This window comes from Pseudomonas brassicacearum subsp. neoaurantiaca, from assembly GCF_013608025.1.
Classification (GTDB): domain Bacteria; phylum Pseudomonadota; class Gammaproteobacteria; order Pseudomonadales; family Pseudomonadaceae; genus Aquipseudomonas.
In genome coordinates, this window is record NZ_VDLV01000002.1 from 1 (window position 1) to 115,343 (window position 115,343).

General features: G+C 61.1%; 93 protein-coding genes (1 of these 93 running past the window's edge). 43 read left to right on the forward strand and 50 right to left on the reverse strand.

Translation table 11 applies throughout. From position 1 onward, the window contains the following. Positions 1-40: 40 nt before the first annotated feature. From FHK92_RS01445 to FHK92_RS01465, 5 genes are all read right to left on the reverse strand, one after another. A complete protein-coding gene (locus FHK92_RS01445) occupies positions 41-1,525 on the reverse strand; it encodes a sensor domain-containing diguanylate cyclase (protein ID WP_181286570.1) in 1,485 nt (494 codons plus the stop codon). 145 nt (positions 1,526-1,670) lie between these two features. Then, a complete protein-coding gene (locus FHK92_RS01450; protein WP_181286571.1) occupies positions 1,671-3,038 on the reverse strand; it encodes a heavy metal sensor histidine kinase in 1,368 nt (455 codons plus the stop codon). After that, positions 3,025-3,699 carry a heavy metal response regulator transcription factor gene (locus FHK92_RS01455; RefSeq protein ID WP_181286486.1) on the reverse strand — a complete coding sequence of 225 codons (675 nt, stop codon included), beginning with the start codon at positions 3,697-3,699 and terminating at the stop codon, positions 3,025-3,027. Before FHK92_RS01455 ends, FHK92_RS01450 begins: the two co-directional genes overlap by 14 nt. A 9-nt stretch (positions 3,700-3,708) precedes the next feature. Further along, complete coding sequence (locus FHK92_RS01460) at positions 3,709-6,822, reverse strand: multidrug efflux RND transporter permease subunit (RefSeq protein WP_181286487.1); 3,114 nt, start codon at positions 6,820-6,822, stop codon at positions 3,709-3,711. Next, positions 6,819-7,976: an efflux RND transporter periplasmic adaptor subunit gene (locus FHK92_RS01465; protein ID WP_181286488.1), complete on the reverse strand. Its 1,158-nt coding sequence runs from the start codon at positions 7,974-7,976 to the stop codon at positions 6,819-6,821. Before FHK92_RS01465 ends, FHK92_RS01460 begins: the two co-directional genes overlap by 4 nt. Before the next feature lie 342 nt (positions 7,977-8,318). Here FHK92_RS01465 and FHK92_RS01470 point away from each other — a divergent pair, with 342 nt between their 5' ends. Continuing rightward, entirely contained in the window at positions 8,319-8,576 is a 258-nt protein-coding gene (locus FHK92_RS01470; protein WP_181286489.1) for a hypothetical protein, read from the forward strand. 27 nt (positions 8,577-8,603) lie between these two features. Here the strand turns inward: FHK92_RS01470 and FHK92_RS01475 are convergent, their stop codons facing one another. Next, complete coding sequence (locus FHK92_RS01475; protein WP_181286490.1) at positions 8,604-9,572, reverse strand: LysR family transcriptional regulator; 969 nt, start codon at positions 9,570-9,572, stop codon at positions 8,604-8,606. A 322-nt stretch (positions 9,573-9,894) separates the two neighbouring features. Here FHK92_RS01475 and FHK92_RS01480 point away from each other — a divergent pair, with 322 nt between their 5' ends. From FHK92_RS01480 to FHK92_RS01495, 4 genes are read left to right on the forward strand one after another with little or no spacing between them, the layout of a single operon-like run. After that, positions 9,895-11,460 carry an efflux transporter outer membrane subunit gene (locus tag FHK92_RS01480; RefSeq protein ID WP_309109593.1) on the forward strand — a complete coding sequence of 522 codons (1,566 nt, stop codon included), beginning with the start codon at positions 9,895-9,897 and terminating at the stop codon, positions 11,458-11,460. Positions 11,461-11,471: 11 nt separating this feature from the next. Continuing rightward, entirely contained in the window at positions 11,472-13,664 is a 2,193-nt protein-coding gene (locus FHK92_RS01485; protein ID WP_375154594.1) for an FUSC family protein, read from the forward strand. Then, positions 13,654-13,854 carry a DUF1656 domain-containing protein gene (locus FHK92_RS01490; RefSeq protein ID WP_003205331.1) on the forward strand — a complete coding sequence of 67 codons (201 nt, stop codon included), beginning with the start codon at positions 13,654-13,656 and terminating at the stop codon, positions 13,852-13,854. The genes FHK92_RS01485 and FHK92_RS01490 overlap by 11 nt, the downstream gene beginning before the upstream one ends. Before the next feature lie 10 nt (positions 13,855-13,864). Continuing rightward, complete coding sequence (locus FHK92_RS01495; protein WP_181286491.1) at positions 13,865-14,728, forward strand: efflux RND transporter periplasmic adaptor subunit; 864 nt, start codon at positions 13,865-13,867, stop codon at positions 14,726-14,728. Positions 14,729-14,886: 158 nt separating this feature from the next. Here FHK92_RS01495 and FHK92_RS01500 read toward each other — a convergent pair whose 3' ends face one another. Both FHK92_RS01500 and FHK92_RS01505 read right to left on the reverse strand, forming a co-directional pair. Next, positions 14,887-15,711, reverse strand: coding sequence for an SDR family oxidoreductase (locus FHK92_RS01500; RefSeq protein WP_181286492.1), 825 nt, complete (start codon positions 15,709-15,711; stop codon positions 14,887-14,889). Positions 15,712-15,742: 31 nt separating this feature from the next. Then, a complete protein-coding gene (locus FHK92_RS01505) occupies positions 15,743-16,207 on the reverse strand; it encodes a multidrug transporter (protein WP_181286493.1) in 465 nt (154 codons plus the stop codon). Positions 16,208-16,375: 168 nt separating this feature from the next. Here FHK92_RS01505 and FHK92_RS01510 point away from each other — a divergent pair, with 168 nt between their 5' ends. Next, positions 16,376-19,093: an RHS repeat domain-containing protein gene (locus FHK92_RS01510; RefSeq protein ID WP_181286494.1), complete on the forward strand. Its 2,718-nt coding sequence runs from the start codon at positions 16,376-16,378 to the stop codon at positions 19,091-19,093. A 94-nt stretch (positions 19,094-19,187) separates the two neighbouring features. Here FHK92_RS01510 and FHK92_RS01515 read toward each other — a convergent pair whose 3' ends face one another. From FHK92_RS01515 to yaaA, 13 genes are all read right to left on the reverse strand, one after another. Then, a complete protein-coding gene (locus FHK92_RS01515) occupies positions 19,188-20,639 on the reverse strand; it encodes a mannose-1-phosphate guanylyltransferase/mannose-6-phosphate isomerase (protein ID WP_181286495.1) in 1,452 nt (483 codons plus the stop codon). A 215-nt stretch (positions 20,640-20,854) separates the two neighbouring features. Beyond that, positions 20,855-21,520, reverse strand: coding sequence for an alginate O-acetyltransferase AlgF (locus FHK92_RS01520; protein WP_181286496.1), 666 nt, complete (start codon positions 21,518-21,520; stop codon positions 20,855-20,857). Between the two features lie 14 nt (positions 21,521-21,534). Next, positions 21,535-22,710: an alginate O-acetyltransferase gene (locus FHK92_RS01525; protein ID WP_181286497.1), complete on the reverse strand. Its 1,176-nt coding sequence runs from the start codon at positions 22,708-22,710 to the stop codon at positions 21,535-21,537. A gap of 11 nt (positions 22,711-22,721) precedes the next feature. After that, entirely contained in the window at positions 22,722-24,287 is a 1,566-nt protein-coding gene (locus FHK92_RS01530) for an MBOAT family O-acyltransferase (RefSeq protein WP_181286498.1), read from the reverse strand. Between the two features lie 222 nt (positions 24,288-24,509). Next, a complete protein-coding gene (locus FHK92_RS01535; protein WP_181286499.1) occupies positions 24,510-25,646 on the reverse strand; it encodes a mannuronate-specific alginate lyase in 1,137 nt (378 codons plus the stop codon). A gap of 11 nt (positions 25,647-25,657) precedes the next feature. Further along, a complete protein-coding gene (locus FHK92_RS01540) occupies positions 25,658-27,109 on the reverse strand; it encodes an alginate O-acetyltransferase (RefSeq protein WP_181286500.1) in 1,452 nt (483 codons plus the stop codon). 12 nt (positions 27,110-27,121) lie between these two features. Continuing rightward, positions 27,122-28,711 (reverse strand): mannuronan 5-epimerase AlgG, encoded by a 1,590-nt coding sequence (algG, locus tag FHK92_RS01545; protein WP_181286501.1) that lies wholly within the window; start codon positions 28,709-28,711, stop codon positions 27,122-27,124. A gap of 26 nt (positions 28,712-28,737) precedes the next feature. After that, a complete protein-coding gene (locus FHK92_RS01550) occupies positions 28,738-30,222 on the reverse strand; it encodes an alginate export family protein (protein WP_181286573.1) in 1,485 nt (494 codons plus the stop codon). Between the two features lie 5 nt (positions 30,223-30,227). Further along, entirely contained in the window at positions 30,228-31,739 is a 1,512-nt protein-coding gene (gene algK / locus FHK92_RS01555) for an alginate biosynthesis TPR repeat lipoprotein AlgK (RefSeq protein WP_181286502.1), read from the reverse strand. 9 nt (positions 31,740-31,748) lie between these two features. Further along, a complete protein-coding gene (locus tag FHK92_RS01560) occupies positions 31,749-32,918 on the reverse strand; it encodes an alginate biosynthesis protein Alg44 (protein WP_181286503.1) in 1,170 nt (389 codons plus the stop codon). Positions 32,919-32,953: 35 nt separating this feature from the next. Beyond that, on the reverse strand, positions 32,954-34,435 hold the full coding sequence (gene alg8, locus FHK92_RS01565; RefSeq protein WP_375154595.1) for a mannuronan synthase: 1,482 nt from the start codon (positions 34,433-34,435) through the stop codon (positions 32,954-32,956). Between the two features lie 100 nt (positions 34,436-34,535). Next, positions 34,536-35,852 (reverse strand): nucleotide sugar dehydrogenase, encoded by a 1,317-nt coding sequence (locus FHK92_RS01570; protein ID WP_030139647.1) that lies wholly within the window; start codon positions 35,850-35,852, stop codon positions 34,536-34,538. A gap of 810 nt (positions 35,853-36,662) precedes the next feature. After that, the gene (yaaA, locus tag FHK92_RS01575; RefSeq protein ID WP_181286504.1) at positions 36,663-37,442 is read right to left on the reverse strand and encodes a peroxide stress protein YaaA; all 780 of its coding nucleotides are present in this window, start codon (positions 37,440-37,442) and stop codon (positions 36,663-36,665) included. A gap of 294 nt (positions 37,443-37,736) precedes the next feature. On the opposite strand from yaaA, the gene FHK92_RS01580 reads away from it, so the two are divergent. From FHK92_RS01580 to FHK92_RS01605, 6 genes are all read left to right on the forward strand, one after another. Further along, on the forward strand, positions 37,737-38,861 hold the full coding sequence (locus tag FHK92_RS01580) for a polysaccharide deacetylase family protein (RefSeq protein ID WP_181286575.1): 1,125 nt from the start codon (positions 37,737-37,739) through the stop codon (positions 38,859-38,861). Between the two features lie 334 nt (positions 38,862-39,195). Further along, the gene (locus FHK92_RS01585) at positions 39,196-40,590 is read left to right on the forward strand and encodes a PhoH family protein (RefSeq protein ID WP_030139644.1); all 1,395 of its coding nucleotides are present in this window, start codon (positions 39,196-39,198) and stop codon (positions 40,588-40,590) included. 250 nt (positions 40,591-40,840) lie between these two features. Further along, entirely contained in the window at positions 40,841-41,314 is a 474-nt protein-coding gene (gene moaC / locus FHK92_RS01590) for a cyclic pyranopterin monophosphate synthase MoaC (protein WP_181286505.1), read from the forward strand. Next, positions 41,311-41,553 (forward strand): molybdopterin converting factor subunit 1, encoded by a 243-nt coding sequence (gene moaD, locus FHK92_RS01595; protein ID WP_181286506.1) that lies wholly within the window; start codon positions 41,311-41,313, stop codon positions 41,551-41,553. The genes moaC and moaD overlap by 4 nt, the downstream gene beginning before the upstream one ends. Positions 41,554-41,556: 3 nt before the next feature. Next, positions 41,557-42,009 carry a molybdopterin synthase catalytic subunit MoaE gene (gene moaE / locus FHK92_RS01600; protein ID WP_181286507.1) on the forward strand — a complete coding sequence of 151 codons (453 nt, stop codon included), beginning with the start codon at positions 41,557-41,559 and terminating at the stop codon, positions 42,007-42,009. A gap of 271 nt (positions 42,010-42,280) precedes the next feature. Further along, on the forward strand, positions 42,281-43,057 hold the full coding sequence (locus tag FHK92_RS01605; RefSeq protein ID WP_181286508.1) for an ABC transporter substrate-binding protein: 777 nt from the start codon (positions 42,281-42,283) through the stop codon (positions 43,055-43,057). Positions 43,058-43,157: 100 nt separating this feature from the next. Here FHK92_RS01605 and FHK92_RS01610 read toward each other — a convergent pair whose 3' ends face one another. From FHK92_RS01610 to FHK92_RS01630, 5 genes are all read right to left on the reverse strand, one after another. Continuing rightward, positions 43,158-43,784: a helix-turn-helix transcriptional regulator gene (locus tag FHK92_RS01610; RefSeq protein WP_181286509.1), complete on the reverse strand. Its 627-nt coding sequence runs from the start codon at positions 43,782-43,784 to the stop codon at positions 43,158-43,160. 87 nt (positions 43,785-43,871) lie between these two features. Further along, a complete protein-coding gene (locus FHK92_RS01615) occupies positions 43,872-44,999 on the reverse strand; it encodes an NAD(P)/FAD-dependent oxidoreductase (RefSeq protein ID WP_181286510.1) in 1,128 nt (375 codons plus the stop codon). 86 nt (positions 45,000-45,085) lie between these two features. Further along, on the reverse strand, positions 45,086-46,033 hold the full coding sequence (locus FHK92_RS01620; RefSeq protein ID WP_181286511.1) for an ornithine cyclodeaminase family protein: 948 nt from the start codon (positions 46,031-46,033) through the stop codon (positions 45,086-45,088). A gap of 126 nt (positions 46,034-46,159) precedes the next feature. Then, positions 46,160-47,638, reverse strand: a complete 1,479-nt coding sequence (gene rhlB, locus FHK92_RS01625) for an ATP-dependent RNA helicase RhlB (RefSeq protein WP_181286512.1) — start codon at positions 47,636-47,638, stop codon at positions 46,160-46,162. Between the two features lie 98 nt (positions 47,639-47,736). Continuing rightward, a complete protein-coding gene (locus FHK92_RS01630) occupies positions 47,737-48,393 on the reverse strand; it encodes an alpha/beta hydrolase (RefSeq protein WP_181286513.1) in 657 nt (218 codons plus the stop codon). Positions 48,394-48,865: 472 nt separating this feature from the next. Here FHK92_RS01630 and FHK92_RS01635 point away from each other — a divergent pair, with 472 nt between their 5' ends. From FHK92_RS01635 to FHK92_RS01650, 4 genes are all read left to right on the forward strand, one after another. Then, the gene (locus tag FHK92_RS01635) at positions 48,866-49,897 is read left to right on the forward strand and encodes an amino acid ABC transporter substrate-binding protein (protein ID WP_181286514.1); all 1,032 of its coding nucleotides are present in this window, start codon (positions 48,866-48,868) and stop codon (positions 49,895-49,897) included. Between the two features lie 65 nt (positions 49,898-49,962). Beyond that, entirely contained in the window at positions 49,963-51,144 is a 1,182-nt protein-coding gene (locus tag FHK92_RS01640) for an amino acid ABC transporter permease (RefSeq protein WP_181286515.1), read from the forward strand. Between the two features lie 10 nt (positions 51,145-51,154). Then, on the forward strand, positions 51,155-52,252 hold the full coding sequence (locus FHK92_RS01645) for an amino acid ABC transporter permease (RefSeq protein WP_181286516.1): 1,098 nt from the start codon (positions 51,155-51,157) through the stop codon (positions 52,250-52,252). Between the two features lie 10 nt (positions 52,253-52,262). Further along, the gene (locus tag FHK92_RS01650) at positions 52,263-53,027 is read left to right on the forward strand and encodes an amino acid ABC transporter ATP-binding protein (RefSeq protein ID WP_003178331.1); all 765 of its coding nucleotides are present in this window, start codon (positions 52,263-52,265) and stop codon (positions 53,025-53,027) included. 39 nt (positions 53,028-53,066) lie between these two features. On the opposite strand, the gene FHK92_RS01655 is transcribed toward FHK92_RS01650, so the two are convergent. Together FHK92_RS01655 and FHK92_RS01660 are read right to left on the reverse strand one after the other, a co-directional pair. Continuing rightward, positions 53,067-53,567 carry a type II toxin-antitoxin system MqsA family antitoxin gene (locus FHK92_RS01655; protein WP_181286517.1) on the reverse strand — a complete coding sequence of 167 codons (501 nt, stop codon included), beginning with the start codon at positions 53,565-53,567 and terminating at the stop codon, positions 53,067-53,069. Then, positions 53,564-53,875, reverse strand: a complete 312-nt coding sequence (locus tag FHK92_RS01660) for a type II toxin-antitoxin system MqsR family toxin (RefSeq protein WP_181286518.1) — start codon at positions 53,873-53,875, stop codon at positions 53,564-53,566. Before FHK92_RS01660 ends, FHK92_RS01655 begins: the two co-directional genes overlap by 4 nt. Positions 53,876-54,042: 167 nt before the next feature. On the opposite strand from FHK92_RS01660, the gene FHK92_RS01665 reads away from it, so the two are divergent. The 5 genes from FHK92_RS01665 (at position 54,043) to FHK92_RS01685 (ending at position 57,955) form a co-directional block, all read left to right on the forward strand. Beyond that, a complete protein-coding gene (locus FHK92_RS01665) occupies positions 54,043-54,702 on the forward strand; it encodes a FadR/GntR family transcriptional regulator (protein WP_181286519.1) in 660 nt (219 codons plus the stop codon). Between the two features lie 12 nt (positions 54,703-54,714). Continuing rightward, on the forward strand, positions 54,715-56,019 hold the full coding sequence (locus FHK92_RS01670; RefSeq protein ID WP_181286520.1) for a CynX/NimT family MFS transporter: 1,305 nt from the start codon (positions 54,715-54,717) through the stop codon (positions 56,017-56,019). 85 nt (positions 56,020-56,104) lie between these two features. Next, positions 56,105-56,575 (forward strand): nuclear transport factor 2 family protein, encoded by a 471-nt coding sequence (locus FHK92_RS01675; RefSeq protein ID WP_181286521.1) that lies wholly within the window; start codon positions 56,105-56,107, stop codon positions 56,573-56,575. Positions 56,576-56,615: 40 nt separating this feature from the next. Continuing rightward, positions 56,616-56,939, forward strand: coding sequence for a GIY-YIG nuclease family protein (locus tag FHK92_RS01680; protein WP_181286522.1), 324 nt, complete (start codon positions 56,616-56,618; stop codon positions 56,937-56,939). Positions 56,940-57,019: 80 nt separating this feature from the next. Continuing rightward, positions 57,020-57,955 carry a glutathione S-transferase family protein gene (locus FHK92_RS01685; RefSeq protein ID WP_181286523.1) on the forward strand — a complete coding sequence of 312 codons (936 nt, stop codon included), beginning with the start codon at positions 57,020-57,022 and terminating at the stop codon, positions 57,953-57,955. A 198-nt stretch (positions 57,956-58,153) separates the two neighbouring features. On the opposite strand, the gene FHK92_RS01690 is transcribed toward FHK92_RS01685, so the two are convergent. Both FHK92_RS01690 and yejK read right to left on the reverse strand, forming a co-directional pair. Then, positions 58,154-58,510, reverse strand: coding sequence for a glutaredoxin family protein (locus FHK92_RS01690; protein WP_181286524.1), 357 nt, complete (start codon positions 58,508-58,510; stop codon positions 58,154-58,156). After that, positions 58,510-59,514, reverse strand: a complete 1,005-nt coding sequence (yejK, locus tag FHK92_RS01695; protein WP_014340016.1) for a nucleoid-associated protein YejK — start codon at positions 59,512-59,514, stop codon at positions 58,510-58,512. Before yejK ends, FHK92_RS01690 begins: the two co-directional genes overlap by 1 nt. A gap of 395 nt (positions 59,515-59,909) precedes the next feature. Here yejK and FHK92_RS01700 point away from each other — a divergent pair, with 395 nt between their 5' ends. After that, entirely contained in the window at positions 59,910-60,191 is a 282-nt protein-coding gene (locus tag FHK92_RS01700) for an HU family DNA-binding protein (protein WP_030139622.1), read from the forward strand. Positions 60,192-60,315: 124 nt separating this feature from the next. On the opposite strand, the gene rlmF is transcribed toward FHK92_RS01700, so the two are convergent. The 5 genes from rlmF to FHK92_RS01725 form a co-directional block, all read right to left on the reverse strand. Continuing rightward, the gene (rlmF, locus tag FHK92_RS01705) at positions 60,316-61,335 is read right to left on the reverse strand and encodes a 23S rRNA (adenine(1618)-N(6))-methyltransferase RlmF (protein WP_181286525.1); all 1,020 of its coding nucleotides are present in this window, start codon (positions 61,333-61,335) and stop codon (positions 60,316-60,318) included. A 245-nt stretch (positions 61,336-61,580) separates the two neighbouring features. Further along, positions 61,581-64,427, reverse strand: a complete 2,847-nt coding sequence (locus FHK92_RS01710) for a valine--tRNA ligase (protein WP_181286526.1) — start codon at positions 64,425-64,427, stop codon at positions 61,581-61,583. 240 nt (positions 64,428-64,667) lie between these two features. Continuing rightward, positions 64,668-65,033 carry a DNA polymerase III subunit chi gene (locus FHK92_RS01715; protein WP_181286527.1) on the reverse strand — a complete coding sequence of 122 codons (366 nt, stop codon included), beginning with the start codon at positions 65,031-65,033 and terminating at the stop codon, positions 64,668-64,670. Positions 65,034-65,040: 7 nt separating this feature from the next. Next, positions 65,041-65,469 (reverse strand): DNA polymerase III subunit chi, encoded by a 429-nt coding sequence (locus FHK92_RS01720; RefSeq protein WP_181286528.1) that lies wholly within the window; start codon positions 65,467-65,469, stop codon positions 65,041-65,043. A gap of 58 nt (positions 65,470-65,527) precedes the next feature. Then, positions 65,528-67,018: a leucyl aminopeptidase gene (locus FHK92_RS01725; RefSeq protein ID WP_181286529.1), complete on the reverse strand. Its 1,491-nt coding sequence runs from the start codon at positions 67,016-67,018 to the stop codon at positions 65,528-65,530. A gap of 309 nt (positions 67,019-67,327) precedes the next feature. On the opposite strand from FHK92_RS01725, the gene lptF reads away from it, so the two are divergent. From lptF to pdxJ, 8 genes are all read left to right on the forward strand, one after another. After that, positions 67,328-68,449: an LPS export ABC transporter permease LptF gene (gene lptF / locus FHK92_RS01730; protein ID WP_181286530.1), complete on the forward strand. Its 1,122-nt coding sequence runs from the start codon at positions 67,328-67,330 to the stop codon at positions 68,447-68,449. Beyond that, positions 68,442-69,503, forward strand: coding sequence for an LPS export ABC transporter permease LptG (gene lptG / locus FHK92_RS01735; protein ID WP_181286531.1), 1,062 nt, complete (start codon positions 68,442-68,444; stop codon positions 69,501-69,503). Before lptF ends, lptG begins: the two co-directional genes overlap by 8 nt. A 275-nt stretch (positions 69,504-69,778) precedes the next feature. Continuing rightward, positions 69,779-71,578, forward strand: a complete 1,800-nt coding sequence (gene lepA / locus FHK92_RS01740; protein WP_030139614.1) for a translation elongation factor 4 — start codon at positions 69,779-69,781, stop codon at positions 71,576-71,578. Positions 71,579-71,583: 5 nt separating this feature from the next. Then, a complete protein-coding gene (lepB, locus tag FHK92_RS01745; RefSeq protein WP_030139613.1) occupies positions 71,584-72,438 on the forward strand; it encodes a signal peptidase I in 855 nt (284 codons plus the stop codon). Positions 72,439-72,623: 185 nt separating this feature from the next. Beyond that, the gene (gene rnc / locus FHK92_RS01750) at positions 72,624-73,313 is read left to right on the forward strand and encodes a ribonuclease III (protein ID WP_030139612.1); all 690 of its coding nucleotides are present in this window, start codon (positions 72,624-72,626) and stop codon (positions 73,311-73,313) included. Beyond that, positions 73,306-74,208 carry a GTPase Era gene (era, locus tag FHK92_RS01755; RefSeq protein ID WP_030139611.1) on the forward strand — a complete coding sequence of 301 codons (903 nt, stop codon included), beginning with the start codon at positions 73,306-73,308 and terminating at the stop codon, positions 74,206-74,208. The genes rnc and era overlap by 8 nt, the downstream gene beginning before the upstream one ends. A gap of 231 nt (positions 74,209-74,439) precedes the next feature. Then, positions 74,440-75,129 carry a DNA repair protein RecO gene (recO, locus tag FHK92_RS01760; RefSeq protein WP_181286532.1) on the forward strand — a complete coding sequence of 230 codons (690 nt, stop codon included), beginning with the start codon at positions 74,440-74,442 and terminating at the stop codon, positions 75,127-75,129. A gap of 50 nt (positions 75,130-75,179) precedes the next feature. Then, on the forward strand, positions 75,180-75,923 hold the full coding sequence (gene pdxJ, locus FHK92_RS01765) for a pyridoxine 5'-phosphate synthase (RefSeq protein ID WP_181286533.1): 744 nt from the start codon (positions 75,180-75,182) through the stop codon (positions 75,921-75,923). A gap of 165 nt (positions 75,924-76,088) precedes the next feature. Here pdxJ and mltF read toward each other — a convergent pair whose 3' ends face one another. Next, a complete protein-coding gene (mltF, locus tag FHK92_RS01770) occupies positions 76,089-77,549 on the reverse strand; it encodes a membrane-bound lytic murein transglycosylase MltF (RefSeq protein WP_181286534.1) in 1,461 nt (486 codons plus the stop codon). Between the two features lie 287 nt (positions 77,550-77,836). Between mltF and purL the strand changes: the two genes are divergently transcribed. Both purL and FHK92_RS01780 read left to right on the forward strand, forming a co-directional pair. Next, complete coding sequence (gene purL, locus FHK92_RS01775; protein WP_181286535.1) at positions 77,837-81,733, forward strand: phosphoribosylformylglycinamidine synthase; 3,897 nt, start codon at positions 77,837-77,839, stop codon at positions 81,731-81,733. A 4-nt stretch (positions 81,734-81,737) separates the two neighbouring features. Then, entirely contained in the window at positions 81,738-82,049 is a 312-nt protein-coding gene (locus FHK92_RS01780) for a Nif3-like dinuclear metal center hexameric protein (protein ID WP_181286536.1), read from the forward strand. Positions 82,050-82,401: 352 nt separating this feature from the next. Here FHK92_RS01780 and nagE read toward each other — a convergent pair whose 3' ends face one another. Genes nagE through FHK92_RS01805 form a run of 5 tightly spaced genes read right to left on the reverse strand, consistent with a single transcriptional unit; the run spans position 82,402 to position 89,574 of the window. Beyond that, complete coding sequence (gene nagE / locus FHK92_RS01785; protein WP_181286537.1) at positions 82,402-84,117, reverse strand: N-acetylglucosamine-specific PTS transporter subunit IIBC; 1,716 nt, start codon at positions 84,115-84,117, stop codon at positions 82,402-82,404. A gap of 33 nt (positions 84,118-84,150) precedes the next feature. Then, positions 84,151-86,664: a phosphoenolpyruvate--protein phosphotransferase gene (gene ptsP, locus FHK92_RS01790; protein ID WP_181286538.1), complete on the reverse strand. Its 2,514-nt coding sequence runs from the start codon at positions 86,662-86,664 to the stop codon at positions 84,151-84,153. A gap of 52 nt (positions 86,665-86,716) precedes the next feature. Beyond that, positions 86,717-87,739 carry an SIS domain-containing protein gene (locus FHK92_RS01795; RefSeq protein ID WP_181286539.1) on the reverse strand — a complete coding sequence of 341 codons (1,023 nt, stop codon included), beginning with the start codon at positions 87,737-87,739 and terminating at the stop codon, positions 86,717-86,719. Then, a complete protein-coding gene (nagA, locus tag FHK92_RS01800; RefSeq protein ID WP_181286540.1) occupies positions 87,720-88,826 on the reverse strand; it encodes an N-acetylglucosamine-6-phosphate deacetylase in 1,107 nt (368 codons plus the stop codon). Before nagA ends, FHK92_RS01795 begins: the two co-directional genes overlap by 20 nt. 16 nt (positions 88,827-88,842) lie before the next feature. After that, positions 88,843-89,574 carry a GntR family transcriptional regulator gene (locus tag FHK92_RS01805; protein ID WP_181286541.1) on the reverse strand — a complete coding sequence of 244 codons (732 nt, stop codon included), beginning with the start codon at positions 89,572-89,574 and terminating at the stop codon, positions 88,843-88,845. 1,558 nt (positions 89,575-91,132) lie between these two features. Between FHK92_RS01805 and FHK92_RS01810 the strand changes: the two genes are divergently transcribed. After that, positions 91,133-91,492 carry a DUF6124 family protein gene (locus FHK92_RS01810; protein WP_181286542.1) on the forward strand — a complete coding sequence of 120 codons (360 nt, stop codon included), beginning with the start codon at positions 91,133-91,135 and terminating at the stop codon, positions 91,490-91,492. Positions 91,493-91,783: 291 nt separating this feature from the next. On the opposite strand, the gene FHK92_RS01815 is transcribed toward FHK92_RS01810, so the two are convergent. Further along, positions 91,784-92,290 carry a L,D-transpeptidase family protein gene (locus FHK92_RS01815; RefSeq protein WP_181286543.1) on the reverse strand — a complete coding sequence of 169 codons (507 nt, stop codon included), beginning with the start codon at positions 92,288-92,290 and terminating at the stop codon, positions 91,784-91,786. Positions 92,291-92,333: 43 nt separating this feature from the next. Continuing rightward, entirely contained in the window at positions 92,334-92,885 is a 552-nt protein-coding gene (locus FHK92_RS01820) for an NUDIX hydrolase (RefSeq protein ID WP_181286544.1), read from the reverse strand. Between the two features lie 146 nt (positions 92,886-93,031). Here FHK92_RS01820 and FHK92_RS01825 point away from each other — a divergent pair, with 146 nt between their 5' ends. The 3 genes from FHK92_RS01825 to FHK92_RS01835 are packed head-to-tail and all read left to right on the forward strand — an operon-like array spanning position 93,032 to position 94,378. Then, positions 93,032-93,631 carry a CoA pyrophosphatase gene (locus FHK92_RS01825; protein ID WP_181286545.1) on the forward strand — a complete coding sequence of 200 codons (600 nt, stop codon included), beginning with the start codon at positions 93,032-93,034 and terminating at the stop codon, positions 93,629-93,631. 16 nt (positions 93,632-93,647) lie between these two features. Beyond that, on the forward strand, positions 93,648-94,172 hold the full coding sequence (locus FHK92_RS01830; protein WP_181286546.1) for a gamma carbonic anhydrase family protein: 525 nt from the start codon (positions 93,648-93,650) through the stop codon (positions 94,170-94,172). Then, a complete protein-coding gene (locus tag FHK92_RS01835; RefSeq protein WP_181286547.1) occupies positions 94,169-94,378 on the forward strand; it encodes a DUF1289 domain-containing protein in 210 nt (69 codons plus the stop codon). Before FHK92_RS01830 ends, FHK92_RS01835 begins: the two co-directional genes overlap by 4 nt. A 120-nt stretch (positions 94,379-94,498) precedes the next feature. On the opposite strand, the gene FHK92_RS01840 is transcribed toward FHK92_RS01835, so the two are convergent. Both FHK92_RS01840 and FHK92_RS01845 read right to left on the reverse strand, forming a co-directional pair. Further along, complete coding sequence (locus FHK92_RS01840; RefSeq protein WP_181286576.1) at positions 94,499-95,110, reverse strand: Pr6Pr family membrane protein; 612 nt, start codon at positions 95,108-95,110, stop codon at positions 94,499-94,501. 30 nt (positions 95,111-95,140) lie between these two features. Next, positions 95,141-95,371: a VF530 family protein gene (locus FHK92_RS01845; RefSeq protein ID WP_181286548.1), complete on the reverse strand. Its 231-nt coding sequence runs from the start codon at positions 95,369-95,371 to the stop codon at positions 95,141-95,143. A 499-nt stretch (positions 95,372-95,870) separates the two neighbouring features. Here FHK92_RS01845 and FHK92_RS01850 point away from each other — a divergent pair, with 499 nt between their 5' ends. Continuing rightward, a complete protein-coding gene (locus FHK92_RS01850) occupies positions 95,871-98,285 on the forward strand; it encodes a glucose/quinate/shikimate family membrane-bound PQQ-dependent dehydrogenase (RefSeq protein WP_181286549.1) in 2,415 nt (804 codons plus the stop codon). A gap of 437 nt (positions 98,286-98,722) precedes the next feature. On the opposite strand, the gene purT is transcribed toward FHK92_RS01850, so the two are convergent. From purT to FHK92_RS01865, 3 genes are all read right to left on the reverse strand, one after another. Next, complete coding sequence (gene purT / locus FHK92_RS01855) at positions 98,723-99,904, reverse strand: formate-dependent phosphoribosylglycinamide formyltransferase (RefSeq protein ID WP_030138548.1); 1,182 nt, start codon at positions 99,902-99,904, stop codon at positions 98,723-98,725. Positions 99,905-99,994: 90 nt separating this feature from the next. Continuing rightward, the gene (locus FHK92_RS01860) at positions 99,995-100,462 is read right to left on the reverse strand and encodes a VUT family protein (RefSeq protein WP_181286550.1); all 468 of its coding nucleotides are present in this window, start codon (positions 100,460-100,462) and stop codon (positions 99,995-99,997) included. 282 nt (positions 100,463-100,744) lie between these two features. Continuing rightward, on the reverse strand, positions 100,745-101,530 hold the full coding sequence (locus FHK92_RS01865; protein WP_181286551.1) for a siderophore-interacting protein: 786 nt from the start codon (positions 101,528-101,530) through the stop codon (positions 100,745-100,747). Between the two features lie 460 nt (positions 101,531-101,990). Between FHK92_RS01865 and FHK92_RS01870 the strand changes: the two genes are divergently transcribed. The 6 genes from FHK92_RS01870 (at position 101,991) to FHK92_RS01895 (ending at position 109,172) form a co-directional block, all read left to right on the forward strand. Then, positions 101,991-102,482 (forward strand): CS1 type fimbrial major subunit, encoded by a 492-nt coding sequence (locus tag FHK92_RS01870; protein ID WP_181286552.1) that lies wholly within the window; start codon positions 101,991-101,993, stop codon positions 102,480-102,482. Positions 102,483-102,606: 124 nt separating this feature from the next. Further along, positions 102,607-105,141 carry a CS1-pili formation C-terminal domain-containing protein gene (locus tag FHK92_RS01875; protein WP_181286553.1) on the forward strand — a complete coding sequence of 845 codons (2,535 nt, stop codon included), beginning with the start codon at positions 102,607-102,609 and terminating at the stop codon, positions 105,139-105,141. 158 nt (positions 105,142-105,299) lie between these two features. Continuing rightward, positions 105,300-106,556, forward strand: a complete 1,257-nt coding sequence (locus FHK92_RS01880) for a hypothetical protein (RefSeq protein WP_181286554.1) — start codon at positions 105,300-105,302, stop codon at positions 106,554-106,556. A gap of 41 nt (positions 106,557-106,597) precedes the next feature. Further along, the gene (locus FHK92_RS01885; protein ID WP_181286577.1) at positions 106,598-107,842 is read left to right on the forward strand and encodes a hypothetical protein; all 1,245 of its coding nucleotides are present in this window, start codon (positions 106,598-106,600) and stop codon (positions 107,840-107,842) included. A 59-nt stretch (positions 107,843-107,901) separates the two neighbouring features. Further along, positions 107,902-108,645, forward strand: a complete 744-nt coding sequence (locus FHK92_RS01890; RefSeq protein ID WP_181286555.1) for a molecular chaperone — start codon at positions 107,902-107,904, stop codon at positions 108,643-108,645. 44 nt (positions 108,646-108,689) lie between these two features. Next, positions 108,690-109,172: a CS1 type fimbrial major subunit gene (locus tag FHK92_RS01895; RefSeq protein WP_181286556.1), complete on the forward strand. Its 483-nt coding sequence runs from the start codon at positions 108,690-108,692 to the stop codon at positions 109,170-109,172. A 74-nt stretch (positions 109,173-109,246) separates the two neighbouring features. Here the strand turns inward: FHK92_RS01895 and FHK92_RS01900 are convergent, their stop codons facing one another. Together FHK92_RS01900 and FHK92_RS01905 are read right to left on the reverse strand one after the other, a co-directional pair. Continuing rightward, on the reverse strand, positions 109,247-114,634 hold the full coding sequence (locus FHK92_RS01900; RefSeq protein WP_258232544.1) for an OTU domain-containing protein: 5,388 nt from the start codon (positions 114,632-114,634) through the stop codon (positions 109,247-109,249). Between the two features lie 113 nt (positions 114,635-114,747). After that, a protein-coding gene (locus FHK92_RS01905) for a transglycosylase domain-containing protein (protein ID WP_181286557.1) crosses the window boundary here: on the reverse strand, positions 114,748-115,343 show its final stretch. The gene runs 2,512 nt beyond the window's last position; 596 of the gene's 3,108 nt are visible here — the last part of the coding sequence; the start codon falls outside the window, past its right edge; its stop codon occupies positions 114,748-114,750.

Sequence of the window (115,343 nt, forward strand, 5' to 3'; positions counted from 1 at the left end):
GCGGGAGCAAGCTCCCTCGCCACAAAAGCAGGCGCAAGGCTTACATCGCGCAAACAACTCGATTACGCCCGCTGGCCTTGGCCTGGTAGAGCGCCTTGTCGGCGGCGAGCAGCAACGCCTCAAGTTCGTTGTAAGGCCCGTTTGCCCACGTAGCGATGCCGATGCTGACGGTCATGGGCGCATCGCCGGGCAGTTTCTCCACGGCTTCGCGAATGTTCTGCGCCATGGTGAACGCCCCGGCGGTCGTGGTTTCCGGCAGGACCACCGAGAATTCTTCACCGCCGTAGCGGGCTGCCAGGTCGGCCGGCCGACGAACGTGCCCGCCGATCAGTTGGGCCAGGGTTCGCAACGCCTCATCACCACGTTGGTGACCCAGTTGATCGTTGAACGCCTTGAAGTGATCCGCGTCGATCATCAGGACAGACAACGGTTGGCCCGAACGTTGGGCGCGCTGCCATTCCTGATGCAATGTTTCGTCCAGGGTTCGACGATTGGCCAGGCCGGTGAGGGAATCGACGGATGCCAATTGGGCCAGTTCCCGTTCGGCGATGTGGCGGCGTCGCAATTCACGGCGCAGCAACCACGTGAGCCAGAGCAGGCTGAAGCACAGCGCGCCCGTGGCGCCACTGATCAGGATTGCCGTGCGTTGCCAGGATGCGAAGACTTCCTGGGATGAGAGCGCGACCACGACGATCAGCGGTAAGTTACCGACCCGGGAAAAGGTATACAGGCGCCGTGTCTGATCGACGCTGGATACGCCGGAGAAGCTGCCGTTGCCTTCGCCCAGGATGCGCACGAAGTTCGGTCGATTGCTGAAATTCTTGCCGATCATGTCGTCAGCCAAGGGCGGCTCCTGGGCCAGCAGCGTTCCGTCGCTGCTGACCAGATTGACCGTCCCGCCGCGACCGATATTCAGGCTTTTGAACAGTTGGCTGAAATAACTCAGGCGCATCGCGGCCTCGGCCACGCCTATGAACTCGCCCCGGTCGTCATCCATGCGATAGCTGAAGCTGATGCGCCAGTCGTGCGGCTCGCTTCGAGCTCGGAACGGAGGACTGATCATCATGCTCGGGCTTGGGTCCTGGAGGTGTGTCTGGAAATATTCCCGTTCGGCGTAGTTGCCTTTGCGGGGCTCGACCGAGGCCGAGTCAGCAATCACATCGCCGCGCTTGTCGAGTAGAAGGATGTCGCCTTTATAAGGCGCTGCGGTGGCGCGATCGAACAGCGCAAGGTGGCGGATCGTCGGCGAAACGTCCTTGAGGTCCTGGCGTTTTGCCGCGGCAATCAGGCCCTGCAATGAAACATCGTAGAGTTCTACGTTGCGCAGCACGTCGGCATCGATCAGTTGCACGATGTTGCTCGCCGCACGTGTCGCCGCCTGCTGTGCGCTGGCGTGTTCTCGGATCAGCAGGAACGTCACGATACTCAGGATGGCAATGACAACCAGCGAGCTGGCCAGAACGAGAACCCGTTCCGAACGTATCGAAAACGGGATGTTGCCGGGTGTTGCACTGCTCGCGCTCATGATTCCGATCTGCATTGTCATGTGGCTGGGATCCTTCCCATAGGCTGCTCGTCTACAACTGCCGATGGCCGGCAAAGACAATACTGGCCTTTTGCAAGATTGTGCTCGGGACACTGGAATTGAGCAATCGACATGTTGGCTTATTTCAAGCCGGCAAACGGATTCCAAAGGTATTGGCGCCGCAGTCGCTGCGCACGAACACATCGCCGCCGTGCATCAACGCGATCGCCTTGACGATGGCCAGGCCCAACCCATGGTTGGCGCCGCTGTTGCTGCGTGAGGCATCCACCCGATAGAAACGCTCGAACAGGCGCGGCAAATGCTCGCCGGCGATTGGTTCGCCGGGGTTGGTGACGCCGAGGGTGATCTGGTCGCCAATGGCTTCGATGCGCACGTCGATCACCTGGCCGGGTGCGGTGTGCCGGACCGCGTTGCTGAGCAGGTTGATCAGGGCACGGCGCAAGTGGGCGATTTCGATGGTGGCCTGGGCGTCGCCGCTGACGCGAACCTCGACCTGGGCGTCCTCCAGAATGAAATCCAGGTAGTCGAGGGTGGTTGCCACTTCATCGGCGAGGGACGTCGTGGTCAGCTTGGTGGCCTTGCTGCCTTGGTCCGCGCTGGCGAGGAACAACATGTCGTTGATGATGGAGCGCAGCCGCTCCAGTTCTTCAAGGTTCGATTGCAGCACTTCGAAGTAATGCTCCGCCGAGCGCCCGCGGGTCAGCGCCACCTGGGTCTGGCCAATCAGGTTGGTCAGTGGGGAGCGCAGTTCATGGGCCACATCCGCGTTGAACGATTCGAGCCGGGAGTACGCCTGTTCGACCCGATCGAGGGTGGCATTGAAGGAATTGACGAATTGGCTGAGTTCCGGCGGCAATGGCGATAAGCGCAAGCGCCCGGAAAGGCGAGGCGGGGCCAGGCGTTGGGCTTCGTCGGAGAGTTTGATGAGCGGCTTGAGGCCGATCCGCGCAACCCAATAACCCAACAGCGATGCCAGCAGCACACCGATACAGGCCAGGCTCACCAGCGCTACCAACAAATGATGCTGGGTCTGATAGAACGTCTCGGTGTCGATGCCGATGATGAAACGCAGGGGCGGGCGTTGATCCTTGGCCGGGAACTGGCTCACCAGGACCTTCATCGGATAATGCCGATCAGGCAACGTCAGGTCGCGCTTGCCCAACGGGCCTTGGGCAACGGTGCGAACCTGCGAGTCGGGGTTGCCGTATTCGAAGCGTGGGTCGCCGCTGACGATCCAGAAGTGGATGCGCTTGTCTTCTTCGCCCAGCAGCCGCAGCTTGTTGTTGATCTTGACCCAGTGCTCGGGCGTGCCATAACGACCCACGGTGGATTCCAGCACGCTGTAGCGGGCGTCGAGTTCCGCTTCCGGCAGCAAGCCCAGGCCTTTTTCGACCTGCTGGTACAGGGCGCCGCCAATCAGCAGGAACACCAGCGCCGCCACCAGCGTGAACATGCCGCTCAGGCGCAGCGCGATGCTGTTACTCACCTCGATTCTCCAGCACGTAACCCATCCCTCGGATGGTGTGCAGGAGCTTGTGCTCGAAGGGCCCGTCCAGCTTGGCCCGCAGGCGCTTGATCGCCACTTCGACGACGTTGGCGTCGCTGTCGAAATTGATGTCCCAGACCATTTCGGCAATGGCGGTCTTCGACAGGATTTCGCCCTGGCGGCGGGCCAGGACGCTGAGCAGCGAGAATTCCTTGGCGGTCAGGTCCAGGCGCTGGCCGGCCCGGGTGGCCTTGCGGCTGATCAAGTCGATCCACAGGTCGGCAATGCTGACCTGCACCGGTTCGTGGCCGCTGCTACGGCGGGTCAGGGCTTGCAGGCGCGCCACCAGTTCGAGGAAGGAAAACGGCTTGCCCAGGTAATCGTCGGCACCGTCGCGCAGGCCCTTGATGCGGTCTTCGACCCGTTCGCGAGCGGTGAGCATGATGACGGGTGTCTGCTTGCGGGCGCGCAGGGCACGCAGCACACCAAAACCGTCCAGGCCCGGCAGCATGACGTCGAGCACGATTACCGCGTAGTCATTTTCCAAGGCCAGGTGCAGTCCCTCGACGCCGTCCGACGCCACGTCCACGATGTAACCCTGTTCGGTCAGGCCGCGGTGCAGGTAGTCCGCGGTTTTTTCTTCGTCTTCAATGATCAGGACACGCATGGCCCGGCCTCAGTCTGCATTCGCCGGCACCGCCGTCGGCGCAGGGCCGGGCCGATGGGCAGGTCGATGGAACAGTCGCTCCAGCCACAAGTATATGACCGGTGTGGTGAACAACGTCAGCGCCTGGCTGACCAGCAGGCCACCGACGACCGCGATGCCCAATGGCTGGCGCAGCTCGGCGCCGGGGCCATAGCCGAGCATCAGCGGCAGTGCGCCGAGCAGGGCGGCGAGGGTGGTCATGATGATCGGGCGGAACCGGGTTAGGCAGGCCTGGAATATCGCCTCCTGGGGCGCCAAGCCGCCGTTGCGCTGGGCGTCGATGGCGAAGTCGATCATCAGGATGCCATTCTTCTTGACGATCCCGATCAGCAGCACCAGGCCGATCAACGCCATGATCGAGAAGTCCTGGCCCAGCAGCCAGAGCATGATCAGCGCGCCAAGGCCGGCCGAGGGCAGAGTGGAAATGATGGTCAGCGGGTGCACGAAACTCTCGTAGAGCACGCCGAGGATGATGTACACCGCCACCAATGCGGCGAGGATCAGCCATGGCTGGCTCTTCAACGAACTCTGGAACGCCTGGGCCGCGCCCTGGAAACTGCCGGTGATGGCGGCAGGCATGCCGATTTCGTTCTTGGCCTGGTCGAGCAGGCGCACCGCATCCCCCAACGCCACGCCTGGCGCCAGGTTGAACGAGAGGTTGGCGGCGGGGAACATGCCGTCGTGGGCAATCGACAGCGGGCCGTTGGTGGGCGCATCGAAGCGGGCCAGGGCCGAAAGCGGCACCATTTCCCCACTCAGCGGCGAGCGCAGGTAGAAATACGCCAGGCTCTCGGCCTTGCCACGCTGTTGGGTGTCCAGTTCGAGAATCACGTTGTACTGGTTGGTCTCGGTCTGGAATTCGTTAATCTGCCGCTGGCCGAACGCGTCGTACAGCGCCTGGTCGACGTCGGTGGCGGTGAGGCCGAAGCGCGCCGCTGCACTGCGGTCGATGTTGATGTGGGTGATGCTGCCGCCCAGTTGCAGGTCGTTGGAAATATCACGGAACGCCGGAATGCTGCGCAGCTTGTCGGTGAGTTTCTGCGTCCAGGCATTGAGGGTAGGGCCGTCATTGCTCTTGAGCACGTACTGATATTGGGCGCGGCTGGGGCCGGAGCTGAGGTTGATGTCCTGCCCGGCCCGCAGGTACAGCACGACACCGGGAATCTTCTGCAATTTGGGGCGGATCCGATCGATGAAACCGCTGGCCGACACATCACGCTCGCCCCGGGGTTTGAGGGCGATCCAGAAGCGGCCGTTGGCGATGGTCTGATTGTTGCCCGAGACGCCGACGGAATGGGAGAAGGTCTGAACCGCCGGGTCGGCGGCGACGATCTCGGCCAGGGCCTTGTGCTTGGCCACCATGTCCGGGAACGACACGTCGGCGGCGGCTTCGCTGGTGCCCAGCACCAGGCCGGTGTCCTGTACCGGGAAGAACCCCTTGGGGATGAACACGTAGCCCACCACCGCAAGCGCCAGGGTCAGGCCGAACGCGCTGATCATCAGCTTCTGGTGAGCCAGGGCCCGGCGCAGGCCGCGCTCATAGCCGCCCAACAGGCGCTCGCCGAAACCTGGACGATCGTGGGCGTGGTGTTTCGGCGCGCGCATGAACAGCGCGGCCAGGGTCGGCGCCAGCGTCAGGGACACCACCACCGAAATCAGGATTGTCGAAGTGGCAGTCAGGGCGAACTCCTTGAACAGCCGTCCGACCACGCCGCCCATGAACAGGAGCGGAATGAACGCCGCCACCAGCGAGAAGCTGATGGACACCACGGTGAAGCCGATTTCCCCGGCGCCCTTGATGGCCGCCTCGCGCATGCCATCGCCAGCCTCCAGGTGCCGATGGATGTTCTCTACCACCACGATGGCGTCGTCCACCACGAACCCCACCGAGATGACGATTGCCACCAGGGTCAGGTTGTTCAGGCTGAATCCCATCACGTACATCAAGGCGAAACTGGCGGTCAACGACACCCCGAGCACCGCCGAGACAATCAGCGTCGCCGAGAGCTGGCGCAGGAACAGCGCCATCACCGCCACCACCAGCAGCACCGCGATCAGCAGGGTGATTTCCACTTCATGCAACGAGGCGCGAATGGTCTGGGTGCGATCGATCATCACCTTGACCTGTATCGCCGCGGGCAGCATGGCCTCCAGGGTGGGCAGGGCAGCCTGGACGCGGTCGACGGTCTCGACGATGTTTGCGCCCGGTTGGCGGAAGATGACCAGGTTGACGCCCGGTTGATCATCGGACCAGGCCTGGACGTAGGCGTTTTCCGAACCGTTGACGACCTTGGCGATGTCCTTGAGGTGAACCGGCGCGCCGTCCCGGTAGGACACGATCAGCTCACCGTACTCCTCGGGCTTGAACAATTGATCGTTGGTGGACAGCGTGGAAATGCTCGATTCACCGTACAGCGCGCCCTTGGCGAGGTTGAGGCTGGCCTGCTGTAGCGACAGGCGAATATCGGCCAGGGTCAGGCCGATCGCCGCGAGTCGGTCGGCGGACGCCTGGACTCGGATCGCCGGGCGCTGCTGGCCGGTGATGTAGATTTGCCCGACGCCATCGATCTGGCTGATCTGACGGGCGAGCAAGGTCTCGACGTAATCGCTCAATTCAGTGCCTGGCATCAGGTCGGAGCTGATGCTGAGGATCAGTACCGGGCTGTCGGCCGGGTTGACCTTGCGCCAGGTCGGCAGGTTCGGCATGTCATTGGGCAGCTTGCCGGCGGCGGTGTTGATGGCCGCCTGCACTTCCTGGGCGGCGGTGTCGATGCTCTTGTCGAGGCTGAATTGCAGGATCAGGTTGGTCGAGCCCAATGCGCTGCTGGAGGTCATCTGGGTGATGCCGGGGATGGCGCTGAATTGCACTTCCAGCGGGGTCGCTACCGACGACGCCATGGTTTCGGGGCTGGCCCCGGGTAACTGCGCATTGACCTGGATGGTCGGGAACTCCGCCTCGGGCAGCGGCGCGACAGGCAGCCGCGGAAAGGCGATCAACCCCAGCAGTACCAGGGCGAATGTCAGCAGCACCGTGGCGATGGGGTGATCGATGCACCACGCCGATATCGAACCGCGGCCCTTCATGGCTGTGCCTGCCCGGTCTTGGCGAGGGCGGGCGGATCGCTGAGCACCTGGATGCTGGCGCCGGGCTTGAGGCGTGACTGGCCGTCGCTCACCAACTGATCACCGGGGTTAACGCCTTTGATGATGTGCATGCCGCTGTCCTGATACACCATTTCCACCGGCACGCTTTCCACCTTGTCGCCTTTGACCCGGTATACGAAATGTTGCTCCAACCCGCGCTGGACCACGGTCGGCGGTACCACCAGCGCACCTTTATCGATCGCGGTCTGGATCTTCAGCGTCACCAGTTGCCCCGGCCACAACCGTTGGGCGGCGTTGTTGAATTCGGCCTTGGCGCGCAGGGTTCCGGTGTTGGTGTTGATCTGGTTGTCGATGAGGCTGAGGCGCCCCTCGCCAAGCAGTTCTCCGGTGGCGCCGTCGGCACCGATGTAGGCCTTGACCAGGGCCTGGTCAGGGGCCGCGATCAAGCGCTGCAGCGTCGGCAGCATTTGTTGCGGCAAGGAGAATTCCACGGCGATCGGGTCGATCTGGGTCACGGTGAAGAGGCCTTCGGCATCGCTGGCGCGCAGGAAGTTGCCTTCGTCCACGTTGCGAATGCCGACGCGACCGGTCACCGGGGAGCGAATCTGCGTGTAGGACAGTTGCACCTGCGCGGAATCGATGGCCGCCTGGTTGCCCTGGGCCGTGGCCTTGAGCTGATTGACCAGCGCCTGTTGCTGGTCGTAGGTCTGCTTGGATACGCCGTCATCGACGCTCAGCAGTTTGTAGCGCTTGAGATTGACCTGGGCCACGGCCAGTTGCGCCTGGCTCTCGCCGAGCTGGGCGCGGGCCTGGTCGAGACTGGCGCGGATGGAACGGTCGTCGATGGTTGCCAACAGGTCGCCCTTCTTGACCAGTTGTCCTTCCTTGACCAGCAGTTTGGTGAGGATGCCGTCGATCTGCGGACGGATCACCACGCTGTGCAACGACAATACCGTGCCGATGCCGCTGGCAAAGCGCGGCACATCCTTTTCGACCACGCTGACGACTCTCACCGGTACGGCGCTGGTAGCACTGGGTTTGGTGGCGACGGGCTTCATCGAGAACCACAGGACCAGCGCCCCCAAGGCGACCAACAGTGCGACGAGCAGGAACGTTTTTTTCTGAATGTGCATGGATGCGAAGAGCCGGTTCGGGACGGTGGGATTTCTATCTGTCTTATATAGCGTTGCGAGGCGGTCAGGAAGGTGACGGCTAGCTGTCAGGGCTGTCAGTTTCGTCGCGGTTTTCCGTCAGACGGAACTTAACCATCGCATCTGCTCCGTGGCACCGCGATTTCGCGCAGGTATACTGCTGCGTTTCGCGGCTCGGCTACCGAGCCCCGCATACTCAATTGTGGCGAGGGAGCTTGCTCCCGCTTGAGTGCGAAGCGCTCACAGAAATGGGGCCGCTTCGCAGCCCAGCGGGAGCAAGCTCCCTCGCCACGGTTTGTTGTCCCACTCAAGTGAATAACTCAAATGACTTCCCCAATACCATCGCCCGCAGACGAACGCTTGCCAGGCGAACTGTCTGGCCAGACGGACAGCGATGTTGCCAGCGCCGACGATAGCAAGGCGGCGATCCCGGCCTTCAAGTTCCCGTTCAAGCCCGGTGAACTGTCGGCGGCCAAAGGTGCCGGGCAACAGCCCTGGTACAAGAACGGCGCGAAGAACGGCCACACCAAGACTCCGGGTGCCGCGCCGCCCGGTACCCGTCGTTCGATGGGCAAGCGCTGAGATCTTGCTCCGTACGCGGTCGCGGATTCAGCTCGCGACCCGTGCCCCGGTCAGGCTTCCACTCAATTCATAGGCCGTCAGTTCGGCCTGGTGCGCCGCGAGGATTTCCGGCAACGAGCCTCGCAGGTACTCGACCCACGTCTTGATCTTCGCATCCAGGTATTGGCGCGATGGGTAGATGGCGTAGAGGTTCAGCTCCTGGGAACGGTAGTTGGGCATGACCCGCACCAGCGTGCCGTTGCGCAAACCTTCGATGGCGGCATACACCGGCAACACCCCCACGCCCATGCCGCTGGTGATCGCGGTTTTCATCGCATCGGCGGAATTCACCAGGAACGGTGAACTGTTGATGGTCACCATTTCCTGGCCTTCCGGGCCGTCGAACACCCATTTCTCCAACGGAATGACCGGGCTGACCAGTCGCAGGCAGGCGTGGTTGAGCAGGTCGCTGGGTTTCTGCGGGCAGCCGCTGGCTTTCACATAGCCAGGCGATGCACAGACGATGCTGTAGGTAATTCCCAGGCGCTGGGACACGAAGCCCGAATCCGGCAATTCGCTGGCGAGCACGATGGAAACGTCGTAGCCCTCGTCGAGGATGTCCGGGACGCGGTTGGCCAGGGTCAGGTCGAAGGTCACGTCCGGATGGCTCTTGCGATACCGGGCGATGGCATCAATGACGAAGTGCTGGCCGATACCGGTCATGGTGTGAACCTTCAACTGCCCGGCCGGGCGCGCGTGGGCGTCGCTGGCCTCGGCTTCCGCTTCTTCGACATACGCCAGGATCTGCTCGCAACGCAGCAGGTAGCGCTTGCCGGCCTCGGTCAGGGCGATGCGCCGGGTCGTGCGGTTGAGCAGGCGGGTTTGCAGATGGGCTTCCAGGTTGGAAACCGCACGCGAGACATTCGCTGTGGTGGTATCAAGCTGCACGGCGGCAGCGGTGAAGCTTCCGGCTTCGGCAACACAGCTGAACGCGCGCATGTTTTGCAAAGTGTCCATGGAGGGCTCTCTTGGAAGGTGCCAAATTGTGACATGAAGTTACAGCGTGACGGGACCCCGACTTTGGGATTATCGCGTTTACGGTAACAAAGATTCGCAGAAAGGTCGGCTTATCGCCGTTGGGGGCGGTCCCTAGAATTGCTGCCAATGCAGAGCGATCTGGTGTCAAGGACCTGTGGGAGCGAGCTTGCTCGCGATGGCGTCTGTGCATTCACTTCAGTGTTGTATGCGAGGGCCCCATCGCGAGCAAGCTCGCTCCCACAGGTCTTTCTGCCATCCGCAGACTTCGTCATGCCCCTTATCTTTCAGGAATTTTGCGCCAGTGCCGCGTTGCATCAGCAGAGAGCTGAAGACTCTCAGTGTTTGGGTTTTGACGTTATCCATCAGTGGTTGCATCGGCACGGGGGGGATTGCGCCGCAAGGCGAGGCCTTGTCGCCCAACCAATTGGCAACCGACGAAGCGATTCGCGAGGCCGCCCGCGACGCCCATTGGCCGACCCGCCAGTGGTGGAAAGCCTATGGCGATCCGCAGCTCGATCGCTGGGTTGAGCAGGCCGTGCAAGACAGTCCGAGCCTGGCCATGGCCGCCGCCCGGGTGCGGCAGGCCAAGGCCATGGCCGGTATCGCCGAAGCGGCCGAGTCGTTGCAGATCAATGGCGAGGCAACCCTCAAGCGCCACAACTGGCCGACCGATCAGTTCTACGGCCCGGGCGAGCTGGCCAATACCACCACCTGGGACAACAACGCCGGCCTGGGCCTGAGCTACGCCCTGGACCTTTGGGGCCGCGAGCGCAACGCCAGCGAGCAGGCCGTCGACCTGGCCCATGTCAGTGCTGCCGAGGCGCGGCAGGCGCAGTTGGAGTTGCAGAACAACATCGTGCGCGCCTACATCCAGTTTTCGCTGCACTACGCCCAACGCGACATCGTTGCCGCGACGCTCCGTCAGCAGGAGCAGATTCTCGAACTGGCGCAGAAGCGCCTGGACGGTGGCATCGGCACCCACTTCGAAGTCAGTCAGGCCCAGGCGCCGCTGCCCGAAACCCATCGTCAACTCGACGCCCTCGACGAAGCCATCGCCTTGAGCCGCAACCAATTGGCCGCGCTGGCGGGCAAGGGGCCGGGTGACGGCGCGGGTCTGCAACGCCCCACCCTGGCGTTGGGGGCGGCGTTGAAATTGCCGTCCGCGTTGCCCGCCGAACTGCTCGGCCAGCGCCCGGATGTGGTTGCCGGACGTTGGCAGGTGGCGGCCCAGGCCCGGGGCATCGATGTCGCCCGAGCCGGGTTTTATCCCAATGTCGACCTGGTGGGCAGCCTGGGCTACATGGCCACTGGCGGCGGGGCGCTGGAGTTCCTGACCGGCAAGAAACTCACCTACAACGTTGGCCCGGCGATCTCGCTGCCGATCTTCGATGGCGGGCGCCTGCGTTCGCAGTTGGGCGAGGCGGCCGCGGGCTACGACATCGCCGTGGCCCATTACAACCAGACGTTGGTGACTGCGCTCAAGAGCATTTCCGACCAATTGATCCGCCGCGAGTCGATGGACAAACAACAGGTTTTCGCCGCCGAATCCGTCGCCGCCGCCCAGCGCACCTATGACATTGCGATGGTTGCTTTCCAGCGCGGGCTCACCGACTACCTCAACGTACTCAACGCCCAGAGCCTGTTGTTCAAGCAACAACAAGTGCAACAACAGGTGGAAGCGGCGCGCCTGAGTGCCCATGCCGATCTCGTGACGGCGTTGGGTGGCGGGCTGGAGGCGGGCAACGACATGCCAGTGGCACGCGCTGTCCCGTGGCGAGGGAGCTTGCTCCCGCTGGGTTGCGAAGCAGTCCCTTCAGGTGGGTGCTGCGCACCCAAGCGGGAGCAAGCTCCCTCGCCACGATGCTGAGTATTTCTCCCGTGAAATATTTACTCTGGCTTCATCGCCTCGAATGGCGCCGTGGTTTCTACGATTGGGCCCGCAGCGACGGCGTGACCTGGGTCTATATCTTCAAGGTCTTGCTGGCCGCGTTCCTGACGTTGTGGCTGGCGATGCGCCTGGAATTGCCCCAGCCGCGCACGGCGATGATCACCGTGTTCATCGTCATGCAACCCCAGAGCGGCCAGGTTTTCGCCAAGAGTTTTTATCGCTTGCTCGGCACCTTGGCCGGCTCGGCGGTGATGGTTGCGTTGATCGCCTTGTTCGCCCAGAACACCGAGCTGTTCCTCGGCTGCCTGGCGATCTGGGTCGGCATCTGTTCGGCGGGCGCGGCGCGTTATCGCAACTTCCGGGCCTATGGTTTCGTGCTGGCCGGCTACACCGCAGCGATGATCGGCCTTCCGGCCTTGGCCCATCCGGAAGGGGCCTTCATGGCGGCCGTGTGGCGGGTGCTGGAAATTTCCCTGGGCATTCTCTGTGCCACCGCCGTCAGCGCCGCGATCCTGCCGCAAACCGCCAGTGCCGCCATGCGCAATGCGCTCTACCAGCGCTTTGGTGTGTTCGCCCTGTTCGTCACCGATGGCTTGCGCGGGCGCAGCCAACCGGAGGTATTCGAGGCGCGCAACGTGGGGTTTATCGCCGAGGCGGTGGGCTTGGAAGGCTTGCGCAGCGTGACCGTGTTCGAAGACCCGCACATGCGCCGGCGCAACGGTCGCCTCAGTCGCTTGAACAGCGAGTTCATGAGCCTGACCACGCGTTTCAACGCCTTGCACCAGTTGCTCGAACGGTTGCGCGCCGGCGCGGCGGACTCGGTGGTGAGCGCCATCAAGCCCGGATTGCAGACCCTGGCCGAACTGCTGGATGGCTTCAGCGCAAGGGCCTTGACCGATGCCGATGCGGCACGGCTGGCAGCGGCGTTGGCTGATTACAAGGCCGACTTGCCGGCCCAGGTGCGCCGCTTGCGTGCGCAATTCCAGAAGACGGATCCCAGTGACGCGCAGCAACTGGATTTCCACACCGCTTATGAGCTGCTGTATCGCTTTGTCGAAGACCTGCATGGCTACGCCCAGACCCACGCTTCCCTGGCCGAGCATCGCCATGAACGCGAGCGCTGGGATGAGCCGTTCGTGTCGCAGACCAACGGCCTGGCGGCCGCCGCTTCCGGTTTTCGCGCTGCCTTCATCCTGCTGGTGCTGGGCAGCTATTGGGTCGCCACGGCCTGGCCGAGCGGCGCGACCATGACGATGATCGCCGCCGCCACCGTCGGGCTGTCCGCGGCTACGCCGAACCCCAAGCGCATGGCCTTCCAGATGGCCTGCGGCACGTTGTTCGGGGCGCTGGTTGGCTTCGTCGAGATGTTTTTCGTCTTTCCCCTGATCGACGGTTTCCCCTTGCTCTGCGTGATGTTGGCGCCGGTGATCATGCTGGGTTCGTTCCTCAGTTCTCGACCGCAGCATGCCGGGGTCGGGCTGGGGCTGCTGATTTTTTTCAGCACCGGTTCCGTGCCGGACAACCTGGCGGTCTACAACCCCTACACCTTCATCAACGATTACATCGCAATGATCCTCGGCATGCTGGTGTGCGCCGCCGCTGGCGCAATCATCCTGCCGCCCAACAGCCGCTGGATGTGGCGCCGGCTCGAACAGGACCTGCGCGAACAAGTGGTGTTTGCTATCAGCGGCAAGCTCAAGGGCCTGGCCTCGGGTTTCGAGAGCCGCAGCCGGGACTTGCTGCACCAGGCCTACGGACTGGCGGCGGGGCAGCCTCGGGTGCAGCGGGATCTGTTGCGCTGGATGTTCGTGGTGCTGGAGGTCGGCCACGCGATCATCGAGTTGCGCAAGGAGCAGGCGACGCTGCCGGTGCATCCGGCCTATGCCGAAAGCCAGCCATGGCGCCAGGCGATCCGCGTGATGGGGCGCGCGCTGGTGCGGCTGTTCCGCCAACCGAGCCAGAGCAATCTGGAGCGTGCCTTGGTGGCGGTGGACCACGCAATCAGCCGCGTGCAAGCCACCGACGAACCTTTCGCCCCGCACTTTGACACCTCGGCCCTGCGTCGGGTGAAAAGCTACCTGCACTTCATTCGCACCTCGTTGCTGGACCCGCAATCGCCATTGGCCGGTTATGCCGTGCGGCATGCGGCGCCGCTTTCCCAGGAACTTGAACATGCCTCGTGAGATCGCCTTCCACGGCGTTTACATGCCCACCATGACCCTGATGTTCTTCATCGCCGCCGGCCTGGCCTGGGCGTTGGACCGTTTCCTCTCGGGGTTGGATCTGTACCGTTTTTTCTGGCACCCGGCGTTGCTGCGCCTGAGCCTGTTCACTTGTCTGTTCGGCGCGTTGGCGCTGACGGTCTACCGTTGAGATCGATGCGATGAAAAAGTTTTTCAGCCTGCTGGCGACCTTGCTGGTGCTGGCCCTGGCGCTGTGGATCGGCCGTACGCTATGGGTGCATTACATGAACACGCCCTGGACCCGCGATGGCCGGATACGGGCCGACATCATCAATGTCGCCGCCGATGTCAGTGGCGAAGTGGTCGAGGTGCCGGTGCGTGACAACCAGTTGGTCAAAAAGGGCGACCTGCTGATGCGCATCGATCCCGAGCATTACCGCATCGCAGTGAAGCAGGCGCGCTCCCTGGTGGCGTCGCGCAAGGCCACCTGGGAAATGCGCAAGGTCAATGCCCACCGGCGCGCCGACCTGGACAGCCTGGTGATTTCCCGGGAGAACCGTGACGACGCCAGCAACATCGCTGATTCTGCCCTGGCCGATTACCAGCAGGCCCAGGCGCAACTGGAGGCGGCCGAGCTGAACCTGGCCCGCACCGAGGTTCGCGCGGCGGTGGACGGTTACGTCACCAACCTCAACGTGCACCGTGGCGACTACGCGCGGATCGGCGAGGCAAAAATGGCGGTGGTGGACATGAATTCGTTCTGGGTCTACGGCTTCTTCGAAGAAACCAAGTTACCCAAGGTGCAGATTGGCGATCCGGCGCAGTTGCAGTTGATGAGCGGCGAGGTGCTCAAGGGCCATGTCGAAAGTATTTCCCGAGGGATCTACGACCGCGACAACCCCGAGAGCCGTGAATTGATCGCCGATGTGAATCCCACTTTCAACTGGGTTCGCCTGGCCCAGCGGGTGCCGGTGCGCATTCACCTGGACGAAGTGCCGGAGGGGATGCTGCTGGCGGCGGGGATGACTTGTACGGTAGTGGTAGAACCCCGCAATCACCGCTAATCCCGTGTGGCGAGGGAGCTTGCTCCCGCTGGGTGGCGAAGCCGCCCCAAACCCGCCACCGCGGTGCGGCAGGTAAACCGGATCAGCCGGATTTCGGCAGCTGCGCAGCCGAGCGGGAGCAAGCTCCCTCGCCACAACAGCAAATAAAACAGGAATGGTTACAGTAACCGATCCAACCCAAACCGCTTCATCAGGCCTTTCTCCAGCAATCCCTTGGGCAGCAAACCGGCCATTAGCGGCAACGCTCGGCTGCCGTTGCCCAGACGCAATAGACGGGCTGGCTTGGGTTGTTGTACGGCTTTGAGCAGCGCCGCGGCGAATTCGTTGGCCGGGGTCGGGTTGTCCTGGGATGCCTTCGCGCGGGCACGGATACCGTCGCGCAAAGGCCACCAGGGCGATTGTTCGCTGATGAGTTGTTCGGCTTCATGCCCGGCATTCTTGGCGAAGCTGGAAGCGATGGCGCCGGGCTGCACTTCCATCACGCGGATGCCGAACGGCGCCAGTTCCATGCGCAGCGCATCGCTCAAGGCATGCACCGCTGCCTTGGAGGCGCAGTACGCGCCGGCAAATGGCGTGACCAGCACGCCGGAAACGCTGCCAATATTCACCGCCAATCCCCTGGCCCGGCGTAACACGGGAAAAAGCGCGCGGGTTACGCCGACAATGGCAAACACGTTGGTTTCAAACTGACGTTGCATGGCCGGGACGCCGCCGTCCAACAGCGGGCCCATGGCGCCATAGCCGGCGTTGTTGACCAGCACATCGAGGCCGCCATGTTGTTGATTGATCCGTTCGCCCAATTGCTCCAGCGCCTGGCCGTCGTTGACGTCCAGTTGCACGGCGGTGAATCCGGCGGCGCTGAGCTGCGCGACGTCCTCGGGTTTGCGCGCACTGGCCCAGACCTGATAACCGGCCGCCTTGAAGGCATCGGCGAGTGCACGACCGATGCCGCTGGAACATCCGGTAATCAACACAACGGGCATGGCGCATTCCTTATGCAAAGGGGGAAATAGATCAGTTGGAGAAACTACCCTGCAATCGCTCGGCGCGAAACTCCAGGGTCTGCGGACGATAGCCGGGGCGCAATGGCGGGATCGGCAAGCAGTCCTGCCAATCGGCACCGGGCTGCAAGTCACCGGGGCCGCGATAGCGCGGTGAACTGTAGAGGTTGTCGGCGAGGTTTAGGGTGTCGCCAGGCGCGTAGGCTGCGATGCGCCAGCGTAGCTCCATCAACGGCACATCATTGCCATTGTGGATTTTCAACAGCAGCGGCCGGTCAGCGGGGCACTGGTCGGGGGCATGGGCGATGTGCATGTCCAGGCGAGCCAGTTGCCGGGTTTCGCGGCTTTCTTCAAAGAGCACCCACGCCGCCACCAGCCCCAGCCCGACGAAGGCCGCCAGGGAGATCGGCAAGGCCTTGGCCGGGTAGCGCAACAGCAGGATGAGCCAGGTGATGACCAGCAAGACGCCGATGAGCATGGTTGAAGCCTCCGTTCCGTCGCTACATCCTACCGAAGGGCGCGGGCGGTGGATATTCATGGGTCGTTGACCGTTGGTCGCCACTGTCAGTCATGACAGTAGGCGGCGTTGCGGGTCCGTTGGTTAGATGCGCTGCGATACTTTGGCACTGCAGCGGGACCCCTGTTGATGGGAATGGATCATCGAACGCCCTCATTGATCGTCTCCGACCCGCGTGGCTTGGCTGTCCGCTCGGTTGGCTATTGTCGCAGCCGCGTGGACGGCCCTGCTTACCCGCGTATCAACCGCAGCCTTTTTGACTTGAGTGGTCGCGCGGCGAAACATTGGGATCCGCGCTTGTGGCCCTTGCGGAAAAGTGACGACTCGACGCCTGCCAATCTCTCTCAGATTTATTCGCTGTCCGGCGCGGTGCTGCATACGGTCAGTGTCGATGCGGGTACGCAGACCGATCTGCCGGGCCTCGCCGAGGAAGGTCTGCTGGGCTGGGACAGCCGAGGAACTCAGCGCGACATTTTCTATGACGACTCGCTGCGCCCGGTGGCGGTATTCGAGCAAGGCGACGGACAGCTGCGACGGTGTACCGAACGCATGACATACGGCTGTCCGGGCCAGGGCGATCAATACCACAACCAGTACGGGCAATTGATCCGCCAGGACGACACGGCGGGTACGTTGTTGCTGGCGTCGTTTGCCTTGGCCGGACAAAACCTCTCGCAAGATCGCCGTTTCATTCGCGATGCGGCGTTGCCCGATTGGCCGGAGCCAGAGGCCGATCGCGAGCTCTTGCTTGAGCCCGGCGATGGCGCCGTTTCGACGTGGCGCGTTGGGCCGCTGGGTGATGTGCTGGAACGAGTCGACGCCAGGGAAAATCGACAACGGGTGAGCCTGACGGTGGATGGGCGGCTATCTGGCAGCCAACTGCAGTTGAAGGGGCAGGTCGATTGGCAGGCGTTGGCAAGCGGCGTTCGCTACGACGCCCAAGGGCAAATCGAGCAGGAAACAGCCGGCAACGGCGTGCAGACCTCACTCACTTATGACCCGCAAGATGGACGTTTGTCGGAGCGCCAAGCCATGGGCGCCGGCCGGGTGCTTCAACACTTGCGTTATGCCTATGACCCGATGGGGAATGTGTTGGGCATCGAAGACCAGGCCCAACCGATCCGTTATTTCGCCAACCAGCGCATCGATCCGATCAGTCGCTTTGTCTACGACAGTCTTTACCAACTGATCGAAGCCACGGGGTGGGAGGCGGGCGCCGCCAACCAGGGGCCGGACTCGGTGGGGCGCAACGATCCGGCGGCGGTGAGCAATTATCGGCAAACCTACCGCTATGACGAGGGCGGCAATCTGCTGGCGTTGACTCACTTCGGTGCGCAAAGTCATGGTCGGGAGATCAAAGTGGCGCGCTACAGCAATCGCTGCCTACCGTACCGCAACGGTGCGCCACCCACCGAGGAAGAAATCGCCGCCGCGTTCGATGCGCGGGGCAACTGCCTGGAATTGGACACGAGTCGGTTCCTGGCCTGGGACCTGCGCAACCAGTTGGGTTCTGTCACGCCCATCGAACGTGCCTCCGGACTCAACGATAGCGAGGCGTACGTCTATGACGGCGACGGGCAACGCGTGCGCAAGCTTCGCATGCTGTACACCGGCACCCGCACCCTGGCCGCCGAGGTGCGTTATCTGCCGGGGCTGGAACTGCGTGACGACAGCGGAACGGGCGAGGCGCTGCAGGTAATCGTTGCACAGGGCGGGCTTAGCGATGTCCGGGTGTTGCATTGGGAAAGCACGCCGCCAATCGGCGAGAACGACAGTTATCGCTACAGCGTTGCCGATCATCTGGGTTCGGTGAGCCTGGAGCTGGCCGAGGATGGGCGGATCATCAGCCGTGAGCATTTTTATCCCTTTGGTGAAACGGCTTATCTGGCTGGGGATGACGCGATTGAGGTGAGTTACAAGACGGTTCGTTATTCGGGCAAGGAGCGGGATGCGACGGGGCTTTATTACTACGGGCTTCGTTATTACGTCCCGTGGTTGCAGCGCTGGGTGAATCCGGATCCGGCGGGGCAGGTGGATGGGTTCAATCTTTATCGGATGCTGCGCAATAACCCGATGACTTTTTTTGACGAGTACGGTGCTGACCCAGAATCGAACAGCGCGTTGACCACGGCAACCGGTATTTATCACACATACAAACAACGCTACAGCGACACGCACAGGCAGTTGCCTTTCGAGATGATGGCTGACATCACCGATAACCAACTGAAGTTCAAAACTACGAAGGCCTCGGAGACGACGCTTGCCAAGGTCAAGGACAAACGTTTTACGTTGAGGCATTACACGGTCGGCAGCAACAAAGGTGAAGAACCCTCTTTCAATCAAATCGCTTCCAATTTTTCGTTGGTTCACAAAGGCGTGAAAACCCTGGGTGGCAAAGGTGGCAATACCAACGAAAAGGACTGGACTAAAGCAGGCAATAGCCCTTTTACGTTTTTCCTTCTAGCGATCAACGGCGAAGTGAATGAGCGCAGGTTTCTCCAATCGATGACCCATTTCGCGGAGTACGATCTTGAGGATGAGGCGTTGGAGGCTGCGCTGGGAAAGGGCTTTGAATCGGTAGAATTCTTTGCATCGCCTGATGTGTTGGACCCAAAGCACTCCGCAGACTTGGGTGCCGTTCCGATGGTCAAAGGTCGACTGAAAGACCTTAAGGCGTTGTTAATCGGAAACTCAGGCGTTTCGGCCGTGCAGATAGGTCGGATGCCGGCGCGCGATTTGCTTAACAAGATTGACCTTGCATTCGGCGGCACCTTGGAAATCAAGATTCCGGGCTCGGTAAATGTCCGTGCCTGGCATAAAAAGACGCCCGCCAGGATGGCGGCGTGAACCATGAAAAAAGCCCCCACCCAGCCCACTGCGGATAGGGGACGCAGTGGGCTGGATGAGGGCTTCTTGTTCGACTGATCGTTGCTGCTGATCGTTACTGCGCGATGGTCTTCACCGACACGCCGCGTTCGATCGGGGTGGAGCGACCGTAGATATCCTCGAAGCGCTCGATATCGTCTTCGCCCAGGTAGCTGCCGGACTGCACTTCGATGATTTCCAGCGGGATCTTGCCCGGGTTGCGCAGGCGGTGGACCGACGCGATCGGGATGTAGGTCGACTGGTTTTCGGTGAGCAGGAACACGTTCTCGTCGCAGGTCACCTCGGCGGTGCCGCTGACGACGATCCAGTGTTCGGCGCGGTGGTGGTGCATCTGCAGCGACAGGCACGCGCCCGGCTTGACCGAGATGTGCTTGACCTGGAAACGACCGCCCATGTCCACCGAGTCATAGGAACCCCACGGACGATAGACCTCGCAGTGGTTCTGGGTTTCGGTGCGGCCCTGGGCGTTGAGGGTGTTGACCAGCTGCTTGACGCCTTGGACCTTGTCCTTGTGGGCGATCATCATGGCGTCCTTGGTCTCGACCACGACGATGTTGTCCAGGCCAATCACCGATACCAGCTTGCCGTTGCCGTGGATCATGCAGTTGCGGCTGTCCTGGATCACGACGTCGCCCTTGGTGACGTTGCCGTTGGTGTCCTTGGCATTGACTTCCCACAGCGATGCCCAGCAACCGACGTCGCTCCAGCCAGCCGACAGCGGCACTACGCAGGCGCGCTGGGTTTTTTCCATCACGGCGTAGTCGATGGAGTTGTCCGGGCAGCAGGCGAAAGTGGCTTCGTCGAAGGTGATGGTGTCGTTGGTCTGCTCGCTGCGCTCAAGGGTCAGCAGGCAGGTGTCGTAGATGTCCGGATCGTGCTTTTTCAGCTCTTCGAGGAAGCGGCTGGCGCGGAACAGGAACATGCCGCTGTTCCAGAAGTAACCGCCGGCTTCGACGAACTCGGTGGCGCGCTTGACGTCGGGTTTCTCGACGAAGTGCGACACGCGGCTCACGCCTTCAGGCAGCAGGGCGTCGTTGGTCGACTTGATGTAGCCGTAGCCGGTTTCCGGCTTGGTGGCCGGTACGCCGAACAGCACCATTTCGCCACGCTCGGCGGCCACGGTGGCCAGGGCCAATGCGCGTTGCAGGGCTTTCTGATCTTCGATGACGTGGTCGGCTGGCAGTACCAGCATCAGCTCGTCGCGGCCTTCATTGACCAGCATCATCGCGGTCAGGGCCACGGCCGGCGCAGTGTTGCGACCGAACGGTTCCATCAGGATGCGCTGGGCTTCCAGGTTCTGGGCGGACAGCTGCTCGTTGACGATGAAGCGGTGCTCTTTGTTGCAGACGACGATCGGCGTGTCCATGCCTTCGAACACCAGGCGCTCGAGGGTCTGTTGGAACAGGGTGTGTTCGCCGGTCAGGGCCAGGAACTGTTTAGGGAATTGCTTGCGCGAAAGCGGCCAAAGACGTGAGCCACTACCACCTGACAAGATCACCGGAATCATGTTTGTTACTCCTTTGAAGCGAAATGGTTTTAGAGCTACTGCGTTCTGTCGTTTCACTCTCTTGTTTTTGTTCCGTGCCCGAAGGACGCCTGTGTCCAGTGTGGGAGCGAGCCTGCTCGCGATGACTGAGTGTCAGTCGACATCGATATTGGATGTCAGATCGCATTCGCGAGCAGGCTCGCTCCCACAGGTAAGGCGTCAGTCAGGAAAACTCATCAGCGGGTCGACACAGGGCGCTTGACCCACACTGGCGACAGGCTGCTGCCCGAGCCGGTGACATACAGCACGGCCGCTTCGCCGCGTTCCAGAGCCACGGGCTTGAGGTCGCCGACTTTCTTGTCGCCTTCGAACAGGGCCAGGCTGACTTTCACCGGGTTGATTTCACGCTCGCCACGGCTCTTGGCCGCTACGTTCGGAACCACTTCGGTCTTGCCGTCGGCAGTCTTGAGGGTCAGTGCCTTGTCGCTGAGGTTCTGTACGCGTACCAGGGATTTCTGCTTGTTCTTGAACGGTGGTTCTTCGATCAGTTGTGGCTGGCCGCTGGCGTTGTTGACCAGGGTGTAATAGTGATCGGAAGCCAGTTTAACCGGTACGGTCTGGCTGCCTACCTTGGCGCTGTAGTCGCCGCCAGGCATGAAGCTGAAGTCGCTGCTGGCCAACGGGGCCACGTCGCTGATGTTGGTGCTGCCGACGGTGGCGCTGACTTCCGCGTTGCTGGCGTTGTAGACCCGCACGAAGCTCGAACCTTTTGGCGCGACCGGGCCGTACAGGGCCGAGTCACCGGCGAAGGCGGACAGGGAAAGGGCACTCATGCTGGCGACCAGGGCAACGGCCTTGAAGGAGCGAGCAGCGAGACGGCGAGGAGTAGTGTTGAAAGTCATGGTGGACCTCTCTTTCAGTTTTGCGCCCGGTCGGGCGTCTCGGATTGTGTGTTAGCAGCTACGTTCTGTTGGCGGGCGCCGGCCTGCTTGAGCTCGGCGACCCACTGCGGATCGGCGTCGCCGATCTCGTTGTTCACGGGCAGATAACGTTCAGGGAACTCCCAGATCAGCACCTGTGGCGGGCTGTTCTTGAAGGCGTCGCTCTTGAGGTAGCTGAGCATCGGCAGAATCGGGCCGTGGCCGTCTTCGGCATAGTTGACGACGTCGCTGTGCAGGGCTTGCTTGAGTGCACCGACGAAGTTCCAGTTGGGGTTGGCGCTGTAGCTGGTGCCGATCAGGGCCACGGGCACCTGGGCATCGGCGAACAGCGCGTCGTCGCCAGCCGGCTGGTCATCGGCTTCGCGGGTGTTGCGCTTGACCAATGGCTCCTGGGCCGGCATCAGGTTTTCGAACAGGGGATCGAGCGGCAGGAACTGACGCAGGTCGCCCTTGTGGATGATCTTCTCCGCAGGCTCGGTGACGAAACGCTGTGGTTCGCCGTTCAGTGGTGTGCGTTCGGCAATGGCCTTGGCCAGATGTTCCGCAGCAATTTGTGCGCCTTCAGGTGTCCAGTGGGTGTCGGTACGCAGGAACACTTGCTGGCCGCTCTGCTTGGCCTGTTGCAGCGGGCCGAGCAGGTCAGGGGCGATGATCTTGTCCGTCGCCACGCGGGCATGGAAATCCTGGTACAGGTTGGCGTGGATGCTCGACGGCTTCACTTCACCCAGGTGCTCGGGATACAGGCGCGCCTTGGCCGGCACAATCGCCATGACCAGGGTGATGCCTTGTTCCTTGAGCTTCTGGCGCACGCCTTCGATCAGCGCGTAGTTGCCTTGCAGGTTCTGGTCTTCGTTGACGATCGGGTTGAACTCTTCGTCGCTGTACAGCCACTGGTCGCGGCCAAGGACCACGCCTTTGCGGCCTTCGTTGAACAGCTTGTAGTCCAGCGCCGCCCAGATGTTGGTGCCCAGGCGCTTGATCGGGAACTCGTCGTCGTAGTGCGTTTCCACGGCCTTGGTCCAGCGACCGTTGAGCACGGTCGCATCGGGGTTGGTGCTGAAGCCGAAAAAGCTGCGCATCGACCAAATACCCAGTGCTGTCAAAATCAGCATGAACAGCACGACGTAGAAGATGCGTAATGAGCGGGTCATGTCCGGATCCCTCAGAACTGGAAGTAAAGGAACGGCGAGAAACTCTGCGCCGACAGTTTCAGAATCGAGGCGATGAACAACAGCAATACCAGGGCGCGCATCACGTAGCGCGACCAGTCCACGGTCCAGTAGGTCGGTTGCACCTGGGCCTCGACGCCGACGGTGTAGCCAGGTTCGTGGATGGTCGACGGGTTGTCGCCCGGAACGGCCTTGATCATCCCTGGTTGCGCGGTGGCCGGGCCGTTGGCTTCGGTGTTCACCTCAGGCTTGGTCTTGACTGGCGGACGGTTGGTGTAGAAGTCGCGCAGACCAAAGAAGGCGAGGGTGATGTAGGCCACCACCAGCGTTGCGATCTGCAAGCCGGTGAGGTTGGCGCGGGTCAGTTCCGACAGCGACCAGTCGCCGAAGCTGAACATGGCGCCGTACATGCGAGCGGCCACGTGCAGGTTCTCGGCACGGAAGATCACCCAGCCCATCACCACCAGCAGGAAGGTCAGTGCCCAGCGGATCGGATTGATGCTGCGCGGCGTGGTGTTGATGCCCACCGCTTTTTCGATGGCCAGCCAGATACCGTGCCAGGCACCCCAGATGATGTAGGTGAAGTTCGCGCCGTGCCACAGACCACCGAGCAGCATGGTCAGGAACAGGTTGCGATAGGTCATCAGCGTGCCTTTGCGGTTACCGCCCAGGGTGATGTAGAGGTAGTCGCGCAGCCAGGTCGACAGGCTGATGTGCCAGCGGCGCCAGAACTCGGTGATCGACTGGCTGATGTAGGGCTGCTTGAAGTTTTCCATGAAGCGGAAACCCATCATCAGGCCCAGGCCGATGGCCATGTCGCTGTAGCCGGAGAAGTCGAAGTACAGCTGCGCGGTGTACGCCAGGGCGCCGAGCCAGGCATCGCCGGTGGTCGGGTTCTGCAGGGCGAAGCAATGGTCGGCTACCACCGCCAGGGTGTCGGCGATGAAGACTTTCTTGATGAAGCCCTGCATGAAGCGGGTGCAGCCTTCGGAGAACTTGTCCAGCGTGTGGGTGCGGTTGTTGAACTGGTCGGCCAGGTCACGGAAACGCAGTACGGGACCGGCGATCAGGTGCGGGAAGATCGCCACGAACGCTGCGAAGTCGATCAGGTTGCGGGTGGCCGGGGTATCACCGCGATACACGTCGATGATGTAGCTGATGGACTCGAAGATGTAGAACGAGATACCGATCGGCAATAGCACGTGGGTCAGGATGAACGGCTCGAGACCGAAGCTGGTCATGATCGCGTTGAGGCTGTCCACGCCGAAGTTGGCGTACTTGAAGTAGCCCAGGATGCACAAGTCCACGGCCACGCCGAGCAGCAACCAGCGCTGGGCCGGTTTGGTGCGCACACCGGCGGCACCGACTTTCAGGCCGATCCAGTAGTTCCACAGGGTGACTGCGGCGAAGAGGGCGAGGAAGTCCACCCGCCACCAGGCATAGAACACGTAGCTGGCGATGAGCAGCAGCAGGTTGCGATAGCGTTGCCCGCTCAGGTAGTACAAGCCGAGAAAGATCGGCAAGAACAGGAACAGGAACACATTGGATGAAAATACCATCCCGATCTCTCCTTGTTGAATCAACAGTCAAGGGCCAGAGCCCCCCCAAACCCCCCCATGAAAACCGGGGGGTCATTGCATTTGAAACAGACCACTTTCCCTTGTGGGAGGGAGCTTGCTCGCGATAGCAGTGGATCAGCTTGCATCGCAGTTGCATGTGCCGCCGTCATCGCGAGCAAGCTCGCTCCCACAGGGGTTCCCTGTCAGGCAGGGAGAACGGTGTCAGCTTCCTTTCTCGCCTTTCTCCCGCGAAGGGTCATACACCCGGGTCAAGTCGCCGCCGAGGCGGAAGGTCTTGAACGGCTGCATTTCGTGCTTGCGTTCCAGCACATCCTCGGAGCAGGTGTAGAGGCTGCAGAACGGTTCGAGCCAGGCGAATTTCGAATCGATCTTCAGATCCTTCATGTCCTGTTCTTCGCCGTTCTTCTCTTCGAAGATGTCCGGGTCTTTCACCCCGGCCAGCACTCGGTCACCCAGTCGCTTGAGGGCGCCGTTGTTTTCCTGGCGCAGGTCCACGCCATTGACCTGGGCGAAGCTGGCGATCATCGCCAGCGGCGGCAGGGCGTAGTTGTGGTAGGACAGGGCGCGTTGCTTGCGCTTGAGTTCGTTGGGCAGGTAACCCTCGGAATCGACCTGGTTGACGCCGACCTTGTATTCCTTGACGGCCCAGTCGAACAGATCGCGACGGTTGGTCGCCACGGACGTCGCCATCACCGACCAGGCGGCCCAGTACGAGTGGTTGTTGGTCTTGTCCAGCGGCAGGTTGTCCCAGTCGCTGACCACCTGATCGGCCATCTTGCTGAACCAGGCTTCGATCAATTGGGCCTGGTCTTGATGGTTCGCCAGTGGACGCGACTCGGAGAACTTCAGGCGTACATAGGCCGAAGCCATGCTGCCCAAGGCCCATTTGCGCATGGACTTGCCGGTGTGGTTGAAGTCCTTGGACATCAACGCATCGGCCTTGGCCCAGGCGGTCAGCCAGTTCAGCGTGCATTCCAGTTGCTCGGGACGACCGTCGCGCATGAATTGCATGACTTGCTTGCTGACGCCGCGCTCGATCTTGGTGATGTCGGCGGTGCTATCACGGAAGGCTTTTTCCGATTGCACGTTCAGCGTTGCGCGAGCCTTGTCGGAGCCTTCGTACTTGCTGCGAAACTGCAACGAGCCGGTATACGGCGTCGGCACAGCGTCGCAGCCCTGGCCGCCATTGCCTTCCTTGACCTTTTCGATCGGTGCGAAGTAGCCCTGTGGCGGGCGCAGTGGCGCGGCGGCCTGCGTGGCCCCGGCGAACATCGCCAGGGTCAGCAGTGACGGCGCCAGGAGCGTTTTCAACGTTCGGGTGCGCATGGTTCTGGTCATGAGACGAGACCTCATTGTCCGATTTGAGCCGTTTGTTGCCCGGCTTGCGGAGATGCGTTGCGTTTGCAGACTTTCGCTTCCACTTGCAGCGGTGCGGCCCCGGCTTCAGGCCCCTGTACCTCTAGAGCCAGGAGGTTCTGGTCGGCCCAGTCCTCGTCGGTGCGCAACTGGAAGGCGAAACGCCCGTCGGTTTCGGAGGTGTTCGGTTTTTCGATCTTGATGTCCTCGTGGCGCCCATTCATGTACCAGAGGGTGGCTTGCAAGGTTTTCACCGAGGTATCGGCGAACTGGATGTCGACCTGGTGGCTGCCGTTACGCAGATCCATGTTCTTGCTATTGACCATCAATTCGTTCTTGCCCGGCTTGAGCGCGGTCTTGCTGCTCATGAGGGCCGGCTTGCCTTCGCAACCGTTGTTGTCCAGCAGCGCCATCATCTGGCGGTAGATGGTTTCCTGGTCCAGGCGATACAGCGGCGAGAATTCCCAGATGAGAATCTTCGGTGGATTCTTCTGGAATTCTTCGCTGCCGAGGTACTGGATCATCGCGCCTTCGAAACCGCCGCCCGGGAAGGCCACGTTGAGGATGTCGGCGCCGATGGCTTCTTCCAGGAAACCAGCGAAGTTGTAGTTCTTGCCGCTATGGCTGGTGCCCACGAGCGTGATCTGCGGGTTGCCCGAATCGCCGAACAGGTCGCCGTCGCCTGCCTCGCCCTTGGGCTCGGTGGTGAACTGGTCCATGTACTGGATCGCGTAGCTGGTGCCGCACAGTTGCCCGGCCATGTTGTGCAGGGTGCCGGTCTTGCCCATGCGGCCGGACTTCTTGGTCTCGAACTCACGCTTGGGAATGTCGGCGAAGGCCGGGATCTGCTTGACCTTCTCGGCGACGATCTTCGCCGTGCGCTGGGCACCGTATGGGGTCCAGTGCTGGTCGCCGCGGAAGTAAAAATCGTGGGCGGGCAGGGTCTCAGGCTGATTTTCGTTGGTCAGCGGCGACAGGTCCGGCACGACGTAACCCATCTGCGCGAAACGGCCGAGCATGGACTTGTAGTTGGTCAGGGCTTTTTCGTAGTCGAAGGCAGCCTTTTCTTGGGGGTTGAGCTTGTTGCGGTTCACCAGGCCACGGGTCGGCTGGTAGACGATCACCAGCTCGACGCCTTTTTTCTTGAACGCATCGTGCAGTTGCTGCATGCGCTTGTAGCCGGCCGGCGTGATGTTGAACTCGGTACGCAGGTCTTCCTGGGTACGGAACAGCCAATCGCCCTGGGCTTGCACCAGCGTGGTGAAGTTCTGCTGGTAGCGGGTGGTGTAGTTCTTCGCGTCATGGGCCGCCGGGCACAGGTTGCAGCACGGTTCGGCAGTAAACGTCGGTGCCTTGATTTCATCGGCGCGCGCGCCGCTTGCGGCGGCGAGAATGCCGGCAGTCAGGGCGGACAGGCCCAGAAGTTTGATCATCTGTGGGTTCATAAAGGTCATTCCTCAGTCCCGCATTTCGGTCTGGCGTTCAACGGGGTCGATCAGCACGGCTTTCTGCTGGCGCACCAGCAGGTCGAGAATTTCGTCCTGGCGTTCGCCAAGGATTCCCGTGAAGCTGATGCCGCTGGATTTGCTCGGCGCGAGCATGGACACGCGATACAGCTCGACGCTCAACGGCGAGTCGATGGACAGCGGGCCACTGCCATTGCCGGCCAGTTCGCCACCGACCACGATCAGCGACACTTCGGCGTCGAACGGGTCGAGCTTGATGTCCCGGTCGGTGTCCGACAGGTCCTTGATGTGGCCGTACAGGCCGGTCAGACCGTTGCCCAGGGACAGGTTTTCGTACAGGCGGATGTTTACGCTGTTACGAATCCGGATGCCGTGGCGCTGGTTGCCCATCACTTTGTTGCCCCACAACAGGTTGTCGGCACTCTCGTAGAGCGTGATGCCGTCGGTGTGGTTCTTGTAGATCTCGTTGTAGGCGATCAGGTTGTTCACGCTGTTACGGTCGATCACCACGCCCGAGAGCTTGTTGTCATAGCTGCGGTTGTTGATGATGAAGCTGTCGTTGACCTCACGGGAAACGATGATCCCGTGCTTCTTCTTTGTCCCGTAGACGGTGTTGTCGGCGATGATCAGCCGGTGCGAACGGTCGTGGGGGTCGATGCCATAGACGATGTTGTCTTTGTAGGTGTTGCCCTTGATGACGAAGTCGCGGGTCTCGTAGCAGTAGAAGCCGTACCACATGTCCGAGAACTCGGAACCGATGATCCAGCCGGTCGGTTCCGGGCGCTTGAGGACCTTGGCCATGTTCGGCGTGTACTGGGAAATACTCACGCCGTACGACTTACTGTTCGAGTAGCCGAAGCTGGCCATCTTGGTGTTGACGATGTAGGTCTCGGTGCCGCCCCAGGACAGCAGGAACGGACGGAACTCCTTGGGCGAGCGGAACGTGGCGGGGCCATTGTCCTTTTCGCGCCAGCCGGTGACCTTGGTGTCGCGGATGAACATCTGGCCATCGTTGACCAGGAACGACCCGCCCTCCTGGGACAGGCGCAGTTCCTGGGTCTGTTTGTCGATCTCGAGGATGCCCTTGCGACCGACGACAATCGGGATCTTCGCCAGGTAGACGCCTGGCGAAGTCTCGATGACGTACTTGGGCACTTTCTTGACCAGGTCCTTGAGGTTCATGTAGCCGTCGTCAAGAAAGATGGCCTGTGGGATACCGTGCTGGCGCACCACCCACTCGGCCATCTTGTTGTCGCCGCCGATGAAATCCTTCAAGGCGTCTTCTTGCATCATCCGTCGAACGCTGACCTTGCCTGCCTTGGCCCGTACGATCTTGGCTGCGACCGCTTCGGCGGTGTAGCCCTTGAGGTCGGGCAGGGTAGGCTTGGCCAGCTCCAGCGGCGCGGTCGGCGCGCTGCTGACGGTGTAGGTCTTGGCGCGTTGCAGTTCCTTGACCACGTTGCCCGGCTTGGCCACCGGTTCAACGTTGGCGAACGCCGACGAGCCGGCCAGCAGCATCGCTGCGGCCAACAGGCTGATCGAACCTTTCATCGCCTGGCTGTTCCTGAGGTAGCGGTTCATATCGGGCACTCCCATGGTCGTTTGCATCAGAAGCGCCAGATCACGTCGACAAAGGCCCGATGCATGTACGAATCGACCTCTTTGCCGTAGGCGTCGCCTGGCTTGAACACGCCGCCACGAAAGCGCACCAGCGCCGACGGCTCATCGATGGACTGACTCAGCGCGGCCGGCAGCAGGCCTTGCTTGAAGTATTTGGTGACGACCAGGTCGACTTCCTGGCCCAGGTCCTTGTCACCGTCGCGCAGTGGCAGCGACGAGGTGGACAGGATGGCGCCGGTCACGTCGTCGGTGTTGTTTTCCACGGCATTGATGCCGTTGCTGCCCACCGGCTTGTTGCCGTCCACGCGCCAGAACTTGTGGTACACCAGGCTGGCGTCGTATTCGTCGCGCAACTGCCAGGAACCGAACAGGCTGGCGCTCTGGGTGTTAGCCATTTCGCCGCGGAAAGCCTCGCCGAAACGGTGGACCCGCGAGCGGGTGCCGGTGAAGTTCGAGCGGTTGCTTTGCAGGCCGTTCTGTTCGTAGTCCTCGCTGGCGCGGGCATACGCTGCACCGACTTGCCATTGCGGATCGAGGCGCAGGCGCACACCCAGGTCGGTGGCCCAGCCGTCGGCGTCGTCACTGCGCTTGGCTTGCGCCGGGCGCGTGCCGTCGGCGTTCAGCGCGTTGACGGTGTCGCGGTCGCCGGTCATGCCGGTGAGGCTTGCCCAATAGTTGACGGTGTTGGTGTTGCGCCAGTTGTAGGCGTCGCTGGTGGCCTCCAGGCCGAGCCAGGTCAAGTCACCGTTCTGGGTCTTGTCCAGGGTGTCGGTGGGCTCGCCCGGGGTCGGGTAGTCCAGGCTGCCGCTGTCGTGGCTATGGTGGGCACGGATACTGGCCCACTGGCCTGGCATCCACTGGTAGCCGACGTCGCCATAGACGTGCAGGCGGTCCTTGTCTTTTGGAGACAATTCCTTGAGGTCGGTGCGGTATTCGCTGAAACGCTCGGCCACGCCGAGGTTGGCCCGCAGCAACGTAGTGTCGAACGTCCAGTTCAGGGCTTCGATGTTGGTGTCGCGCCATTGGCCGTCGTCGTTGCGCAGGCGCTGGCGACCGAATTTCAAGAGTTCGCCTGGATAAGGGGTCAAGCCGCTGTAGCCAATCCAGAACTCGCGCATGGCCAGGTAGCTTTTCTTGGCTTCGCGATCGCCGCTGTCGGTTTCCTGCGTGGCGCCATCGGACTGCTGCAAAGTATCGGTCTCGATGATGTCGCTGGACGTCACGGCCTGGGCCATGGCGTACCCGCTCCAGTTACCGCTTTCGCCATAGACCCAAGGGCGCAGGTCCAGGCCGATACCGTTGACGTCGCCACCGCTTTGGGTGCCGAGGTCGCGGTCGTCTTCAGACTGGCCGGTGATCTTTACTTCCAGGCCGAAATTCTTGCTTTCGGTCAACGCCGCCAGGGTCGGGCAGGACCACAGCAGGGCAAACGACAGGCCAATACCAGCCTGTACAAAAGGATTGAGCTTCAAAAGCTTCATAGAGGTTCCTCGCCGTCATCTTCTTTTAGGGCTTGCAGTTCAAGCGTATCGGGGCTCATTGCGCCGCGAATGGCCTGCTCTTGTTGTAGCAGGCGTTGCGCTTGTGCAAGTTGTTCCGGCGGTAATTGTGCTTCGAGGGTCTGGGCAAGCTCGGTCGCTTGCGGGGTGTTTTGTGCCTTGGCCAACTGGCTGAACACGTAGGCGTTGACCGGGTTGGGCTTGGTGCCCTTGCCCTGGGAAAACAGCTGGGCAATGGCGTAGTCGGCGCTGTTCTGGCCGTTGCGGGCGGCCTTGAGCAGGTGATCCAGGGCTTTTTGCGAGTACACCTGGCCCAAGTAGCCACGGCGATAGATCTGGCCGAGGTAGTAATCGGCGGCCACTTCGCGGCCAACGGCTTTCTGGAAATGCGCCTCGGCGACCTTGGCGTCGGCCGGCACCCATTTGCCCTCGTAGTACAGCTTGCCCAGCAACAGCTCGGCACGAGGCTGGTCGGCGGCGCGGCCGTTTTCCAGGTATTGCATCATCTTGTCGACGTCACCCAGTTCCGGGAAGTCGTAGAGCAGTTGCGCCAGGCTGACCCAGGCAGCGGGGTAGCCGGGGGCGATGCCTTCGAGCAACGACTGGGCGGTTTTCTCGTCAGTCTTGCCCAGGCTTGGATCGGCCAGGACGCGGGCGACGCTGTCGATGCGCTGGGCGGAAACGACGCCACGGGCATGACCGGCTTGCATTTGCTTGAGCAACTCGGCCTGCTGTTCCGGCTGGCCGCGTTTCTGATAGACCGTGGCCAGTTCGACGTAGCAGATGTCGGTGGTTGCCAGCGCGGCCTTGCAGACCTTTTCCACTTCGTCCAGGTGCTGGTCGTAAGTGCCCTGGGTGCGATAGAGCAGGATCTGCGCCAGGCCCGCTTCCGGATAGCCGGCACTGCGCCATTGGCTGATCTGCTGCTGGGCGTTGACGTTCGGGAAGCTGTGGGGATATTGCAGGTACAGCATCGCCAGCGGGATCAGCGTGTTGCCTTCACCGTTGGCGAAGGCTTTCTTCAACAGGCCTTCGGCTTCGTGTTTTTCAGCCTCGGTGGAACCGGGCTTGGCCACCAGCAGGCGACCCAGGCGAGCCTGGGCGCGCGGCGAGATATCGGCGGCGGCGCGATAGGTCGCCTCGGCCTTGCGCATCTGCTCGGGGTCGCGGCTGTCGACCTGGATATCGGCCAGGCCGACCTGGGCTTCGCTGTAGCCCAGGTCTGCCAGCCGTTGGTAGTTTTGCTGCGCCAGTGCCGTGTCGCCGCGCTTGAGGGCTTCGTTCGCCAGGCGCTGGTCGGGCAGGCCGGCGCAACCGCTAAGACCGACTGCCAGCGCCAGTGCACACAACGCATATCCTGTGTGGGAGCGAGCTTGCTCGCGATGCAGGCCGCTCGGTGTACCAGACAGACCGCGTCGATCCCATCGCGAGCAAGCTCGCTCCCACAGGGAATGCGGTGCATTGTTGTTTTGTGGAGTGATCACGGGCATATCCTCGACTTAAAGACCGACGGCCATGGCTTTGTCGATCAGCCAGCCCAGGTTCGGGCCACGGTCGCTGACGACTTCCACTGGACGGCCGGCCAGCGCGCTGTCGAGGGCTTCGTCAGGTTGGATCAGCACACGGATATCGGAGGACAGGTCGGCGCTTTTCAGGCTGGTGCTGCTGACAATCTTGCCGGTGCGGGTGGTGTCTTCGCCGGCAACCTGGAAGCTGACCGGAGTGCCTGGACGCACATCGCCGAACTGGCGATAAGAGAAGCGTGCCTCGACGTTGGCCTCGGTGCCCCGTGGGACCAGTTGGAAGATCACGTCACCCTTGCTCGCGTATTGGCCGTTGGAAACCAGTTGCTGGGTGACGATGCAATCGCATGGCGATGTCAGGGTGCCGGTCATCTGTTTGCCGAACAGCTCCTCGACCTTGGCTGGCTGCAGTTGGTTGTCGTCCAGGTGACCCTTGAGCACGTCGAGCATGCTGGTGCTGAAGGTCGCCAGCGGGGCGCCCTTGGCGGCTACGCCGTCGGCCTTGACGAGGCTCTGCACGGTGCCGTCGCGCGGCATGGTGATCGCCATGCCCGGTACGTTGACGATGCCGGCCTGGGCGTGGCTGACGAAGTACATGCCGTACACCGACTTGAAGATGAAACCGAACGCCGCCAGGCCGACGACGAATACGCCGAGGCTGAAGGTCACGGCGCGCAGGCGACCGAAAGCGGTCATGCCACCGTTGTCATCTTTCTGCTTGCGGGCCTTGGTGAAGTTGTCGCGCTGCAGGGTCGCCAGCACATCGCCGACGCCGACGATGTCGCCGGCCAGGTGCGAGGTGATGATGTGACGCAGTGTCGAGATGTCCCGCGGCTCCAGGTTCTGGAACTGGCAGCCGGTGCGGCCGGTCTGGCGGTCGTAGGAACGGATCTGCAACTCGACGTCCATGGCCAGGCCGAGGTTGTCGATCACGAACTGCAGGCGAGCCTTGTAGGTCTCGCCAACCTTGAGCGGCAGTTGGCCGGCGTTGAAGCACAGGCCACCGGCCGACAGGTCCAGGACCTTGACTTCCATGGGCGTACGGTCAGGGCCGAAGAAACGCAACTTGGCCGGGATTTTGACCCGGGCGTGTTGGCGTTGGGCTTCGGATTCATGCACTACGTTGACATTCACGGCGGTGTTCATAGGGGCGATTTCCTAGTTAATTCATTCAAGTCCGGTCAGACCATCGTCAGCAGCACGGCGACAAAAATGCTGCCGGCGGAGAAGGTCATGGTCCGAGACGACCAAGTGTTGAACCAACGTTGAAAGCTGGCGAGATCACGGGTCAGGTGGGTGGGCTGGCGGGTCCAGGACTGTTGATCGAGGCGGAAGAACACGTAGATCTTCACCATGGCACCGACGATCTGGTTGTAATAGAGAATCGCCGGGTAGGCCGGGCCGATCCGGTGTCCGGAACACGACAGCAACAAGGTCAGGATCAACCGCGTGATGCCGATCCACAGCAGGTACACCAGGATGAACGCGGTGCCGTACTTGAAGCTGGCGATGATCGCCACGGTCAGGCCCAGCAGCGAGGTCCACATCGATACGCGCTGGTCGAACAGCACCACCGAGGTGAACAGGCCCAGACGCCGCAGACCCAGGCCCAGGGCCCGGGAGTTCTGCCGCAGGTTGTTGCCATACCAACGGAACATCAACTTGCGACTCGCCTTGATGAAGCTCTTTTCCGGCGGGTGCTCGACCGTGTTGATCGCCGCATCCGGCACGTAGAAGGTGTCGTAGCCCAGGCGCATCAGGCTGAACCAGCTCGATTTATCGTCGCCGGTGAGGAACTTGAAGCGGCCCAGGCGCCAGTGTTGCAGCGAGTCGCTTTCCACGTCGGCGATGAAGTCCGGGTTGGTGACGACAGTCGCGCGGAACACCGACATGCGTCCGGTCATGGTCAGCACGCGCTTGGACAGGGCCATCGAGCACATGTTGATGTGGCGTTGGGCGAAGCGCAGCTTGTGCCACTCGCTCATGATGTAGCCGCCGCGCACTTCGCAGAACTCGTTGGTGGTCAGGCCGCCGACGTTGCCGAACAGCTGGAACCACGGCACGGTCTTGCGGACCACGCCTTCGGCGAGGACGGTGTCGCCATCGATCACCGCGACCACTGCGCGATCGTCCGGCAGGTGGCGGGAGATGGCGCGGAAGCCGTAGGCCAGGCCGTCACGCTTACCGGTGCCCGGGATGCGCACGAAGTCCAGCTTGACGTGCGCCGGCGGGTTCATGCGGGCCCAGAGGCTCTTGACCAGCAGTTCGTCGGACATTTCCACGATGGAGCAGACCACGGTGGTCGGCAGCCCGCATTCGATGGCTTCGCGGATCACCGAGCCGTAGACCTGGGCGGTGGTCAGCGCGTCGATGCGGAAACTGGTGACCATCAGGTACACGTGGGACGGGTCCGCCGCCTTGCCCAGCTTGCGTACCTTGCGGCGCAGGTGTGGGTAGACGATGTAGAGGAAAATCATGCCGCGCACGAAATGCGTCGCGCCCATGGAATAACGCCAGATGCCCACGGCGCCGATCAGGAAGATGAAGTCCTTGGATTCGGAGTCGAACGTGGACGTAGGCAGCGCCGTGGCGATGCCCATCAGTAAACTCAAGTAAAACAGCCAACCGGCGGCCTGAAGCAGGCCGTGCTTTAGCCTGTGCATAATCTGCATCCGTCTCTATCTCGGGCGGGCCTTGTGGGCGGCCCGATGGGTTAAGGCAGGCGAAAGGCCGGCCAGGGCGAGCCCCGGCCGGCTAACAGACTTACCAGCAGATGCCTTCGGTCCGGCCACTCGGGGAGGTGGCCTTGGACATGAAGCCAACCAGGTCGATGACCTGCTTGCCTTCCGGTACGTTCTCGGTCAGCGCGCGGAACTTCTCGTCGCGGTTACCGAGAATGATGATGTCGGAGCTGTCGATCACCGCGTCGAAGTCGGAGTTGAGCAAGGACGAGACGTGAGGAATCTTCGACTCGATGTAATCCTTGTTCGCACCGTGGACACGGGCGTATTCGACGTTGCTGTCGTAGATGCGCAGGTCGTAGCCCTTGCCGATCAGCATTTCCGCCAGTTCTACCAGTGGGCTTTCACGCAGGTCGTCGGTACCGGCCTTGAAGCTCAGGCCCAGCAGGGCGACTTTGCGCTTGTCGTGGCTGGAGACGATGTCGAAAGCGTTCTGCACTTGGGATTCGTTGCTGCGCATCAGCGAGTTGAGCAGCGGCGCTTCCACGTCCAGCGAGCTTGCGCGGTAGGTCAGGGCACGCACGTCTTTAGGCAGGCACGAACCGCCGAAGGCGAAGCCTGGGCGCATGTAGTACTGCGACAGGTTCAGGGCCTTGTCCTGGCAGACCACGTCCATCACTTCGCGACCATCGACGCCGACGGCCTTGGCAATGTTGCCGATTTCGTTGGCGAAGGTGACCTTGGTGGCGTGCCACACGTTGCAGGTGTACTTGATCATCTCGGCAACGGCGATGTCCTTGCGGATGATCGGTGCGTCGAGCTCTTCGTACAGCGATTGCAGGACGTCGCCCGAGGCGGTGTCGAACTCGCCGATGACGGTCATAGGCGGCTGGTCGTAGTCCTTGATCGCGGTGCTTTCGCGCAGGAACTCAGGGTTGACCGCGACGCCGAAATCGACGCCGGCTTTCTTGCCGGAGCAGTCTTCGAGGATCGGGATGACCACATTGGCCACGGTGCCTGGCAGTACGGTGCTGCGTACCACGATAGTGTGGCGGGTGGTCTTGTCGCGCAGGACAAAACCGATCTCGCGGCACACGGCTTCGATGTAGTTCAGTTCCAGGTCGCCATTCTTTTTACTTGGCGTGCCGACGCAAATCATCGACAGGTCAGTATCGCGAATCGCTTCGGCGAAGTTGGTAGTGCCGCGCAGTCGACCTGTTTGAATGCCTTGCGCCAACAGCTCGCCAAGACCCGGTTCAACGATCGGAGACTTACCGGCATTGATCATGTCGATCTTGTCTTTGGCGACATCTACGCCAACTACGTCATGGCCCCGTGCAGACAGGCAACCGGCACATACTGCACCGACGTAACCCAAACCAAATATGCTAATGCGCATCGCATTTACCTCTGTTTTCACGCCATTAAATGGCCGGAGTTAATAGTGTTCAGCGGTCATCGTGCACTCGGAAGTGTGGAAATGCAGGCGCCACAGTGCCGTGTGCAGGCATACAAAGTTCCGAGTGTCTAAATAAGTGCACTCAAGTTGTGCGCAAAGCGGCCTAGTTGTTATGACCTGCCCTGTTATGCAGCCAGTCCTCGTTGGCGGGACGCTCGTGCAAAAGATCTTTCACTTCAGACTCCTGGCAAAAAGCCCACAAAATCAGAAGGTTGGGTGCTCGGGTGAGCACGTTAATAGGGGCGCAGCCTTGGCCTTGTAGGGGATAGTAATGGTGCGTTATCTCCCGTCCTTTAAGGGTGGATCCAATAAGACGACCGTTTCGCTAAGTTGTCGTTACAACTCCGTTACTTTGGACGACGTGCCTTGTAAGTTATCTCGTACACGCTCGGCGAGAATCGTTACGGGTGGTATGAGCCGTGCAATTTCACATAGTTCCGATCCGCTCATCGTGATTTTCGAAATTTTTCGAAATATTTGCCTAGATGGCACTGCTCTCATATTGATAGCACCGCCGATTTCGCCCTTTAGTTTCGGGGAGTTAAAGGGGGTAGATAGTTTTGTGCCAGTATCGAAGAAAAAAATCGGTGCCACTACGGAAAAATCTGACATTTGTCGAGTGAAAGAAAAGTTAGCGCGGGGAGTGTTTGTTTTGTTGACGCCAAGAAAGTGGCGAATGGGGCGGGGAAGTTGGATGACAAATTCGGCTTTGATCGAGGCCCCTTATCGGGGCCCGGAAATGATGCTGCGTTATTGCGGGGCGTGGTCGCGCAGGAAAACCAGCTTATCGGAAGAAGATTGCTCGGCGCTGTAGCGATAGCCCTGAACATCGAATTGCTTGAGTGCTACTGGATCGTTGATGCGTTGTTCAATGACAAACCGGCTCATCAGGCCGCGGGCTTTTTTGGCGTAGAAACTGATGATTTTGTACTGGCCGTTCTTGAGGTCCTTGAACTCGGTATCGATGATGCGGGCTTTCAGTGCGCTGCGTTTGACTGCGCTGAAGTATTCATTGGAGGCCAGGTTCAACAACAGGTCGTCGCCCTGGTCGGCCAGCGCCTCGTTCAGCCACTCGCTGATGCGGGTGCCCCAGAAGGCATATAAATCCTTGCCCCGAACGTTGGCCAGTCTGGTACCCATCTCCAAGCGATAGGGCTGCATCAGGTCCAGCGGGCGCAGCAGGCCGTAAAGGCCCGAGAGCATGCGCAAGTGCTGTTGGGCATAGTCGAAGTCGGCTTCGCCAAGGCTTTGCGCGTCGAGGCCGGTATAAACGTCGCCCTTGAACGCCAGCAGCGCCTGCTTGGCGTTGGCCGGCGTGAACGCCGGGGTCCAACTGCCGAACCGCGCGGCATTGAGGCCGCCGATCTTGTCTGAAACGTGCATCAATTCACTGATCTGGGCTGGCGAGAGTTCACGCAATTGTTCGACCAGCTCCTGGGAATGATCCAGGTATTGGGGCAGGGTGAAGCGCTCGGTGGCCGGCGGTGTTTCGAAGTCGAGGGTCTTGGCGGGGGAAATCACCATCAGCATGCAAACGTCTCCTTTTAGGGTGCGGCGATTCTAGGGGGTTGTCCGGGTGGACTCCAGCTATTGGGGTGATAGGGGATGGATGGTGATAGTGATAGTGGGTGGTGGTGGCGCTTTTGTGGCGAGGGAGCTTGCTCCCGCTGGGCTGCATTGCGGCCCCAAGCTTTTCTGCGGTCGCTGCGCAACCGAGCGGGAGCAAGCTCCCTCGCCACAGAGGCTTATTCGCCAGTTTGCGAAGAGGTGCCACACCAGGATCAGCTATCATGCCGCGCGGGTTTCGTTATGGAGACATCCCTTTTGCGTATCGTCCTTCTACTGTCGGCGTGGTTGTTGAGCTTCGGTGCCATCGCCGCGCCCAATGACATCGCCACCCTGGATCGCAGCACCTGGCCCGAACAGCTCACCAACCCGACGCTGTTCGATGTGGCCTCGCGGGCCGAAGTGCTGATGTTTGCCCGGGTGTTGCTGGACACCGATGCCATGGACGAAATCGCCCTCAAGCAATACCTGGGGCTGCGCACGGTCAACATGGCGGCGGTCAACGCGTTGCGCGCACGGCTGTGGCAGCGATTGCTGTCCAGCTACAACTTTGCCCAGCGAAGCTGCGAACTGGACGCATCCTTCTGTTATCTGGTGGAGAACATGGCGACCCTGCGGGAAGAGGCGGGCAGGTTCCAGCTGGATGACAACTCGTATTACATCAAGTGGGCCGAGCCAAGTCGGATCTTCCACACCCGATATCGGGACGAACTGCTGCGCAAGGCGGCGCTGTTTCCTCAGGTCACCAGTGAAATCGAGCGTTTCGGCGATTACGAGCGCAACGGCGAGCAGATGAATGACCGCCTGTTCCTGCTGACCTTCGACAGCGGGGCCAACGTCGCACCGGACAATACGCCGTGGCTGACCGAGTACCTGCGCAAATCGAACATGAGCGGGACGTTCTTCGTGCTGGGCAAGGACATCCAGGTGCGACTCGCGGACCGCTCGGTCAATGATCTCCAGGCGGTCTATTCCGGGCAGTGTGTCGGTGTGCAGGGATGGGAGTTCCGTTCCCACAGTTATTGGCAAGATTGGCAGGACTCGGTGCGGCGCAGTGTCGACCTGGTCAAGGGCAAGCTGCCGGAGAATTTCGTCCCGCTGTTCCGCCCGCCCCAGGGGCAGCGCCGGGGCGACGCGCAGTCATTTTTCCGAAACCAGGGCCTGCAAGTGGCGCTGTGGGATATCGATCCCCAGGACAGCACCAACCGCCTCAAGCCCGAGCAGAGTGCCCAGCGTGTGTTGACGCTGATGCTGTTGTGGCGTCACGGCGTGATCAATTTCAACGCCAAGCAGGATGCGGTTAAAACGGCGATGCCGTGGCTCATTGCGCAAACGGCGCAAAGCGGGATCGGTTGGGAGGATTGCCAGGACGCGTTTCGCTGAAAGCGAAAGGCCCGTAAACGTTGGCTGGGAGGGAAATTCGATCACGCATTCATGGCGACCGGACTTCCGACTTTAACGGTGCAGCAACGGTACGCCAAGGGTTATTCGTCACTCTGAAAAATAAACTTCAAAAAACCGTCAAAGTGCTTTTTCCTGTCATGTGTTTTGGAGTATCAAGAAGACAGACCGCCGAAACCTGCAACACAGGTGGCGTCTTCCAAGACCCAGTTTGTGTGCAGTTCATCCGAATCGTCGCGGGTGAATTCGGTGGCTACCTCGAGGCGCAGCACTGTCACGGTATTGCGTCGAATGGCCCCCACAAAGGTGACCGAGTATGGATGACCACGGACGTAGCCCTTCCTCCAACCAGCCAATCCTGTATGTACTCGATACCAACGTATTGATCCACGATCCAAACGCGCTGCTGAATTTCGAAGAACACCACGTTGCCCTCCCGATGACCGTCCTTGAAGAGCTGGACAAGCTCAAGAGTGGCCATCACAGCGTAGCGGCTGAATGTCGCCAGGCGATCCGCCTGATCGACAAGACCCTGGGCGACGCTTCTCCCGAAGACGTCGAGCTGGGCGTACCGATCCAGCGCGGCAAAAGCGGTCCCAAGGGCCTGCTTTCAATCCTGATGAGCAAGCGCACCGAACCCAACCTGGTGCTGCCTGAACACCTGAACGACAACATCATCATCAACCAGTTGATCGACCTGCACGCGCGCAACAAGGATCAAGCCGTGGTGCTGGTGACCAAAGACATCAACATGCGCCTCAAGGCCCGCGCCTGCGGGATTGCGGCGGAGGACTACAGCACCGACCAACTGGTCGACGACGTGTCGCTGCTGCCCAACGGCTATCACACCATGACCGGCTCCTTCTGGGACCGCGTGAGCAAGGTCGAAACCCGTCAGGACCACGGTCGCACCTGGCACCAGGTGCAACTGATCGACAACCTGCCGGCGGTGCACATCAACGAATTTATCATCGACGAACAAGGCTTCGTCGGCTGGATCAAGGAAATCCAGGTCGACAAACTGCTGATCCTCGATTTGCATCAGGAACCCTTGCTGCACCAGGAGGCGTGGGGCCTCAAGCCTCGGGACATCTACCAGAGCCTGGCGCTGTTCGCCTTGCTCGATCCGGATATCCACCTGGTCAACCTGTCCGGCGCCGCCGGTTCCGGCAAGACCATCCTGGCCCTGGCCGCCGCCATCGAACAGACCATGGTCAGCAAGCGCTACCGGCGCATCATCGCCACCCGCAGCGTGCAGGGCCTGGACCAGGAAATCGGCTTCCTGCCCGGCACCGAAGCGGAAAAAATGGAGCCTTGGCTGGGCGCAATCACCGACAACCTCGAAGCGTTGCACATGGACGACGAGAGCACCCATGGCAGCGTCGACTACATCCTCAGCAAAGTGCCGCTGCAGTTCAAATCCCTCAACTACATCCGAGGCCGTAGCTTCCAGCAAAGCCTGATCCTGATTGACGAATGCCAGAACCTGACCCCGCACCAGATGAAAACCATCATCACCCGTGCCGGCGCCGGTTCCAAAGTGGTGTGCCTGGGCAACCTGGCACAGATCGACACCCCTTACCTGTCCGCGACCAGCTCCGGGCTGACCTACCTGACCGAACGTTTCAAGGACTTCCCCAACGGGGTCCACATCACCCTGCAAGGCGTACCGCGCTCGATCCTGGCCGAATACGCTGAATCTCACCTGTAATTGATCATCAGAACCGGGCGACCTCACCGTCGCCTGGTTTTTTTGGCTGTATGAAAATCCTGTGGGAGCGAGCTTGCTCGCGATGACGGTCTTCCAGATAAAAATGTGTGCCTGACACACCGCCATCGCGAGCAAGCTCGCTCCCACAGGGATTTGCGGTGAATCTGAAATCAAGACGGGTGCGACAATCAGCCCTGCCGGAATCTGACCCACGGGTTTACAATCGACGCTCCTGATCAGGAGTAACCCTGTGCTGACTCATCTCGATTCCCAAGGTCGCGCCAATATGGTCGACGTGACCGACAAGGCTGTGACGTTCCGTGAAGCCACGGCCGAAGCCTTTGTGAGCATGTTGCCCGATACCCTGCAAATGATCGTCAGCGGCGGCCATCCCAAGGGCGACGTGTTCGCCGTTGCGCGCATTGCCGGCATCCAGGCGGCCAAGAAAACCAGTGATCTGATTCCGCTCTGCCATCCGCTGATGCTCACCAGCGTCAAGGTCGAGCTCAATGCCGAAGGCGAGGACCGGGTACGCATCGTTGCCCGTTGCAAGTTGTCGGGCCAGACCGGTGTGGAAATGGAGGCGCTTACCGCCGCCAGTGTCGCCGCGCTGACCATCTACGACATGTGCAAGGCCGTTGACCGGGGCATGACCATCGAGGGCGTGCGGGTGCTGGAAAAGCTTGGCGGCAAGAGCGGCCACTTCCAGGCGGATGCCTCATGAAAATCACCGTGAAGTTCTTTGCCCGTTATCGTGAAGCGCTCGGTGTGGATTCGCTGAAGGTGGAAGGCGATTTCTCCACGGTCGACGACGTACGTGCGTTGCTCGCGCAGCGTGACGGCGCCGAGGTGCTCACAGAGCAAAACCTGATGTGTGCCCGTAACGAAGACCTGTGCCAACTCGACGAGCCTTTGGCCGACGGCGACGAAGTTGCGTTCTTCCCGACTGTGACAGGAGGCTGAGCCATGGCGATTCGGGTGCAGGCCGAGCCGTTCGATCCAGGGACCGAAGTCAACGCGATGCACGCGGCGAATGTCGGTGTGGGAGCGGTAGTGAGTTTTGTTGGCTACGTGCGCGACTTCAATGACGGCCTCGACGTGTCCGGGATGTTCCTGGAGCATTATCCCGGCATGACTGAGAAAGCCCTGGGCAAGATCACCATCGAGGCCGAGCAGCGTTGGCCATTGCTCAAGCTTGAAGTGTTGCATCGCATCGGTGCCCTTGAGCCGGGCGAGCCGATTGTCTTCGTCGCGGCCGCCAGTGCCCATCGCCAGGCGGCGTTCGACGCCTGCGCCTTTGTCATGGACTACCTCAAGACCCGAGCGCCGTTCTGGAAAAAGGAAAACACCGCTGACGGCCCACGCTGGGTCGAAGGGCGGGACAGTGATCATGAGGCGGCGGATCGCTGGAAGCAGTAGGCAGCCTGTCATCTCTTATGTTGCCTGCGAGTGCGCGATTCGCGAGCAGGCTCGCTCCCACAATGGATCTTCGTTGTACTCAATGTATATGTCCCACACAGATCCCTGTGGGAGCGAGCTTGCTCGCGATGAGGCCATCAGCCTCCCATCACATTCCCTCATTCCCCAATTGACGATATGTACATTAAAGTCCAGTATGGATTTATAAGTACAAATTCAGTCGCGCCTATTTTTCTCTGCCAAACCAACAACAATCTGCGAGAGAACGACCATGAAAAAACTCCCCCTCATCACCGGCCTGGCCCTGAGCCTGTTGGCCTCCAGCAGTCTGTTCGCCGCCGAGAAAACCTTGCGCATCGGTATCGAGGCGGCTTATCCGCCGTTTGCTTCCAAGACCTCGGAAGGCAAGATTGAAGGTTTCGACTACGACATCGGCAATGCCTTGTGCGCGCAAATGCAGGTCAAATGCGAGTGGATCGAAGGGGAGTTCGACGGGCTGATCCCATCGCTGAAAGTGAAGAAGATCGACCTGGCGCTGTCGTCCATGACCATCACTGAAGAGCGCAAGAAGTCGGTGGACTTCACCCACAAGTACTATTTCACTTCGTCGCGGCTGGTGATGAAGGAAGGTGCTGTAGTGGATGACCAATACGCCAGTCTCAAGGGCAAGACCGTCGGCGTGCAGCGCGCTACCACCACCGATCGTTTCGCCACGGAAGTCTTCGAGCCCAAAGGCGTGACGGTCAAGCGCTACAGCAACAACGAAGAAATCTACATGGACTTGGCGTCGGGTCGCCTGGACGCGATTTTTGCAGACACCATCCCGCTGGAAGACTTCCTGTCGATGCCTCGTGGCAAGGGTTACGCGTTTGTCGGGCCGGAGCTCAAGGATCCGAAATACGTGGGGGAGGGCGCCGGGATCGCGGTGCGCAAGGGCAATACACAGTTGGTGGCGGATTTGAACAAGGCCATCGATGGGATTCGGGCCAATGGCGAGTATCAGAAGATCCAGGCCAAGTATTTCAAGTCGGATATCTACGGCGACTGATCGATAGCCTTCGCGAGCAGGCTCGCTCCCACAGTGGATCTCAGGTTCTTTGTGGGAGCGAGCCTGCTCGCGAAGATGTCAGCGAAGGCAACACAAAACCTCAGCCCTTCAGTTCCTTCAGATGCTTGTACACCGTCGCCCGCCCCATATTCAGCACATTCGCCACATAATTGGACGCGCTCTTGCCTTTGAACGCGCCTTCGGCATGCAGCGCCAGCACCAGCTCGCGTTTATGGTCGCGGGTCAACAGGTTCAGGCTCAGTTGACGCTCGCGCATCCAGGCGTGGAGAAAGGTGTTGATCCGCTCCTGCCAATCATCGCGAAACAGCGAGTCCGGCTGCGCAATCAATTTGTTCGGCGACAGGAACAGGTCCAACGCCGCCTTGGCGTTTTCGAACAGCGAGATATTCAGGTTGATGCACAGCACCGCCAACGGGCGACCCTTGGCATCTCGCAACACGCTGCTGAGACTGCGGATTTTCTGCCCGTCCCAATTCAGCTTCTCGTAAGGCCCAATGTTTCGTTCGCTGACGTCTTCGCTGAGCATGTCTTCCAAGGATGAGTCATCGCCAATTTCGCGCTTGGACAGGTTGTTGGCGATGTAATCGACCCGTTGCGTGCGCAGGTCGTGCAGCACCACTTCGGCGTGGGGATAGAAAAGCGTGGCGATCGCATCGGCAATGGTGCGGAAATTATCCAGCGCCGGATCGGCTTGCGGGGCATTCATGACAGGACTCCAGGCAGTCAGCGCCCCGTGAAGCAGGGGCGCGAGGGAGTGTGCCGCAATCGTGGCGATGCGTCACCTCGGTGAAGATCAGCCCAGGCGTGCGGGCGACAGCATCGCGGCGTTCAAGCCGAAGCGGGCCAAGGGCTCGGGCAGTGGTTCGCCGCGCACCAGCGCCGCGCTGGCCTGGCCCATGGCCGGGGAGGTCTGGATGCCGTAGCCGCCCTGGGCCGCGACCCAGAAAAAACCCGGTATCTGCACATCGAAACCGGCCAGCAGATCACCGTCATGCACGAAGCTGCGCAGTCCCGCCCAGGTGCGGGTCGGGCGGCGGATGGTCAGCGTGGTGGCTTCTTCGATCTGGTAGATGCCCATGGCGATGTCCAGCTCTTCGGGCTGCACGTCGTGGGGCTCGACCGGGTCGGCATTGGCGGGCGAACCGAGGAACATGCCGGCGTCCGGTTTCATGTAGAAAGATTCGTCGAGGCTCACCAACATCGGCCAGTCATGAATATCCACGCCCTCGGGGCCGGCAAAAATGAACGCTGCCCGCCGCTTCGGTTGCAGGCCCAGCTTGCGTGCGCCGGCCATTTCAGCCACTTGGTCGGCCCAGGCGCCGGCCGCGTTGACCAGCACGGGCGCGCGGAAGGTCTGGCTGGCGGTCCTGACCTGCCATTGCCCTTGATCGTCGCGGATCAAGTCGAGCACTTCGCTGTCGGTGTGCACCTCGCCGCCGCTGCGACGGATGCCGCGCAAGTAACCCTGGTGCAGCGCATCGGTGTCGATGTCGCAGGCCGTGGGGTCATAGATCGCGCCGTGGACTTTTTCCCGGCGCAGGATCGGCAGCCGCACGCAGGCTTCTTCGGCATTGAGCAACTGCATCTGCGGTACCGTGGCCTTGGCACTGAGGTATTGGTTGTTCAGTTCGGTCGGGTCACCGGTGAAATCCACGGTCATTTCGCCGCGCGGCGTGAGCAGCGGATGTTCGCAGAAGCCGGTTGGCGGGGCGTCGAAAAAATCCCGGCTGGCTTGGGTCAGCGCGCGCACCTGTGGTGTGCCATAAGCGGCGGTGTACAGCGCCGCCGAACGGCCGGTGGAGTGGTAGGCGGGGTGCGACTCGCGTTCAAGCACGATGACCCGGCCGTGGGGCGCCAACCAGTAGCCGGTGGAAGCACCGGCGATGCCGCCGCCGATGATGATAAAGTCTGCTTGTGTCATGAAGCTCTCCTGTCGAGCACATTGCCGGGAGTTTCCGAGAACCTGTGGGAGCGAGCAGGCTCGCTCCCACAAGGGGAAATGGTGTGTCAGCTGTGTAACCGATACAGCGCATTCGCCAGCGCAACATCTTCCAGCCCCAACCCAATGGAACGGAAGAACACATGACGTTCAAAGTTTGGTCGGGCCACCCGTTCGCTCAGCAGCTCGGGCAAGTCACCCACAATGCTCGACGGCTCCCAACCATGCTGTTCAGCGGCAATCAACATCTCGCCAGCCGAGCCCGGGGTGGTCTGACGATAGTCGCAGAACACGTCCATATCGTTGAGGCGCTCGGGCGGGATTTCATGGGCGCGCGGGGCGTTGGTGCTGATCGAAGTGATCAGCGCCGGTTTACCCAGCGTTTGCGGATCAAACACTGCTTTGGCGGATGAGGTGCAGAGCATCACCACGTCAACGTCGTGCAGCGCGGCTTCGAGGGTGTCGACGAGTTGCAGACGAGGATCCAGGCTTGTTATCGAGGCAAGTTGTTCTGCCGACCTGGCTTTCAGGCCTGGCGAATAGAGACTGATGGCTTGCCAATCCCGCAGACCCTTGACGTATTGCACATGCGCCCGCGCCACCGCGCCACTGCCGATCACTGCCAGGCGCTTGGCCTTGAGTGGGGCGAGGGCGTCGACGGCGACGGCGGTAGTGGCGGCGGTGCGGACCGTCGTCAGCTCGGCGGCATCGCACAACAGTAGCGGCTGGCCGGTTTGCATCGACATCAACAAAGTCCAGGCGGTGACCAAAGGACCCTGTTCACGGACGATATACGGTGAAGTCTTGACCCCGTAGACCTGGTCTTCAGCCAGCACGCCCAAGTAATTGATGAAATCCCCGGCACCTTGGGGGAATACCACCAATTGCTGGGACGGCTGCACCGCTTGCCCGGCAGCGAGGTCGCGGAACAGCTTGCGAAGGATCTGCGGCACATCGACGTTTTCGAGCAGCGCTCGGGCCTGGGCTTGGGTCATGACATGAGGCGTGCTGGTCATCGTGTGCTCCGGATGCCTGGACTAAACTAATTTGTCCATTATGGACTTTTAGTTTATTCGAGCAATATCCCCAGGCAAAAAAAAGCGCAGCCTGTATTGGCTGCGCTTTTCGTGTCGTTGGGATGATTACGGGCGTTTGCGCTCAACCGGTCGCAGCAGATGAGTCGGTGGCATCTCGCAACTGATCTTGCGGCCCAGCAGCGCCTCGATCGATGGCAACTGGTAGGAGTCGTCCTCGCCGGCGAAGCTGATCGAGACGCCTGCGGCCCCGGCACGACCGGTGCGGCCAATACGGTGCACGTAATCGTCGGGCACTTCCGGCAAGGTGAAGTTGATCACGTGGCTGATGCCGTCGATGTGAATGCCGCGACCGGCCACGTCGGTGGCAACCAGCACGCGGATCTTGCCTTCGCGAAAACCTTCGAGGGTCTTGATGCGCTTGTGCTGCGGTACGTCCCCGGAGAGCTGGGCGGCGTTGACGCCATCACGCACCAGGCGTTCCTCGATGCGGCGCACTTCGTCCTTGCGGTTGGCAAACACCATCACCCGCTCCCAACCGTTGTCGTTGACCAGGTTGTAGAGCAGCTTGTACTTGTCGGCACCGGCAACGGCGTAGATATGCTGCTCGACGTTCTCGCTGGCGACGTTCTCGGCTTCGATCTCGACGATGGCCGGATCGGTGGTCCACTGCTTGGCCAGGTTCATCACGTCTTCGGTGAAGGTGGCTGAAAACAGCAAGGTCTGGCGTTCGCTTTTCGGCGGGGTCTGGCGAATGATCTGGCGCACCTGCGGGATGAAACCCATGTCGAGCATGCGGTCGGCTTCGTCCAGCACCATCACCTCGACCATGTCCAGGTGCACGTCGCCGCGCTGGTTGAAGTCCAGCAGACGGCCGGGCGTGGCCACGAGGATGTCACAGTGGCGGGCTTCGAGGTGTTTGAGTTGCTTGTCGAAATCCATGCCGCCCACGAACGTCATCACGTTCAGGCCGGTGTACTTGGTCAGGTCGGCGGCGTCCTTGGCGATCTGCACCACCAGCTCGCGGGTCGGCGCGATGATCAGCGCCCGCGGCTCACCCATGTAGCGTTCCTTGGGCGGCGGGGTCTGGAGCAATTGGGTGATGATCGAAATCAGGAACGCGGCGGTCTTGCCGGTGCCGGTCTGGGCGCGACCGATGGCGTCTTTGCCGGCGAGGGTGTAACCGAGCACTTGCGCCTGGATCGGCGTGCAATAGGGGAAACCCAGGTCCTGGATGGCGTGCATCAGTTCAGGGGCGAGCTTGAAATCGTGGAAGCGGGTCTTGCCTTCCTGGGGTTCTACGACGAAATCTTCAAGCTTCCAGGCAACGACGGGCGGTTTTGGTGCGCGTTCGCGGCGTGGCCTTGGTGCTTCGCTACGTGGCTCTTCCTGGGCCGATGCGGCGACAGGCTGGGCAGCGGGTGAGGTCGTTGGCGTGGTTTTGGCCTGCGCAACCGGCGGAGCGGTCCGGCGCGGTTGTTGCGCATCGGTGCGGCTCGGGGCTTGGACTGGCGCGCTGGAAACAGGCGCGAGCTGCTCGGCCTCGCTTTTACCGAACATCTTCTTGAGTGCTTTGAGCACGGTCATCTCATCGATTGGTTAAGGAATGTACGCCGGCCAGTGTAATGCAAGAAACGGGCGCGGCGTAGTGTGATCATCAAAGCGCTGGCGTGGCGATTTGCCTCTTAGCGCAGCCGTTCGGCCAGCCAGGCGCCGATGTCGCGAATCTCCTCGGGTAACACTTCGTGGCCCATTGGGTATTCCTGCCATGTCACGGTGACACCATGGTGTTTCAAATACTCCTTGGCCGTCCTGCCCATGGGGTTGAGTACCACTTCATCGTATTGCCCGTGCAGCGCCAGGACCGGGATGCGTTGTTGACTGGCAGACAGTTGCAGTTCTTCGCTGAACGTTGGCGCGTAGGTAGACAATGCGATCACGCCCCCCAGCGGTCCCTGCCATTTTACAAAAGCAGTGTGATAAACCACCGCGCCGCCCTGGGAAAACCCTGCCAGGAAAATCCGCGAGGCGTCTATTCCGCTGGTTCGCTGGGTATCGATCAGATCGATGACCCGTTGCGCCGAGGCTTCCAACTGGTCTTCGTCAATGGCTCGGGCCGGGCTCAGGGCGCGGATGTCATACCAGCTGGGCATGGCATAGCCGCCGTTGATCGTTACAGGCTGGGTCGGTGCCTGGGGCAGAACGAAACGCGTCGTGAGCAGGCTTTCCTGCAACATTTCGGCGACCGGCAGGAAATCAAAACGATCGGCGCCCAGGCCGTGGAGCCATATAACGCAGGCATCGGCGGTGCCGGAGGGCTCGAGAATCAAGGGGTCGGACATGGTGTGCTCCAAAAATGTGCGGGCGCGCTCAATCAGTGCGTGATTACGGTGCGGGCTTGGTGTCTCAGTTAATTAGATGTCGCAATACTACAACTTTTTGTCTTGACCTCTTCAGTAAGGGGCAAGCGCAGCGGTGTGGTACGGGCTTTGCTATGGGTGTAGCTGAGTGATGATTCTTACGCTGCGCGGTAACACTATCAGCTCGACGCGACGCATGGGATATCAGAAATCCGGTGATGGATGTTCGCCAATAGCCGCTACGGGCTTCGCGAACGTGAAGGGCTACAGCCCGTTCGGCCGATTGGTGAGAAGTGAGCAGCCCCACTGTTTATTGGCGCTCTCATTAATAGACTCATAGCGAAGGCCCAGACGTCGGTTGACCCTAAAAAAAGCCAACAAGGGTCGGCAATGCCCCAAAAGGGTGCGACAGGGCTCGAGCTCCGACACAACAAGAGCAAAACTGGAGGTTTGAATGAAGTTACTGAAATCCACCCTGGCAGTCGTAACTGCAGCAGCAGTCCTCGGCGTCAGCGGGTTCGCTCAGGCGGGTGCAACCCTGGATGCCGTGCAGAAGAAAGGTTTTGTGCAATGTGGTGTTAGTGATGGCTTGCCGGGTTTCTCGGTGCCTGATTCCACCGGCAAGATCGTTGGTATCGACGCTGACTTCTGCCGCGCCGTTGCCGCTGCAGTATTTGGCGATGCTTCCAAGGTCAAGTTCAGCCAGTTGAACGCCAAGGAGCGCTTCACCGCGCTGCAGTCCGGCGAAATCGATCTGCTTTCGCGCAACTCCACCATGACCAGCTCCCGCGACGCAGGCATGGGCTTGAAATTCCCAGGCTTCATTACTTACTACGACGGCATCGGCTTCCTGGCCAACAGCAAGTTGGGCGTCAAGAGCGCCAAGGAACTGGACGGTGCAACCATCTGCATCCAGGCCGGTACCACCACCGAGCTGAACGTGTCCGACTACTTCCGCGCCAATGGCCTGAAGTACACCCCGATCACTTTCGACACTTCCGATGAAAGCGCCAAGTCGCTGGAATCCGGTCGTTGCGACGTGCTGACCTCCGACAAGTCTCAACTGTTCGCCCAGCGCAGCAAGCTGGCTTCGCCGAAGGACTACGTGGTTCTGCCGGAAACCATTTCCAAGGAGCCACTGGGCCCGGTCGTGCGTAACGGCGACGACGAGTGGCTGGCCATCGTGCGTTGGACTGGCTACGCCATGCTCAATGCCGAAGAGGCTGGTGTGACTTCGGCGAACGTCGAAGCCGAAGCCAAATCCACCAAGAACCCAGACGTCGCTCGTATGCTGGGCGCTGATGGTGAATACGGCAAAGATTTGAAGCTGCCGAAAGACTGGGTCGTGAAGATCGTCAAGCAAGTAGGTAACTACGGCGAGATGTTCGAGCGCAACCTGGGCAAGAAAACTCCGCTGGAAATCGATCGCGGCCTGAACGCTCTGTGGAACGCAGGCGGCATTCAATACGCACCACCAGTGCGCTGATGGTTCTATCACCCGGTGGGCCAACCACCGGGTGATGTTCTGTTCCATTCTTTGCGGGGCACTTCATGCAAAATTCAATCGGCGCACCTAAGCAGAGGCTCAGCCTCAGCGATCCACGAGTGCGTGCGTGGGTATTTCAGATCGTCACCATCGTGGCGGTCATCGCACTGGGCTGGTTTCTGTTCGATAACACGCAGACCAACCTTGCACACCGGGGCATCACTTCCGGTTTCGGCTTTCTGGAGCGCAGTGCCGGGTTCGGCATCGCCCAACACCTGATCGACTACACCGAAGCGGACAGTTATGCCCGCGTCTTTGTCATCGGTTTGCTCAATACTCTGTTGGTGACCTTCATTGGCGTGATCCTGGCGACCATCCTGGGGTTCATCATCGGCGTCGCACGCTTGTCGAAGAACTGGATAATCTCCAAGCTGGCGACCGTCTACGTGGAGGTCTTTCGTAACATCCCACCGCTGTTGCAAATCCTGTTCTGGTACTTCGCCGTATTCCTGACGATGCCGGGACCACGGGCTGCCCACAACTTCGGCGACACCTTCTTCGTCAGCAGCCGTGGCCTGAACATGCCGGCGGCGCTGGTGGCGGAAGGGTTCTGGCCGTTCGTGATCAGCATCGTGCTGGCGATTGTTGCGATCGTGCTGATGACCCGCTGGGCCAACAAGCGTTTCGAAGCGACGGGCGAGCCGTTCCACAAGTTCTGGGTCGGCCTGGCGCTGTTCCTGGTGATCCCTGCACTTTGCACCCTGGTTTTCGGGGCGCCTGTGCATTGGGAGATGCCGGAGCTCAAGGGCTTCAACTTCGTTGGCGGCTGGGTGTTGATCCCTGAGCTGCTGGCGTTGACCTTGGCCTTGACCGTGTACACCGCGGCGTTCATCGCCGAGATCGTGCGTTCGGGTATCAAGTCGGTCAGCCATGGCCAGACCGAGGCGGCTCACTCCTTGGGGCTGCGCAACGGTCCGACGTTGCGCAAGGTAATCATCCCGCAGGCCCTGCGCGTGATCATCCCGCCGCTGACCAGCCAATACCTGAACCTGGCGAAGAACTCTTCCCTGGCGGCCGGTATCGGCTACCCGGAAATGGTCTCGCTGTTTGCCGGCACGGTGTTGAACCAGACCGGCCAGGCCATCGAGGTGATTGCGATCACCATGAGCGTGTACCTGGCGATCAGTATCAGCATTTCCTTGCTGATGAACTGGTACAACAAGCGCATTGCGCTGATCGAGCGGTGAGGAAAAGCGCATGACATCCCATACTTTCAAACCTGATATGCCGCCACCGAGCAAAGTGTTCGGACCGGTGGCATGGATGCGCGCGAACATGTTCTCCAGCTGGATCAATACGCTGCTGACGCTGTTCGCGTTCTACCTGATCTACCTGATCATCCCGCCGATCCTGGATTGGGCGATCCTGGATGCCAACTGGGTAGGGACCACGCGCGCCGATTGCACCAAGGAAGGCGCGTGCTGGGTGTTCATCCAGCAGCGCTTCGGCCAGTTCATGTACGGCTACTACCCGACGGAGCTGCGCTGGCGCGTAGACCTCACCGTCTGGTTGGCCGTGATCGGCGTGGCGCCGCTGTTCATCTCGCGCTTCCCGCGCAAGGCGATCTACGGCCTGAGCTTCCTGGTGGTGTACCCGATCGTCGCCTGGTGCCTGTTGCACGGTGGCGTGCTGGGCCTGGCTACCGTGGCAACCAGCCAATGGGGCGGCCTGATGCTGACCCTGGTGATCGCCACCGTCGGCATCGCCGGCGCCTTGCCGCTGGGTATCGTCCTGGCGCTGGGCCGTCGCTCGAACATGCCGGCTATCCGTGTGGTCTGCGTGACCTTCATCGAGTTCTGGCGCGGTGTGCCGTTGATCACGGTGCTGTTCATGTCCTCGGTGATGCTGCCGCTGTTCCTGCCTGAAGGCATGAACTTCGACAAGCTGCTGCGGGCACTGATCGGCGTGATCCTGTTCCAGTCGGCTTACGTGGCCGAAGTGGTGCGCGGTGGCTTGCAAGCGATTCCCAAGGGGCAATACGAAGCGGCCGCGGCGATGGGCCTGGGCTACTGGCGCAGCATGGGCCTGGTGATTTTGCCGCAAGCCCTGAAGCTGGTGATCCCGGGTATCGTCAACACGTTCATCGCATTGTTCAAGGACACGAGCCTGGTGATCATCATCGGCCTGTTCGACTTGCTCAACAGCGTGAAACAAGCTGCCGCCGACCCGAAATGGCTGGGCATGGCCACCGAAGGCTATGTATTCGCCGCCCTGGTGTTCTGGATTTTCTGTTTTGGTATGTCCCGCTATTCCATGCATTTGGAACGCAAGCTGGACACTGGCCACAAGCGTTAGGAGTTGACTCATGAGTGAAGCGATCAAACAGCCTGTGAGCCCTGAAGGCATTATTCAGATGCAGGGCGTGAACAAGTGGTACGGCCAGTTCCACGTGTTGAAAGACATCAACCTGAACGTCAAGCAGGGCGAGCGCATCGTGCTGTGCGGCCCGTCGGGTTCCGGCAAGTCCACCACCATCCGCTGCCTCAACCGCCTGGAAGAGCACCAGCAGGGTCGCATCGTGGTCGATGGCGTGGAACTGACCAACGACCTCAAGCAGATCGAGGCGATCCGTCGTGAAGTCGGCATGGTGTTCCAGCACTTCAACCTGTTCCCGCACCTGACCATCCTGCAGAACTGCACCCTGGCGCCGATGTGGGTGCGCAAGATGCCCAAGCGCAAGGCCGAGGAAATCGCCATGCATTACCTGGAACGCGTTCGCATTCCAGAGCAGGCGCACAAGTACCCGGGCCAGCTCTCCGGCGGTCAGCAACAGCGCGTGGCGATCGCCCGTGCCCTGTGCATGAAGCCGAAGATCATGTTGTTCGACGAACCGACCTCGGCCCTCGATCCGGAAATGGTGAAAGAGGTTCTCGACACCATGATCGGCCTGGCTGAAGACGGCATGACTATGCTCTGCGTGACCCACGAAATGGGCTTTGCCCGCACCGTGGCCAACCGCGTGATCTTCATGGACAAGGGTGAAATCGTCGAACAGGCCGCGCCGAACGACTTCTTCGACAACCCACAGAACGACCGCACCAAGCTGTTCCTGAGCCAGATCCTGCATTGATCTGACTCAGCGGCGAAATAAACCCGGACTTGTCCGGGTTTATTTTTGTCCGTAGGTCAGATTCTCCGTGTCGCGTTCGGGATGACGACTCGACAACAGTTGCTGCAAATCGGCTCCGTCACTCAGCGCATGGACCTCGGCCATCAAATGCGGATGATGATCAAGCAGCCGCATCAACACGAATAGCGATTGAGCCGGGGCGACTTCGCCGCGTTCATAGCGCGAAAAAGCGTTATGTCCGCCTCCGGACAACAGCTTCACTGCGTCTTTTTGCGTCAGGTGCAGTTTGCGCCGGATGCGTTTGATCTCGGCACCTACTGCCAGCGCGTAATCTTCGAGCAACTGGTCGCTGGCTTTGGAATAACGCTCGGCACTGTCAGTGTCATGATCGAATTCGATCTCACCGCAAATCCGGCATTCCCATCCGCAGATATCGTGTACTTGCCGAGCCACCTGCTTATAGTCGACCGTAAAGGTACGACCGCTGAAGTGATGCATCGCTTCGTGGCTGCCGCAGCTGGCACATTGCTGGGTTTTCACTGATTCTTCTCCTTGAAGGAAACCACCGGATGCCCACCGCCGGGACGGTAAGACACTTTGATGTAAATCTCCCTATCTTGAAATGTGGCGTGATAGACGTCTTGCCAGATTCGGTGATCGGCATAGGTAGTCATCGATTTATGCAACATCCTGTATTCGAGCAAGTGAACGATCCGTAGCATCTGGGCAAGACTCAGCGACATCCTTCGTCCTCCCTCTCGCGCACTAAGCGTGAACGCCTTGCTTCCCAGCCTGCGAGTTTCGGCCTTGACCACTGCCAGGTCGTAATAGGCTGTGCTCTTTTCCATAAAGAAGTCATTTACTCCGTTTTTAAAACTACCCTAAAAGGGTAATTCGATCCAATCGAAAATTCAGATTTCTTGTCTCCAATACAACGTAGGCGGTTGCCGTCCTACACGAAGCTGACTAACATGTCAGAAAATTCATCCTATGATTGGATGAAAAGGCGAATCTCATGTCCGACATTTCTCCATTGATAAAGCGCTCCTTGGTCGACCAGGCCCTGGAACAATTGCGTCAACGCATCAGCGACGGCGTGTGGGCCGTTGGCCAGCGCTTGCCCACCGAGCCGGAGCTGGTGGCGGAGCTGGGCATCAGCCGCAACACCGTGCGCGAAGCCATGCGCGTGCTGGCGTTTTCCGGGTTGATCGAGATCCGCCAGGGCGATGGCAGTTATGTCCGCGCGGTGGTCGATCCGCTGGATACGCTCAAGGCGCTGTCGCGCTGTTCGCTGGAACAAGCCCGGGAAACCCGGCACATTCTTGAGGTGGAAGCGATTGGGTTGGCGGCGTTGCGGCGTACCGAGGACGACCTGGTTGCCTTGCGCCAAGCGTTGAAAACCAGCGGCGAGCATTACCACGGCGACCTGGAGCACTACATCGCCTGCGATCTGATCTTCCATCGCCTGTTGGTGGACGCCGCGCACAACCCGGCCCTCAGCGAGCTGTATCGCTATTTTTCCAGCGTGATCGGCGCGCAGTTGCGCCAGAGCCTCAACATTATTCCTCGCCATCAACACGTGTTCGATTTGCACATCGAGATTCTCGAAGCCGTCGAGCGACAGGATCCGGAGCGGGCCAAGTCCCTGTGCCGGCAGTTGATCAATGAACCCTGACCCGAGCTTTCCATGTCCCGCGATCCCATAGCGCACACGACCGCCGCCGCGCATAAGCGCGCCGCCGAACTTGACGAATTGCTGATCGATGCCGAAGCCGACGACGAGCAAACCCAGCAGAGCCACCCGTTGGTGCGTCGGCCCTGGCTGTTGTTGCTCGGGCTGATCCTGGTGGCGTTGAATCTGCGCCCGGCGCTGTCGAGCATGGCGCCGCTGCTCAGCGACGTTTCCAGGAGTCTTGGTCTGTCGGCTGCGCAAGCTGGACTGTTGACCACGCTGCCGGTGCTTTGCCTTGGCCTGTTCGCGCCGTTGGCGCCGGTGCTGGCGCGGCGTTTCGGTGCCGAGCGTGTGGTGCTGGGGATCTTGCTGACGTTGGCCGGCGGAATCGTCCTGCGCAGTTCGTTCGGCCAGATCGGTTTGTTCGCCGGTAGCATCCTGGCGGGCGCGAGTATCGGGATCATCGGCGTGCTGTTGCCGGGTATCGTCAAGCGCGACTTTGCCAAACAGGCTGGCACCATGACCGGTGTCTACACCATGGCGCTGTGCCTGGGTGCTGCGATGGCGGCCGGGGCGACGGTCCCGCTGAGCGAACACCTTGGCGATAGCTGGGCCTTGGGATTGGGGTTCTGGGTGGCCCCGGCGCTGCTCGCGGCAGTCTTCTGGCTGCCACAAGTTGGCCAGAAACACGGTGCCCACCAGGTGGCGTACCGGGTCCGCGGCTTGTTGCGTGATCCGTTGGCCTGGCAAGTGACCTTGTACATGGGCTTGCAATCGTCCCTGGCCTACATCGTATTCGGCTGGCTGCCCTCGATCCTTATTGGCCGGGGGCTGAGCCCGACCCAGGCTGGGCTTGTGCTGTCCGGCTCGGTCATCGTGCAGTTGATCAGTTCGCTGGCGGCGCCCTGGCTGGCAACGCGTGGCAAGGATCAGCGCCTGGCCATCGTGATCGTCATGCTCATGACGCTTGGCGGCTTGTTCGGTTGCCTCTACGCGCCCGTCGAGGGTTTGTGGGGCTGGGCGATCCTGTTGGGATTGGGGCAGGGCGCGACGTTCAGCCTGGCGCTCACCTTGATCGTGTTGCGTTCGCGGGACGCCCATGTGGCCGCCAACCTGTCAGGCATGGCTCAGGGCTTTGGTTATACGCTGGCGTCGCTGGGGCCTTTTGCGGTGGGCGTGGTCCATGACTTGACCGGCGGCTGGAATGCCCTGGGCTGGATCTTCGGCGTGATTGGCCTGGGGGCAATCATCGCCGGCATGGGGGCTGGACGGGCATTGTATGTGGGTGTGGTCAGCGAACGAGTCACGGATCGTCGTTGATATCATTTTCATGGCGAATGACGGTGGTCTTCCCCGCAACGGCAGATTATCGTGCAGGCCTACTGAAACGTTTCGGAGCCTGCCCATGAGTGATGCCCACAACGCCTTGATCACCCGTTTTTACCAGGCCTTCCAGCGCCTGGACGCCGAAGCCATGAGCGCTTGCTATACCGATGACGTGGTGTTCAGCGATCCGGCGTTCGGCGAACTGCGCGGGCGCGATGCCGGCGACATGTGGCGCATGCTGACGACCCGGGCCAAGGACTTTTCCCTGACCTTCGACAACGTGCGCAGCGACGAGCACAGTGGCGGTGCACATTGGGTGGCGACGTACCTGTTCAGCCAGACCGGCAACATTGTGGTCAACGACATCCAGGCGCGCTTCGTCTTTCGTGATGGCAAGATCTGCGAGCACCACGACAGCTTCGATTTATGGCGCTGGTCTCGCCAGGCGTTGGGCACCAAGGGCCTGCTGCTGGGTTGGACGCCGTTGGTGCGCAACGCCGTCAGGGCCCAGGCGCTCAAGGGGTTGCGGGCGTTCCAGGCCAGTCGCTGATAAGATCGCGGCTTGTTTCCTACGTGCTTGCTGAACATCCGTGACGACCGCAAACGAATCCTCCGACTTGTGCGTGCCCGAGTCGACCGAGCCGGGCAAGCCTTGGTTCGTCTATCTGGTGCGGGCCGCCAACGGCTCGCTGTACTGCGGCATCAGCGATGACCCGGTGCGGCGCTTCGCCAAGCATCAAAGTGGCAAGGGCGCACGCTTTTTCCTTTCAAGCCCGGCAGTGGCTCTGGTGTATACCGAGGCCTGTCGTGACAAGGGTGAGGCCTTACGCCAGGAGCGGCTGATCAAGAAGCTTAGAAAAAGCGCCAAGGAATGCCTGGTGGCCAGCGCAACGGCGCTCGATCAACCGCACTAATAGTCCTTCATTCAGGCGGGTAGGCTGTTGCTCCTTGGCGCGCTAAAGTGCGGGACTTCCTACCTGCATTGGCGAATCTCATGTCAGAGCTGATTCTTCACCACTACCCGACATCTCCTTTCGCGGAAAAGGCCCGCCTGCTGCTGGGTTTCAAGGGCTTGGCCTGGCGTTCGGTGAACATCCCGCCGATGATGCCCAAGCCCGACCTGACAGCATTGACGGGCGGCTATCGCAAGACGCCGGTGTTGCAGGTCGGCGCGGATATTTATTGCGACACGTCGCTGATAGCCCGCCGGCTGGAGCAGGAAAAAGCCTCGCCTGCGCTGTTCCCGGAAGGCCGTGAAATGATCGCAGCGTCTTTCGCGGCGTGGGCTGATTCGGTGGTGTTCCAGCACGCGGTGAGCCTGGTGTTCCAGCCTGAATCGGTGGCAGTGCGTTTTGCCAGGTTGACGCCTGAAGCCATCAAGGCGTTCATCAGCGACCGCGCCGGGCTGTTCAGTGGCGGCACGACCACGCGTCTGTCTGCCGAGCAGGCCAAGCATCAGTGGCCGACGATCATGGCGCGGCTCGAGCAGCAATTGCAGCGCGAAGAAGGGGACTTCCTGTTGGGCGATCCGTCGATTGCCGACTTCGCCATGGCGCATCCGCTGTGGTTCCTCAAGGGCACGCCGGTCACCTCGCCGTTGGTGGATGAGTATCCGGCTGTATCGGCTTGGCTGTCGCGGGTGCTGGGTTTTGGTCACGGCGCGCCGAAAGAAATGAGCTCCGGAGAGGCGTTGGATGTGGCCCGCAACGCTGTACCGGCGGCGCTGCCGGACGAACTGTTCGATGAGCCTAATGGATTCGTGGCAGGGCAGCAGGTGACCATCGCCGCGACTGACTACGGCGTCGATCCTGTGGCGGGGGAATTGTTGTTTGCCGGGCGCGAAGAACTGATCCTGCGCCGTGAAGATGAGCGCGGCGGCGTTGTGCATGTGCACTTTCCGCGGTTTGGCTTCCGAATCGAGGCTCAATGAACAACCAATGACTCTGTGGGAGCGAGCTTGCTCGCGATAGCGCTAGACCAGTCACCACGATGTTGAAATGTTGGTCCGCTATCGCGAGCAAGCTCGCTCCCACAAGGGTTATGTTGTTCGCGGGAGCTGCGTTTGCCGCTAATCACTGTGTGGGAGCGAGCCTGCTCGCGAAGGGGCCGTTACTGTTGGCGGATTGTCTTAAATCGTGGACAGGGCCTTGAGAATATTCTCCGGCTCATACCCGCGAATCAACGTGCCATTTACGTCCAGGATCGGAATCCCTCGACCACCCAGCGCCTCGTAGGTCTTGCGCGCCTCGGCGTCTTTCTCGATATCGAACTCGCGAAACGGTACGCCTTTCTCGTCCAGGAAGCGCCGGGTGGCCTTGCAGTAGCCACACCAATCGGTGGCATACAGCACGACGCGGGCATTGCTGCGAATCTGCTCTGAAACCATCTGCGACGGATTGAACACCCGCTCGATCTTGCCCCAATTCTGGTAAGCCACCACCACCAGAAGAACCAGCAGGCATTTCTTCAGCACACCACTGAGCATCAATTGCGGCGCTTGAGCTGATCGGTCAGCGACGTCGGCAACCCCTTGATGATCAACGTACCTGCCTCTTCGTCGTACTCGATCTTGGAGCCCAGCAGGTGCGCTTCGAAGCTGATGGACAAGCCTTCGGCGCGGCCGGTGAAGCGGCGGAACTGGTTGAGGGTGCGTTTATCCGCCGGAATCTCTGGCGAAAGGCCGTAGTCCTTATTGCGGATATGGTCGTAGAAGGCTTTCGGGCGATCCTCGTCGATCAGTTCGGAGAGTTCTTCCAGGCCCATGGGTTCGCCGAGCTTGGCCTGGCTGCTGGCGTAATCCACCAGGGTCTTGGTTTTTTCCCGGGCGTCGTCTTCGGGCAGGTCTTCGCTCTCGACGAAGTCACTGAAGGCCTTGAGCAGCGTACGGGTTTCGCCGGGGCCGTCGACGCCTTCCTGGCAGCCGATGAAGTCGCGAAAGTACTCCGAGACTTTCTTGCCGTTCTTGCCCTTGATGAACGAAATGTACTGCTTGGATTGTTTGTTGTTCTGCCATTCCGACACGTTGATCCGTGCCGCCAGGTGCAGTTGGCCCAGATCCAGGTGACGGGACGGGGTGACGTCCAGCTCGTCGGTGACGGCAACGCCTTCGCTGTGGTGCAAAAGGGCGATGGCCAGGTAGTCGGTCATGCCTTGCTGGTAATGGGCGAACAGCACATGACCGCCCACCGACAGGTTGGACTCTTCCATCAGTTTTTGCAGATGCTCCACCGCCACGCGACTGAACGCGGTGAAATCCTTGCCGCCATCCAGGTACTCCTTCAGCCAGCCGCTGAACGGATGCGCCCCGGACTCGGCGTGGAAGAAACCCCAGGCCTTGCCTTGTTTGGCGTTATAGCTTTCATTGAGGTCGGCGAGCATGTTCTCGATGGCCGTGGACTCAGCCAGTTCGGAGTCGCGGGCGTGGAGCACAGCAGGCGTGCCGTCGGGTTTTTTGTCGATCAGGTGGACGATGCAATGACGGATCGGCATGGATTTCTCGGCTGATGAAAGAGAGGAGGGCACGCTCCCCGAAAAAGGGCCCAGTGTACCGCAATCACTGGTTTTGCAACGCGTCGAAGGCCCTTTCAGACCCGTGCGACGCCTCGCGAGGGTTTTTTTACCGATTTAGCGCAATAAAGCTGACCAAATGGGTAGGTAGAGGCGGATATTTCACAGGCGTTGTGCTAGTTTTGCCCGGTCTTACGCGATGTCACTGCGTTAAGCGTGCATTCAGCATTTGTCAGGTCGAACCAAACCCGGATTTCGGCATCTATTACCCCGATCCGTCGTGGTGATGACCGAGGGCGGCTGATCAGATTGATCGGGCTCGATGGCTGACACTGCACTCTGCAATCCATATGAATTTGATAGGGAAGGAACACTACATGGCTCTTACTAAAGACCAACTGATCGCTGATTTGGCTGAATCTGTAGACGCACCAAAAGCTACCGTGCGTGCTCTGCTGGACCAACTGGGCCAAGTCGTTGCCGATCAGCTGGAAAACGGCGGCGAACTGACCTTGCCAGGCGTTGGCAAGCTGAAAGTCACCGAGCGTCCTGCCCGTACCGGTCGCAACCCTTCGACTGGCGCAGCCATCGAAATCCCGGCCAAGAAAGTGATCAAGCTGGTTGTGGCCAAAGGCCTGACCGACGCTGTGAACAAGTAAGACGCAGCGATAAAAAAACCGTGCTTCGGAGCGATCCGGACACGGTTTTTTTGTGCCTGTGATTCTGTATCGACGCTGTTGTCATTGTGGGAGCGAGTTTGCTCCCACCTTGGTCTGAGTCGTATTAGCGGACCCAGCGCTCACGCCGCCATATCTGCTGCTCGGACTTGGTCTGGAAAGTCCACGCCACAAAACGGCTCTGCTTCTGCCCCTGCGACATCTCCACCACCTGGCTCTCCAGCGCGCCAGCCTTTTTCAGCGCGGTTTCGATGGCCGGCAGGTTCGAGGCTTTCGATACCAACGTGCTGAACCACAAGACCTTGTGTTGGAAGTTCGCACTTTCGGCAATCAGCTGCGTCACAAAACGCGCTTCACCGCCCTCACACCATAGTTCTGCCGATTGCCCGCCAAAGTTCAGCACCGGCAGCTTGCGTTTCGGGTCAGCCTTGCCCAAGGCGCGCCACTTGCGCTCGCTGCCCTTGGTCGCTTCTTCCATCGAGGCATGGAACGGCGGGTTGCACATGGTCAGGTCGAAGCGCTCGCCCGGTTCCAGCAGGCCGATAAGGATGTGCTTGCGGTTTTCCTGCTGGCGCAGCTGGATGACCTTGCTCAAGTCGTTGGATTGAACGATGGCCCTGGCGGCCGCGACCGCTGTCGGGTCGATCTCGGAGCCGAGGAAGTGCCAACGGTATTCGCTGTTGCCAATCAGCGGGTAAACGCAATTGGCGCCCATGCCGATGTCCAGCACATTGACGATCGCACCACGCGGCACCTTGCCGTCGTTCATGCTCGCCAGCAGGTCAGCGAGAAAGTGCACGTAATCGGCGCGGCCTGGAACCGGAGGGCAGAGGTAATCCGCCGGGATGTCCCAGTGCTGGATACCATAGAACGCCTTGAGCAATGCCCGGTTGAACACTCGCACCGCGTCGGGGCTGGCGAAGTCGATGCTTTCCTTGCCGTACGGGTTGGTGATCACGTACTTCGCCAGTTCCGGCGAGGTCTTGATCAGCGCCGGGAAGTCGTAACGACCCTGATGGCGATTGCGCGGGTGCAGGCTGGCCTTCTCCCGCGGCGCCACGGGTTTGGCCTCGGTGGCGGGCTTGGTCTTCTGACGGGCAGGTTTTGGAGCGCGAGGGGCAGTCATGGGCGGGTCGATTCGGGGAGGGTTCAGAAATTGGCGGACATTGTCCCACTATTCAAATGTGGGAGCGAGCTTATGTGGGAGCGAGCTTGCTCGCGATAGCGGTGGGTCAGCTTGCCCCCATGTTGAATGTACTGCCGTCATCGCGAGCAAGCTCGCTCCCACAAAGGTTTTTCATTGTCTGGTAGAAAAGGGCGGGCATAAAAAAGGAGGTCCGACTGGACCCCCTTTTTCATTGCGAACCACCGTTACAGGCTGGAGATCCGCGCGTGCTGCTCGGCCAGCTTGCCCAGGGCCTGTTCGGCCTCGGCCAGCTTGGCGCGTTCCTTCTCGATGACTTCTGCCGGCGCCTTGTCGACGAAGCCGGCGTTGGACAGCTTGCCGCCGACCCGCTGGACTTCGCCCTTCAGGCGCAGGATTTCCTTGTCCAGGCGCGCCAGTTCGGCAGCCTTGTCGATCAGGCCGGCCATCGGCACCAGCACTTCCATCTCGCCAACCAGTGCGGTGGCTGACAGCGGCGCTTCTTCACCCGCAGCCAATACTGTCACCGATTCAAGCTTCGCCAGCTTCTTGAGCAGTGCTTCGTTCTCATTGAGGCGACGCAGGTCTTCGGCGTTGGCGTTTTTCAGGAACAGAGTCAGCGGCTTGCCTGGGCCGATGTTCATTTCGGCGCGGATGTTGCGCAGGCCGAGCATGAAGGTCTTCAACCATTCGATGTCGTCTTCCGCTGCCGGATCGATGCGGCTCTCGTTGGCCACCGGCCACGGTTGCAGCATGATCGTCTTGCCTTGGATACCCGCCAACGGTGCGATGCGCTGCCAGATTTCCTCGGTGATGAACGGCATGAACGGATGTGCCAGGCGCAGGGCCACTTCCAGCACGCGAACCAGGGTGCGACGGGTGCCGCGCTGGCGTTCGACCGGAGCGTTTTCGTCCCACAGCACAGGCTTGGACAGTTCCAGGTACCAGTCGCAATACTGGTTCCAGATGAACTCGTACAGCGCTTGTGCGGCCAGGTCGAAACGGAATTGGTCGAGCTGGCGGGTCACTTCGGCTTCGGTGCGTTGCAGCTGGGAAATGATCCAGCGATCAGCCAGGCTCAGCTCGTAGGCCTCGCCGTTCTGGCCGCAGTCTTCGCCTTTGTCCAGCACGTAGCGCGCGGCGTTCCAGATCTTGTTGCAGAAGTTGCGATAGCCTTCGACGCGACCCATGTCGAACTTGATGTCGCGACCGGTAGACGCCAACGAGCAGAAGGTGAAACGCAGGGCGTCGGTGCCGTAGCTGGCGATGCCCTCGGCGAATTCTTCGCGGGTGGCTTTCTCGATCTTCTTCGCCAGTTTCGGCTGCATCAGGCCGGAGGTGCGTTTCTGCACCAGGGTTTCCAGGTCGATGCCGTCGATGATGTCCAGCGGGTCCAGGACGTTACCCTTGGACTTGGACATCTTCTGGCCCTGGCCGTCGCGCACCAGGCCATGGACATAGACGGTCTTGAACGGCACTTGCGGGGTGCCGTCCTCGTTCTTCACCAGGTGCATGGTCAGCATGATCATCCGGGCGACCCAGAAGAAAATGATGTCGAAACCGGTGACCAGCACGTCGGTGGAGTGGAATTTCTTCAGGAACTCGGTCTGTTGCGGCCAGCCCAGTGTGGAGAAGGTCCACAGGCCCGAGCTGAACCAGGTATCGAGGACGTCGTTGTCCTGGGCCAGCGACACGTCCGGGCCAAGGTTATGCTTGGCGCGGACTTCGGCTTCATCGCGGCCGACGTAGACCTTGCCCGACTCGTCGTACCAGGCCGGGATGCGATGGCCCCACCACAGCTGACGGCTGATGCACCAATCCTGGATGTCGCGCATCCACGAGAAGTACATGTTTTCGTATTGCTTGGGCACGAACTGGATGCGGCCATCTTCGACGGCGGCAATCGCCGGTTCGGCCAAAGGCTTGGTGGACACGTACCATTGGTCGGTCAGCCACGGCTCGATGATGGTGCCGGAGCGGTCGCCTTTCGGGACCTTCAGGGCGTGATCGTCGACGCTGACCAACAGGCCGGCGGCCTCGAATGCCGCAACGATCTGCTTGCGCGCCTCGAAGCGGTCCAGGCCGGCGTATTCAGCCGGGATCTGGCCGTCGACGCTTTCGTTCAGGGTGCCGTCGAGGTTGAACGCCTGGGCGGCCGGCAACACATTCGCGTTCTTGTCGAAGATGTTCAGCAGCGGCAGGTTGTGGCGCTTGCCGACTTCATAGTCGTTGAAATCGTGGGCCGGGGTGATCTTCACGCAGCCGGTGCCGAATTCCGGGTCGCAGTAGTCGTCGCCGATGATCGGGATGCGGCGGCCAACCAGCGGCAGCTCGACGAACTGGCCGATCAGGGCCTTGTAGCGCTCGTCGTTCGGGTTCACCGCCACGGCGGAGTCACCCAGCATGGTTTCCGGACGCGTGGTGGCGACGATCAGGTAATCCTTGCCTTCAGCGGTTTTCGCGCCGTCGGCCAGCGGGTATTTCAGGTTCCACAAGAAACCTTTCTCGTCGTGGTTCTCCACTTCGAGGTCGGAAATGGCCGTGTGCAACTTGGTGTCCCAGTTGACCAGGCGCTTGCCGCGATAGATCAGGCCGTCTTCATGCAGTCGTACGAAGGCTTCCTTCACCGCTTCCGAGAGGCCGTCGTCCATAGTGAAACGCTCGCGGCTCCAGTCCACGGACGAGCCCAGGCGACGGATCTGGCGGCTGATGTTGCCACCGGATTCGTCTTTCCATTCCCAGACTTTCTCGAGGAATTTCTCGCGACCGAGGTCATGGCGATTCTGGCCCTGGGCTTCGAGGCGGCGTTCCACCAGCATCTGCGTGGCGATACCGGCGTGGTCGGTGCCCGGCTGCCACAAGGTGTTGCGACCTTGCATGCGACGGAAACGGATCAGGGCGTCCATGATCGCGTTGTTGAAACCGTGGCCCATGTGCAGGCTGCCGGTGACGTTCGGCGGCGGGATCATGATGGTGTAGGAATCGCCCGCGCCTTGCGGAGCGAAATAATTCTCGGACTCCCAGGTGTTGTACCAGGAAGTTTCAATGGCGTGCGGCTGGTAGGTCTTATCCATGCGCGGCGGGACCCTATTGGCATTTATTCAGGAAAAGCCGGGAAGTATAGCGGGCGGGGCGGGTGCAAGCCACAAGCTGCGAGTTGGAAGCTTGGCGGAAGGCTTGTGGGCGCAACCGAACAATGTGGGAGCGAGCTTGCTCGCGATAGCGGTAGATCGGCAACATTGATGTTGACTGACACACCGCTATCGCGAGCAAGCTCGCTCCCACAAGGTGTTCGGTGATCAGTAAATCCGGGATTACTCGTACTGGCTCAACAACCGCTCCATCCGCGCGTCCAATCGGCGTTTGATCTCGGTCTCGATGTGCGGGGCGAAGTCGTCGATCACGTCTTGCATGATCAACTGTGCGGCGGCGCGCAATTCCCGGTCCAGATGCAACAAGGCGTCGGGGCCCTTGGGTTCGGGCTTGGCAGCTGGCTGGGGTTCGGGCTGGCCGTTGATCGGGTCGAACAGCAGTGGGATCTGTTCGTCATGCACCGGCTCGCGCTCCACCGTGTCGGTCAGCAGCGGCGGTTGCAGGTTGTCGTCGCCCAGCAATTGGCGGATCGACTCAAGGTCATCCAGCAGTTGCGCGGGTTTTTGCGGCGGTTTTGGAGTGTCCATCGTAGGCTCAGAGTCGCTGTAAACGGTGGTCTTGCAGAGGATAGCCCTGTTCGCGGTAGAAACGGAAACTCTCCCGCGCGGCTTGCCGGATGGCCGGATCCTCCACCACCACTTCCGCCACTCGGGCGAAGCGCTGGGCGAAGGCCGGCACTTTCAGGTCAAGGTTGACCAGCAAGTCCTGATGTTGCCCGCAGTCATTGCCCAGGCCTAGCACGATCGCGCCCTCGGGCTCGCTTTCTGCCGGGCCATGGGGCACGAAGCTTTCGCCCTTGAAAGCCCATAGCCGTGCGTCGAGGTCCTCGCGCTGTGCGGCATCGCTGCAATGCAGGTAGATGCGATGGCCCATTCGCCAGGCCTTTTCGGTGAGCTTGCAGGCGAAATCCAGCCGCGCCGAGGGATCGGCGCTGGGCAGGATATAGAAGTCGACTTTGGTCATTGCAGTTCCTGGATCGCCGATGCGGCGCCCGAAGGCGACGTACCGGCGGTCATCAGTTTCAGGCCTTGGCGCGGTCCAGCAGGTATTGGGTCAATAGGGGAACCGGACGGCCGGTGGCGCCCTTGTCCTTGCCGCCGCTGGTCCAGGCCGTGCCGGCGATGTCCAGGTGCGCCCAGTTCAGGTTCTTGGTGAAGCGCGACAGGAAGCACGCCGCCGTGATGGTCCCGGCTTTCGGGCCGCCGATGTTGGCGATGTCGGCGAACGGGCTGTCCAGTTGCTCCTGGTACTCGTCGAACAATGGCAACTGCCAGGCGCGGTCGTCGGCTTGCTGGCCGGCGCTCAGCAATTGGCCGATCAGCTCGTCATTGTTGCCCAGCAGGCCTGAAGTATGGGCGCCCAGGGCGACGACGCAGGCACCGGTCAGCGTGGCGATATCGATCACTGCTTGCGGCTTGAAGCGCTCGGAGTAGGTCAGGGCGTCGCACAGGACCAAGCGGCCCTCGGCGTCAGTGTTGAGGATCTCGACGGTCTGGCCGCTCATGGTGGTGACAATGTCGCCAGGACGCGAAGCCGTGCCGCTGGGCATGTTCTCGGCGCAAGCCAGGATGCAGACCAGGTTGATCGGCAATTGCAGCTCGAGCACGGCGCGCAGGGTGCCGAATACGCTGGCGGCGCCGCCCATGTCATATTTCATTTCATCCATGCCGGCGCCGGGCTTGAGGCTGATGCCGCCGGTGTCGAAGGTGATGCCCTTGCCGACCAGCGCGTACGGCTTCTCGGATTTCTTGCCGCCGTTGTATTGCATGACGATCAGGCGTGGCGGCTGGGCGCTGCCCTGGCCGACGGCATAGAACGAGCCCATGCCCAGGTCCTTGATCTTCTTCTCGTCGAAGACTTCGACCTTGAGGCCTTTGAACTCCTTGCCCAACGCCTTGGCCTGTTCGCCCATGAAAGTCGGGTGGCAAATGTTCGGCGGCAGGTTGCCCAGGTCGCGGGTGAAGGCCATGCCGTTGGCAATCGCGGTGGCATGGGTCACGGCGCGCTGGACTTCGGCCTGGGCGGCCTTGATGGTCAGCAGGGTGATTTTCTTCAGGGCACGAGGTTCGGCTTTCTGGCTCTTGAACCGGTCGAACTGGTACTCGCCGTCCACCAGGGTCTCGGCCAGCAGGCGATTCTTGCCGTAGCTGTCGCGGCCCTTGACCACCAACTCGTCCAGCGCCAGTGCTGCGTCGCCGCCACCGAGGTTCTTCAGGCTGCCCAGCACGCCGGCAATGATCTTGCGGAACGGACGGTCGCCCAGTTCGGCGTCCTTGCCCACGCCGACCAGCAGCACGCGCTCGGCCTTGAGGTTGGGCAGGCTGTGCAGCAACAGGCTCTGGCCGACCTTGCCGGCCAGGTCGCCGCGCTTGAGCACGGCGCTGATGGCGCCACCGCTCAAGGCGTCAAGCTGGGTGGCGACGACGCCGAGCTTGCGGTTTTCACCAACGGCAACCACTAGCGTGGCGGTCTTCAACGTTTCTGGGCTGACGCTTTTTACAACCAGTTCCATGTCCGGATCCCTGAGTGAATGGTCAAGAGGCCAGGCGCCGAGACGTGGCGCGCTGAACAGCTGTCTTCTATATGGAAGCGCCGGGCTTGCCGGCGACAAAGGCCGCAGTTTGAACCTCGGCGCCCGAGCCTGACAACCCTCGCAGTCGTTAACTTTTTGGCCATGAAGCGTCTGGTTAAAGCGTGCGCAGTGACAGGCGCGTCCAATCACAGGATAATGCGGCTCTTTTTTCGGCGGCTCGCTGCGTGAGCTGGCTCGATACGTTTCCTTGTTTGGCCGCCATAGCCTGACAATCGTGGAGTGTCTGGTTTGATCGTCTTCCGTTATCTGTCCCGCGAAGTCCTGCTGACCCTGAGCGCGGTCAGCGCCGTGCTGCTGGTCATCATCATGAGCGGGCGCTTCATCAAGTACCTCGCGCAGGCGGCCTCCGGCGCCCTGGACCCGGGCTCGCTTTTCCTGATCATGGGGTTCCGCCTGCCGGGCTTCCTGCAACTGATCCTTCCGCTGGGGTTGTTCCTCGGCATCCTGCTGGCTTACGGTCGCCTGTACCTGGACAGCGAAATGACCGTGCTGTCCGCCACGGGCATGAGCCAGCAGCGGCTGTTCCGCATCACCTTGTTCCCGGCAGCGCTGGTGGCGCTGGTGGTGGCCTGGCTGAGCCTGAGCCTGGCGCCCCAAGGTGCCAACCAGTTCCAACTGCTGATCAACCAGCAAGACGCCATGACCGAATTCGACACTCTGGTGCCGGGGCGCTTCCAGGCCCTGCGCGACGGGACACGTGTCACCTACACCGAACAGCTCTCGGATGACCGGATCAACCTGGGGGGCGTCTTCATCACCCAGAAAAACCTGTCTTCAGACGCCAAGAAAGACCGCGGGATCTCCGTGCTGGTGGCCGAGAAGGGTCGTCAGGAAATCAACCCGGACGGTAACCGCTACCTGATTCTCGAAAATGGCTACCGCTACGACGGCAAGCCGGGCCAGGCCGATTACCGCGCCATCCAGTACGACACCTACGGCGTGCTGTTGCCCAAGCCCGAGGCCAGCGAAGAAGTCACCGACCGTGACGCGATGCCAACTTCAAGCCTGCTGGGCAGCAATGACATCCGCGCCCGTACCGAGCTGCAGTGGCGTTTGTCGCTGCCGCTGCTGGTGTTCATCGTGACGCTCATGGCGGTTCCGCTGTCGCGGGTCAATCCGCGCCAGGGCCGTTTCCTCAAGCTATTGCCAGCGATCCTTTTGTACATGGCTTACCTGACCATCCTGATTTCCGCCCGCAGCGCCCTGGAAAAAGGCAAGATCCCGCCGGTGCTGGGCCTGTGGTGGGTACATTCGATATTCCTCGCCATTGGTCTCGGGTTGCTCTATTGGGAACCCATGCGCCTGAAGCTCGCCAGTCGTCGCAGCGCGCTGGAGGTGGCCCGTGGTTAAACTCGACCGCTACATCGGCAGCAGCGTATTCATGGCGATCCTTGCCGTATTGGGGATCATTCTTGGCTTGGCGACCTTGTTCGCGTTCATCGATGAAATGAGCGACGTCAGCGACACCTACACCCTGGCGGACGTCCTCAGCTACGTGTTGCTGACCGCACCGCGGCGCTTGTACGACATGCTGCCAATGGCCGCATTGATCGGCTGCCTGATTGGCTTGGGCAGCCTGGCGAGCAACAGCGAGCTGACCATCATGCGCGCTGCTGGCGTGTCCATCGGTCGGATTGTCTGGGCGGTGATGAAGCCGATGCTGGTGCTGATGCTGGTCGGTGTGCTGATCGGCGAATACGTTGCCCCGGCCACCGAGAATACCGCCCAGGCCAACCGCTCCCTGGCCCAGGGTGGCGGCGATGCGCAAAGCGCCAAGCACGGCCTTTGGCACCGCCAGGGTGATGAATTCATCCACATCAACTCGGTCCAGCCGAACGGCACCTTGTATGGCGTGACTCGCTATCGTTTCGACGATCAGCGGCACATGTTGTCCTCGAGTTTCGCCAAGCGTGCCAAATTCGCCGAGGATCATTGGCAACTGAGCGACGTCACCACCACTCTGTTTCATGACAAGCGCACCGAAGTGGTCGCCGCTCCAACGGAGCGCTGGGACGTGGCGTTGAGCCCGCAACTGCTCAGCACCGTCGTGATGGCGCCAGAATCGCTGTCGATCACCGGCCTGTGGGGCTACATCCACTACCTGGCGGACCAGGGCCTGAACAACGGGCGCTACTGGCTGGCTTTTTGGGTCAAGGTATTGCAACCGCTGGTGACCGCTGCCCTGGTGCTGATGGCCATTTCCTTCATCTTCGGTCCGCTGCGTTCGGTGACCCTCGGTCAGCGGGTGTTCACCGGCGTGCTGGTGGGCTTTACCTTCCGTATCGCCCAGGACTTGTTGGGGCCGTCGAGCCTGGTGTTCGGTTTCTCGCCGCTGTTTGCGGTGTTGGTGCCGGCCGGTGTCTGCGCGTTGGCCGGCGTCTGGCTGCTGCGTCGGGCGGGTTGATTCAACGCCAATGTGGCGAGCAGGCTTCTGTGGCGAGGGAGCTTGCTGTGGCGAGGGGATTTATCCCCGCTGGGTTGCGAAGCAGCCCCACGATCCGTTAGCCATCGCGATGCATCAGGCAGGACGAAGGGGGCCGCTTCGCAGCCCAGCGGGAGCAAGCTCCCTCGCCACAAAAGCTCATCGACAGGCGAACGTGACGCTTGCTCAATGGATCAGGTACAATTCCCGGCTATTTTTCGGCGGGCCTTGCCTGCAGCCTTTTTGAGTGTTGATCCGTGAGTGATTTGAGTCATATCCGCAATTTCTCCATCATCGCCCACATTGACCATGGCAAGTCGACGCTGGCTGATCGCTTCATCCAGATGTGCGGCGGCCTGGCCGAGCGTGAAATGGAAGCCCAGGTCCTGGACTCCATGGACCTCGAGCGTGAACGCGGGATCACCATCAAGGCCCACAGCGTTACCCTCTATTACAAGGCCAAAGACGGCATTACCTACCAGCTCAACTTCATCGATACCCCGGGCCACGTCGACTTCACCTACGAAGTCAGCCGGTCACTGGCGGCCTGTGAAGGCGCGTTGCTGGTAGTCGATGCCGGCCAGGGCGTCGAGGCCCAGTCCGTCGCCAACTGCTACACGGCCATCGAGCAAGGCCTGGAAGTCATGCCCGTGCTGAACAAGATCGACCTGCCACAGGCCGATCCGGAGCGCGTGAAGGAAGAAATCGAGAAGATCATCGGCATCGACGCCACCGACGCGGTCACCTGCAGCGCCAAGACCGGCCTGGGCGTCGACGAAGTGCTCGAGCGCCTGGTAACGACCATTCCCGCACCGACCGGCAATATCGAAGATCCGCTGCAAGCGTTGATCATCGACTCCTGGTTCGACAATTACCTGGGCGTGGTTTCCCTGGTTCGCGTGCGCCATGGCCGCGTGAAGAAGGGCGACAAGATCCTGGTCAAGTCCACCGGCAAGATCCACCTGGTGGACAGCGTCGGCGTCTTCAACCCGAAACACACCGCCACCGTCGACCTGAAGGCCGGTGAAGTGGGCTTCATCATCGCCGGTATCAAGGACATCCACGGTGCGCCGGTCGGCGATACCCTGACCTTGAGCACCACCCCCGACGTCGAAGTGCTGCCCGGCTTCAAGCGTATCCAGCCACAGGTCTACGCCGGCCTGTTCCCGGTCAGCTCCGACGATTTCGAGGACTTCCGCGAAGCCCTGCAGAAGCTGACCCTGAACGACTCGTCCCTGCAGTACACCCCGGAAAGCTCCGACGCCCTGGGCTTCGGTTTCCGTTGCGGGTTCCTGGGCATGCTGCACATGGAAATCATCCAGGAGCGCCTGGAGCGCGAGTACGACCTGGACCTGATCACCACGGCGCCAACGGTGATCTTCGAGCTGCTGCTCAAGAACGGCGAGACGATCTACGTCGACAACCCGTCCAAGTTGCCGGACCTGTCGGCCATCGAGGACATGCGCGAGCCGATCGTGCGCGCCAACATCCTTGTGCCTCAGGAACACCTGGGCAACGTCATTACCCTGTGCATCGAAAAACGCGGCGTGCAGCACGACATGCTGTTCCTCGGCACGCAGGTCCAGGTGACCTACGACTTGCCGATGAACGAAGTGGTGTTGGACTTCTTCGATCGGCTGAAATCCACCAGTCGCGGCTATGCTTCGCTGGACTATCATTTCGATCGCTACCAATCGGCTAATCTGGTGAAGCTGGATGTGCTGATCAACGGCGAGAAAGTCGATGCCCTGGCATTGATCGTGCACCGTGACAACGCGCACTACAAAGGTCGCGCGTTGACCGAGAAGATGAAGGAACTGATTCCGCGGCAGATGTTCGACGTGGCAATCCAGGCCGCCATTGGTGGTCAGATTGTGGCGCGTACAACCGTCAAGGCGCTCAGAAAGAACGTATTGGCCAAATGCTACGGCGGCGACGTCAGCCGTAAGCGCAAGCTGTTGGAAAAGCAGAAGGCCGGTAAAAAACGCATGAAGCAGGTCGGTAACGTGGAAATTCCACAGGAAGCCTTCCTTGCGGTGCTCAGGTTGGATAGTTAGGTCCTATGTCGCTAAATTTCCCGCTGTTGCTGGTTATCGCCGTGTTTGTCTGCGGCCTGTTGGGGTTGCTCGATCTATTGTTCCTGGCGCCCCGGCGCCGGGCGGCCATCGCCTCTTATCAGGGCAGCGTCAGCCAGCCTGATGGCGTGGTCATTGAAAAGCTCAACAAGGAACCGCTGCTGGTCGAATACGGCAAGTCGTTCTTTCCCGTGCTGTTCATCGTGCTGGTGCTGCGCTCATTCCTGGTGGAGCCGTTCCAGATCCCGTCCGGCTCGATGAAGCCGACCCTGGATGTGGGCGACTTCATCCTGGTGAACAAGTTTTCCTACGGGATCCGGCTGCCGGTGATCGACAAGAAGGTCATCGAGATCGGCGACCCGCAACGCGGCGATGTGATGGTGTTCCGCTACCCAAGCGATCCGAACGTCAACTACATCAAGCGCGTGGTCGGCCTGCCGGGCGACAAGATCCGCTACACCGCCGACAAGCGCCTGTTCGTCAATGGCGAGCTGGTGGCCGAGCAATTGATCGGCTCCGAGCCGGGCACGCTGGGCAGCGCCGAGCTCTACAAGGAAAAACTCGGCGAAGCCGAACACCTGATCCGCAAGGAAATGAGCCGCTACCGCGCCACCCCGGACCATTCGTGGACCGTGCCGGCGGAGCACTACTTCATGATGGGTGACAACCGCGACAACTCCAACGACAGCCGCTACTGGGATGATCCGAACATTCCCAAGGATCTGCTGGGCATGGTCCCCGACCGCAACATCGTCGGCAAGGCCTTCGCGGTCTGGATGAGCTGGCCGGAACCCAAACTCAGCCACCTGCCGAATTTCTCGCGGGTTGGCCTGATCAAGTAATCACACACGGCGCTGTTGAACACAGCGCCGAATGCTTTTCTGGAGCCTGCACAAGGGTCGCCCGAAGGCATGAAGCCAACGATAGTCAGGACGTCATTTTTGAACACAGCGTTAATTGTCCCAAGCCAACGGTGCCTCGTCGCCGTGGCGGTGGAATCCAGCCACGAACTCAGCGTGGGTAAACCGTGAGCGTTTCTCTAAGCCGCCTCGAGCGTCAGCTCGGCTACACTTTCAAGGATCAGGAGCTGATGCTCCTGGCACTCACTCACCGCAGTTTTGCCGGGCGCAACAACGAACGCCTGGAATTTCTCGGCGATGCCATCCTCAATTTCGTGGCGGGCGAGGCGCTTTTCGAACGCTTCCCTCTGGCCCGCGAAGGCCAGTTGTCGCGTCTGCGCGCTCGATTGGTAAAAGGTGAGACCCTGGCCGTACTGGCCCGCGGTTTTGACCTGGGCGACTATTTGCGCCTGGGGTCGGGTGAACTGAAAAGCGGCGGCTTCCGTCGCGAGTCGATCCTCGCCGATGCCCTGGAGGCGTTGATTGGCGCGATCTATCTGGACTCAGGCATGGAAATGGCGCGCGAGCGCGTACTGGCCTGGCTGACGTCCGAGATCGACAGCCTGACGCTGGTGGACACCAACAAGGATCCCAAGACCCGCTTGCAGGAATTCCTGCAGTCGCGCAGTTGCGAACTGCCACGCTATGAAGTGGTGGATATCCAGGGTGAACCGCATTGCCGAACCTTCTTCGTCGAATGCGAAGTGGTCCTATTGAATGAAAAAAGCCGAGGCCAGGGCGTGAGTCGTCGTATTGCCGAACAGGTCGCGGCCGCTGCAGCACTGATCGCCTTGGGCGTGGAGAATGGCAATGACTGATACAACCGTCACCCGCTGCGGCTATGTCGCCATTGTCGGTCGGCCGAACGTGGGCAAGTCCACGCTGTTGAACCACATCCTCGGCCAGAAACTGGCAATTACCTCGCGCAAGCCACAGACCACCCGCCACAACATGCTGGGCATCAAGACCGAAGGCGACGTGCAGGCGATCTACGTCGACACGCCGGGGATGCACAAGGGCGGCGAGAAGGCCCTGAACCGCTACATGAACAAGACTGCTTCGGCGGCGCTGAAAGACGTCGACGTGGTGATCTTCGTGGTTGATCGTACCAAGTGGACCGAAGAAGACCAGATGGTGCTTGAGCGCGTCCAGTACGTGACCGGTCCGCTGATCGTGGCGTTGAACAAGACCGATCGCATCGAAGACAAGGCAGAACTGATGCCGCACCTGAGCTGGTTGCAGGAGCAGTTGCCGAACGCCCAGATCATCCCGATCTCCGCCCAGCATGGCCATAACCTCGACGCGCTGGAGCGGGTGATTGCCGAGCACCTGCCGGAAAACGATCATTTCTTCCCGGAAGACCAGATCACCGACCGCAGCAGCCGCTTCCTCGCCGCCGAACTGGTGCGCGAGAAAATCATGCGCCAGATGGGCGCCGAGCTGCCGTACCAGATCACGGTCGAGATCGAAGAGTTCAAGCAGCAGGGCAAGACGCTGCACATCCATGCTTTGATCCTCGTCGAACGTGACGGCCAGAAGAAAATCATCATTGGCGACAAGGGCGAGCGCATCAAGCGCATCGGCACCGAGGCGCGCAAGGACATGGAACTGCTGTTCGACTCCAAGATCATGCTCAACCTCTGGGTCAAGGTGAAGGGCGGCTGGTCCGATGATGAGCGTGCGTTGCGTTCGTTGGGTTACGGCGACCTCTAACCTGATTGGCTGGGGGCGGGCTCTTGTGGCGAGGGAGCTTGCTCCCGCTGGGATCTGTAGGAGCTGGCGAAGCCTGCGATCTTTTGATCTTGATCTTTCACTTGAGATTCAAGTGTCTGGGGAAAGATCGCAGCCTCGTTGCACTTGACAGCTCCTACGGCCGAGCGGGAGCAAGCTCCCTCGCCACGGGACTTCTCCAACCATTGATGTCTTGTTGATATTCAGGCCCCGATGTCCCCCAACCAACCCACCGCCCAACCCGCCTACGTCCTACACTCCCGCGCCTACCGCGAAAGCAGCGCCCTGGTGGATTTCCTCACGCCCCAAGGGCGGCTGCGGGCGGTGTTGCGGGGGGCGCGGGGCAAGGCCGGGACGCTGGCGCGGCCGTTCGTGCCGCTGGAGGTCGAGTTTCGTGGGCGAGGCGAGCTGAAGAACGTCGGGCGCATGGAAAGCAATGGCGTCGCGGCCTGGCTCAACGGCGAGGCGTTGTTCAGCGGCTTGTATCTCAATGAGCTGTTGATCCGCCTGCTGCCAGCCGAAGATCCCCACCCGGCCGTTTTCGACCACTACACCGCCACGCTGCTGGCCCTGGCCGAAGGCCGGCCGCTGGAGCCATTGCTGCGCTCCTTTGAATGGCGGCTGCTGGACGACCTGGGCTACGGTTTTTCCCTCGACACCGACCTGCACGGCCAGCCCATCGCGGCGGACGGCTTGTATCGCTTGCAGGTGGACGCGGGCCTGGAGCAGGTCTATCAGTTGCAACCCGGGTTGTTCAATGGCGTTGAGCTACTGGCGATGGCCGAAGCCGACTGGACCGCGCCCGGTGCATTGGCGGCGGCCAAGCGTTTGATGCGCCAGGCGCTGGCGGTTCACTTGGGTGGCCGGCCGCTGGTCAGTCGCGAGCTGTTTCGCAAGCCCTGATCTCCCCGTATGCTGTGGGCCGAATCTCTGTCCATTCAGGAGCGCTTTTCGTGAGCACCAGCAATCGCATTCTTCTCGGCGTGAACATCGACCATGTCGCCACCCTCCGCCAGGCCCGTGGTACGCGCTACCCGGATCCGGTCAAGGCCGCGCTGGACGCCGAAGAGGCGGGCGCCGACGGCATCACCGTGCACCTGCGTGAAGACCGTCGTCATATCCAGGAGCGCGACGTGTTGCTGCTCAAGGATGTGCTGCAGACCCGCATGAATTTCGAAATGGGCGTGACCGAGGAAATGATGGCGTTCGCCGAGCGCATTCGCCCGGCCCACATTTGCCTGGTACCGGAAACTCGCCAGGAATTGACCACCGAGGGCGGCCTGGACGTGGCGGGGCAGGAGGCGCGGATCAAGGCGGCGGTGGAGCGGCTGTCAAAGATTGGCGCCGAAGTATCGCTGTTCATCGACGCCGACGAGCGGCAGATCGAAGCCTCCAAGCGAGTCGGCGCCCCTGCCATTGAGTTGCACACCGGGCGTTACGCCGATGCCGAGACGCCGACCGATGTGGCCGATGAGCTGCAACGGGTCGCCGACGGCGTCACTTTTGGCTTGGCCCAAGGGCTGATCGTCAACGCCGGCCATGGCCTGCATTATCACAACGTCGAAGCCGTCGCGGCGATCAAGGGCATCAACGAACTGAACATCGGCCATGCGCTGGTGGCCCATGCTTTGTTCGTCGGGTTCAAGTCGGCGGTGGCGGAGATGAAGACGCTGATCCTGGCGGCTGCCAGATCCTGATCCTCACAACTGTGGGAGCGAGCTTGCTCGCGATGAGGGCCTCATATTCAACATGGATGTTGACTGACAGACCGCTATCGCGAGCAAGCTCGCTCCCACAGGGGGATCTTGGGTGGATATAAATTTTGTGAGTAGTCCAAGCAAAACTGTGGGGAAGGGCAGCTGTCAGAGCTGCGGGGATTCCTGGTTCGGCTTGCTCTTGTCCACGCCCGGCACATGCAGGTTGCCCTCGGCCACCTGGTTGCCTTCGAGCTGCGGCTGCGTCACCCAGGTCAGGATGTCGTAGTAGCGACGGATGTTCGCCACGAAATGCACCGGCTCGCCACCCCGGGCGTAGCCGTAGCGGGTCTTGCTGTACCACTGTTTCTGGGAGAGGCGCGGCAGGATCTTCTTCACGTCCAGCCATTTGTTCGGATTCAACCCCTCCTTGGCGGCGAGCTTGCGCGCGTCGTCGAGGTGGCCGCTGCCCACGTTGTAGGCGGCGAGGGCGAACCAGGTGCGGTCCGGTTCCTCGATGCTCTCGTCCAACTGATCTTTCATGTAGGCCAGGTATTTGGCGCCGCCCATGATGCTCTGCTTCGGATCCAGGCGGTTGGACACGCCCATGGCCTGGGCGGTGTTCTGGGTCAGCATCATCAGGCCACGCACGCCAGTCTTGGACGTGACCGCCGGTTGCCAGAGTGATTCCTGGTAACCGATGGCGGCCAGCAAGCGCCAATCGACCTTTTCTTTCTTGGCGTAGGCCTTGAAGTGCTGCTCATACTTGGGCAGCCGTTGCTGCAGATGTTGGGCAAAAGTTGTCGCACCCATGTAGCCAAGGACATCGACGTGGCCGTAATAGCGGTCCTTGAGGCGTTGCAACGTGCCGTTCTTCTGCACCTTGTCCAGGTACGCATTGATTTCGTTGAGCAAGCTGTTGTCTTCGCCGGGGCCGACCGCCCAACTCTGGCTGCGCGCGTCGCCCAGGTCGAACGCCACGCGCACGTTGGGGAAGTACACCTGATTCATCGCCACTTCGTTGGAATCGACGAGTGTCAGGTCGATCTGGCCCTCATCGACCATGCGCAGGAGGTCAACGACTTCAACCGCGTCGGACTCTTCGTATTCGATGCCTGGATATTGCTGTTTCAACTGCGCCAACTGCTCGGCGTGGGTGCTGCCCTTGAGCACCATGATCTTCTTGCCGGCCAGGCCTGCCGCGTCAGTGGGGCGTGACTGGCCGTTGCGGTAGATGATCTGGGGGGTGACTTCCAGATAAGGATGGGAGAACCGCACCTGCTGCTTGCGCGGCTCGCTGCTGACCAGGCCCGCGGCGGCCAATACCGGGCCGTTCGGCTTGCCGATCTGGCTGAACAGGTCATCCAGGTTGTCGGCGGTCTCGATTTTCAGTTCGACCCCCAAATCCTCGGCGAAGCGCTTCACCAGCTCGTATTCGAAGCCGGTCTCACCATTGCGGTCCTGGAAGTAGGTGGCGGGGCTGTTTCGGGTAATGACCCGCAGCACGCCATCCTCCTTTACGCGCTCCAGTGTGTTGGGTTTCTCAACACAACCACTGAGCACCAGGAAGAGTCCGGTTGCGATCAGCCATCTGGCGTACCGCGGACGCAAAGCCGTTGGGGAAAACATCTGCGCAGTATACGCAAACGGCCTCGACCGCCATATATCGACAGCAAAAGGCCAGTCTGCTAGAGATTGCAAAACGTGTCCGCGAGCCAGGCGGGCCGGCGCTCGGCGGGGTTCCTTCCGATAAAAAATAACTCGGGGGCGCGCACCCGATGACCGCGCCAGGGAGCGGCCGGCGGCACGACCGACGTTCGGCTGGCATCACACGTACCGTTTCGGGTGCCGTTGCCAGCGGTTTAGGCTAGAATGCACGGCCTCAAAGCACACCCCTTCCCGAGGCTGTCCCGAAGATGTTGATCCTGCGCGGCGCTCCTGCCCTTTCTGCCTTTCGCCACAGCAAACTTCTTGAGCAACTGAGCCAGAAAGTCCCGGCTGTCAGCGGCTTGTATGCTGAATTCGCTCACTTCGCCGAAGTCACCGGCGGTTTGACCGGCGACGAACAGCAGGTGCTCGCGCGCCTTCTGAAGTACGGTCCAAGTGTTCCGGTCCAGGAGCCAACCGGCCGCCTGTTCCTGGTATTGCCGCGTTTCGGCACCATTTCGCCGTGGTCGAGCAAGGCCAGCGACATCGCCCGCAACTGCGGCCTGGCGAAAATCCAGCGCCTGGAGCGCGGCATCGCCTTTTATGTCGCCGGTGAGTTCAGCGAGGCCGATGCCCAACTGATCGCCGATGGCCTGCATGACCGCATGACCCAGGTCGTCCTGGGCAACCTGGAACAGGCCGCCGGCCTGTTCAGCCATGCCGAGCCCAAGCCGCTGACCGCCATCGACGTGTTGGGCGGTGGCCGCGCCGCGTTGGAAAAAGCCAACGCCGAGCTGGGCCTGGCCCTGGCCGAAGACGAGATCGACTACCTGGTCAACGCCTTCCAGGGCTTGAAGCGCAACCCCCACGACATCGAACTGATGATGTTCGCCCAGGCCAACTCCGAGCACTGCCGCCACAAGATCTTCAACGCCAGTTGGGACATTGACGGCCAGAGCCAGGAAAAAAGCCTGTTCGGCATGATCAAGAACACCTACCAGATGCACAACGAAGGTGTGCTCTCGGCTTACAAGGACAACGCCGCGGTGATCGTCGGCAACGTCGCTGGTCGCTTCTACCCGAACCCCGAGACCCGCCAGTACGGTGCGGTCCAGGAGCCGGTGCACATCCTGATGAAGGTCGAGACCCATAACCACCCGACCGCCATCGCGCCGTTCCCGGGCGCGTCCACCGGCTCCGGTGGCGAGATCCGCGACGAAGGCGCGACCGGTCGCGGCGCCAAGCCCAAGGCTGGCCTGACCGGCTTCACGGTGTCGAACCTGCAGATCCCGGGCTTCGAACAGCCGTGGGAAAAGCCGTACGGCAAGCCTGAGCGCATCGTCAACGCCCTCGACATCATGATCGAAGGCCCACTGGGCGGCGCGGCGTTCAACAACGAATTCGGTCGCCCGGCCCTGACTGGCTACTTCCGTACCTTCGAACAATCCATCACCACTCCACGTGGCGAAGAGGTTCGCGGCTACCACAAGCCGATCATGCTCGCCGGCGGCATGGGTAACATCCGCGCCGAACACGTGCAGAAAGGCGAGATCGTGGTCGGCTCCAAGCTGATCGTCCTCGGCGGCCCGGCCATGTTGATCGGCCTGGGTGGCGGCGCGGCTTCGTCCATGGCCACCGGCACCAGCTCGGCAGACCTGGACTTCGCTTCGGTCCAGCGGGAAAACCCGGAAATGGAACGCCGTTGCCAGGAGGTCATCGACCGTTGCTGGCAATTGGGTGAGAACAACCCGATCAGCTTCATCCACGACGTCGGCGCGGGCGGCCTGTCCAACGCCTTCCCGGAACTGGTCAACGACGGTGGCCGCGGTGGCCGCTTCGAATTGCGCAACATTCCGAACGACGAGCCGGGCATGGCCCCGCACGAAATCTGGAGCAACGAATCCCAGGAACGTTACGTCCTGGCGGTCGGCCCGGCTGACTTCGAACGCTTCCAGGCCATTTGCGAGCGCGAGCGTTGTCCGTTCGCCGTGGTCGGTGAAGCCACCGCCGAGCCGCAACTGACCGTGACCGACAGCCATTTCGGCAACAGCCCGGTGGACATGCCGCTGGAAGTGCTGCTGGGCAAGGCCCCGCGCATGCACCGTTCGGCCGTCCGCGAAGCCGAGCTGGGTGACGATTTCGATCCGTCCACCCTCGACATCGCCGACTCCATCGAGCGCGTGCTGCATCACCCGGCCGTGGCGAGCAAGAGCTTCCTGATCACCATCGGCGACCGCACCATCACCGGCCTTGTAGCCCGCGATCAAATGGTCGGCCCGTGGCAAGTACCGGTGGCCGACGTGGCCGTGACCGCCACCAGCTTCGACGTCTACACCGGCGAAGCCATGGCGATGGGCGAGCGCACGCCGCTGGCGCTGCTGGACGCCCCGGCCTCGGGCCGCATGGCGATTGGCGAAACCCTGACCAACATCGCGGCCTCGCGCATCGGCAAGATTTCCGACATCAAGCTGTCGGCCAACTGGATGTCCGCCGCCGGTCACCCGGGTGAAGACGCCCGCTTGTACGACACCGTCAAGGCTGTCGGCATGGAGCTGTGCCCTGAGCTGGGCATCACCATTCCAGTGGGCAAGGACTCCATGTCCATGGCCACGCGCTGGAATGACGAAGGCGTGGACAAGAGCGTGACCTCGCCACTGTCGTTGATCGTGACCGGTTTCGCCCCGGTCACCGACATCCGCCAGACCCTGACCCCGCAACTGCGCATGGACAAGGGCACCACCGACCTGATCCTGATCGACCTGGGCCGTGGCCAGAACCGCATGGGCGCCTCGATCCTGGCCCAGGTGCATGGCAAGCTCGGCTCGCAAGCGCCGGATGTCGATGACGCCGAAGACCTGAAGGCGTTCTTCGCCGTGATCCAGGGCCTCAACGCCGACGGTCACCTGCTGGCCTACCACGACCGTTCCGATGGCGGCTTGCTGACCACCGTGATGGAAATGGCCTTCGCCGGTCACTGCGGCCTGAACCTGACCCTGGACAGCGTCGCCGAATCCGCCGCTGAGATCCCGGCCATCCTGTTCAACGAAGAGTTGGGTGCGGTGATCCAGGTTCGCCAGGACGCCACCCCGGATATCCTCGCCCAGTTCAGCGCCGCCGGCCTGGCCGAGTGCGTCTCGGTGATCGGCCAGCCGATCAACAACGCCCACATCAACATCACCTTCAACGGCGACACCGTCTTCGAAGGCCAGCGCCGCCTGTTGCAGCGCCAGTGGGCCGAGACCAGCTACCAGATCCAGCGCCTGCGCGACAACGCCGACTGCGCCGAGCAGGAATTCGACGCGATCCTTGAGGAAGACAACCCGGGCCTGAGCGCCAAGCTCAGCTACGACGTCAACGACAACGTGGCCGCGCCCTACATCAAGAAAGGCATTCGCCCACAAGTGGCGGTCCTGCGCGAGCAGGGCGTCAACGGTCAGGTGGAAATGGCGGCGGCGTTCGACCGTGCTGGTTTCAACGCGATCGACGTGCACATGAGCGACATCCTCGCCGGTCGTGTCGACCTGAACGACTTCAAGGGCATGGTCGCTTGCGGCGGCTTCTCCTACGGCGACGTGCTGGGTGCCGGTGAAGGCTGGGCCAAGTCGGCGCTGTTCAACAGCCGCGCCCGCGACGCGTTCCAAGGCTTCTTCGAGCGCACCGACAGCTTCACCCTCGGCGTGTGCAACGGCTGCCAGATGATGTCCAACCTGCACGAGCTGATCCCGGGCAGCGAGTTCTGGCCGCACTTCGTGCGTAACCGTTCCGAGCAGTTCGAAGCCCGCGTCGCGATGGTCCAGGTGCAGGAGTCGAACTCGATCTTCCTGCAGGGCATGGCCGGTTCGCGCATGCCGATCGCCATCGCCCACGGCGAAGGCCATGCGGAGTTCCAGAGCGAAGAAGCGTTGCTCGAAGCCGACCTGTCCGGTTGTGTGTCGCTGCGTTTCGTCGACAACCACGGCAAGGTCACCGAAACCTACCCGGCCAACCCGAACGGCTCGCCGCGCGGAATCACCGGCCTGACCAGCCGCGACGGCCGCGTCACGATCATGATGCCGCACCCTGAGCGGGTATTCCGCGCAGTGCAGAACTCGTGGCGTTCTGACGATTGGAACGAGGACGCGCCGTGGATGCGCATGTTCCGCAACGCCCGCGTCTGGGTGAACTAAGACGGTGTACAAGCTCTGCTTCTTCGTCCCGGCCAGCCATGTGGACGAGGTCAAAAGCGCCGTATTCGCCGCCGGTGGCGGACGAATCGGCGACTATGACCACTGCGCCTGGCAAGTGCTAGGCCTGGGCCAGTTTCGCCCGTTGGACGGCAGCCAGCCGTTCATCGGCGAAGCGGGGCAGGTCGAGCAGGTCGAGGAATGGAAGGTGGAGCTGGTAGTGGCTGATCAGTTGATTCGTCCCGTGGTGGAGGCGCTGAAACAGAGCCATCCCTACGAGACACCGGCGTATGAAGTGTGGCGGCTGGAGGATTTCTGATCTTCCTGCTGCTGCAATAAAAAACCCGCTGATTGATTCAGCGGGTTTTTTATTGCATGTGGTTCCTGTGTACACAAACCCATGTGGCGAGGGAGCTTGCTCCCGCTCGGTTGCGCAGCAACCGCCCAGAAGCTTGGGGCCGCTGCGCGACCCAGCGGGAGCAAGCTCCCTCGCCACAAGAGTTGTGGAGTGTCAGATATGAGGTTTTGTTTGTGCCGGCCCCATCGTCGGATCGCCGCCCGGAGCAAGCTCGCTCCCACAGGATATGGTGTGATTCACAAGTATCTGCAAAACCACAAACCACTGTGGGAGCGAGCTTGCTCGCGATGAGGCCAGATCAGTCGGCGAAGGCCTAGACTTTGACATCCGCCTTACGATTCACAACCACTGCCTCTAACGCCCGCCACAACCCCGGCGCTTTCTCTCCCAGCAACAAGTGCCACACACCATCCTCCAACGAGCTGATCCCCTGGCAACCCAGCGCCTTGAGCTGGTTTTCCGACAACCTCTTGCCGTCAGCCAACTGCACGCGCAAACGGCTCGTCGCCACGCAATCGAGCTGCAAGACATTCCCGTCACCGCCCAGGGCCGCGAGCCATTGTTGCGCTTCGGTCTCGGAAACGACCGTCGGGGGGACAGGCTCAGCTACGGTGGCCACGGGCGCGCTGATTGGCCGTTCGGAAGAGGGCAACGCCAAGCGAATTTCATCCGCAATGCTATCGGCCATCGGCCCCACCACCACCTGCAGGCTGCCGCCATTACCCGGCCTGACCACGGCCATCGCGCCGAGGGCTTTGAGTTGGGCATCGGAGGCCTTGTTGCGATCCACCATGTCCAGGCGCAAGCGCGTCGTGCAGGCGCCGACGGTGATCAGGTTGTCGGCGCCGCCCAAGGCTTGGATATAGGCCGCGGCCCGTTGGTTTTCGGCGATGACCGGCTTGTCGCCCGCCGGCACGTCTTCGCGCCCCGGCGTCTTCAGGTCGAAGCGGCGGATGCAGAAGTCGAACACCAGGTAATAAATCCCTGCGTAGACCAGGCCCACCGGAACGACCAACCAGCCGTTGGTGGATTTGCCCCAGCCCAGCACCATGTCGATGAAACCGCCGGAGAAGGTAAAGCCCAAGTGGATGTTCAACAGGTTGGTCACCGCCATCGACAACCCGGTGAGCAGCGCGTGGACCAGGTACAGCAGCGGCGCGAGGAACATGAAGGCGAATTCGATCGGCTCGGTGACACCAGTGAGGAATGAAGTCAGCGCCATCGACAAAAGTATCCCACCCATGACCTTGCGCCGCTGGGGCAGGGCATTGCGATACATCGCCAGGCAGGCGGCGGGCAGGCCGAAGAGCATCACCGGGAACATGCCGGTCATGAATTGGCCGCCCTTGGGGTCGCCGGCGAAATAACGGGTCAGGTCGCCGGTGACCACTGCACCGGTGGCGGGGTCTGTGAAGCTGCCGAAGATGAACCAGGCCATGTTGTTGAGGATGTGATGCAGGCCGGTGACGATCAGCAATCGATTGAATACACCGAAGACGAATGCACCGAAGCTGCCGCTGGCCATCAGCAGCTCGCCGAAGCTGTTGATCCCGTGCTGGATCGACGGCCAGATCAGGCCGAACACCAGGCCCAGGCCGACGGCGCTGAAACCGGTGACAATCGGCACGAAGCGCCGTCCGCCGAAGAACGCGAGGTATTCTGGCAGCCTGATGTCCTTGAAACGGTTGTACAGCGCGCCGGCCAACAGACCGCTGATGATGCCGGCAAGCATGCCCATGTTGATCGTCGCGTCGAGCACCTTCAGCGTCGCGATCATGACCAGGTAGCCGATGGCCCCGGCCAGTCCGGCGGTGCCGTTGTTGTCCCGGGCGAAACCCACGGCGATACCGATGGCGAAGATCATCGGCAGATTGGCGAAAATCGCTTCGCCGGCGTCGTGGATGATCGCGATATTCAACAGGTCTGTGTCCCCCAGGCGCAGGAGCAGGCCCGCAATCGGCAGGATCGCGATCGGCAACATCAGCGCCCGGCCGAGGCGTTGCAATCCTTCGATGAAATGCTGGTACATGGCGTCTCTCCTTTTATTGTTATCCGACGGGGCTCAGCCCAGGGGCCAATGGTGATGACAGGCCTGGCGCACGGCGGCGGCGCTGGGCAGGTTCAGCAAATCGGTACTGACGCGACGGCACTGCTCGGCATCGAGGTGGCGCACACGGTCCTTGATCTCGCCGATCTGCGGCGGGCTGACAGACAGTTCCCGTACACCCAGCCCGATCAGCACCGGCGTCGCCAGCGGATCGGAGGCCAGGGCGCCGCACACCCCGACCCAGCGCCCATGCCTGGCCGCGCCGGCGCAGGTCTGGGCGATCAGCCGCAACAGCGCCGGGTGCAAGGCATCGACCCGGGCGGCGAGGCCAGCGTGGTCGCGGTCCATGGCGAGGGTGTACTGGGACAGGTCATTGGTGCCGATGGAGAGGAAGTCCGCGTGCTCGGCCAGTTGCTCGGCAAGCAATGCGGCGGCTGGCACTTCGATCATCACCCCAAGCTGCGGGCGCTCCTCCAGGCCTAGTTCGCTGCCCAAGGCATCGAGGCGTTGGCGGATGTGCAGCAACTCGCTGACCTCGGTGACCATCGGCAACAGAATCCGACAGCGGTGAAGTGGGCGGGCCTGCAGCAGGCCCCGCAATTGCTGGTCCAGCAATTGCGGCCGCACCTGGGCCAGGCGAATGCCGCGCAGGCCGAGCACCGGGTTGGCTTCGGCCGGCAGCGGCAGGTAGTCCAATTGCTTGTCGCCGCCAACATCGATGGTGCGGATGATCACCGGCCTGTCGCCCATGGCATCGAGCACCGCTTGATAGGCCTGGCGTTGCTCCTCTTCGTCGGGGGCGGTGTGGCGGTCGACGAAGAGGAATTCGGTGCGCAGCAAACCGACGCCATCGGCACCGTTGGCGAAGGCCTCGCCCGCTTCGGCGCTGGAGGCGACGTTGGCGGCGACTTCAATTTCTGCCCCATCAACCGTTCGCGCAGGCGTATGGGCGAGGGTCTGTTGCTGGGCGCGCAAGGCGACGCGTTGGCTGTGTACTTGCTGCACTTGTATCAATCGCTCGGCGCTTGGCGTGAGTTCGAGGCGGCCACCATCGGCGTCCAGCACGACCGATTGACCCGGCACCTGCGTGAGCAGCGCATCGCCCAACGCCACCAGGCAGGGCAGGCCTTTGCCGCGAGCCAGGATCGCCACATGGGACGTCGCGCCGCCCTCGGCCATGCAGATGCCGGCCACGCCTTGCGCGCTGAGTTGCAACAGCTCCGATGGGGTCAGTTCCCGCTTCACGACAATCGCGCCCGCCGGTACGTCGAACTTCCAGGCTTCGCCCAGTAAAACTCGCAGGACCCGCTGGCGCAGGTCGTGCAAATCATTGGCGCGCTCGGCCAGCAGTGCACTGCCCAATTGCCGCAGCACTTGGCACTGCATGTCGATGGACTGGCTCCAGGCATGGGGCGCGGCGTGGCCCTGATCAATGGCGAGGTCGGCGGCGTCCAGCAGGACCGGGTCTTCCAGCAACGCCAGGTGGGCGCTGAAAATGGCCTGCTCATCGACGTGGCGCCGGGCCTTGGCGTGTTCCAGCGTCTGTTGGATATCGCGGCTGACGTGCGCCAAGGCATCGCGCAATCGTTGACGTTGTTCTTCGACGTCATGTCCACCGACATCCTCGGGCAATTGAATGCCCTCCAGTCGGACCAACGGCCCGCTGACCAGTCCGGGCGCGGCACAGACACCGTGCAGCACGCCGTCTTCAACGGCACGGTTCGGTGCCTTGGCCTGTGGCGCCTGGGCATGGGCTTCCTCGGCCAGGGCCGTGGACAAGGTGGCCAACAGCGCTCGCAACGCCGCTTCGGCATCGCTGCCGCGACAACTGACATGCACTTCGGCCTGTTCGCTGATCGCCAGGCCCATCATGCCCATGACACTGTCGCAGGACGCCGACCGACCGCCAAAGTGCAACTGTGAACGACTCTTGAATCCTTGTGCGGTCTGGCGGACCAAGGCTGCCGGGCGGGCATGCAAGCCGCCGCGATGGGCGATGCGGATCTGGCCGAACACCTCGATGCCGATGTCCGGTTCATCGTCGCGTGTTTGCCCCTGCGCTTTGCTGACAATGTGCAGCAACGGCTCACCGACCTTGACGCCTTTAAGGGTGATGGGACGTGCCTGGAAGTGTTCGCCATTGGTGATGACGAACAGGCTGACCAGGCTTTTGCAGCGCTGGGCCACTTTGTCCACGTCATAGCGCAGCAGCGCCTGCCCGTTGCTGACCCGCGCGCCTTCCTTGACCAGCATGGAGAAACCGTCGCCCTGCAACTCGACAGTGTCCAGGCCCAGGTGCAGCAATAGCTCGGCGCCGTTGTCGGCCCGCAGCGTCACGGCGTGGCCGGTGCGGGCGACGTGGATCACCTCGCCGTCGCAGGGCGCGTAAAGCGTGTCGTTCAGTGGATCGATAGCGATCCCATCGCCCATGGCGCCGCTGGCGAATACCGCGTCGGGAACGTTGTTGAGGGTGAGCACCGGACCGCTGAGCGGGGCGCTGAGGGTCAGCTCTTTATTGTTGTTGGGCATGGGCTCGCTCTCTCTGGAATCATTGGCCTTGCATGAAAAGAACGCTGTCGGTTCAGTGGGTCCGGGTGACCTTGCTCAAGTGCCGTGGTTGATCCGGGTCCAGGCCCCGGGCCACGGCCAGTCGGGCGGCCATGCCATAAAAGCTCTGGATCGCCAGGATCGGGTCCAGGGCCGGATGCCCGGCGCGGCTTAGCGTCAAGTCGCGCTCGGCGATGTCATCGGGGGCGGCCAGCAACACCCGGGCGCCGCGCTGGCGCATGTCAGCAGCGAGGCTCAACACGCCGGCCTGCTCGGCACCGCGCGGGGCGAACACCAGCAGCGGGTAGTTTTCATCGATCAGCGCCATCGGCCCGTGGCGGACTTCGGCGCTGCTGAAGGCTTCGGCCTGGATCGCCGAGGTTTCCTTGAACTTGAGTGCCGCTTCCTGGGCGATGGCAAAACCTGCGCCACGGCCAATCACCATCAGTCGCTGGCAGTCACGCAGCGCTTCGACGGCGGCGCTCCAATCCTGGAGCGCGGCGTCGCGCAGGCCTTCGGGCAGCGCAGTGCCGGCTTCGAGCAGTTCCGTGTCGTCCTTCCAATGAGCCACCAACCGCGCGCTGGCGCTGAGGGTGGCGATGAAACTCTTGGTCGCGGCGACACTGCTTTCGAGGCCCGCACACAACGGCACGCTGAATTCACAGGCCGCTTCCAGCGGAGAATCCTCGGCGTTGACCATCGCCACGCTCAATGCGCCACGCTTGCGCAACAGGCGCAGGCTGTTGACCAGATCCGGGCTCTGCCCCGACTGCGAGAACGCGAACGCCACCTGGCCGCTGACCTTCAGCGGCGCCTGCTGCAGGGTCACCACCGACATCGGCAGCGACGCCACCGGCAAGCCCAATTGCTGCATGGTCAGGTAAGCGAAATAACTGGCGGCGTGGTCGGAACTGCCCCGGGCGACGGTCATCGCCACTTGCGGCGGTTGACGACGCAAGCGGCCGGCGATTTCTTCCAGCGTCGGATCCAGCCGCTGCAATTGACGCTGAACCGCATCGGACGAGGCGAGCGCCTCTTCAAGCATTTTGGAAGTCAATGGCTTCTCCTTCGACCATCACGTCGGTCAGGTTCAGGGCGCGGTCAAGGCGCACGCAGTCGGCCCAGGCGCCGGGGTGCAGGCGTCCGCGTTCGGGCAGGCCGAGGTAGTCGGCGGGAAATTGCGACAAGCGTCGGGAGGCGTCGTCGAGGGGCAGGCCAATCTTCACCAGGTTGCGCAGGGCCTGGTCCATGGTCAGGGTGCTGCCGGCCAGCGTGCCGTCGGCCAGGCGTACGCCGCCCAGGCATTTGGTGACGGTGTGGCTGCCCAACTTGTATTCGCCGTCGGGCATGCCGGCGGCGGCGGTGGAGTCGGTGACGCAATACAGGCACGGGATCGAACGCAACGCCACGCGCATGGCGCCAGGGTGCACGTGCAGCAGGTCCGGGATCAGCTCGGCATATTGCGCATGGGCCAGCGCCGCGCCGACGATGCCCGGCTCGCGGTGATGCAACGGGCTCATGGCGTTGTACAAATGGGTAAAACTGCTGGCCCCGGCGGCGAGCGCGGCGACACCTTCTTCGTAACTGCCGAGGGTATGGCCGATCTGCATGCGCACGCCGCGAGCGCTGAGGGCGCGGATCAAGGCATCGTGGCCGGCGATTTCCGGTGCGATGGTAATCACCCGGATCGGCGCCAGGGCCAGGTACGTTTCCACCTCGGCCATTAGCGCGGTGTGGGCGAAATTCGGTTGGGCGCCGAGTTTGCCGGGATTGATGTAAGGGCCTTCCAAGTGCACGCCCAAGACCCGGGCGCTGCCATTGGGCCGCTGTTCGCAGAACTCACCGAGGGCCTTGAGTACGCTGGCGATTTCTTCGTTCGGCGCCGTCATGGTGGTGGCCAACAACGACGTGGTGCCAAAGCGCACGTGGGTGCGGGCAATGGTTTCGAACGCCGGCGCGCCTTCCATGATGTCCTTGCCGCCACCGCCGTGCACATGCAGGTCGATGAAACCGGGCAGCAGGTAGGGCAGGTCATTGCTCGCCGGATCGCAGGTCTGGCCTTCGATAGCCACGACCTTGCCGTGTTCGTGGACCAGGCGGCCGCGTATCCAGCCGTTGGCGGTGAGTATGTTGTCTTCGGACATAGGATTCTCTGATCGTCTAGCGCCGCAACTCGGCGACAAAGTCGTAGTAGTCGTTGCGGCAATAGGTGTCGGTGACTTCGATGGGCGTGTTGTCTTCCAGGTAGCCGACCCGCGTCATCAACAGCATCGCGGTGCCGGGGGCGATGCCCACCAGGGCGGCGAATTCGTCCGAGGCGTTGATGGCCTGGATGTGTTGCAGGGCGCGGACAACCGGTTTGCCGATGCCATCAAGGAATTCATAAAGCGAATCGCCCACCGCCTGCGGCTTGGGAATGATCGACGCGGGCAGGGTGCTCATCTCGATCGCCATGACCGTGTCATCGGCCTTGCGCAGCCGTTTGAGCCGGGCAACTTTGTCAGTGGGCGACAGGCCCAGGCGGATCAGTTCTTCGTGGGTCGGCGGGGTGATTTCCCGCTCCAGCCACTGCGACCCGGGTACGAAGCCCTTAAGTCGCAGCATTTCGCTGAAACCGCTGAGGCGCGAGAGCGGTTGTTCCAGGCGCGGGGTGATGAACGTCCCCGAGCCTTGGTTGCGGCGGATCAGGCCTTGTTCGAACAGCACTTCCAACGCCTTGCGGGCGGTGACCCGGGAAATGCCCAGTTGCTCGCTCAGGCTGCGCTCGGACGGCATCGCTTGCTCGGCTTTCCACTGGCCGGCATGGATGGCGGCTTCCAGGTTGCGGGCCAGTTGCAGGTAGAGCGGGGTGGGTTGGGTGTCGTCGGGGCGCAGGGTCTGGATGTTGTTCATTTGTTTGTCCGATGCGGTTTTTGTGGGCGTTGTCGCTCGGTGATTGGGGAGGAAGCTAATACCACTTGAATACCATGTCAACGGTGCTTTCCCATGTTGTTCAGTGTTTTCTGGGTGGTGATGAGGGTGGTTATAAAAGTGGTATTAGGGTGGTGATGATATGGCGTTGAATTGCAGCGTTGGGCTGGGTTTTTTTGAGGTCAGTGGTATGCATGAGGGCGGGTTTTGACATTTGATATTTATTTTTGTGGTGAGCGGTGGTGGGCTGTCTCTTTGGTCCGTGTATATATCCGTTTCTGCGGTAACGGCCGCTTAGGGTTCCGCTCTTACAGCGGGTCACTTTCGAAAAGCCCGGAAGCCGGCCCAGTCGAAAGTAACCAAAGCGCCCTTGCCCCACCATTCAGTGCCTCGCCTAGGCTCGGCATGCCCTCACTCCGGCCATCGTGGTTAACGGGGCGCCCGTAATCAACGTCCACCACTAGTAGGCGGCCTGATAGCCGACCTGGTTCTTGGTGGGACTGCGTTTCCCCTGTGCAAGCTCTCTCGCCACAAAAGCTTCCCCGTCATCACGCCACAGATTGATTGACGGTAAATGCTGTGAGAGCGGGCTTGAATGCGAAAGCAGAGGTCAGCTTGCAGTGATGTTGGATATCCACAAGGGTTTTAGGACTGGCACGGTCCTGTGGCGAGGGAGCTTGCTCCCGCTGGGGCGCGCAGCGGCCCCAAAAAATCGATGAGCGCTGCGCACTCAAGCGGGAGCAAGCTCCCTCGCCACAAAAGCTTTCCAGCCATCATGCGATGGCGGTGCTTCAGCCACATAGATGCTGGGCTTGCCGGCCTCTTCGCGAGCAAGCCTGCTCCCACAGGGGAAATGCGATCATCCAGAGCCAGGTCGGCTATCAGGCCGCCTCGCGATAGACGTTGATCTCGGCGCCCCGTTAACCACGCTGGCCGAGCGCAGGCATTGCGCAGTGGGCACCTCGGCATGGATGCCGAGGTAGCCGCGCCGGGCCATGGATGGCCCATCGCGGCGGGCCCACGGAGCAATGCCGGAGTGAGGGCATGCCGAGCCTAGGCGAGGCACCGAGTGGTGGGGCAGGAGCGCTTTGGTTACTTTCGCGCTTTTCGAAAGTGACCCGCTGTAAAAGCGGAACCCTAAGTAGCCGTTACCGCAGCAATGGATATGTACTCCAATTCGATTCAAAAAAGACTACCCGCAAATTTGTGCGAAACATTCCTGAACAGATGGATGGTCTGTCAGACGCACCGAACTTTCCGACAAGTTTTTAAGGTTGTCCCTCGGAAGCGAGGGGCCTAGCCTTTGAGTGTCGTTGCCAATTCAGCGACCGGATTTGACCGTCCGAGAATCTAGACACGCCAGTGTTCCAAGACCTAGTTCAGGCGTTTTTCTTTCGTCTGAGGTATCGTGTCGCGGCAGCTGTGCGTGGGACGTCTTCGGACGTGCCGGTATCTGATTCCCGGTCGGTCAACCCGCGTACAGCTGCCCTTTTTTGTTTGACCGCGAAGAATGGTGGCTCCATTGAATCAGGAGCTCTAAATGATCAAAGAAACCCCCAACCCTCCCAAACCCGCCTCCACCTTCCCCTACGGCGACTACGCCCCCGAAAAGCTGAAAGAAGCCGCCGACCGCGCGATGGACCATTACCTCAAGCCCGACGACAGAGAACCGGAACCCAAACCCTCAGTGCAATTGTTCACCGTATCGGACAGCATCGACACCGAAGCCCTGCTAGCCAACCTCAGCGAAACCCTGGCCTCGGCCAATGCGGTGCTTAGTGACTTGGCCTTCGGCCTGGAAGGCTCGCGGCGGCAGGTGGCGTTGGGAGTGGCGCAGATGATCGAGCTGGGAGAATTGCTGGCGAGCAAGGCCCTGGATCGGGTCGAGCTTCGGGCTTGATGCCATAAGTGCCGGCCTCTTCGCGAACAGGCTCGCTCCCACAGGGCTAGGTGTCCATCACTGGTTCTGTGAGCAACACCGATCCACTGTGGGAGCGAGCTTGCTCGCGATAAATCGAAAGACGAACACAAAAAATTCGGTGGAGCACCGACCCTGTGGCGAGGGAGCTTGCTCCCGCTGGATGCGTCAGCATCCCCTGCGGTGTGATGGCTGGTAAAGCAGGGGGCCGCTTCGCAACCCAGCGGGAGCAAGCTCCCTCGCCACAGAAGCGCCTCGCCGCAAAAAATGATGTTATGGGCGGATTTCGATCATCGTCCCATCCGGCACCAGGCTCCACACCTCGCGCATGTCGACATTGCGCATGGCGATGCAGCCATCGGTCCAGTCCAGGGTATGGAACAACTGCTCGGGGTTTTCTTCCGTGTCGGGGGTGCCGTGGATCATGATCATGCCACCCGGCTCCACGCCTTCGCGGCGGGCGCGGGCGGCGTCGGCGATGTTGGGGTAGGAGATGTGCATCGACAGGTAGAACTTGTCGCTGACCTTGCGCCAATCAATCCAGTAGAAGCCCTCGGGGGTGCGCTTGTCGCCCTCGATCAGCTTGGGGCCTTTCTTGGCGCCCTTGCCCAAGGAGATGCGATAGGTCTTGAGGGGCTTGCCGTCGTTGACCAGCTGCAATTGATGGGCGGATTTGAGCACCAGGACTTTTTCGATGACCTTGCCGTTGTAGGTTCCCACGGCAGCGGCTTGGGACACAGCGGTAAACGACAAGCAGAACAGCACAAGCAACCAGCGCATTGAAACGATATCCCTAGAGGTGTCGCGGCTATATTGGATTTTTCTAAGTATTGGCAGGCTGAGTCAGCGGCGGTATCGACTCGGATCGCACCGGGTAATCCTCGGCCCGCCGGTCAGCGTAGAAGTATTCTAGGGTACGGCCCACGGTGCGGAAAGCCAGCTCGTCCCAAGGGATATCCGCTTCTTCGAACAACTGCACTTCCAGGCTCTCGGGCCCGGCGGCGAAGTCGAGGTCCATCAGTTCGGCGCGGAAGAATACATGCACCTGGCTGATGTGCGGTACGTCGATCAGCGTATAGATATTCAGGTTGCGCACCCGGGCGCAGGCTTCCTCGGCGGTTTCACGCACGGCGGCCTGTTCGACGGTTTCACCGTTTTCCATGAAGCCCGCTGGCAATGTCCAGTAACCACGCCGTGGCTCGATCGCGCGCCGGCATAACAAGACTTTACTGCCCCAGGTCGGTACGCAACCGGCGACGATATTGGGGTTCTGGTAATGAATGGTGTGGCAGGCGTCGCAGACAAAGCGCAGTCGCGAGTCGCCCTCGGGTATGCGCTGGGTTACCGGGTTACCGCACTGGCTGCAGAATTTCATGCTGGGATTCCTGAAGGCTGCGCCTATCTTGGCGTGTACGGGCGGGTATCGGCAAGTTGTCGTTTCGCGACATGACGCGGCGCGGGGGTTGGGCCGCTTGAATGATTGGTGCATGATGCAAGGTAGCGAATAAATCGAGAAGTCTCATGCTGGACGAGCTACTGCATCGAGTAAGCAACCATACCCCGCACGATCTGCAGGCTGACCGACGTTTCCCCGAAGCCGCCGTGCTGGTGCCGATCACTCGCAGTGACGAACCGGAGCTGGTACTGACCTTGCGCGCCAGTGGGCTCTCGACCCACGGTGGCGAAGTGGCGTTCCCCGGTGGGCGCCGGGACCCGGAAGACCCCGACCTGATCTTCACCGCCCTGCGCGAAGCCGAGGAGGAAATCGGCTTGCCACCAGGCTTGGTGGAAGTGATCGGCCCGCTCAGCCCGCTGATTTCGCTGCACGGCATCAAGGTCACGCCTTACGTCGGGGTGATTCCGGATTTTGTCGAATACCAGGCCAACGACGCCGAGATTGCTGCGGTGTTCAGCGTGCCGCTGGAGTTTTTCCGCAAGGATCCACGCGAGCACACCCACCGTATCGATTATCAGGGCCGCAGTTGGTACGTGCCCAGCTACCGTTTCGAGGGGTACAAGATCTGGGGCCTGACGGCGATCATGATCGTGGAGCTGGTCAATCTCTTGTATGACGCCGATATCGACCTGCACACGCCGCCCAAGACTTTCATCAACACCTGATGCCCCGAGGATCCTCATGAAATACCGCCTGGGCGATGCCCGTGTCGAAACTCACCCACAGAGCTGGGTCGCGCCCAACGCCACGCTGGTGGGCAAGGTCCGCCTCGAAGAGGGCGCCAACGTCTGGTTCAACGCGGTGCTGCGGGGCGACAACGAAATGATCCTGATCGGCAAGAACAGCAACGTGCAGGACGGCACGGTGTTGCACACCGACATGGGCTATCCGCTGACCATCGGCACCGGCGTGACCATCGGTCACAACGCCATGCTTCACGGTTGCACGGTGGGGGACTACAGCCTGATCGGCATCAACGCGGTGATTCTCAACGGCGCGAAGATTGGCAAGAACTGCATCATCGGCGCCAATTCGCTGATCGGCGAAGGCAAGGAGATCCCCGATGGTTCGCTGGTGATGGGCTCGCCGGGCAAGGTTGTGCGAGAACTGACCGAGGCCCAGAAGAAAATGCTCGAGGCCAGCGCGGCGCATTACGTGCACAACGCCCAGCGCTACGCTCGCGACCTGGTCGAGCAGGAACAATGAACGCGCCTGAACGCCCGGTTCCTTCGCCCTGCGTGAACATCTGTGCGCTGGATGATGACGATACCTGCACCGGTTGCCAGCGCACCGTGGCGGAAATCACCCGTTGGAGCCGGATGGACAATGATGAGCGCCGCGGCGTGTTGGCGTTGTGTCATGAGCGGGCCAAGGCCAGCGGGCTGGTGTGGATGTTGCCGGCGAGGCGGTGATGTCCACTTGTGAACACAAACCTCCTGTGGGAGCGAGCTTGCTCGCGATGGCGGCGGCACATTCAACAATGCCTCAAGCTGACCCACCGCTATCGCGAGCAAGCTCGCTCCCACAGGGGGTCACGGTTTTTCCTTGATGCCCAACCACCGATCCAACCCCACCACCCCCAGCGCAATCCCGACAAACCCGGCCAATACCCCTCCGGCATTGATGAACACCTGTGGATAACCCAGCCTCGCCACGTCGATGAAAGGGTAGGGGTAGGCCGCCAGCAAATCCCCGCGCAGCAGGATGTAGGCGAAGTACACCAGCGGGTAAATCATCCACAGCCCGATGTGACCCAGGCGCAATGTGCCTTTAGGCACCCACAGCCCCCAATAGATGATGAACAGGACGGGCATGACATCATGCAGCAATTCATCGGCGACAAACTGCCAGCCTTCCGGTTGCCAGAGGTGGCGCAGCAGCACGTTATAGGCCAGGCCGACCAGGGCGATGCTCACCGCGATGCCGCTGCGTACCGCAGGTAGCAGGAACCAGCGCCGGACGGCGGATTCACGCGGGGTCAGTTCCCAGGTCAGCACCACGGCGGCGAGGGTATTGGTCAGCACCGTGAAAAAACTGAAGAAGTTGACCAGCCCACCCAACAGGCTCGCGCCCAATTCCCAGCGACCCAGCAGGATCAGGTAAAGCTGGACGCTCAACCCCACCCAGCCGAGCAACGCCAGCATCGACACGAAACCGGTTCGCACGTCCACGGTTCAGAGGGGCCGTTTGGTGCGCATCAACTTGATGTACAGGCGCTCGACTTTGTCCCGCGCCCAAGGCGTCTTGCGCAGGAAGGTCAGGCTCGACTTGATGCTCGGGTCGCTCTTGAAGCAGCGGATATCGATGCGCTCAGCCAGGCCCGACCATTCGTAATGCTGCACGAGGACATTGAGGATCTGCTCCAGCGTCACGCCGTGCAGCGGGTTGTTGTTCGGTTCGGTCATGGCGGGCCTTTGCATGAAGAAGTCTAAAGCCGCGCACCTTAGCCGAGGTGCCCGTTGGGTGGAAGTATGGCGTTTATCGTGGCTGCGTGAAGCTGGGCACACTGTTACCGAATCCGAGATGATCCATGTCAGCAAAAGCACTTTCTCTATTTGTAACAGGACATTATCCTTGCGCCGCCTGCTGAAACGCTTCTTCTGGCGTGCCAGAGCCTCTGCGTTACAGCTATTCCCATTGAAAGATCCAAAGAACGCTCAATGTCCTGATCCTGAAAGACAGCGCTGTCTTGATGAGTTCCTGTGGGAGCGAGCTTGCTCGCGATAGCGACTGCACAGCAAACATTGAAGCCGACTGACACGCCGCCATCGCGAGCAAGCTCGCTCCCACAAGGGATCGCGGCAATCGAATTTGCCTTTTTTCAACTGAACCATGCCCCGCCAGGATCGTCATCTAAAGTGACACCTTGCGCGGGACTCCTTAAAACGTCACGGAGATACAACTATGAGCACTGAGGGTGCTTTGAGTCGAAGCCGTCTGCTACCGAGCCTGCTCGGCATTCTGCTTCTATTGATGGGCCTGGCCCTGTTGGCCGGGGGAATCAAGCTGAGCACGCTTGGCGGCTCGCTGTATTACTTGCTGGCCGGTATCGGCCTGGCGATTACCGGCGTACTGCTGATCATGGCCCGTCGTGCGGCCCTGGGCCTGTACGCGCTGGTGTTGTTCGCGAGTACGGTCTGGGCGCTGTGGGAAGTGGGTCTGGATTGGTGGCAACTGGTGCCGCGCCTGGCAATGCTGTTTGCCTTGGGCATTGTCCTGTTGCTGCCATGGTTCCGCCGCCCGTTGCTCACCGCCGATGCATCGCCCATGGGCACCCGTGCCTTGGGTGCCGCGGTGATCATCGCCGGTATCGCCGCCCTCGCCAGCCAGTTCACCAACCCCGGTGAAATCAAGGGCCAACTGGACCGCGACAGCGTGCCGGGCATGGCCAACACCGCACCGGCCATGCCGGACGGGGACTGGAACTCCTACGGCCGCAGCGCTCACGGCGACCGTTATTCGCCGCTGGCGCAAATCACCCCTCAGAACGTCAGCAAGCTGAAGGAAGCCTGGACGTTCCGCACCGGTGACTTGCCAGGGCCGAACGATCCGGGCGAGACCACGGCGGAAAACACCCCGCTGAAGGTCAACGGCATGCTCTACGTTTGCACGCCCCACAGCCAGGTGATTGCCCTTGAGCCTGAAACCGGCAAGGAAATCTGGCGTTTCGATCCGAAGCTTTCCACGCAAAAAGCCGAAAACTTCAAGGGTTGGGCCCACATGACCTGCCGTGGCGTGAGCTATCACGACGACGCGGTATACGCCTCGGCCGAGCAGAGCCCGACCGGCACGGCCAGCACCACGCCTGCGAGCACCGTGTGCCCACGGCGGATCTTCCTGCCGACCGCCGACACCCGCCTGATCGCCCTCAACGCCGACACCGGCAAGATGTGTGAAGACTTCGGCGACAAAGGCCAAGTGGACCTGAGCGCCAACATCGGCGGCTTCACGGCGGGCGGTTACTACTCCACCTCGCCACCGGCGGTCACCCAGAACCTGGTGGTGATCGGCGGCCACGTCACCGACAACGTCTCCACCGACGAGCCAAGCGGCGTTATCCGCGCCTATGACGTGCACACCGGCAAACTGGTGTGGAACTGGGACAGCGGCAACCCGGACGACACCACGCCGATTGCCGAAGGCCAGACCTACACCCGCAACTCGCCGAACATGTGGTCCATGTTCAGCGTCGATGAAAAACTCGGCATGCTCTACCTGCCGATGGGCAACCAGACCCCCGACCAGTTCGGTGGCATGCGTACCCCGGAATCGGAAAAATATTCAGCCGGCCTGACCGCACTGGACATCGCCACCGGCAAGGTGCGCTGGTACTTCCAGTTCACTCACCATGACCTGTGGGACATGGACGTTGGCGGCCAACCGACCCTGATGGACATGAAGACTGCCGATGGCGTGAAGCCGGCAGTATTGGCGTCGACCAAGCAGGGCAGCATCTACGTGCTGGACCGCAGCAATGGCCAGCCGATCATTCCGATCAAGGAAATCCCTGTGCCGCAAGGCGCGGTGGAAGGCGACCACACCTCACCGACCCAGCCGATGTCCGACCTGAACTTCGTGCCGCCGGTCCTCAAGGAACGCGACATGTGGGGCGTGACGCCGTTCGATCAGATGCTGTGCCGGATCGACTTCAAGTCGCTGCGTTACGACGGCATGTTCACGCCGCCGTCGCTGCAGGGCTCGATCGTCTACCCGGGCAATTTCGGCGTGTTTGACTGGGGCGGCATTTCGGTGGATCCAGTGCGTCAGATCGCCTTCGTCAACCCAAGCTACATGGCGTTCAAGTCGAAATTGGTTCCAGCAGCGGAAGTTGCGGGTGGCCCAGGCCGCAAGAGCGAAACCGAAGGTGTGCAGCCGAACAAAGGCGCGCCGTATGGCGTGATCCTCGAAGCGCTGCTCTCGCCCATGGGCCTGCCATGCCAGGCGCCTGCCTGGGGTTATGTGGCAGCCGTGGACCTGACCAACAACAAGACCCTGTGGAAGCACAAGAACGGCACCGTGCGCGACAGCTCGCCGGTACCGATCCCGCTGAGCATGGGCGTTCCAAGCCTGGGCGGGACGTTTACCACCGCCGGTGGCCTGGCGTTCCTCAGCGGTACGCTTGACCAGTACCTGCGCGCCTACGACGTGAAAAACGGCAAGCAGTTGTGGGAAGGCCGCCTGCCCGCGGGCGCCCAGACCACACCGATGACCTACACCGGCAAGGACGGCAAGCAATATGTGCTGGTCGTTGCGGGTGGCCACGGTTCCCTGGGCACCAAGCAGGGTGACTATGTGATTGCTTACAAGCTGGCGGATTAATCCCGACCGGCGCCCATGAAAAAGGCGACACCCGCAAGGGTGTCGCCTTTTTTGTTCTACTTCTGCGAACACTAAAGCTCTTGTGGCGAGGGGATTTATCCCCGTCGGGCTGCGAAGCAGCCCCCCAAACAGTCACCTCAATCTATCTGAGCCACCGAGTTGGCAGGTTTAGGGCTGCTGCGCAGCCCAGCGGGGATAAATCCCCTCGCCACAAATAAATCCCTTAGCCACAAGGATTGTGTTCAGTCTGTTTTACCGTTCGATCTTGACCGCCTGCGCTTTTGTGGCGAGGGAGCTTGCTCCCGCTGGGCTGCGAAGCGGCCCCCTGCTTTGCCAGCCATCCCACCGCAGGGGGATGCTGACGCATCCAGCGGGAGCAAGCTCCCTCGCCACAGGGGATCGTGCTCCGCCTTGGACTTGTGCGCAGCCTTGAGCTTTTACAGTTCGATCTTGACCGCCTGCGAAGCCCGGGTTGCCTTGGCGCGGGCGGCTTCGATGGATTCGTCGCGGGCCAGGGCCACGCCCAGGCGGCGCTGGCCGTTGACTTCCGGCTTGCCGAACAGGCGCAGCGCCGTGTCCGGTTCGCTCAGGGCGGCGCCCAGGTTGGCGAACGCGGTCTGGGTCGATTGGCCTTCCACCAGGATCACCGCCGAGGCCGATGGGCCGAACTGGCGGATCAACGGGATCGGCAAACCAAGAATGGCGCGTGCATGCAGGGCGAACTGCGACAAGTCCTGGGAAATCAGCGTCACCAGGCCTGTGTCGTGTGGGCGCGGCGAGACTTCGCTGAACCACACCTGATCACCCTTGATGAACAGCTCGACGCCAAACAGGCCACGACCACCCAAAGCCTCGGTCACCGCCTTGGCGACGCGCTCGGATTCGGCCAGGGCCGCCGGGCTCATGGCCTGTGGCTGCCAGGATTCCTGGTAGTCGCCCTTTTCCTGACGGTGGCCGACCGGCGCGCAGAAGGTGGTACCGCCTACATGACGCACGGTCAGCAGGGTGATTTCGTAGTCGAAATCAATGAAACCTTCAATGATGACCCGGCCCTTGCCCGCGCGGCCGCCTTCTTGTGCGTAATCCCAGGCTTTCTGCACGTCATCGGCACTGCGCAGCAGGCTCTGGCCTTTGCCCGAAGAACTCATCACCGGCTTGACCACGCACGGGAAACCCAGGGTTTCCACAGCCTTGCGGTAGTCTTCCACGGTGTCGGCGAAAAAGTACGGCGAGGTCGGCAGGCCCAGCTCTTCAGCGGCCAGGCGCCGGATGCCTTCGCGGTTCATGGTCAATTGCGCGGCGCGGGCCGTCGGGATCACGGTGAAGCCTTCGGCTTCCAGTTCCACCAGGGTCGCGGTGGCGATGGCTTCGATTTCCGGCACGATGTAGTGCGGCTTCTCGGCCTCGATCACCGCGCGCAGGGCGGCGCCGTCGAGCATGTTGATCACATGGCTGCGATGGGCCACTTGCATGGCCGGCGCGTTGGCGTAGCGATCCACGGCAATCACTTCAACGCCCAGGCGCTGCAGTTCGATCACCACTTCCTTGCCCAGCTCACCGCTGCCACACAACAAAACGCGGGTCGCGGTGGGCGACAATGGGGTTCCGATACGGGTCATCTGAAGGTCCTCAAACAGGAGCGGGTCATCGGGGCGCGCGCCGGGCGAGCTTCCCATGGGGAGAAAGCGCGGCATTTTACATGAACCGCGTCAGCCGGCGACGGCCTGTTTGCGCAGACGCCAGGCCATGATCAGCCAGACAGCGGTGACGCCGGCGAATTTCGACAGCAGTGCGGTGATCACTACGGCTGGGGTCAAGGCGCCGATCAGACCAAAGAAAATGAAGGTGTCCAGGGGAATGCTCAGGGCCGAGCTTATCCACAGGCGATCGTGCAATGGGCGCTTGGTGACCGTGAATACCAGCCAGTCGATGCACTCGGAGACGGCGAAGGCCGTGGCGCTGGCCAAAGCGATGGTCGGGTCGGAGGTGACGTAGGACAACACCAGCGCCGCCAGCATCGCCGCGATGGCGCCATGGCCGAAGCGGGTCTGCACCATGTCCCGCAGGATAAACACCAGCCCACCCCAGGCCGACCAGATGACGTCCAGGTGCGGCGCGGCGGAGAAGGCGAAGTTGATCAGCACGACGCTGCCGATGTAGGCGAGCAGGAAAAGCATGGGGCCGGGTACCTGATGGGGATGGAATGTTGGGTGAAACGCTCAAGGGCAACGAGGCCCCCTGTGGCGAGGGAGCTTGCTCCCGCTGGGCTGCGAAGCAGACCCAAAACCTGACAACTCGGTGGATCAGATAGGTCGAGGTGATTGCTTTGGGGGGCTGCTGCGCAGCCCAGCGGGAGCAAGCTCCCTCGCCACAATGGGTTGGCGGCGTGAGTGGGTGGAGGGTACTTCAGGTACCGCCAGTTCCTCAATCTTCCTCACTGTCATCCAGCTTCCCGTTCCTTAATCCTCCTCACTGTCATCCAGCTTCCAATACCCCACCGCCTTGACGAAATCCTGGTCCAACCCTTTTTCCTCCAGCAGCACCTTGCGAATCTGCCGAGACACTTTGCTTTCGGTCGCGACCCAGGCATACAGCTTGCCTGCCGGCATTTCCAATTGCTGCACGGTGCGCAGCAGGCTGTCGTGGCGGCCCTCGCGCAGTACCCAGATCACATGCACCTGCGCCGGGCTGTGGAGCACTTGCTGTTCGGCGCCATTTTCAACTTCCACCACCACCAGGGCCCGTCGGTTGGGCGCCAGGCCTTCGAGGCGGCGGGCGATGGCGGGCAGGGCGGTTTCGTCGCCGATCAGCAGGTAGCTGTCGAAGATGTCCGGCACGATCATCGAACCCCGCGGCCCGGCGATGTACAGGTATTGCCCCGGCGCCGCCTGCGTCGCCCAGGTCGCGGCAGGGCCGTCGCCGTGGAGCACGAAGTCTATGTCCAGCTCCAGGGTTTCCAGGTCATATCGGCGCGGGGTGTAGTCGCGCATCTCGGGCATCGGTCCCTGGGCTTTGCCGGCAGCGGGGTTGAAGTTTTCCAGGGCGGCCTGTTCCTCGGCGTTCTGCGGGAACAATAACTTCACGTGATCGTCGGTGCCCAGGCTGACGAACCCGGCCAGTTCGGGCCCGCCGACAGTGATGCGGCGCATGCGTGGGGTCAGGTCGACGACGCGCAGCACTTGCAGGCGGCGGCGTTTGATTTCGTGGTTGATGCGATGGATGGTGTTTGGATCGACTTCAGTCATGCTTTCACTCCGAAACGTTTCGACGGTCTGGGCCGCTCATTTATACACCCCTTGGGGTATAGACGAGGGACAGGCTCATGGCTTTACACCAGAGACGCTAGCACGGGGCGGCAATCAGCCGAGGTCGCCTCTGGTCACTGCAAGCTGCGGGAAATGTCGCTGCGTTATGCCGTCCATTTCGTGTAACTGCGTCCCAACTTGCCACCCCACGTATTTACTGGGCCAAATAGAATAATGTAAGAAACTTCCTACATACCTTTTTACAATTTAAAGATAGCTGTCGAATATTCCTCGCTGTGCATGCCACTTTTACTACGAGCTTGTGGGAATCGGCCTGCTTTTTTTTGCGAAAGAAGAGTTGATTATGGCGCCGCGTTGAAGGTTCAAGTCCGGTCGCCGGCAACTTGGGCTTCACGTTCTCTTCTTCTTCTTTCCAATTGCAAAGACAGGTATGAAAAACATGCTCAAACAATTCGTATCCGCTACCGCCCTGGCCGCCACTGCCCTGACTTCGTCACTGGCGTTCGCCGCCGGCGAGGCGAGTTCGTCCATCCATATCAAGGCGCACATCCCAACCCAGCAGTTCCATGTGCAGCCGCGGGACCCTAACTTCGGTAAGGACGAGACCATGAGCTACAACCTGGTCACCAGCGAGCTGACCAGACTGCGTGCAACCTATGACGTGAAGAATACCGACGGCTCGGTCCATGCGTACATCGAAGGTGGCCCGGCTTCGCTGTACAACGGCAACAACGCGATCCCGCTGACCACCACCTTCAACGGCGTCACCCTGACGGCCACGCCTCAGGAAGTGGTCAGTGACGCGGCCTCCACTCCAGGCACCCAGGCCGACCTGGTCATCGCCGCCGCGAAGCCTGCCGCTACACAGACCGGCATCTATACCGCCGACATGACTGTGATCTTCGATGCGGTGCCTAGCACAATCCGGTAAGGCCTTTGCTCGGTGAGTTTTTCCCCGACTCCCGGACATTGCCGCAGGTCGGCCGGTTCTCCCCAGCCGGTCGGCTTGCACCTGAGAAACGCTCCGACACTTTGTTGATGATGAGAATCCGTCGATGTTTCCGATGACACCCCTTGCAGGTGCGCTCGCGCTATTGTTGTGCGCGAACGCATTGGCCGCGCCGACTGCCCCCGGTACGACACCAAGAAGCCTGTTGTCCCAGGCCAAGGGCCTGCCGGCAGAGTTTGAATCGCACTTCTTCGATGTACCCCTGGCGGTTCGTATTGAACTCAATCAACAGTACCTTGGCGAAGCCATGGTGGTCTTGACGCGGGACGACCGTATTACCCTGCTGGAGTTTACGGACACGCAGGACAGCCCGATAAAAGCCGTCGAGCGCGAACAATGGGAACAGTATTTCAAACAAGGTCAATTGCTGGGCTCGTGTGAAGCCAACTGTCCGTCAGGGCTGCTGGCGGTGCACTACAGCCTCGAGAATTCATTGGTGTCGATCCTCACCCGGAGTGTGGAGCGCAACACCGAGACCAAGCGTTATTACGACCAGCCGGAAGGCGGCAGCCTTGGCCTGATCTTCAATAACCAACTCAATATCAATGGTGGCCAAGAGCAGGATACCGGCGGGCGCTACGGCCTCAACGCCAGTTCCAGCGTTGGCAACTGGAGCCAGACGTTGAACATGCAACTGTCGCGTCTTGGCGGGCCGGATGACAAGCTGTATCACGCTATCCATGAACTCCATACCCAGCGAGAGCTGGAGGGGACGTTCTTTCGCCTGGGCTACTTCACGCCCGGCTCCGATGGCTTGAATCGCCAGATTCGCTCGTTCGGCGCCAACCCGGACACGGCGTTGGGCATGATGTATGGCAGCTCCGACAGCCTGGCGATCAACAATCCGAAACCCAGCGTCTACCCGATCTACGTGACCGCCAGCCGCCAGGCTTCGGTAGAGATCTATCGCAACGGCCTGCTGATCAATACCCAGGCGGTGAGCGCCGGTTTGCAGAGCCTGGACACCCGGCCCTTGCCCGGCGGTATCTATGAAGTGGAAGTGCGGTTGGTCGAGGACGGGCAAACCACCGCCACCAGCCAGGAGCTGGTCTACAAACCCAATAACTGGAGCGACGCCGAGGAACGCTGGCGCTACAACCTGTTCGCCGGTCGCGAAACCCGGCTGTGGAGCAACTGGGAAGACCAACCCTCGGGTTTCGTGACGGCGGGGCTCGGCCTCAACTACCTGGCGCATCCTCGGGTGATCCTGGGCGCCTCCACACGCCAGGTGCAGGACAAGCTGCAAGTAGGCACCTCGGTGGACTGGACGCTCGCCAGCAGCACCAGCCTGTACGCCAACGTCTATCAAACCCAGCAGTACGGCACTGGCCTGGACGTGCAAGGTTTGTACAGCTATGGCCTTGGCAGCGTGGTAGCCAGCCATAACCGCAGCTGGCTGGACACCCGCAACACCTACGAAACCCTGCCGGACGGAACGCGTATCCGCCAGCGCAACGTGTTTGTCGGCCAGACCAGCAACTCGTCACTGTCAGTCAATCACCGCTTGAGCAACAAGACCTCCCTCAACGGGCGGCTGGCCTACAGCGAAGGCAATGTCCAGGGGACCGGCCTCGATCTGGGCTGGAGCCAGCGCGGCAAGCTGGCCGGCAGCGACGCCAACTGGCGGCTGTCGGTGTTCGATCGCCCCGGCACGTCGAGCACCGCCGACAAACGCAATCGCGGCGTTGACCTGAGCGTCAACATCGCGTTGGGCGGGCCGGGCGAATACTGGTCGGGCAGCATCGGCACGCGCACCTCACGGGAGGGCACGCGGGACAACAATGCTTCGCTGGGCTATCGCCGCGACCTGGAAGATCACGTGCTGCAAAGCGTCTCCGCCACGGCGCTGGCCGACACCTATGGCGTGGGCCTGTCCGGCATCGCCAGTTTCACCACCGATTCGCTTTACGGCGACGGTTTCGTCCAACGCTCATCCTATAACGACAACCTCACCGGCGGCCTCAACCTCAGCAGCACCGTGGCCGTGGGCGGCAGCAAAGCCGCCTTCACCGGCGTGCACCAAGGGGGTGGCGCGGGGATGATCGTCGATGTGGAAACCGACCTGGACGATATTGCCCTGCGCGCCGACGACTTGACCGGCGGCAGTACCGAGTTGCGTCCGGGCCGTAACTTCGTGCCGATCACCGCCTACAAGAACAGCATGGTGACCTTCGATTTTGACGGCCTGCACCCGCCAGCGGCGAACATCGAGCCGTCGCGCACCCGTTATCACCTGAACAAGGGCGGGGTGGATTACCGCCGGATCAGCGTGATGAAAACCGTGACCGTGCTCGGCCGTTTGCTCGACGAACACGGACAGCCGCTCAAGGGCCACCACGTGATCAACCACGCCAGTCGCGGCATCAGTGAGGTGGACGGGTTCTTCTCCATGGAAATGAATGCCAGTTCCCCAACCTTGGAAGTGCGCTACGGCAACGAGCTGTTCTGCCGGTTCCGCCTTGATCCGGACAGTGCCAGTCGCGAAGGCGATGTGTTGATGATCGGTGACTTGCGTTGTACTTCCGACACCCTCGCCGACACGACGCTTGCCGAGGCGCACGCCGAGAAGCAGCGCTCATGAGGCCAGAGAACCAGCTGATGCCGTGGCGAGGGAGCTTGCTCCCGCTGGGCTGCGAAGCGGCCCCAAAAGCCAGCCATCACACTGTTGGGGACGCTGTCGCGTCCAGCGGGAGCAAGCTCCCTCGCCACGAGGTTTCCTTGATGTATGGGGGTGTACGAATGAAATTTTTATCTTTAGCAGGGCGCAGTGTCCTCGCGACGTTGTTGCTTGCCTGCACGCCGGCGGCCAGTGCGTTGAGTCAGGATATCACTGCGGTCTTCAGGCCTGACCCTTCAAGCGCCATGAACAACAAGTTCATCAATATCACACCCGTCTGGGGATATTGTCGAGACAACCCTGGACAGTGTGCCAATTTGGGGGTCTACAGTCATGTGGCGCGCATCAATTTTACGTCATCCCGGCCTATTCAGCCGAATCACTCAGATGTCCGACAAGGCGCTATGTTTTCGCTACCCGGTGATTGGCGTACGGTACAGATTGTCGATTCGGCCACGGGTAAAAGCGAAGAGGTTTCGATACGAATCGCCGGTGTGGGAGGGGTGTATCGGCTTAGCGTAAGCCCCATCGAATTGGTGGGGCAAGATGTAGGCTTAGCGCTAGCGCATCAAATGCTCTGGGGTAGTCATTGGGGTCGTCCTCCTCAACCGTGTATAAACGGTGGGAATCCCGGAGGCTCTTATTTCGGATACACGGGTTTCGGTTTTTTTTGGCACACGCCGCAACAGGACTTTACCTGTGCTAAAGGCGCGAGATACCTGATACCTGATCTTCGCTATCAGTCTTTTACTTACACCTATGAGCTGCGCACCCCCGACCCTTTGAAGATGTTGTCCGGCCGGTATACAGGATCATTGACCTATTCGGTTGGGCCACGGCAAGACTTTGATCTGGGCGATGTCATGCTTCCCGATGACTCGGCACTCACGCTCAATTTCAATTTTGAGGTCGACCACGCCTTCCGGGTAGAGGTCCCTCCCGGTGGAAATCGTGTCGAACTAGTCCCCAAGGAAGGCTGGCAGTCATGGCTTACGACCGGTAGTAAACCGACGCGGTTGTTCCGTGACCAGACATTCCATATCTCGGCCTCTTCCTATTTCAAGATGAGGCTCGAATGCCAGTACATCAGCGGTAATACCTGTGCGATCGCAGAGACCGGCTCGGGTCATGCTGTACCCGTGGATGTCAGCGTGAGCTTGCCCGAGGGACTGACGGACGCCATCGGGCAGCCGGTCAACCGCCGTCGATTGTTACTCGATGGCAGCGGCACCGAATTGTTCAAGCCAAGTTTTTTTGTCAATCGACAACAGGGGATCTTGCACTTTGAGGTGGACGGTAGAGGTGTTGGAGAAATGCTGGACAGCGGCGCCAAGGCCTATACCGGCAACGTCACGGTGATCTGGGATTCGGAAGTTTAAAAATGCCAGGTCCATTCATGAATTCGAAGAAGGCCTTACCCATGACGGGATTGCCAAACATAGCGCGTTGTATGCTCGCGGCGTTGTTATTTGCCTGCGCGCCGGCGGCCAGCGCATTGAGTCAGGACATTACTGCGGTGTTCAGGCCTGATCCCTCGAAACCCAATCAGAATGAATTTACCAATACCACGCCGGTCAGCGGCTATTGCGAAACTTTTCCAGCCGAATGCGGCACAAGCAGATTTAGCATTCGGTTGCCCATACGCTTCAATTCGGTCTCCGCTATACAGCCAGGCCACGGGGATTCTCGACAAGGTGCGATGTTCCAGCTGCCTGTCAGCTGGCGGACCATCCAAGTTACCCATGCAACTACCGGTGAAACTGAAACGGTGCAAGTGCGCTGGTCCGGCGTGGGTTCGCAATACTGGCTTCCAATAAGTGTGGTGGATTTAGTAGGTGGGGGCGTGCCTCTCCTGGCTGCTCATCAGCGATTATGGAACAGCTCCAGCTGGGTATATGCCCCCGCGCCCTGCGAATACAGTGGCGTAGGCAACCTCGATACCTTGTGGTATCGATTTTTCTGGCAAACACCCGCCGAAGGCGTCTGTGCAAAACGGGCCAACTACCTGATCCCGACCCTCTCGTACAGTTATCTGGATTTTGCCTATGAACTGCGCACGCCCAATCCCCTGGGCATGTCATCCGGTCAGTACACGGGTTCGCTGACCTACACGGTTGGCCCTGGGCAGGATGTCGACATGGGCGACGTCATGCTCCCCGACGATTCGTCCATTACGCTCAATTTCAAAGTCGACGTCCAGCACACCTTGAAGGTTGATATCCCCCCCGGTGGCAGTCGGGTGGAGCTGGCGCCCCAGGAGGGCTGGCAAGCCTGGCTGAGCAGCGGTCGACGACCCACGCGGTTGTTTCGTGACCAACGGTTCCATATCTCCGCTTCTTCCCGTTTCAAGATGGCATTGGATTGCCCGGCCATCAGCGGCAACACCTGCGCGATTACCGAAGCCAGCTCCGGTCATGCCGTGCCGGTGGACGTCAGCGTGACTCTGCCCCATGGCTTGACGGACGACACGGGGCAACCGGTCAACCGCCGCCGGCTGTTGCTCGAGGGTAGCGATCCCGGGTTTTTCCAGCCGGGTTTTTATCTCGATCGCAAGCCAGGAACGCTGCATTTTGAAGTGGCCAGCGACAACGTGGAGGCCATGCTCAACCAGGAAGGCAAGAGGTATACCGGCGACATCACGGTGATCTGGGATTCGGATATTTAGGGGCCAGCAGGCCGACAACATCCAATGTGCTGTGTTTACTGCATGAGGTTGAAAAAGCGATGAAGAAATCATGGGCGTGGGTTGGGTTCTCTCTGTTTTGCGGTGTCGCCCAGGCTGGGCCGCAGATTGGCGTCGGGGTCGTGTACGACTACCTCGACGGCGATAAGAGCACCTACATGAAACGGGTCTTCAACGGCGGGACGTCCACGGCATTCGTCAAGGTCAATATCCTCGAAATCATTTACAAGGAAGACGGTACTTACCAGGAAGTGCCGCTGCAAAACCAGGCCAGCGCCGTGGCCCGTGATGGATTGATGGCCAGCCCGGCGCGCTTGATCGTTCCGGCCAACGGTGTGCAGGGCACCCGGTTGCTGTTCATGGGCGACCGCGACAAGGAGCGCTACTTCCGGGTGCGTTTCGTGCCGGTGGTGCCGGAGGCTGACGACGAATTCGCCGTCAGCGCGCAAGAGCGCGAGGACTACAAGAAGGAGCGCGTGGAAGCCGGGGTCAAGGTACTGGCGGGCTACGGCACGGTGTTTTTCGTGCGGCCCAAGGACACCCGTTTCGACACCGTGGTCGACGACAATGCCAGTCGATACCAGCTGAGCAACAAGGGCAACAGCGTGGTGGTGGTCGATGAGTTCAAGGATTGCGCGGTGCAGAAAGAGAACGACTGCCGTCCGACCACCAAGCACCACATCATGACCAACCGTTCCTTTTCGTTCGACAAGGAAGCGGGGCGTGAGTACCGCTTCACGCTGATCGAAGGCAGCGAGAAAAAAGCCATCGAGATCAAGGGTTGACGGCAGTTACGCCGAACGGGTCGTCCACGCCACAGGTAATCCATATGTTCAAGACACTGATACAGCCCCTCGCGTTTGCCGCTCTGATACTGCCTTGGCTGTCAGCCTGGGGGGCGCGTGAAAGCAAAGTCTTTGAAGTCTACGTCACCATCCCGACGGCCGACTTCTATGTGCTGCCCCTCGACCCGCAGTTGGTCCAGCGCGAACAGCGTCTGGCGTTCAGCACCATCACCTCGGATCTCGTCCCGTTGCGGGCCATTTACGAAGTGAAGAACACCACTGGCGCCATTGGCGCGCGCCTGGGTGAAGAGGCGTATTTGTCCAATGGCCGTGAACGCATCGACCTGCGGGTGAAGTTCAATGAAGTCGTACTGAGCCTGGATTCGACCCAAGTGGTATCGGCCATCGACGCCAGGCCGGGACGGCAGGTACGGCTGGAGATCGCCGCCATCAAGCCAGGGGACGAGTATGTGCCCGGTGATTATTACGGCACGGTGCACATGGTGTTCGATGCGCTGGCGCCGTAGGGTGTCGATCCGACGATAGCCATGTGTCGGTTGGCAGTGTCTTGGTCATTCACCGGGCCTGCCACCGCGTCGTATTACCACTGAAACGATTTGAGCGAGTCGGCGGTTACCCCTGGCCTGGCATAGGCCCAAGCCCAATCCGGTATTTGAAAATGACTTTCCAGATGCAGGGCAAAGTCCAGGCGACTGCGCCCTGGATGGTTGCTGGGAAAGTCGAAATTGTAGAGATAACGCTGGGCCTGGCTTCGGCTGACGCTGAACAGGTCGCGGACGATTTGATTGGCGCGGGCTTCCTCTCTGCCCTGGCCGGCGGCCATTGCAAGCGCCAGGTTACCCACGGAGTCGAACACCCCGGGTTGGGCAAGTGCCTGTCGTATCGTGCTGTCGCTGAAGTACGGGCCGACCAGGTCTTCCCATAGTCGTCTGATGTGCTGCCGGGGCAGACTTAAAATCCCGGACCACAGGTCCGGGACATTGAGCAGCATTTCTACCCTGGAGTTGGACGGTGCGTGCCCTGGGGCGCCGAAATACCTGGCCGCCGAGGACAGATCAACGCTGTCGGTGTCTCCCAATATTTCCTTCAGCAACACCAGGAAATCCACCAAGGGTTGACGATGGACGATGAGCGTACGCAGGTTCTGATCGTTGAAGACGCGCATCCACTCGACGTCGATGCTTTCCGTTCTCAGCAGTTCCTCCAAGCAAGTGCGAGAGTACTCGGCGATGAGCCGGAGTCGCTCGTCGGAGATCGCCGGATCGCGTAGCCAGCCTGCAACCAAGCCGACATCCAGCAAGCCGCCTAAATGAGATTCGATGACGGGTGATGCATAGACAATATTGAAGCGTCTCTCCAACTCCGGGAAGCGTCCAAGAGCCGCCATCAGGAGGCCGACGGTTTCCTCGGCATTTTGGTAATAAACGAATTGCTGGAACAGGGCATCGTCATCGATGTCCTGGTCCGTTCCAGCGGTGAGTCTTTCGGCAATTCGGTCCAGATCGTCGCGGCCCACCAGATAAGCACCACCGAGTGCTTCATCGAGCGCATCGTCATCAAGATCGGCGTGGACATCATCGTCGTAACGGACGTAAGCCTCATCGATATCCGGATGGTTCATCTCCAACTGCCGAGCGGTGACTCCGTACTCGAGCATGATGTGCTTGACGTTGGCGCTCAACAGCAGAAATTTGTTGCCGAGCAGTAGGTCGATTTGTTCCCTGTCGACGGGCTTCAGCAGAATTTCCTCAAAGAATTGCCTGACCGCTTGTTTGTCCTGCACGTTGTATGGAATGTTGTCCGGCATCAGTCTGGCCAGGGAGTGTGGTGACAAGAAACGCCCTATGTTGAACAGAATTTCCGGTGGCAGGGCGGCCTGTTGTGCCTGTTCCAATGCCCTGCGCCCTACCCAGTGGGTGTAGCGTTCCAGGTAATCGAGCAACGGTTGAAACAGACGGTGCGGGTTAGGGAATCCGACAACGATGCTGGTCAGGTCGAGCACTGCGGCATCATCCAGGACCTCCACCAGAGAGTCGGAGTAATCCAGAAAAGCCTGTTGCAGGGATGAGATAGGCTGCACCAGGAAAGCATTGACCTCTGGATGCTGGTCGACATAGTCGGCCGCTTCATTGCGCAACCCTTGCATGGTAAATCTGCCCTGGCTTCCCTCGTTCAATCCCCGGACAACGGCGTTGAAAAAACAATTGCCATCGGCTGGAATCTCCACAGTGTCTTTACCCAATTGCAGGTTGTAATGGTTGAAGGTGGTTCGTCTCAGAACGATGTCCAGCGCGTTTCTTTCCGGGTGAGAAACGCTGGGGTAGATGCGTTCCGCTTGCCCCGGGGTAAAACGCACCGACCAAGGTCGCGATCCGGGGATTTCATTGATGAGCAGCAGGCTGCGGTGTTGCGGCCAACTGGGAAGCCGAGTCATAAGGGCCGGGACCAGGTCCATGATGTTGGTGTTCCAGACGCCAGGGCTGCGTATCGAATCGGAAATGCTCGCAATCGCGCCGGGTGTCGACGTTTGCGCAGCTTGCGCAGCGTTCGGTTGCGCGGGGGGGCTAGTCGGGCGCTTGCGTTTCCCTCCGCCATGACCAAACCCTACGGTACGCCATTCGCCGTTGGGCATTCGCGCCACGGTACTTCTCATGACGCCGCTGGAGCGGATGCCCAAGCCGGTCGATGGATCGACGATCACGGCTTCGGTCGCGGCATGCTTTGTATTGTCGTGTACCCGGAACACCGTCCCCTCGGGCTGGCGGATGTAGACCGGGCGGGTCACGCTGCCAGTGGTCGGGTTGACGAAGGTCATGCGGTAAAAGCCCTGTTCGTCCGTCGCCGTCGCGTGAACCACGGAGGTATCGGTCACAGCAAAGCGTTGGTAGACGGCCTCTTCCAGAGGCAGTCCGGCCAGCGCTTCGTCCCTGGCTTGGCGTCGCGCTGATATCGCCAGGAACGAGGTGCGGCCGCGTGCGGCGTTCGCCGTCGCACGAACCAGGCTTCGCCCGGGATAATTGGCGATTTTGTGCACGAAGAGCAGCGTCCTCAGGTTCAGCGGGATCGCGCCGGTCTTGATGGTCAACAGTCCCGTTTTTGCCCAGCTTTTCAAGAACGTGACAATGCCGGGCGTCATGAGCATGCCGGCGATCTCCTGCGCGATATCGATCGCCAGCAGGGCCAGGCGTGCATGGGTCTCACGCCGCACGTCACGGTTACTGTTGGAGAGGGGATCGGCATGAATGACCTGGAAGTCGACGTGCTCGCGGTGAAGGGTTTCGATGAAATCACCCGTGATCGGCAGGGCGCGAACCCAGGGGCGACCGGTTTGTCCGAAGATTTGCCGGGTCTCCGCTGGATAGGTGGTGGGCAGTCGCGCGCGGAAATAGGCCTGCCATTGCGCGTCCCGCAAGAGTTCGGTCACTCCCACGCTCAGATCGGCAAATTCATGGAAATCCTGGCCGCCGGGGCTGTCCGGGAAGTACGCGCCCACCGTGCCGTTGATTTCCGGCCCGACCTGATCGGTAAGGATCAGTGCGCCTTCAACCTTCAGTGCCGAGCGCAGTACCCCTGTCACGCCCATCGTGCCGCCTAGCGTAAGGCCGTAGAGACGCACGTTTTTTCCCATCACATGGCCGTGTCTGTTGGCTGGCGGCGACTGCTGCAAGATCACGTCCAACCAGAGCGCCAGCAGTTTTTGGGGGCTTGAAGGGTCGATGGTCCTGTCGATGAGGCTGCTCTTGAACACTTCGTCGCCCCTGAGCGCGGCTTCGTACCCTTTGAACCGCATGTTGGCCAGGTACGCGGCCTGCCAGGCGGCCTTGTATTCGGGTTGGTTCAATTTTTCCCGCAGCATCGCTTCGTAGCGGCCGCCGGCGTCGATGGCGGTCGTCATCATCGCCAGTTCGGATCCGGACAGGGTGATGAGGTAACCATTGGACGGATTGCGTATACGTTGGCCTTTTCGGTCGAGAAGGTGGACGGGCAGCACCGCCAGAGCGGCGGGGTTTTTCGACGGGCGCAGGTTATCCAGCATCAGTTGGGTCAGGCTGGTGGTCGTGGATTGTCTTGGATTGTCGGTGCTGCCGAAGAACAGCCTGACCGTCGTAGCGTCGGGATCGGGATCCAGGTCCGGATGCACGGTTCGCTGCAGGTATTGCTTGATCTGTTGGCGAGTGAACTGCACCAACGTCGGGATGCCGTTTCCCAGGTTCTGGACAGCTCGAACGACCCGTTCTTCCAGGAGCAGATAGCGCTCCTGCTCCAAAAACGTGGAGGTTTTGTAAAAGTCGGGACGGTTATATTCGATCAACGCCTGCTGGCGCACAGCCGAGGGGCCGGTGAGCGACAGTTGGGGCAGGGCCTGTGCCTCCTCCGTGTCTTGCGCAAAGATTTGCAGCTCCGTCGTCTCGCTCGCGGCGGCCTCGAAGACTTTTTCCAGGGCCGCGGCCTGGCTCTGCAACAGATCATTGGCCGCGACCTCGAACACATGCCCGGTCAGTTCGCTGGAGATCGACTGGATCGTGCGTCGCTGCCCAGCGTGCAAAGGGCGGAGGGTGCTGATCAAGGCCTGGGACGAAACGAACCGCTGCAAGCCGTCTTCCATGGAGTACAGGAACAGGACGGGATGATTCGCTTGCTTGATCACCATTGCCGCCGGCCATTTTTGCGCGGGCGCGCTGCCCATATCGAGCATGACCGTAAACACTTGGGGAACGGGGGGAAGCAATAAACGGCTTCGGCCGGCCTGGGAAGGCTGGTGGGTGATCCGTTCCAGCAGCCGGTCTTCGTCGTACTGCGTCAGTCGGGCACTCCCGGTCAACTGGCTGGTGGGTGTGCGGTCTACTTGATATAGCTGGAAAAAGTGCAGGAATCGCTGCGCGAGCAAACCGGCGAACACCGCCTGGGCCGTGGGCGGCGGTGTTGCATCGGCGTCGGTATCGGGCGGGTCCGCACGGATCATGGTGTTGCGAAACTGCAGCAGGTCGGCACGCAACTGAGCCTTGAGGCTGTCATTGCGGGTGGGGTCAGGGAGATAGAATGCCGACTCCATGGCCCTCGACAGCGCGGCGTCGACAGGCCTGGTGAATACACTGTCGGCCTCTGCCGTGGCCTGGGGATCGGTGAAAAAACCAACGCCGCCGAGAGGGAAGGAGGGCGGCGCATCCCGCAGAAGGCTTTCCCATAGCACGTCGATAAAGGGCTCTGAGCTGGTCAGCGAACGGACGCCGTTCGTGTCGGTCGTGAAACGGTTGACGTACCAGTGATCCGGGGCGATCGATTGAAACAACGAAGGTCGGAATTTTCGGGCGGGTACCTTGGCCTGGATGTTACTGATCAGCAGGCTATGCATCACGTTTTCGAAGGTCGGCAGGCCGGCGAACAAACGGGCCAGTTTCGCCTCATTGGCATCCAGCGCATCCAATTGCCGGGCCTGTTCAGCTTCCCGGGGACTGGGCGGCGGATCTTGTGGGGCTGGGGCGGTGGTGACGATTCGCCCGGAACCTTGGTAATTGGACGGAATGCCTGCACGCAATCGCTGCATTTGTGCAGGCGTGAGTGCCACGCCGCTACCCCTTAAGGATGAGAAGTCCAGGGACATATGGCTGATATGCGGATACACCCAGCCCTCGCGTGGGGACAGGGCGCCGGTGGGCTGGTTTTCCCTGCTCTGATGGGCAGGCAAAAAGCCGGGCGTTACGGCGTCGCGCAACGGCACGTGAGTGGTTTTAGTCTGGGCGGCGGAGTCGATGGTCTCGACTTCCTGATAAGTGACCCGCACCTGGGCGCTACCGCTCAGGCCTTGTTCGGCTAGCCATCGGTCGGCAAGCGCATGTGTCACGAAGTGTTGGCCGCTGGGTAGTGGAGTGATGGACGGGAGTTCGGTTGCCAGGGACGGCTGGACTATCGAGCGCGCGCCGAAGGCGTCTGACGACTCGCCAGATTTCTCTTCAAAAAAAACAGACATGCAGGTATCCCGGTTTTGTTTAAGGGACACCGACCGTATCGCAGCGCACACGCGGATCTGACATACATATTTATAGGCGGGCGGCAGCGATGGGAGAGTTGTATCTCAGGGTTTCATGGACTCGTCACCAGGGGCTGGCATTGAGTGTGGCTGCCCGGTTGGAGGTAGGGCGAAAGGAACGGCGCCATGCCCTTGAGCACCTGAACCGGCAAGGCCGAGGTGAACTTGAAGTTCTGCGCCGAAGCCCCCGGGACGTAAGCGGTGAGTGTGCCGAAATGGCTGTCGCCGATGTAGAACACGAAGGTCGCGGTACGGTTGATCGACTTGGAGCTGATGACCCGTCCACCGGAACCGATGGCTTCGATACGGTTGTCACCGGTGCCAGTCTTGCCGCCCATGGCCAGCGGTGTACCGTCGGCCAACTTGAAACTGCCGGCCACGCGTTTTGCGGTGCCGGCATCCACCACTTGTGACAGTGCACCGCGTAACGCCCGGGCGACCTCCGCCGGCATTACGCGCTTGCCGTTCTCCGGGTTGCTGACCAGTCGCGTTTCATAGGGTGTATCCACCGCAAACTGCAAACTGTCGACGCGCAGGGCGGGGCGCCGCACGCCGTCATTGAGAATGGTCCCCACCAGTTCCGCCAACGCGGCCGGGCGGTCGCCGGAACTGCCGATGGCGGTGGCCAGCGAAGGTACGAGGTGATCGA

What these genes read in the sequence shown, in the direction of transcription:
- FHK92_RS01805 (WP_181286541.1), bottom strand. Translation starts at nt 89,574, where the DNA reads ATGAACAACATCCAGACCCTGCGCCCCGACGACACCCAACCCACCCCG.
- FHK92_RS01880 (WP_181286554.1), top strand. Translation starts at nt 105,300, where the DNA reads ATGAAATTTTTATCTTTAGCAGGGCGCAGTGTCCTCGCGACGTTGTTG.
- FHK92_RS01845 (WP_181286548.1), bottom strand. Translation starts at nt 95,371, where the DNA reads ATGACCGAACCGAACAACAACCCGCTGCACGGCGTGACGCTGGAGCAG.
- FHK92_RS01515 (WP_181286495.1), bottom strand. Translation starts at nt 20,639, where the DNA reads ATGATTCCGGTGATCTTGTCAGGTGGTAGTGGCTCACGTCTTTGGCCG.
- FHK92_RS01830 (WP_181286546.1), top strand. Translation starts at nt 93,648, where the DNA reads ATGAAATACCGCCTGGGCGATGCCCGTGTCGAAACTCACCCACAGAGC.
- FHK92_RS01875 (WP_181286553.1), top strand. Translation starts at nt 102,607, where the DNA reads ATGTTTCCGATGACACCCCTTGCAGGTGCGCTCGCGCTATTGTTGTGC.
- rhlB (WP_181286512.1), bottom strand. Translation starts at nt 47,638, where the DNA reads ATGACCGTGCTCAAAGCACTCAAGAAGATGTTCGGTAAAAGCGAGGCC.
- era (WP_030139611.1), top strand. Translation starts at nt 73,306, where the DNA reads ATGACTGATACAACCGTCACCCGCTGCGGCTATGTCGCCATTGTCGGT.
- FHK92_RS01540 (WP_181286500.1), bottom strand. Translation starts at nt 27,109, where the DNA reads ATGAACCCACAGATGATCAAACTTCTGGGCCTGTCCGCCCTGACTGCC.
- FHK92_RS01610 (WP_181286509.1), bottom strand. Translation starts at nt 43,784, where the DNA reads ATGAATGCCCCGCAAGCCGATCCGGCGCTGGATAATTTCCGCACCATT.
- purL (WP_181286535.1), top strand. Translation starts at nt 77,837, where the DNA reads ATGTTGATCCTGCGCGGCGCTCCTGCCCTTTCTGCCTTTCGCCACAGC.
- FHK92_RS01870 (WP_181286552.1), top strand. Translation starts at nt 101,991, where the DNA reads ATGCTCAAACAATTCGTATCCGCTACCGCCCTGGCCGCCACTGCCCTG.
- FHK92_RS01810 (WP_181286542.1), top strand. Translation starts at nt 91,133, where the DNA reads ATGATCAAAGAAACCCCCAACCCTCCCAAACCCGCCTCCACCTTCCCC.
- FHK92_RS01605 (WP_181286508.1), top strand. Translation starts at nt 42,281, where the DNA reads ATGAAAAAACTCCCCCTCATCACCGGCCTGGCCCTGAGCCTGTTGGCC.
- rlmF (WP_181286525.1), bottom strand. Translation starts at nt 61,335, where the DNA reads ATGACTGCCCCTCGCGCTCCAAAACCTGCCCGTCAGAAGACCAAGCCC.
- FHK92_RS01820 (WP_181286544.1), bottom strand. Translation starts at nt 92,885, where the DNA reads ATGAAATTCTGCAGCCAGTGCGGTAACCCGGTAACCCAGCGCATACCC.
- FHK92_RS01725 (WP_181286529.1), bottom strand. Translation starts at nt 67,018, where the DNA reads ATGGAACTGGTTGTAAAAAGCGTCAGCCCAGAAACGTTGAAGACCGCC.
- FHK92_RS01535 (WP_181286499.1), bottom strand. Translation starts at nt 25,646, where the DNA reads ATGACCAGAACCATGCGCACCCGAACGTTGAAAACGCTCCTGGCGCCG.
- FHK92_RS01895 (WP_181286556.1), top strand. Translation starts at nt 108,690, where the DNA reads ATGTTCAAGACACTGATACAGCCCCTCGCGTTTGCCGCTCTGATACTG.
- FHK92_RS01510 (WP_181286494.1), top strand. Translation starts at nt 16,376, where the DNA reads ATGGGAATGGATCATCGAACGCCCTCATTGATCGTCTCCGACCCGCGT.
- FHK92_RS01520 (WP_181286496.1), bottom strand. Translation starts at nt 21,520, where the DNA reads ATGACTTTCAACACTACTCCTCGCCGTCTCGCTGCTCGCTCCTTCAAG.
- FHK92_RS01835 (WP_181286547.1), top strand. Translation starts at nt 94,169, where the DNA reads ATGAACGCGCCTGAACGCCCGGTTCCTTCGCCCTGCGTGAACATCTGT.
- FHK92_RS01675 (WP_181286521.1), top strand. Translation starts at nt 56,105, where the DNA reads ATGAGTGATGCCCACAACGCCTTGATCACCCGTTTTTACCAGGCCTTC.
- FHK92_RS01825 (WP_181286545.1), top strand. Translation starts at nt 93,032, where the DNA reads ATGCTGGACGAGCTACTGCATCGAGTAAGCAACCATACCCCGCACGAT.
- FHK92_RS01650 (WP_003178331.1), top strand. Translation starts at nt 52,263, where the DNA reads ATGAGTGAAGCGATCAAACAGCCTGTGAGCCCTGAAGGCATTATTCAG.
- FHK92_RS01475 (WP_181286490.1), bottom strand. Translation starts at nt 9,572, where the DNA reads ATGGACACTTTGCAAAACATGCGCGCGTTCAGCTGTGTTGCCGAAGCC.
- purT (WP_030138548.1), bottom strand. Translation starts at nt 99,904, where the DNA reads ATGACCCGTATCGGAACCCCATTGTCGCCCACCGCGACCCGCGTTTTG.
- FHK92_RS01860 (WP_181286550.1), bottom strand. Translation starts at nt 100,462, where the DNA reads ATGCTTTTCCTGCTCGCCTACATCGGCAGCGTCGTGCTGATCAACTTC.
- yejK (WP_014340016.1), bottom strand. Translation starts at nt 59,514, where the DNA reads ATGCCGATCCGTCATTGCATCGTCCACCTGATCGACAAAAAACCCGAC.
- lepB (WP_030139613.1), top strand. Translation starts at nt 71,584, where the DNA reads ATGTCGCTAAATTTCCCGCTGTTGCTGGTTATCGCCGTGTTTGTCTGC.
- FHK92_RS01645 (WP_181286516.1), top strand. Translation starts at nt 51,155, where the DNA reads ATGACATCCCATACTTTCAAACCTGATATGCCGCCACCGAGCAAAGTG.
- FHK92_RS01585 (WP_030139644.1), top strand. Translation starts at nt 39,196, where the DNA reads ATGGATGACCACGGACGTAGCCCTTCCTCCAACCAGCCAATCCTGTAT.
- moaD (WP_181286506.1), top strand. Translation starts at nt 41,311, where the DNA reads ATGAAAATCACCGTGAAGTTCTTTGCCCGTTATCGTGAAGCGCTCGGT.
- FHK92_RS01470 (WP_181286489.1), top strand. Translation starts at nt 8,319, where the DNA reads ATGACTTCCCCAATACCATCGCCCGCAGACGAACGCTTGCCAGGCGAA.
- algK (WP_181286502.1), bottom strand. Translation starts at nt 31,739, where the DNA reads ATGCCCGTGATCACTCCACAAAACAACAATGCACCGCATTCCCTGTGG.
- recO (WP_181286532.1), top strand. Translation starts at nt 74,440, where the DNA reads ATGTCCCCCAACCAACCCACCGCCCAACCCGCCTACGTCCTACACTCC.
- FHK92_RS01685 (WP_181286523.1), top strand. Translation starts at nt 57,020, where the DNA reads ATGTCAGAGCTGATTCTTCACCACTACCCGACATCTCCTTTCGCGGAA.
- FHK92_RS01660 (WP_181286518.1), bottom strand. Translation starts at nt 53,875, where the DNA reads ATGGAAAAGAGCACAGCCTATTACGACCTGGCAGTGGTCAAGGCCGAA.
- FHK92_RS01460 (WP_181286487.1), bottom strand. Translation starts at nt 6,822, where the DNA reads ATGAAGGGCCGCGGTTCGATATCGGCGTGGTGCATCGATCACCCCATC.
- FHK92_RS01720 (WP_181286528.1), bottom strand. Translation starts at nt 65,469, where the DNA reads ATGACCAAAGTCGACTTCTATATCCTGCCCAGCGCCGATCCCTCGGCG.
- FHK92_RS01615 (WP_181286510.1), bottom strand. Translation starts at nt 44,999, where the DNA reads ATGACACAAGCAGACTTTATCATCATCGGCGGCGGCATCGCCGGTGCT.
- nagA (WP_181286540.1), bottom strand. Translation starts at nt 88,826, where the DNA reads ATGTCCGAAGACAACATACTCACCGCCAACGGCTGGATACGCGGCCGC.
- FHK92_RS01885 (WP_181286577.1), top strand. Translation starts at nt 106,598, where the DNA reads ATGACGGGATTGCCAAACATAGCGCGTTGTATGCTCGCGGCGTTGTTA.
- FHK92_RS01670 (WP_181286520.1), top strand. Translation starts at nt 54,715, where the DNA reads ATGTCCCGCGATCCCATAGCGCACACGACCGCCGCCGCGCATAAGCGC.
- FHK92_RS01700 (WP_030139622.1), top strand. Translation starts at nt 59,910, where the DNA reads ATGGCTCTTACTAAAGACCAACTGATCGCTGATTTGGCTGAATCTGTA.
- FHK92_RS01495 (WP_181286491.1), top strand. Translation starts at nt 13,865, where the DNA reads ATGAAAAAGTTTTTCAGCCTGCTGGCGACCTTGCTGGTGCTGGCCCTG.
- FHK92_RS01445 (WP_181286570.1), bottom strand. Translation starts at nt 1,525, where the DNA reads ATGAGCGCGAGCAGTGCAACACCCGGCAACATCCCGTTTTCGATACGT.
- FHK92_RS01500 (WP_181286492.1), bottom strand. Translation starts at nt 15,711, where the DNA reads ATGCCCGTTGTGTTGATTACCGGATGTTCCAGCGGCATCGGTCGTGCA.
- moaE (WP_181286507.1), top strand. Translation starts at nt 41,557, where the DNA reads ATGGCGATTCGGGTGCAGGCCGAGCCGTTCGATCCAGGGACCGAAGTC.
- FHK92_RS01465 (WP_181286488.1), bottom strand. Translation starts at nt 7,976, where the DNA reads ATGCACATTCAGAAAAAAACGTTCCTGCTCGTCGCACTGTTGGTCGCC.
- yaaA (WP_181286504.1), bottom strand. Translation starts at nt 37,442, where the DNA reads ATGCTGATGGTGATTTCCCCCGCCAAGACCCTCGACTTCGAAACACCG.
- nagE (WP_181286537.1), bottom strand. Translation starts at nt 84,117, where the DNA reads ATGTACCAGCATTTCATCGAAGGATTGCAACGCCTCGGCCGGGCGCTG.
- FHK92_RS01710 (WP_181286526.1), bottom strand. Translation starts at nt 64,427, where the DNA reads ATGGATAAGACCTACCAGCCGCACGCCATTGAAACTTCCTGGTACAAC.
- FHK92_RS01635 (WP_181286514.1), top strand. Translation starts at nt 48,866, where the DNA reads ATGAAGTTACTGAAATCCACCCTGGCAGTCGTAACTGCAGCAGCAGTC.
- FHK92_RS01560 (WP_181286503.1), bottom strand. Translation starts at nt 32,918, where the DNA reads ATGAACACCGCCGTGAATGTCAACGTAGTGCATGAATCCGAAGCCCAA.
- FHK92_RS01630 (WP_181286513.1), bottom strand. Translation starts at nt 48,393, where the DNA reads ATGTCCGACCCCTTGATTCTCGAGCCCTCCGGCACCGCCGATGCCTGC.
- FHK92_RS01640 (WP_181286515.1), top strand. Translation starts at nt 49,963, where the DNA reads ATGCAAAATTCAATCGGCGCACCTAAGCAGAGGCTCAGCCTCAGCGAT.
- FHK92_RS01850 (WP_181286549.1), top strand. Translation starts at nt 95,871, where the DNA reads ATGAGCACTGAGGGTGCTTTGAGTCGAAGCCGTCTGCTACCGAGCCTG.
- FHK92_RS01715 (WP_181286527.1), bottom strand. Translation starts at nt 65,033, where the DNA reads ATGGACACTCCAAAACCGCCGCAAAAACCCGCGCAACTGCTGGATGAC.
- FHK92_RS01455 (WP_181286486.1), bottom strand. Translation starts at nt 3,699, where the DNA reads ATGCGTGTCCTGATCATTGAAGACGAAGAAAAAACCGCGGACTACCTG.
- FHK92_RS01865 (WP_181286551.1), bottom strand. Translation starts at nt 101,530, where the DNA reads ATGACTGAAGTCGATCCAAACACCATCCATCGCATCAACCACGAAATC.
- mltF (WP_181286534.1), bottom strand. Translation starts at nt 77,549, where the DNA reads ATGTTTTCCCCAACGGCTTTGCGTCCGCGGTACGCCAGATGGCTGATC.
- FHK92_RS01815 (WP_181286543.1), bottom strand. Translation starts at nt 92,290, where the DNA reads ATGCGCTGGTTGCTTGTGCTGTTCTGCTTGTCGTTTACCGCTGTGTCC.
- FHK92_RS01570 (WP_030139647.1), bottom strand. Translation starts at nt 35,852, where the DNA reads ATGCGCATTAGCATATTTGGTTTGGGTTACGTCGGTGCAGTATGTGCC.
- FHK92_RS01620 (WP_181286511.1), bottom strand. Translation starts at nt 46,033, where the DNA reads ATGACCAGCACGCCTCATGTCATGACCCAAGCCCAGGCCCGAGCGCTG.
- algG (WP_181286501.1), bottom strand. Translation starts at nt 28,711, where the DNA reads ATGAACCGCTACCTCAGGAACAGCCAGGCGATGAAAGGTTCGATCAGC.
- FHK92_RS01505 (WP_181286493.1), bottom strand. Translation starts at nt 16,207, where the DNA reads ATGCTCATCGGCGTCTTGCTGGTCATCACCTGGCTCATCCTGCTGTTG.
- FHK92_RS01890 (WP_181286555.1), top strand. Translation starts at nt 107,902, where the DNA reads ATGAAGAAATCATGGGCGTGGGTTGGGTTCTCTCTGTTTTGCGGTGTC.
- FHK92_RS01690 (WP_181286524.1), bottom strand. Translation starts at nt 58,510, where the DNA reads ATGCTCAGTGGTGTGCTGAAGAAATGCCTGCTGGTTCTTCTGGTGGTG.
- FHK92_RS01840 (WP_181286576.1), bottom strand. Translation starts at nt 95,110, where the DNA reads ATGCTGGCGTTGCTCGGCTGGGTGGGGTTGAGCGTCCAGCTTTACCTG.
- FHK92_RS01900 (WP_258232544.1), bottom strand. Translation starts at nt 114,634, where the DNA reads ATGTCTGTTTTTTTTGAAGAGAAATCTGGCGAGTCGTCAGACGCCTTC.
- FHK92_RS01525 (WP_181286497.1), bottom strand. Translation starts at nt 22,710, where the DNA reads ATGACCCGCTCATTACGCATCTTCTACGTCGTGCTGTTCATGCTGATT.
- FHK92_RS01530 (WP_181286498.1), bottom strand. Translation starts at nt 24,287, where the DNA reads ATGGTATTTTCATCCAATGTGTTCCTGTTCCTGTTCTTGCCGATCTTT.
- FHK92_RS01490 (WP_003205331.1), top strand. Translation starts at nt 13,654, where the DNA reads ATGCCTCGTGAGATCGCCTTCCACGGCGTTTACATGCCCACCATGACC.
- alg8 (WP_375154595.1), bottom strand. Translation starts at nt 34,435, where the DNA reads ATGCACAGGCTAAAGCACGGCCTGCTTCAGGCCGCCGGTTGGCTGTTT.
- FHK92_RS01665 (WP_181286519.1), top strand. Translation starts at nt 54,043, where the DNA reads ATGTCCGACATTTCTCCATTGATAAAGCGCTCCTTGGTCGACCAGGCC.
- ptsP (WP_181286538.1), bottom strand. Translation starts at nt 86,664, where the DNA reads ATGCCCAACAACAATAAAGAGCTGACCCTCAGCGCCCCGCTCAGCGGT.